The sequence below is a fragment of the Burkholderia sp. AU44665 genome, assembly GCF_030504405.1.
GTDB classification, from domain to species: Bacteria; Pseudomonadota; Gammaproteobacteria; order Burkholderiales; family Burkholderiaceae; genus Burkholderia; species Burkholderia semiarida.
On record NZ_JAUJRI010000020.1, the window covers coordinates 1 to 103,361 of the forward strand.

A 103,361-nucleotide genomic window follows, 5' to 3' on the forward strand; every position below is an offset into this window, starting at 1 on the left:
GCGCGCGCCGCAGTCGGCCGCGGCCGCGGCGAGGCGGGCGGCCGGCTGCGCGGGGTCGAGCAGCACGGCCAGCGCGCCGGCTTTCAGCGCGCCCAGCAGGCCGACCACGAAACGCGCCGAACGCTCGATGCAGACGACGACCGCCGCTTCGGCGGCCACGCCGCGCTGCGCCAGCGCGCGTGCGATGCGGTTCGACGCGTCGTCGAGTCCGGCGAACGTCAGCGATGCCGATGCGTCGGAAAGCGCGACGCGATGCGGATACGCGGCCGCCTGCCGTGCGAACGCGGCGACGATGTCGGCGTGTTCGACGCACAGCGCACGGCCGTCGCGCGGCTGACGCGACGCAGCCGACGCATCGCACGGCAGCGCGGCCGTCGTGGCGTGCGGTTCACGCGCGGCGGATGCGACGAGCGCCGCATAGCTGTCGAGCCACGCGCGCGCGGTATCGGCATCGATGCAGTCGGTCGCATACGCCGCGACCAGCTCGATCCCGTTCGCGTCGTCGGTGAAATCCAGCGCGAAGTCGAAGCGCGCGGCGAGATCGGGCCCCGGCGTCGCGACCGCGGTCGCGCCCGGCAGCACGCTGTCGTGCCGGGCGTCGAACTGCTGCGCGAACTTCACGCGCAGCCATTCGTCGCCGCGCTTGACGGGCGGCTTCACCGCATCGACGACGCGCTCGAACGGCACGTCCTGATGCGCGACCGCATCGAGCGCCGCGGTGCGCGCCGCATCGACGAGCGCGCGGAACGGCAGCGTCGGCGCCACGCGCACGCGCAGCGCGACCGTATTCAGGAAAAGACCCAGCAACGCGCGCGTTTCGGGGCGCTGGCGATGCGCGACCGGCACCGCGACGACGACGTCCGTTTCGCCGGTCACGCGCGACAGCCATGCGTCGAGCGCGGCCAGCAGCACCGTGAAGACGGTCGCCTGCGCATCGCGTGCGAGTTGCCGCACGTCGGCCGCGACCGCATCGGGCAGGCGCACCGACACGCGCGCGCCGTGCAGCGTACGCACGGCGCCCGGCTGGCGATCGACCGGCAGCGCGAGCGGGCCCGGCACGTCGCGCAACGCGCCGCGCCAGTAGTCGAGCTGGCGCTCGCCCTCGCCGCCGGCCAGCATGTCGCGCTGCCAGTCCGCGTAGTCGGCGTACTGGATCGGCAAGTCGGGCAGCGACGGTTCGCGGCCTTCGGCATAGGCGCGATACGCAGCCGACAGTTCGTCGAACGCGCAGCGCGAGCTCCAGCCGTCGGTGATCGCGTGATGCGCGGTCAGCAGCAGCCGGTGACGGTCGTCGGCGAGCACGACGAGCGTCGCGCGCAGCAGCGGGCCGCGCGCGAGGTCGAACGGCGCGGCCGCGTCGCGCTCGGCGAGACGCGCGGCTTGCGCGTCGCGGGCGGCCGGCGGCTGGTCGCGCAGATCGACGGCGGCGATCGACACCGGCAGATGCGCATGAATCCGCTGCATCACAACGCCGTCGTCGTTGTCGACCAGCGTCGTGCGCCATGCTTCGTGACGGCCGATCACGTGATCGAGCGCGCGCTGCAGCGCGTCGCGGTCGAGCGCCCCGTCGATCGTCCAGTGCGCGGCGATGTGATACGCGGCGCTCGCGTCGCGCGTCTGCGCGAGCACCCAGAAGCGTTGCTGCGCGAGCGATGCCGCGCGATCGACGTATGGCGCGCCCGATACGGCCGCATCGGCCGGCGTGCGGCGCGCGGCAATCGTGGCCAGCGGTTCGCCGGTCTCGCGCTCCGCGCGATCGACGGTTTCGGCCAGTTCGGCGAGCGCCGGATCGGCGAACAGCGTGTCGAGCCGAAGGTTCACGCGCACGGCGGCACGGATCGCGGCCTGCAACTGCATCGCGGCGAGCGAATCGGCGCCGAGCGCGAAGAAGCGATCGGCGCGCGATGGCGTGACGTCGAGGCCCAGCAGCGTTTGCCAGAGGCCCGCGATCTGCTGTTCGGTCGGCGTGCGCGGCGCATCGCCCGCGGCTTGCGTCGTGTCGCGTGCGGCGGCAACCCGCTGGGCGGCAATCCGCTCGCGCAGCGCGGCACGGTCGAGCTTGCCGTTCAGCGTGTACGGCAGCGCATCGCAACGCACGAACCGGTGCGGCTGCCACGCGGCCGGCAATTGCGCGGCCACGTGCGCCTTCAATGCGGCATCGTCGGCCGCCGCGCGCAGCGCGACGCACGCGATCAGCCGCGTCGGCCCGCTGGCGGTTTCGGCCAGCACGGCCGCGTCGGCCACGGCCGGGTGCGAGCGCAGGCATGCGGCGATTTCCGCCGGCTCCACGCGCACGCCGCGCACCTGGACCTGATCGTCGAGGCGGCCGAGATAGTCGAACGCGCCGTCGTCGCGCAGCCGTGCGAGGTCACCGGTGCGATAGACGCGCGCGCCGGGCTCACCGTCCGCATCGGGAATGAAACGTTCGGCCGTGAGCGCCGGGCGACCGTGATAACCGCGAGCGACGCACACGCCGCCGAGCAGCAGTTCGCCCACCCCGTCGCCGTCGGCGCCGTCGATGCGCGCGACGCGCGGGCCGATCGCGCGGCCGATCGGCAGCGACGCATACGCGTCGTCGGCGGCCAGCACCGGCGTCTCGCCCGGCTCCACCGGCCACAGCATCGGCGAAATCACGGCTTCGGTCGGCCCGTAACCGTTGATCAGGCGCACGGCCGGGAACGTGCGGCGCACGAATTCGAATGCCTGCTGCGGCAGCGCTTCGCCGCCGAACGCGAGCACGCGCAAGGCCGGCGGCACGCCGTCGCGTGCGGCGACGGCCGCGAACTCGCGCAGGTAAGCAGGCGGAAATGCGGCGACGTTGACCGCTTCGCGCACCATCAGCGCATGTGCAGCGTCCGGCGCGAACGGCTGCGGCGGCGCCACGACGATGCCGGCGCCGACCGCGAGCGGCGCGAGCCAGCATTCGTGCGCGGCGTCGAAGTTGACCGACGCGAAATGCAGCAGACGGTCGCCCGCCTCGATCGGCAGCGCGGCCGCGAGCGCGTCGCAGTGCGCGGCAAGCGGCCCGTGCTCGACGACCACCGCCTTCGGCGTGCCGGTCGAGCCCGACGTATAGATCATGTACGCGGCCGAACGCGGGTGCACGGCCACGGCATCGTCGTCGAACGCGTGAACCTGCGCGACGCCCGACGCTTCGGCCGTCACGTCGAACGCGTGTTCGAACGGCGTGCCGAGCGCCGCGCGGCCGGCGGCGTCGACGATGCCGTGCCGCAGTTGCACATCCTGCACGATCCAGTCGAGGCGCGCGGCCGGATGGCGCGGATCGAGCGGCACGAACACGCCGCCGGCCTTCAGCACGGCCAGCAGCGCGACGAACAGTTCGCCGGAACGCTCGACGCACACGCCGACCCGCACTTCGGCGCCGACGCCGGCCGCGCGCAGTTGCCGGGCGAGTTGCGATGCACGTGCGTCGAGCGCACCGCGCGACAGGCGCAGGTCGTTCTGGAAAGGCACCGCGATGGCGGGTGCGTCGGGCGCGAGGCGCGCCAGTTCGCGGATTCGGTGATGCAGCGCAGTCGGGAAACTCGTCATGTGCGTGAAGTCCTTCGGTCCGGCCGCTTCGGCCAAGTCTCGGGGCCGCGAGGGGCGGCTTCACTGGTGTGACGAACGACGCAGCCGATTTTTTACCGTTTTGCGCGCAAAGTGCGTGCGACCGCTTTTTTTGACGATGGGACTAAATATTTGCGCGGCCCGTTCGTCTATCAGGGAGGAAAGCCGCAACGGGGCTCGCCCCGCCCGCCGCTTTCGCGTCAGATTTGCCGTTTTCGCGTTATTGCCTGCCCTCCCTTTACCGACGTTGCCGATGACAGCCGCCCACGAGCCTTCTTCCCCGCCGTCCCTCGACGCTTCCCCCGGCCGCCCCGCGGCGCGCCTGATCCTCGCGCTGCTGCGCGAAAGCCGCGTGTCGCTCACGCTGGCGCTCACCGCGTGCGTGCTGAACGGCGTCGCGAGCGTGCTGCTCGTCGCGACGCTGAACCGCGCGCTGTCGCAACCGGGCGCCGCCGACGCGGCGCTCGCGTGGCGCTTCGCGCTGTGCGCGGTGATCGCGCTCGTCACGCGGATCGTGTCGGGTACGCTGTTCGCCCGGCTGTCGCAGGACACGATGGCGCGGCTGCGCGTGCATCTGGCGCGGCGCGTCGGCGCGGCCGAACTGCGCGACATCGAGCGCATCGGCGCGGCGCCCGTGCAGTCGGTGCTGACCGACGACGCGACCAACGTGTCGATGCTGTTCTTCGCGCTGCCGAACCTGGTCATGCACGGCTCGATCGTGTTCGGCTGCCTCGGCTATCTGGCGTGGCTGTCCTGGCCCGTGTGCCTGCTGGCGCTGGCCGCGATCATCGCCGGCTCGCTCGGCTATCACACCGGCGACCGCCGCGCGATCGCGGCGCTCGAAGCCGCCGGCCAGGCGCAGGACCGTCTGTTCGGCTATCTCGGCTCGCTGTTCTCTGGCGCGAAGGAACTGAAGCTGCACGATGCACGCGCCCGCCAGTTCGTCGACGGCCAGCTCGGCGCCGCGATCGGCGAGGTGCGCGACCACCGCCGCCGCGCGTTCAGCGCGTATGCGGTCGGGGTCGGCTGGATCATCTTCCTGTTCTACGTGTTTCTCGGCGTCGCGTCGTTCTGGCCGCAGCTCGGCGTGCATGCCGACCCGGCCGCGGCCGCCGGCTACGTCGTCGTGTTCCTGTTCATGCTCGTGCCGCTCGACGGCCTGCTGAACAACTTGCCGACCGTCAACGCGGCGCGCGTGTCGCTCACGCGCATCGAAGGCGTGATGGCCGAATTCGGCGCGCTGCGCACGGTGCCGCCCGCGGCCGATGCGCCCGACGTGCCGCCGGCCGGCGCCGTCACGCTGCGCGGCGTCACGCATGCGTATTTCCACGAACGCGACGAACGGATGTTCAGCATCGGGCCGATCGACCTGACGATCAAGCCGGGCGAGCTCGTGTTCATCGTCGGCGGCAACGGCAGCGGCAAGACGACGCTCGCGAAGGTGCTGACGGGGCTCTACGAGCCCGAGCAAGGCACGATCGAGGTCGACGGCCGCACGATCGGCTGGCGCGAGCGCGCGGCCTACCGGCAGCGCTTCAGCGCGGTGTTCAACGATTTTCACCTGTTCGATGCGCTGCTGGGCATCGTCGACCCCGACGACCCGTCGCGCGCGCAGGCCGATGCGCGGGCCAACGCGCTCGTCGCGAAACTCGCGCTCGACCACAAGGTGAAGGTCGTCGACGGCGCGTTCTCCACGCGCGCGCTGTCGACCGGGCAGCGCAAGCGGCTCGCGCTCGTCGTCGCGTATCTGGAGGATCGTCCGTTCTACCTGTTCGACGAATGGGCGGCCGATCAGGACCCGTCGTTCAAGGCCGTGTTCTACGAGCAACTGCTGCCGGAGCTGCGCGCACGCGGCAAGGCCGTGATCGTGATCACGCACGACGACCGCTACTTCGATCTAGCCGACCGTCTGCTGAAGCTCGACAACGGACGCATCGTCAGCGACACGCAGCCGGCGCGCCTGCGTGCGCAGGACGGCGTCGATGCGCTGAGCGCGTAACCCGACACGACGGTCGACGAGAAAAATCGCCGGCACGCTGCATTCATTGGCAGTGTGTCGGCGATTGTCGTTTCAGCGGGGAATGTTGCTGACGCGTGGTGAAAAGGAAAGGTGGAAACCGCGCGTCGTGAGGTCGGTCGCAACGCCCTGCCCGTCAAACGCAGCATCGTCCGTGGCTCGACGCGCGCCGCGCGCTCAACGCACGGCCGGCAGCTTCAGCATCGTATCGGTCATCACGTCGGCCAGCTTCAGCGCCGACATCGGACCGCCGAACCCCCAGATGTTGCGCTCGATCAGCGCGATCCGGTGCGCCTTCAGCGCGGGCACGAAACGCCACACCGGCGAATCGAGTTTCGCCGACAACGGCACGTCCATCCCCGACGCGGTCACGAACAGCACGGCCAGGTCGCGCTGCCGCAGCAGATCGGCCGACGTCACGTACAGCGTCCCTTCCCGCGTCGGCTTCTTCGGCCACGGATCGAGCCCGAGCGCGCGCGAGAGACCCGCCGACGTGCTGTTGCCCGTATAGGCCCAGTAACGGTCGGGCAGGCCGAGATCCTGCAGCAGCGCGACGCGCTCGCCGTGGCGGCCCGCGGCCGCGAGCCGCGCCGCATTGCGCGCGATGCCGGCGTCGAGTTGCGCTTCGACCGCCTGCGCGCGCGCGTCGCGGCCCGTGACCGCACCGATCGTCCGGAAGATCTGGCGCATCCAGTCGAGCTGCGTGACGGGCACGCCGCCTTCGGACACGTTCGGGCTGAACTGGAACAGGATCGTCGGCGCGATCCGGTCGAGCGCATCGAAGATCGGCGCATGCCGGAAACCGACGCCGATGATCAGGTCCGGCTTGACCGCCGCGATCGCCTCGAGCCCCGGCTCCTGCCGCGAGCCGATGTCGGTCACGTGCGCGAGCTGCTCGCTGCGATAACCGAGCCAGCCCGGGTAGAACGCGGTATCGGCCATCCCGACCGGCACGAGGTCGAGCGCGATCACGCTTTCCGCGAACATGAAGTCGAGCGCGACCACGCGCTGCGGCCGCACGGGCATCTTCGTGCTGGCCTGCGACACGACGGGATTGCCGGCCAGCGACACGGCGCCCTGTGTACCACGTGCATCGCCGGCGACGGAAGCCGCAGCGGCCGATGCGGAAAACGCGCCGCAGCATGCGGCGCCGAGTGCCGCCGCGAGCGTGCCGAGCGCGTGACGGCGGCCGGCGTGCGTCACCGGCACGCGTCCTGCTCGGCCAGCGCCGCGTCGTCCATCGTCAGTAGCAGGGGGCAGCTTCCACACAGTTGCGTTTCTCCAGGAATTTCGTAGCGCAGGCAGCACACGCGGCGCGCGCGAAACGGCGTCGGCAGCAGCGGCGAGCGCGGCACCGCATCGCGCACGGGCTGGCGCAGCGGATTCGGTTCGCCGCGCACGCAGGTCGAACCGAACAGCCAGTCCGCATCGCGGACGGGATCCACCGCGCACGGCAGCGAACGATACGTATCGAGCAGATAATCGAGCAGGTTGCCCGCGTTGCTCCACAGCACGCGCGGCGTGACGCGGCCCATCGCCGCAAGCAGGTCGATCACCGCGCCGAGATGCGCGACGAGCCCCGCATAACGCCGCGCGGGATCGACGCACGGCGCGCCGAGCGCATCGTTCGCGAAATACAGCGCGGCCGGCATCCCGTCGTCGAGCGCGACGAACGTGCGCTCGGGCGTCATGTCGAGCGGCCGGCCGAGCGTCAGCGCGGCGACGACGCCGGCCGGCGCCGCGCGGCCGAAATAGTATTTGCTCCATTGCGACATCAGCGCGCGCGCATGCTGCGCGGGATCGCCGCCGTAATGGTCGACCATCGCGGCGAGCACGGCGTCGCGATGCGCGGGCAATTCGGCGACGGGCACGACGATACGGCCCGGCGCATGCACGTGTGCATCGTCGGGCATGCCGAGCCAGACGACGTCGAGATGTTCGGCGAACGGTTGCGGCGCGAACGCCGAAAAGCGCGTGGCGCGCGCGCCGTCGAGCGCGGGCGTCATCGCCCCGCGCGCCGGGCGCGGCGCCCCTCGAGAATCAGCAACCCGAGCAGGTACGGCGCGCCGATCAGCGCGGTCAGCACGCCGGCCGGCACTTCGCGCGGCGCGACGACCGTGCGCGCCGCGAGATCCGCGACGCCGAGGATCAGCGCACCGCACGCCGCCGCGAGCCACAGCCGTGTGCGATGCCGGCGCGCGCCGAGCATCGTCGCGACATGCGGCGCCATCAGCCCGATGAAGCCGACCGGCCCGACCGCCGCGACGGCCGCGCACGCCGCGAGCGTCGCGATCGTCAGCGCGAGCGGCCGCAGCGCGGCCACCGGCAGGCCGAGCGCGGCCGCCTGATCGTCGCCGAGCGCGAGCATGTCGAGCGGCTTCGCGAGCCACGCGAACACCGGCACCGCGAGCACGCACCACGGCAGCAGCATCGACACCTCGCCCCAACTGCGGCCATACGTGCCGCCGACGAGCCACACGACGAAGCGCGCGGGCTGCACGCTTTCCTGCGTGATCAGCCATTGCGCGAGCGTGGTCCACAATGCGCCGATCACGATGCCGGTCAGCGCAACCGCGAGCGGCGCGTAGCGATGCCGGTGATTCAGCGCGAGCGTGATCGCGAGCGACAGCCCGCCGCCGGTCAGCGCGGCGGCGGCAAGCGTCACATGGCCCATCAGCGGCCACGTCGACAGCGCGAACAGCGTGACGAGCCCCGCGCCCTGCGTGACGCCGAGCACTTCGGGGCCCGCGAGCGGATTGCGTACGACGCTCTGCATCGCGACGCCGCTGACGGCCAGCAACGCGCCGGCGAGCAGCGCGCACAGCAGGCGCGGCATGCGCAGGTCGATCAGCATGCGCGCGAGCGCATCGTGACCGGACAGCGCGGCCGACCAGCGCGCGGGCGACAGCCACTCGGGGCCGGCCGACACGCCGACGAAGACCACCAGTACGCCCGCCACGACGAACAGCGCGGTGCGCAGCGGCCAGCCGAGCCGTTCGAGCCAGCCGACGAGCCGCGTCGAGCCGCCGCCCGTCGCGCGTTCGGCATCCGCATGCAGCACGCCCGACCAAGCGGCGCCGCGCCGGATCATCGCGAGCATCAGCGGCGTGCCGACCAGCGCGATCGCAACGCCGGTCGACAGCGTCGCGTCGAGCCCTGACGCGAGCACCGCGCTGTCGGTGACGAGTACGAGCGCGCCGCCGGCGAGCGCCGACAGCGGCACCAGCACGCCGAGCCGCGCCGCGCGCGCGCCGCGTATCTGGCGCAGCAGATTCGGCGCGACGAGGCCGACGTACGACAGCGGGCCCGCGATGCTGACGGCCACGCTCGTGAACGCGACCGCGACGATCGTCGCGGCGAGCCGCGTCGCATCGACGCGCACGCCGGCCGCGGCCGCCGCATCGTCGCCGAGCGTGAGCGGATTCAGCGGCCGGATCACGAACGGCAGCGCGACGAGCGGCACGACGAGCCAGCGCGCGGCGAGCGCGAGGCCCGTCGCGCCCGGCTGGTACAGGCTGCCGTTGGTCCACAGCGCGGCGCCCGCGATGTTCTGCTCGAAGAACGCGAGTACGAGCGTCGACAGCGCCGCGAACAGCAGCATGCACACGCTGCCCGCGAGCACGAGCCGCAACGGCGTCGCGCGCCAGCCGCCCGCCGCGACGATCGCGCACGCGGCGGCAGCGAGCCCGCAGACGAACAGCAGCGGCACCGACGCGACACCGGCCAACGCCGGCACCAGCATCGCCGCGAGCAGGCCGAGCTGGGCGCCGCCCGTCACGCCGAGCAGGTCGGGCGACGCGAGCGGGTTGCGTGTCAGCGATTGAAACAACGCGCCGGCGATGCCGAGGCAGCCGCCCGCGACGAGCGCGGCCGCGACGCGCGGCAGGTTCAGGTCGAACAGGAACACGTGCGCGAGCGCGGCGGCATCGCTGCCGGGCGCCGCATCCCACCACACGCGCAGATCGGGGGCGATCCGTAGCGCGGCGAGCAGCGCGATCAGCACGACGAGGCCGAGCGCAATCGCGCCGGCCCGCCCTTTGGCCGCGCCCCTGCCCGTCGCCGCGAGGCGCTTGCGCATCGCGAACGTCGTCATACCGCGAGATCCCGATCGAAAACGCCGGCCGCCTGCGGCGCGCCGTCGGTCGACGGCCCGTAGGCCGGCACGCACATCGGCGCGCCCGTCTGCGGATGCGCGAGCTTCAGCATCTCGACGCCGAACGCCGCACGCAGCCGCGCCGGATCGAGCATCGCGTCGGGCGTGCCCTGCGCGACGAGGCGACCCGCGCGCATCAGCACGATCTCGTCGCTGTACGCGGCCGCCTGATTCAGGTCGTGCAGCACCCACACGATCGTCAGCCCGCGCGCGCGGTTCAGCGCACGCAGCGCATCGAGGATGTCGAGCTGGTGATGAATGTCGAGGTAGGTCGTCGGTTCGTCGAGCAGCACGATCGGCGCCTGCTGCGCGAGCGCCATCGCGATCCACGCACGCTGGCGTTCGCCGCCCGACAGCGCGCCGACGTCGCGCTCCGCGTCGCCCGCGAGGCCGCTCGTGTCGAGCGCCTCGTCGATCGCCGCATGATCGGCCCGCGACAGGCCGCGCAGGAAGCCGCCGTACGCATAGCGCCCGTACGCGACGAGCTCGCGCACCGTGAGGCCCGACGGAATCTGGTTGAACTGCGCGAGCATCGTCAGCTCGCGCGCGAGCGCGCGGCGGCGAAACGACGCGAGCGGCCGGCCGTTCACTTCGACATGGCCGGCACGCGCGGGCTGCAGGCCCGCCAGCGTGCGCAACAGCGTGCTCTTGCCGCAGCCGTTCGGTCCGCACAGCGCGGTTACGCGGCCGGCCGCGATCGACAGGTCCAGCCCGTCGATCACGACATGGTCGCGATATCCCACCGACAGCCCGCGCGCGGCAAGCGCGGCGGTACTACGCGTCATCAATCCTCCGTTCGGTCGCGCGGGACCGTATAACTCTGCGCCATCGCGACGACGACCTTGCGCGGCCCCTCGAACGGGTCGCGCGCATGCGCGGTCAGCATGTTGTCGAGCATCAGCACGTCGCCGGTGCGCCACGGGAACACGATGCGCTGCTGGTCGAGCACGCCGCGGATCTGCGCGAGCACGTCGGCCTCGAGCGGTTCGCCGTCGCCGTAATACACGTTGCGCGGCACGTTCTCCAGCCCGACCGCGTCGACGAGCGCTTCCTGCATGTCGTCGTCGAGCGCCGACAGGTGAAACAGGTTCGCCTGGTTGAACCATACGCGATCGCCCGTGCGCGGATGACGCGCGACGGCCTGACAGCGTTCGCGTGTGCGCAGCAGCAATTCGCCGTCGTCGTCGGTGCGCCATGCGCATTCGATCCCGCGCGCCGCGCACATCCGCTCGACCTCGGCCGGCTCGTCGGTGCCGAACGACTGCTGCCACGGCAGGTCGAGGCCCTGCCCGAAATTGCGCACGTACAGCAGTTCGCGCTTCTCGAAGCGCGCGACGAGCGCGGGATCGAGCGCGCGATACACGGCGCGGCTGTCCGCGATCGGCGTCGCCCCGCCCTTCGGCGCGGCGAGCGCGCAGTGGAACCAGATGCGCAGCGGCCATTCGCGCGTGTACGACTGCTCGTTGTGCAGCGGAATCGCGCGGTGCGGCGGGTATTCGGTCGACGTGTAGACCGCGCCCTCGACCTGACTGCGCGGCGTCGACGCGTATTCATAGCCGATCAGCGGATCGCCGAACGAGGCCGCGAATTGCTGGAATGCGTCGATCGACGGCACGCGAAAGCCCGTGAACAGCACGCCGCCCGCCCTCTCGAGCGTGTCGGCCGCGATCTCGCGCGCGAGCGGCGCGACCTCGTCGATCGACATCCCGTCGTTGCCGCGCGGCGACACGACGGTGGGCAGTCCCGGCTCGATACGCAGGTCGTCGAGCGTCGGCAACGAAAGCAGGGTCATGCAACGTCCTCTTCAGGTGGCGCGCCGCGCATGCGGCGCAACGGGTCACGACGCGCGCGTCGCGCGCTCGCCGTCCATCGCGCGGCGCAGGCTCGCGGGGCGCATGTCGGTCCAGACGGTCTCGATGTGCGCGAGGCAGTCGGCCTTCGGGCCGCTCACGCCCACTTCGCGCCAGCCGGCCGGCACGGGCCGGAACGTCGGCCAGATCGAATACTGTTCTTCGTCGTTGATGACGACCGTATAGACGAGATCGTCGGTGTCGGCGGAAGGCGTCGGGGCTTGCGTCATGATCGGAAATCGCTGGGCGGTTTAAGGAGGCGAAGCGGCGAATTCGGCCGCTCCTGTCTGATAGACGGTTGGCCGGCGCGTTTTTTTACCGCCGCCGCGCGCGGCCGCCCAGGAACACCGGGCAGGCGACGCCGCGATGGCACGCGTCAAGGCATTCCGCGCAGTGGCGCTCCGCGTCGCGCACCATGAAATGCACGAGCGTCTGCGACACGTTCAGCGCGCGCGCCGCGGTCTGCAGCGTCTCCTCGCGCAGCCGCACCATCTCGAATGCGGCCCGGCTGCGCGCCGGCAGATCGTCGAGCGCGGCCCACACGCGCCGCAGCGTGTCGCGCGTCATCAGCGCGGCTTCCGGCGTCGGCTCGGGCGACGGCACGTCGAAGCCGTCGTCCTCTTCCGTGTGATAGATGTTTTCGAGGCTTTGCCGGCGGCACGCGTCGATCGACGCATTGCGCACCATCCGCGTCACGTACGCGACCGGCTGACGCACCGCGTCCTGGTTCGGGAATTCGACGAGCTTCACGAACACGTCGTGCACGACGTCCTCCGCGCGGCTCGCGCAACCGACGAAGCCGCGGGCGACGTTGACGAGCATCGCGCGATGCGAGATCAGCACGTCGAGCAGCGCGCCCTGCGCACGGTCGGCCGCCCGGCGCGCACGAGGCGCGGCGCGCGGCGGCAGGTCCGGATAACTGCCGAGGAACGGGTTCGCCGCTGCCGCCGCCGGTCGGTCGAGCACTTCCGCCATCGCCATCGATCTGCTCCGTCAAATTCCGAGATAGCGCAATTTAACGTAAACGCAAATCATTCTCAATCCGATTACAGGATGACCCTTCCGGTTGTCGGGATTTGTCTGAACAATCGACGGAATCCATGTTTTGACGGATGGGACGCATCCGGCCGCACCATCTGGCGGCGAGTTTGAAAAAACGCCGACACGCCGCCGTTTCCCTTGATCCGCGTGCCGCCGCTTCGGCCGTGCCCGCCGCCGTCAGTAGATAAACAACCGAATCGTCGCCGTCGCATCGAATCGCCCGATCTTTGGCGGACCGAACGACTTCAGCACCGCGTCCATCAACACGCTCTGATTCATCACGTTGGACGCGAACTGAGCCAGCGTGAACTGCTGGTTGAACGGAATGGCCCTGCCCTGGCTGTCCTCGATGCCGATCCCGAAATTGCTGTCCTTCGCCGGCACCAGCAAACCGTTCTGGACCGGAAAACTCGTTTCGAAATACCCGTCCACCCGCACCGCGACGTTGCACTTCTTGGTCAACGACAACGAGAACCGCTTGCGCGGCACCGCCGGCAGGAAGCCGCTACCCGCCGCCTGCACCTGTCCGAAATTGACGATGCCCGGTTCGGGCGTCACGAGCACGTCGACGAAGCACGGCGTCGGCTTGAGGTTGCGCAGGCCGCTCAGGCGGTACTGGAAGCTCGTGCCGAATGCATTCAGGCCGAACTCGCCGTCGAACTGGAACACCGTATAGATATCGCTCGGCGGCTGGATCCAGTTGCCCTTCTTGCGCACGACGACCTGATAGTCGATGCTGATGTTCGTGCGCTGGCAACGGCCGCGGTCGAAGTCGTACCGGCTGCACGGCGGCACCGCATACCCGGTAAACACCCCGCCGCCGCGATTGCTGGTCTTGTCGAAATAATCGACGCCCTTGTAGCGGATGCCGATCTCGAGCCCCCATGCGGCAGGGTCCGTGCGATTCGGATTCGCGTAGAAGTAAATGTTGTCGACGACCTTCAGGCTGCCGGCGTCACCCAGATCCTTGTAGCAATACCCCGACGTCGTGCGCACCGGCGACACCCAGATCACGTAGCCGTCCGGCGCATCGGTCGGGTACGATGCCACGCCGCCGATCGGCTCGGTCAACGAAGTCGCGCCGCTGTTGGTCAGGCAGCGCAACGCCCACGCCGGCTGCACCGCCGCGACCAGCAGCACGAGGACGACCCAGCGCAACCATGCCGCCGGCGACACCCGGTGACGCATGCCCCCGCTCATCGCTTCACGCTCTTGCACACACCCGCGTCGCACGCATATTCGACCGCCACCTGGCCGCCGTAATCGTCGATATGCGTGACGAACAGCGTCGACGGCGTCGCCGCCTTGAAAGGCACGTCAGCCGTGCTCATCGGGCTCACCATCACCGGCTCGATCGGCACCGGCGTCTTCTGCGCGCCCGCGCTCACGTCGACGACCGTCACGTGGTACGGCGTCGGGTTGTCGAACACCAGCCTGTGCGCGGCCGCGTCGACGCGCAGCGTCATCGGCAGCGTCCAGTCCTCGTCGCGGGCGGGCTGCACGGCCTTCGGCCGGTAGAACAGCTTCATCTGCGTATGCAGCGCGATCTGCAGCGTGTTCGGCGTGTCGGTCTTCGGCGGCACCTCGCGGATGTTCAGATAGAACACCGTTTCGCGATCGGCCGGCAGCTCGGCGCCCGGCAGCTTCGCGATTCGCAGCACGTTGCGCTCGTTCGCCTCGATGCGCTGCAGCGGCGGCACGACCATCAGCGGCGACGTGACCCTGTTGCCCTTCGCGTCCTCCAGCCACGACTGCACGAGATACGGATACGTCGTGCTCTTGTTGGTGATCGTCACGATCGCGGCCTGTTCGCCTTCGTTGAAGATCACGCGCGTGCGATCGGGCACGATCGCCGCATGGGCGGCGCCCGCGAGCAGCGCGCCGGCGGCCGCGAGCGCGCACAGCGCGCGCCGCGGGAAAGAAAGGGCAAAGGAATTGTTCATCGCTGGATCCGTGAAATCATCGTTCGACGCGCGCGGCCGCTGCATGCGGCTCGCCGGGCGTCCGGCACGTCGCCGGAATCGGCGTGCCTTCGAGTTGGAGCTGGCTCGGCAGTGCGTCAATCGTGCAGAGCGTCCGTTCGCCCGCTCGCACCGCCAGCGTGGATTTCGGCTGAACCTGGGTCAGGAACGCCGCACCGCCTTCGCCGACGATGCCGAGTTCCTTGCCGTTCGCCGCGTCCTGCACCGACGCACCGAACGGCAGCGGCTTGCCGGCCGCGTCGGTCAGCGTCAGGTACAGATTGCTGCCGCGCGCGGCGGAGAATTCGACGAAGCCGATCGCGCCGTCGGTCAGCACCATGCGCTGGATCGGGTTCGTCACCTGCACTTCGAGCGGCAGCTTCTCGACGTTGACGGTCGCGTCGTACACGTTGTACGGCGAGATGCCGTCGAGCACCGCGTAGCCGCGCGAATCGGTATGCGCAAGCGTGCCCGACAGCGGCACGTCGGGCACGCCGTCGGTCGACACCAGCAGCCGCGTGTCGCCCGCATTGCCGTTCGCGTGCGCGGACACGCCGTACTGCGTCGCGACGAACGAGCCGTCGACCTCGAGCGACGCGGCCGCATACGCATTGGCGAGCGTCGATGCCTGCGCGGTGAGCTGGTACGCCGACGTGCGCTGGCGGAAGCTCGCGTTCGCCGATGCACGCCCGTCGGTCTCGCCCGCATTGACCTGATACGTGCGGCCGGCCGGATCGTCGTAGATGTAGCCGGCGTTCACGCTGGTGCTGCCGCTGCCCGTCGTCAGGTTCGACGTGACGGTGTGGCGGCCGCCGATCGGCAGCGTCGCGGTGACCGAGAACTGATTGCCGCTCGCGCCCGCGCTCTGCGTGCGAAATGCCGACACGCTGACGTTCAGGTTGCGCAGCGTGCCGATCGAGAACGCACGCGTGAGCGTCAGGCCGACCCGCTGCTCGGATGCGCGCGCCCAGTAGGTCGTCTGGTCGTACGAGAAATAGGTCGACGTGTCGCCGAAGCGCTTCGACAGCGTCGCCGAATAGCGCTGCTTGCTGTTGGCGAGGCCGTACGCGGTCGGATCGCCCGAGAATTGCGCGAAGTTCGTGTACTCGCGCTCGGAGAAGCGGTAGCCGAAAAAGCGCACGTCGGCATCGAGCCCGTCGAAGTGCTTCGAATAGTTGATGCGATACGAGTTGCCGTTGCGTGTCGCGCCGTTCCACCACAGGCGCGCCCGCGCGTGCGTGACGTCGGCCGACACCGCGCCGAACGCGCCGAAATCGCGGCCGACGCCGAGCGCGACCGACGTGTAGCCCGACGCGGCGATGAAGCCGCCATAGGCGGTGATGTCGAACGGCAGCCCGTACGCGATCTCGCCGAAGCCGAAGAACGGCGCGATGCCGGCGCCGCCGAACAGGCGCGGCTTGCCGACCGCGGCCTTGTAGCGCAACTGCCCGGTGCGCGCGAGGAACGGCACGGCGGCCGTCGTCACCTGGAAGCGCTGCACGCTGCCGTCCTCTTCCTCGACCGCCACGTCGAGCGTGCCCTGCACGCTCGTATTGATGTTCTGCAGCGCGAACGCGCCCGGCGACACGCGCGTCACGTACAGCACGCGGCCGGCCTGAGATACCGTCACGGTCGCGTTGGTGCGCGCGACGCCCGAGATCAGCGGCGCATAGCCGCGCAGCGACGGCGGCAGCATGCGGTCGTCGCTGCGGATCGACGCACCCGTCAGCGCGAACGTGTCGAAAATGTCGGAGCTCAGGTAGTCGTCGCCGAACGTCACCGTCGATTCGATCGACGGCAGCGCGCGAAAGGCATACAGCCGGCTGAAGCGGAACGTGCGGTCCGCGTACGCGGTATTCCCCACGTTCGATTGCGCCTGGTAGTCGCCGCGAAAGCGCCACGCATCCCAGTTCGCGCCGACCGTCCCGTACGCCTGGATCGAATTCGTCTGGCCGCCGCCCGAGCCGAAGTTGCGGTTCGTGTTCGCGATCACGCGATAGTCGAGCATCGCACCCGGAATGCCTTCGGACCAGCGCGCCGGCGGCAGATAGGTCGAATCGGTGAACTCGAGCGCGGCCTGCGGAATCGTGATCTTGAGCCGCCCGTCGCTTTTCAGGTAACGCACGGTCGCGCCCTCGATCGCGCCGAGGTCGACGCAACGCCCACCCTGGAAGCGCGGCAGATCCTTCACGAGCGACGGCTTCAGCCCGAACTGCGCGACGAGCTCCGGCCGCAGGCACGGCTTGCCCGCGCCTGATGCGTCGAGCGCGATGAACTCGATCGATTGCAGCCCGTAGAACAGGTCGTTGACCTGCACGTCGAGCATGTATTCGCCCGGCAACGTGAAGTCGGGCTGCGAGAACTGCGACAGGTCGACGTTGTTCGTACCGCCGATGTCGAGGAACGACGAATTGAATTCCGTCGCCTGGCTCTGGCTGCCGACGACCAGCACGGAGACGCAAAGGAAGGAATGTCTGATTCGCACGCGGCGCTACCGGGAGTCCAGGGAGAAGGAAAACGGGGGAAAGATGACGGAGGAAGGGGCGCATGCCTTCCTCCTCCGATACCGACGCTTACTGGTAGCGGACCGTGAAGTTCGCGACGCCGTCTGCGGTACCCGGCGTCACGCCGGCTGCCGTCGCTTCGTACATCGCCGCGAAGCGCGCGATGTTCGTGCCGTTCTGCAGCACCGTCGGCGCCTTCTGCTCGGCGCCGTTGTCGAGGTACTCGCCCGACGCGGCCTGCAGGCGGATGCCGACGTTGGTCGCCGAACCGATCGTGGCGAGCAGCTTCGGCTGGCCGGCGCTCGACGTACCCGTGAACGTGAAGTACGCGTTCTTCGCGACGCTGGTGTCGCAATCGGTCAGCTTGATGTCGAAGTTGGTCGGCGTGGACTTGTCGCCGGCCTGCTTGAACACGTTGGTCGGCACCTTGCCGAGGTTCACGGTCTGGTTGACCGAGCCCGAGTCGATGCCGCATGCGCCCGCGACGATCTCGCCGGTGAAGTTGATCGTGCCGGTGCCCGCCGCGAAGGCCGAGGTGGACAGGGCCGCGAGTGCGACAGCGGTCAGGATGGGTTTTTTCATGAAGTTTCCCGTAAGGAGTGCAAATGGAATGGATGACGTGGCGGACGCAAACGGCAGCGTGTGGTGGCTCCCGTCCGTCACGAGGCGGCATTATCGAGATAACCATGAAAGATTTCTGTAAATCATTGTCAAATCCGCCTGACAATGTTCGATTTACGCCTCCAAACCCTCATTCTTTCCTTTCCATTTTCAATTATCGAATTTTCATCCGCAGTCCTTTTTTATTTTTCGGAACTGGTTGAAGATTAAGGGAATTTCTTGCCGATAATCGCTGGCGCGCCGCCAGCCCTTGCCTGCATTGGTTTGCATGGGAGCGCCATTCAAAAGACAAAACATTGTCCAAAGCCGCCACCGTTGTCATATCGCAACGCGAATATCGCGCCATTTTCAACTGACAGGAAATTAACGACGGCACTCCATCGACATGGATTTATCGCGCAAACGATTGCGAAAAGCATACAAACGTTTTACCGCGACACTTTGTCGCCGCCATTAATTCCAATGCATTGATTAATTCGATCGTCAATTGCCGATCGTGAAACCGCATGCAGGCGCGGCCGCTGGAACGCGGCTGGCATGCCGGATTGGGCGAAATGAAAAAGCGCGGAGACGGTCCGCCGAACGGTGAAAGGAAGCGCCGACGACGATCGGCGGCACGGCGGGCGGTACGCCCTGTCGAAGCGGCGGCCGAACGTCGAAGCGCGTGGCCGCCGTGAAGTCGCCCGACACGCCGCGGCGTCGGGCGACGAATCGCACGTCACGCGGAAGCCGCGGCCTCCGCCGTTGCCGGCGCCCAGCCGCCGCCGAGCGCGCGGTACAGCGCGATCGCGTTCGCAAGCCTGAGCTGCCTGAGCCGGATCAGTTCCTGCCCCGACTCGTACGTGCTGCGCTGGGCGTCGAGCAGTTCGAGATAAGTCGCGACGCCGCCCGCGTAGCGACGCTCCGCCAGCTTCAGCCGCGCGCCGTCCGCCTCATATACATCCTGCTGCGCGGCGAGCTGCCGGTCGATCCAGTCGCGCGCGGCGAACGCATCGGCCACTTCGCGAAACGCGGTCTGCACCGCCTTCTCGTATTCGGCAACGGCGATGTCCTTGCGTGCGTTGGCGACGTCGAGGTTCGCGCGATTGCGGCCGCCCGCGAAAATCGGCAGCGTGATGCGCGGCGCGAACGTCCACACACTCGTGCCAGCCGCGAACAGGCTCGAGAACGCGTCGCTCACCGAGCCGTAGTCCGTCGTCAGCGCGATGCGCGGGAAGAACGCCGCGCGCGCCGCGCCAATGTTCGCGTTCGCGGCCTTCAGCCGTGCCTCGGCCTGCCGGATGTCCGGCCGCCGTTCGAGCAATGCGCTCGGCGCACCGGGCGCCACGGGCGCGATCGACAGCGCGTCGAGCGCGCTCGCGCCGTCGGGCACGTGGCGCGCGAAGTCGCCCGCCAGCAATTGCAGCGCCCGTACGGCCTGCGCATGCTCGCGCTGCAGCGCGGCCTGCGACGCGCGCGCGGACGCCACCAGCATCTCGGCCGAGCGCAGCTCGATCGCGTCGCTCGTGCCGGCCGCATAGCGGCGTTGCGTGAGCGCGGCCATCCGCTCGCGCGCATCGAGCGTGCGCTGAGCGAGCGCCAGTTGCTCGTGCAACGATCGTTCGGAAACGTACGCGCCCGCCACTTCGGCGATCACGCCGATGCGGACCGTGCGCTGCGCGTCGGCCGTCGCGAAATATTCGGCGAGCGCCGCGTCGGACAGGTTGCGCACGCGGCCGAACAGGTCGAGCTCGTATGCGCTGACGCCGACGCCCGCGCGGTACAGCCCGCTGATCGCGCTTTCGCGCACGACCGGATCGTACTGGCGCGCGCGTTCATAGCCGAGATTCGCATCGACCGACGGCATCAGGTCCGCACGCTGCACGCCGTACAGCGCGCGCGCTTCCTCGAGCCGGCCGGCCGCGATCCGCAGGTCGCGATTGTTCGCGAGCGCCGCGTCGATCCACGCCTGCAGCGCCGGATCGGTGAAATACGCATGCCAGTCGTCGAGCAGCGCCGTATCCTGCGCCGCGGCCGACGCGCCGGCCGGTGTCGTATTGCCGTCGACCGGCGCATAGGTCGCCGGCACCGGCGCCGCCGGGCGCTCGTAACGCGGCGCGAGCGAGCACCCGGCGAGCGCGAGCGCGGCGGCGAGCGCCGCCGGAAGCCGCCGCGCGGCGCGTACATTCAGCGCGAACATCATGGTTGCGAACCCTCCATCGTCGTCGGCTGCGCGCCGCCGCGCCGGCGCGGGCCGACGTCGAACAGGCGGCCGACGATCACGAAAAACAGCGGGACGAGAAACACCGCGAGCACGGTCGCCGTGATCACGCCGCCGAGCACGCCGGTGCCGATCGCCGTCTGCGCGCCGGACGCGGCGCCTGATGCGAACGCGAGCGGCAGCACGCCGACGCCGAACGCGAGCGACGTCATCACGATCGGCCGCAGCCGCAGGCGCGCGGCCTCGAGCGCCGCGTCGACGAGCGACATGCGCTGCGCGACGAGATCCTTCGCGACTTCGACGATCAGGATCGCGTTCTTCGCGGACAGCCCGATCGTCGCGATCAGCCCCACCTTGAAATAGATGTCGTTCGGCATCGCGCGCAGCGTGACGCCGAGCACCGCGCCGATCACGCCGAGCGGCACGACCAGCATCACCGCGAACGGAATCGACCAGCTCTCGTAGAGCGCCGCGAGCGCGAGGAACACGACCAGCACCGACAGCGCGAACAGCATCGGCGCCTGCGCGCCCGACAGCCGCTCCTCGAACGACTGTCCCGACCACGCATAGCCGATGCCGGTCGGCAGTTTCGCGGCGATCCGCTCGATCGCGCTCATCGCCTCGCCGCTGCTGTGGCCGGCCGCGGCCGAGCCGTTGATCGTGAACGACGGGTAACCGTTGTAGCGCGTGAGCTGCGGCGGCCCGAGCGTCCAGTGCAGCGTCGTGAACGCCGCGAGCGGCACCATCTCGCCGCGCGCATTGCGCACGCGCAGCTTCTTCACGTCGTCCGGATCGAGCCGGTGCCGCCCGTCGGCCTGCACCATCACGCGCCGCACCTGCGTGCCGTGCATGAAATCGCCGATATAGTCGGAGCCGAACATCACCGCGAGCGTCGTGTTGATCTCGTCCATCGACACGCCGAGCGCGGACGCCTTCGCGCGATCGATGTCGAGCTTCAGTTGCGGCGCGTCCTGCGTGCCCGCGAACATCAGATCGGTGAGCGCACGATCCTTGCCGCCCGCCGCGAGCAGTTGCTCGCGCGCGGCGCTGAACGTCGCGTAGTCGAGCCCGCCGCGGTTCTGCAGCCGGAAGTCGAAGCCGCTCGACGAACCGAGATCGGGCAGCGCCGGCGAGTTCATCGCGAACACCGTCGTGTTCGGCGTGCCCGCGAAGCGTTCGTTGATGCGCGCGACGATCGCTTGCACGTGATCGCGCGCGGCCTTGCGCGCCTTCCAGTTCTTCAGCGTGACGAAGATCATCCCGCCGTTCGGCCCTTCGCCGTAGAGGTTGAAGCCGCCGAGCGCATAGGTATAGGCGGCCGGCTCGTCGCGGCGGATGGCCGACTCGACTTCGCGCACGCTCTGCATCGTTTCCGCGAGCGGCGTGCCTTGCGGGCGGATCACCATCACCATGAAGTTGCCCTGATCCTCGTCCGGCAGGAACGCGGTCGGCAGTTGCGTGAGCATCAGCGCGGCGGCCGCGGTCAGCGCGCCGTACACGACGAGCCAGCGTACCGGCTTCTTCAGCATCGCGCCGACCCGCGCCGCGTAGCGCTGCGTCGCCCGCGCGACGAAGCGGTTGAACCCGCCGAAGAAGCCGCGCTTCTCGTGATGGTCGCCGGACACCGGCTTGAGCAGCGTCGCGCACAGCGCGGGCGTCAGCGACAGCGCGAGGAAGGCCGAGAAGCCGATCGACACCGCGAGCGACAGCGCGAACTGCCGATAGATGTTGCCCACCGCGCCGCCGAAGAACGCCATCGGCACGAACACCGACGTCAGCACCACGGTAATCCCGACGATCGCGCCGCTGATCTGCCGCATCGCCTTGACGGTCGCGTCGTACGGCCCGAGCCCTTCCTCGACCATCAGCCGCTCGACGTTCTCGACGACGACGATCGCGTCGTCGACGAGGATGCCGATCGCGAGCACCATCCCGAACATCGTCAGCACGTTGATCGAGAAGCCGGCCGCGTACATCACGCCGAACGTGCCCGCGAGCGCGACCGGCACGACGAGCGTCGGAATCAGTGTCGCGCGCAGGTTCTGCATGAACAGGAACATCACCAGGAACACCAGCACGCCGGCCTCGATCAGCGTCGTGACGACCTTGTTCATCGACACGCGCACGAACGACGACGTCTCGTACGGGATCTGGTATTTCACGCCCGGCGGAAAGTACTTCGACAGCTCGTCCATCGTCGCGCGCACGCGCTTCTCGGTGGACACCGCGTTCGAGCCCGGCGCGAGCTTGATGCCCATCCCGGTCGCGACCTTGCCGTTCACGTACGACGGATAGTTGTAGTCGTTGCCGCCGAATTCGATGCGCGCGACGTCGCGCAGGAACAGCGCGGAGCCGTCCGGCCGCGCGCGCAGCGCGATCGCGCCGAAATCGGCCGGCGTCTTCAGCGGCGCGTCCGCGAACACGGTCGCCGCGATCGGCGCGCTGTCCGGCACCGCGCTGCGGCCGATGTCGCCGATCGTCACGCGCGCGTTGTGCGCGCGCACGGCCGACGCGATGTCCGACGCGGTGAGGCCGTGCCCGGCCAGCTTCACCGGGTCGGGCCAGATCCGCATCGCATATTCGGCGCCCCAGAACTGCACCTTGCCGACACCCTCGACGCGGCGCAGCGCCTGCACGACGTTCGCCGACGCATACTCGCCGAGCTGCACGTCGGTCATCCGGCCGTCGTCGGACGTCAGCGACACGACGAGCTGGATGTTGTCGGCGGCCTTCTCGACCTGGATGCCGTCGCGGCGCACGGGCTCGGGCAGGCGCGCATCGACCGTCTTCAGCCGGTTCTGCACTTCCACGGCCGCGAGATCGGCGTTCACGCCCTGCTTGAACGTCAGGTACAGCGACGCCGCCCCGGCGCTGCTCGTCGCGGACGTATACAGCAGCCCCGGCGCGCCGTTCATCTCGCGCTCGATCAGCGCGGTCACCGATTCCTCGACGACCTGCGCGGACGCGCCCGGGTACGTCGCATAAATGCTGACGACGGGCGGCGCGATGTCCGGGTACTGCGCCACGGGCAGCGCGCGGATCGCGAACAGGCCGCCCAGCATGATGAAGATGGCGATCACCCACGCGAAGACGGGGCGATCGATGAAGAAACGTGCCATGTTGGTTTGAACCGGTCAGGTTTGACGGCCGGCCGCCTGCGAAGCGGCCGCTGTCGGCGCCGCCTTCGACCGCGGCGCCTTTTCGACGGGCTTGACGGTGGTATCCGGCGCGAACTGCGCGGCGTCGTCGACGATCACGCGCTCGCCGCCCGCGAGGCCGCGCGTGATGCGCCAGTCGTGGCCGCTCATCTGGTCGGCCGTGACCTCGACGTCCTTGACCTTGCCGTTCGTGTCCACCACACGCACCGACGTACGGTCGGCGGTACGCAGCAGCGCGTCGCGCGGCACGAGGATCGCCCGCTGGTCGACCGCCGTGTCGAGCGCGATCCGCACATATGCGCCCGGCAGCAGCTCGCGCTCCGGATTCGGGAACAGCGCGCGCATCGCGACGGTATCGGTGGTCGGATCGACCGCGAGATCGCTGAACAGCAGCTTGCCCTTCAGCGGATACGCGGTGCCGTCCGCGCGCAGCAGCGTCACCGCGATGTCGTGCTGCGCGATGCCCGTCGCGCGCCCGCTCTTCACCGCGCGACGCAGTGCGTCCACGTCAGCGGCCGGCTGCGAGAAGTTCACGTAGATCGGATCGAGCTGCTCGACGGTCGTTAGCGGCGTCGCCTGGTCCTGGCCGACGAGCGCGCCCTCGGTCACGAGCGCGCGCCGTGCGCGGCCCGCGATCGGCGCGGTGACGGTCGCGTAGTCGAGCTGCAGTTGCGCCCGCGCGAGTTCCGCCTTCGCCGAGGCGACCTCGGCCTTCGCCTGCGTGTCGGCCGCGACGGCCTCGGTGTGGTCGCGCTCGCTCACCGCGCGATCGCGCACGAGATCGTCGTAACGGCGGCGCTTGTCGGTCGCCGCGAGCGCCGCGGCCTGCGCCTTCGCGAGCGCGCCCAGCGCAGCGTCGCGGGCGGCCTTCAGCGGTGCGGGATCGATGCGGAACAGCACCGCGCCCTGCTTCACTTCCTGGCCTTCCTCGTAGGTGCGCGCGGTGACGATGCCCGCGACCCGCGCGCGGACTTCCGCCTGCCGGTATGCGTCCAGCCGGCCCGGCAGTTCGACGGTCATCGGCACCGCCGTCGGGCGCACCGTCACGACGGTGGCCTGCTTCGCGGCCTCCGGCGCGGCGTCCTCGTCGCCCTTTCCGCATCCGCCCACCGCCAGCAGGGCCGCGAGCGCGAACGGCGCCAGCCGCGTGCGGCGCCACAGGGTGCGTTTGTTATTCATGTTCTGACCTCGGAACGTTCGCCGCCGATACAATGCGGCGGCTCAGGGTGGCCGATTATAATCAGTCATGTCTGATTAAATACAGGCTGCTTCAATCTGACCGACACACTGTCTCAATAAAACGACAGCGAACTGTAAGGAATTTCACGACATGGCCCGCAAGACCCGGGAAGAATCGCTCGCCATCAAGCACCGGATCCTCGACGCCGCCGAGCTCGTGCTGCTCGAGCGAGGCGTCGCGCAAACCGCGATGGCGGACCTGGCCGAGGCCGCCGGGATGTCGCGGGGCGCCGTCTACGGCCATTACCGCAACAAGATGGAAGTCTGTCTGGCGATGTGCGACCGCGCGTTCGCGCGCACGTCGGAAGGTTTCGACGCCGGCGACGGCCTGCCGCCGTTCGCGACGCTGCGGCGCGCCGCGTCGCACTACCTGCAGGAGTGCGGCGAGCCGGGCCCGATGCAGCGCGTGCTGGTGATCCTTTATACGAAGTGCGAGCAGAGCGAGGAAAACGGCGCGCTGCAGCGGCGCCGCATGCTGCTCGAGCTGCAGATGCTGCGGATCACGAAGGCGCTGCTGCGTCGCGCGATCGCGGCCGGCGAAATCGCCGCCGATCTCGACGTGCATCTGGCTGCCGTCTATCTGGTGTCACTGCTCGAAGGCGTGTTCGCGTCGATGATCTGGACCAACCGGCTGCGCGGCAACCTGTGGAACGACGCCGAGGCGATGCTCGACGCCGGTTTCGACGCCGTCCGCACGTCGGCGGCGCTGCGCAGGCGCGCGCAAAAATTGCCGGACTAACGAAAATCGTCGTAACAAATGCTGATTTAACCCGACTTACCGCACTGCGAAACGAATGAGCTGACCCTCTTTAAAATTTTTAACGTTTCGCGGAACATCGGTAGACTGGCGCTGTCATCTTTCTTTAGCGTCTTCGTGATAACCGGGTTCGACCCGGCATGCACGCCGCCGTTCGAAGCGGGGCCCGCCCCGCGAGTTGGGTCGAACGGGAACGATACAGGCCCCTGGCGGGGCCTGTTTTGTTGCACGCCCGTCGCCCGCCATGTCGCCCCCCCTGACGCATGGACCGCCGACGGCTCCTGCCCACACCTCTTTGAACCGCTTTCCTGGATGTGGACACCTTTGGTCAAGCCTGCCGCAACCCCTGATGCTTTCGCGCCCGGCCGCGCGCAGCGCCTCGTGCGCGCGCTCGTGCCGGCCGCCGTGCTCGGCGCCCTCGCCGCCTTCGGTCTCGCCGCCGCGCTGCCTGCCGTGTCGCAACTGCCCGGCGCCGTCGACTCGGGCACGGCCGCGCTGCCGCAGCGCGTGCTGTCCGATACGCCGTTTCCCACCGCGCAGCATTTCGTGACGAGCGAGCTTGCACGCACGCTCGGCGAGCGCAACGAATACCTCGAGCGCAACGATCGCAGCCCGCAGCCGGGCCTGTTCGCGCCGCTCAGCGCGCATCGCAACGACATGCTCGGCTACGCGAGCCTGTTCCAGTTCGCGTCGCCCGATCATCGGCAAGGGATGCGCGCGGGCGACATCGAGCTCACGCTGTCCGATACGCTGAATCGTCTCGACGTGCCGCCCGAAGTGCGCATCCAACTCGGCGATCTCGTCACCGGCAAGGTCGCGATGCGCGCGAGTGCGCAGCGCGGCGACTATTACCGCGTCGCGTTCGACACGAACGACGGCACGCCGCGCCTCACCGCGCTCGAGCTGCGCGTCGCCGGCCGCACGTTCGGCGCGATCTGGTTCCACGCGCCGGGCGCCGAACACGGTGCGTACTACACGCTCGACGGCTCGCCGCTCGAAGCCGCGGCGTTCACGATGCCGGTCAAGTGGACGCGCATCAGCTCGTTCTTCGGCGAGCGCATCCATCCGCTGTCGCAGGCGATGGCGTTCCATACGGGCGTCGATCTCGCCGCGCCGAGCGGCACGCCGGTCGACGCGGCGGCCGATGGCGTCGTGTCGTTCGTCGGCACCGATCCGGGCGGCTATGGCCGCTACGTGATCGTCGATCACGCGGATGGCTATTCGACCTACTACGCACATCTGTCCGCGTACGCGCGCGGGCTGAAGGTCGGCGAAACGGTGAAGCAGGGCCAGCGAATCGGCTCGGTCGGGATGACGGGCGCGGCCACCGGCCCGCACCTGCATTTCGAGGTGCGGGTCGCGAACGATCCGGTCGATCCGCTCGTCACGCTTGCGAACGCGCAGACGGGGCTGTCCGACATGCAGCTCACCGCGTTCCGCCAGGAAGCCGCGCAATGGCGCTTCCGGCTTGCGTCGATCAAGACGACGCCGTTCGCGTTCGCGCAGAACGACGGGCCGCTGTGGGGCGATTTCGCGACCGGGCCGTCGACGCTGCGTGCGGTTTTCGATACGCACTACTCGGCGGAGCGAGGCTGATTCTGGGGCACACGATCCTGGTGGTTGCGGAAGAGCGTACGGTCAAGTGCTCCGCCGCTCTTCTCTACACCGTCGGCTGGTCACGGGCTTGAGCCGATGTTTTGGCGCGGGGTAAAAGCACACTTTCGCCTGATACCGAAGGCGGCTTGCACTACATCCCCTCGTGGTCATAGCGCCGGCGCAATACCGGATCCCGAGTGATTCGCAACCGAAAACAGTTCGGGCACCACGCACCGCGATTGACCACCGTGTTCGGCATCGAGTCCCAAACATGTCCGTGTGCGCATTGCCACGTCAATTTGACTCGATTGCCGTGATATTCGGTACTCAAGCATCGACCACCGCGCTCCGCGGCAACTGCCTGCATGTCCTCTATCGTTCGGCGCTTCGCGAGATTGGCGCAATGCCGACACCATGCCCCGCCGAGCACCAAATGCCCCCACGTCGTCCATTCATGTCCACGTGCGCATCGGAATCGGTACTTCGAATTTGTCAGGTGATACTCCGTCGAGAGAAGCTGTCCACCGCGTAGTGCCGCTGCGGCCTGCAATCGCTGGAGCCCGTTCGGATCGCGTTGCTGTTCTCCATGCCTGATTCGAGCACAGTGCGGGCACCATCCGCCGTCGACGATTCTGTGAGCTACGGCTGTCCATCGATGGCCCTCGGCACACTCCCATTCGTAATGCGCGGCGATACCGATATACGTGTCAGTCAGACAACGACCGCCGCGCTCCGCCGCCGCCTCATGAAGACGTTCCAAGCCATCGGAATGTAGGAGACACGCGGCCAACTCGATTTTTGCGCATCGCGGACACCCGTGGCCGTCTAGAATCTTGCGAGCCTCGGTCGTCCATTCGTGTCCAGAACGACAGGTGAAATGTTGCCGCGCCGTTTGACCGAGATAGGTTCCTTCATGGCAAACAAGACCGCGTTCACTCAATAGTTCCTGAAAGCGGTGCTGCACGCGCACTTGTTCGCACTGGAGGCAGGTTATCGTGCCTCGCATCGCGACAGTGCCTATGCGCGTGAAGTCATGGCCCGATTCGCAGCGGAATTCATAGTAGGACTTCAGCCCTCGCCATTCGAGCGTTAGAAGCGTATGCCCCCGTTCGGCGGCAATCTCGACCAGACGGGCATATGCAACGTCGGGCTTGCGACGTGTACGTGTCGGAGAAGTACCTTGGCTCATTGTCTTCAGAACTGAGCAGTCACCTGAAAACCGAGCGTCACTCGCGCGGTCGGAAAACCCGACGGCTTGTAGACAGGCGTACCCGCGAAGAGATCGTAGCCGTATCCGCCGAACCGAGTCGCGACACTGCCCTTGAAGCCAATCACTGCACCGGCGAGCTGCGTGCCGACCAAGGCAACCGGCTCCGGTCCCCAGACCCGACCGTAGTCGAGACCGGCATAGGCCGATACCCCGGTCTGCGCGATGGGTACCTGCAATTCGTTGCGCCAGTAGAACCCGCGTGATGCCGCCAGCAGCGTTTCACCGTCGAATCCCCGCACGGTATAACGGCTGCCGATCGTGACGCTATCGAGGTATGAAACCGTATTGCCGGTGTACTGACCATGAAAGGTCGTCACGTATTTGAACGGCTGCGCCCCAATCGCAAACGGTGTCGACAGATTCGCATCGAGAACGATCATCTTGAATCGGTACGTCTGGCCTCCCTCTGCCGCGAACATGCTATCGGTCGAGCCGAGCCAGCCCAAGCCCTGACGATAGGCAAGCGAGCCGTCGAACTGCGACGAGCCGAAATAGTGCCGGTCAGTCAACCCGAATTCGAGAAAGGTCGCGTTCTGATGTGACGACGGTATCGTCGTGCCTTCGATATAGCTGTCGCCGAAACGGCGCGTCAGGCGAACCTGTGCGCCGAACACATCGTTCCGGCTGCGCGTCAGCACACGATTGAGCCTGAAATCGACCGTCTTCATGTTGCCGCTCGCAACGAACGTCTGATTCACGGCCGCAAGTGGTTGAAAGTACGTGTTGGTGTAGGCGGAGAGCGTGCCGGTCCAGTAGCCCCAGGGGATCGAGTAGAACGCGTTCCAGCCGTGCGAGCCGAAGCGCTTGTCGCCGAATTCCAGATCCTGGTTGAAGCCGACGTTGAAGATGTCGTTCAGGCCCAGCGGGTTGTCGATGCCAAGCGATACGTTGCCTTGCAGTTTGCCCGTCGCACGCGTGCCGGAATTGTCGATGGACGCGACGACGGTCCATGGCTTGCCGTGCTTCACGTCGAGTACGACATCGCTTTCGCCAGGCGTATCGCCCGGTGCGATCCGCATCGACACATCCTGGCTTGAGACGCGCTTCATCTGCTCAAGCCCTTGTTCGATGTCGCGCAGGTTCAACACGTCGCCGTCGCGCGTCGGGAATGCGGTCTTCCACGTTCCGCGTAGCTTCTCGTCCTCGAAACGCACGTGGCGGATCACGCCCGGAATCAGCGCAAGCTTCAATGTGCCGGTGGACAAATCCTGCTCGGGCACGAGTACGCGGGTCGTGATGTAACCGCGTGCGAGGATGGCCTGCGACAGCCCCTTGACGATCAGGTCGACGCCTTGCTTGCCGACGCATTGGCCGGCGTAGTGCGCAAGCCAGTCGCGCGCAAAGGCGAAGCGATCCATCGGCAAGGTGGATGCGCCTTGCGCCTTTGACGTGGCCGGTAACGAGTCGGGCACGTCGAGCGTGAAGCGGTCGATTCGGAAGCACGGCGTCTCCGTGGGCAACACCGGATGGGCTTCCGGGCGTGGCACGTCCGAGCGCACGCCCGGCGCTTGCACGGTGGCCTCACGCTGCTGGGTGTCGCGACGTTGCTGCACTTGCTGATTCTGCTCGGCGTTCGCGCGGGCGGCGGCGGCTTGCTCGTTCCGAGTGGGCACCTGTTGTGCTTGCGCAGCAAGCGTGATCAGAGTAGTGATTGGCAAAACAGCCAGCCGTCTGGTCGTTTTCATTTCATTATTTTTTGATTGACAGGAATAGACAGCAACCATCCCCCGTTATCGATATGGCACTGTCCATAAATTCGCATCAGCGCCCCAACTATAGTCTCGATTTAAATCAATTCCCCGCATTTCCGAGCCGGGTGTCTTGCCGCAACTTCTCAATCAATTGATCCCACACATTCTCGTATAGCGGAAATGAATCCTCAGCCTGAGAAGCGGTTCTAGCCCGCGTCACAGCCGTCAGAAAAATTGACAGCCCGTTAGAATTCAACGATTCCGTTGAAATAAAGCTCATCCCTCCTTCTTCCATAGGAAGATAAACCTCATCCTTAACCCAAATGTCAGACGAGCCAAACTGATCGCCGATTCTGCCAACCAAATAATCGAACTGACTCGTACTCACCGGAACGCGAACGTCTTTAGAAATAACTATTGATCCCGCCATTTTCACCTCATTTGATCAGGATGATCTTAGTCCGCCTCAATTTAAAATTTACCTACATGCCGATTGTGACATACGGACCATTCAGTGATGGTGGTGGGTATACCGATCTCGTTATTCCGAAATTCCCAAATTTGATGGGAGATCAGTTACGAAGCTCGACCGCGAACCGTATTGCGGCGCCAGTTCGCGAATATTTTTCGACAAAGATGCTCTTTCATAATCCGACATCTCTTGCAACCCGCCACTTATTTTTTCCAGTAACTCCATGGATGCATCCGGATCAATGACGCTCTCACCAGAATATTCCAAAAATATCGAAACATCAATAATTACTCTTGCAAAGTACTTATTTTCCATTTGACGAGACAACCTTCCCTGTGATGCCGGCCATTCCAAGGATATGAAACATTTCTTTTATCCCGCGCAGATTATTGTTTATTTCGCATGCCGCATCGCTCATGCAAATCCATTTTGAGCGAGCACCTGTGACTAACGACTGGCTTAATCGTAAGCCCTATCCGCCATAACGGCAGGATTTTTCGATCAATTATCACCTTGCCATCGACGCAATCGGATTTTACGAGGCAGCCAATCCATCAAGTCGGGCTCCTTCCAACGCAGGTGCAAACCCGGCCTAGATTCCTGGATCGGATCTCGCATCAGCGGCTGAATCATTGTAATCGCGCGCCGTTAATCTCATCGTATCGTTCTCGTTTACCCAGCTACCTTTCCGTTCCCGATGTCATTTTTGGACTTACAATCATCCCACCAAAAAATTTCAATGATACGTTCCACCAGACGTCCAGCCATCCAAAATTCTTTGCAAGAATTTATTCTCCGAGGAAGAAATTACCCGATCGTGAAATCTTACCTCGATCTTGCCCGCAACATATTTAACAATTGTGCCAGATGGCAAGGCCAAGAATGGGACAACCCTCGGAGAATTCACCGCCACCTCAAACAAGGAGGAGAATTTTCCATCGCCGCCATTATTGTCTCGCTCAACAAAAAACCAACCTGAATCGCCTTTCTGCGGTAAATCCCGGTTTATAAAAAATTCTCGACATGATCCAAATCCTGGAGAAACAATCCCCCTCTCCAGTAAGGATGGAAAATTCGGATCAACATCCACCTGAGCGCACACCTCTCTTTGCAAATGCAAATCCTTGAAAGTTTTGTCTATCGAAAACATCCAATTTATTGGCATACGACGAAAATCTGGCTCCCACATCTCCAAATCGCCATGTCCGTCTTCTTTCAACATCAAGATCATCCAGCCAAACTGGATACTCTGACCAGCATTGAACCTCACCCCTCGTCGAATCTCGCCCTCAAAATACTCAAACAGGTCACTTATCATGAACTCAAAATCGCCATCCAGCGATACCACAAAATTGGGATGACCATACCTTTTGTCAAAATTCGATCTAAAAATCATGGCAATCACCTTGGATGATTTAGCAATGGACGCGATCGCTAACCCTTCTTTTAATCGCGTTGCGGACGATTCCTTTATTTCATAATTCAACCAAGAGAGTCATTATTTCAACCAAAATGCCCCCCCTTCCAGTGCGTCGTATTCAGAAAGAGGTCTATTCTGATATCGAGTAAATCCAGACAAATCTGAAATTACAACACGAACAGGCTGGTAGATGTTAAATGCCTCGAAGAATGACTCTGCAGACTCGCAGGCATCGACGAATTTTTCAAAAAACCTTCCAAATACGTCAGTCAGTGTCGATCGGCCTGGATTCAGCCAGCTCTTTTCCGGATTTGCAAGCATTGCAGCATCCCACTCAACAGATGTTGCAGCTGGCTTTTCTGCAAAAATTTCGCGGGCTTTCGCCATCAACGCGCGAGCGCTATCCAACTCCTCCCTCCGAAGGTACCGGCGATATAGGCGATCCGTTAACAAGCTCCAATCTTGTTCCGAATGATCTTGTGCCGCATACAGTTCGAGACACTTGAAGAACAATCTAACATCAGGGGCCGGCCCAAGCTCACAAATTGTATGTCCACCGTGAAAGCCTATCGTTCTCATTTTGTCTTAAATTGAATATTAATCGGGCTAATTATGCCATTCGACTTTTGAACAATACCTTGAACAATCGCCGTCCGTTGTGCGGGGGATACCGTTTGCCCGCGTATATCAATCACAACTTGTTGTTGCATTCCCTCTGGCAAATTGGCTGCTCGCTGAATTGCCTGATTTGCAACATTGTTAATCAAACCACTTGAGTTGTTCTCGATGTTGTAATTTTTTACCTCGTAACTGATTGTTCTATCTACTGTCGATATGTCTGTATTGTAAAGCTGGACGTTCGACGCCATCGCCCCGCCTGCACTACCGCCAACCAGTACGCCACCAACCGTTGCCGCGACGTTTGCGGCGATGTTGCCGAGCAGCGACGAGCCGGTCGTATCGCCGACCAATTTACTGATCTTCTCAGCCTGGTTCGCCAGCAGTAACGGCATGCCGGCTCCCGCTGCGCCCCCAATCGCCGTGAGCGCGCTGCCGCCGCCGAGCCCGCCGATCAGCGCACCGCCCACGCCCTGCAATTCTGCAAATATCAGACGAATCAAACTGATCACCGATTTTTCTAACAGAATAATCGAATCGGTTTGTACTTACCGGAGCACGAACGTTCTTAGAAGTAACTATCGATCCCGCCATTTCGACCTCACCCGATCAGAATTGCAACCGACGAAATCCAAATTCACAAATCAAATCTAACAATAACATTGCGAACCTCTTACTCTCTTTCGGGGAACTCATCCCCAAAGGCTAGCAACGTCACCCTCAATGCATTTCGAAACGTCTGGGCGTCAAAGATACGTTCAGATGGCTCAATTCCGCTCACATCAGGATCAGCCCACACCTTGTACGTGCCGGGGTGACCTGTGCACGGGATATGGTCTATTTCCCATCCTGGATCGCCACCCGATCCCCCATTAGGCTGCAATATTGCAGCCAACCAATGATCCAAGGGCACTGACTGTGCGACCACCCATGTAAGAACCCAATAAAGCAACTGTTCGAGTCCCTCAACTTCATGCGCATGACCGCACTTCATTTCGCCCCTCGTATTGGATATGCGGTAGGAAGCGACGGAGGCGAACCTGCCTCTCAGTAAGCTCTGTGCTGCCGAACGATCGCTGAATGAAGCATTCGAATTTAAATTCATCCACTTTTGCAACGCCAACGGAGTAAAAAGCAACGGCGCTGACGTTGGTCAGGATGCTCATCGTCCAACTTACCGGTCCGTTATCTGGCGGGCAGTCACAACAAAGACATCGTGCTCTAGACTCTCTGAATGAACGAACTCAGCCGCGGCTAGATTGTTTTGTTCCGCAACACCAACGTCAACGGGCGGATCGACTCCATCCCAAATGCAATCGAGCCTCGCTTCGAATCCAGGGAAATGCCAAATACCTCCCTCGATCCGAGCTACAACCAAACCGTGCTGACCCGCCCGTTCACAAACCGCAATTGCTGCATCGGCAGATAGCTTCATCACAACGCTTCCGCCGAGTGAGAAAAAGTCATCCGACGAATCGTAGCGTCGTTGGAGATCAATATTCATCGCGACTCACTTCCATTTAATTCGACTGTCGGGAATCCAACCAGGATCGTTTTTACCGCTCACTTGGACAACTTCGCCGGTCCGGTCGTTGACCACAACGTAACCACTCTTAGAACCGTACACGGATGCGGAATCTTTTCTCGGCAACCCGTCTGGGGTCTTCCCCGCAGATCGATTATCCATCGTCGTTCCGACAGGTCCCTCATTGACGACTGCGTGCACTTCTTGCTGCGTCCATCCACGAGCCTCAAGTTGGCCGCCGATCTTGCCGTCGATAACAACCTTGCCCACGTTTGTGGCCGATGATGTACCCGCCGCCGCAACTCCACCATTGGCCGTTGGGAGTTGAGCATTCGCTCCTGAACTCCCCGCTGTCGCTGTTCCCGGCGAGGGCGACGCGCTTGCGCCATTGCCATACGGTTGGGTTCTTGCCGCATTACCGGCCGCGCTCAAATCACCACTTGCGGTTTTCAGTGCGCCGTTTCCAACCGTGGCGACATCCGCCGACGTTGTTGCCGCATCGGTTCCGACTGCAGCTTTGCCGCCCAGACCCAGCGTCGCCAAGACCGGTGTCCAGAACTCCGTGTCAGGTCCGACCGACGTTCCTGACTTGTACGGCTTCTTCAGCCCTTCCAGCGAGACATAGCCTGCATCGCCAGGTGTGGCAAGCGGCCCGCCGTTCGGAAGGTTGACGATCGCGCCCGCGACGTTGACCATCCCGTTCCACATACCGGCCTTGGCGTCGGACGTCATGACGATAGCCTGGGCTACCTTCTTTGACAACGACGCAAATACGTCGTTTGACGTTTGCTTGTTCTGATCGTTATCTGCATTGTAAAGCTGCACATTCGACGCCATTGCACCGCCGGCCGTGCCGCCCACTAACGTTCCGCCCACCGTCGCCGCCACGTTCGCAGCAATATTGCCGACCAGCGACGAGCCGGTCCTATCGCCGACCGATTTACTGATCTTCTCAGCCTGGTTCGCCAGCAGTGACGACATGCCCGCTCCGGCTGCCCCACCAATTGCCGTGAGCGCATTGCCGCCGCCGAGTCCGCCAATCAGCGCACCGCCGCCCATCTGCAATTCCGCGCGGGACGCACCGCCTTCCATCCAGCCCTTGGCCTCGTTCAACGCCGCCTGCGCGCCCGCCAAATCGCCAGCCTTATAGGCTTTGTCGGCTGCGTCCAATGCTGCGTCGCGCTTGTTGTCCGCATACAGCCCAATCCCCTGCGACACCGTCTGCCCGGCCGCCTGCGCCGCATTCATCGTATCGGCCTGCTGCGACAGCGTTTTCTGAACGTCGGGCGTCTTCGAAACCGTCCCGTTCAGATTCGTCGTGTCGCGGTTCAGGTTCGCGACATCCTGCGTCTGCTCACCCGGCTTCGTGATGTTGATCGTGCCAGCGCTCACCGCGCTCTTCGTCGTCGCGCTCTGGTCGCCGCTGTCGTTCTGGAACACCATCGGCGTGACGCCGCCCGAGCCCGATACCGACGACGGGCCGACTGCCTTGTTGCTCGACCCGACCGACGCGCCCGCGCTGAAGCCCGCGCTGTTCGCGCTGTAGTGCGAGTGGTTCTCGATGTCGCTCGTCGTGAGCGTGCCAGTCGTCAGGTTGTTCTTCGACGCGTCGGCCGTGCTGGCGATATACGCGCCCTTCAGGTCGGTATTGCCCTTCACGGCCACGTCGAACCCGCCAGCACCGGCCTGGATGCCCGCCTGCTCGTTCACGCCCGCATAGTTGCCGTCTGCATGGCCATTCTGCGCACTGAAACTCGCTCCGCCGCCGGTCTGGCTGATCGTGAAGCCGCCGCCCGCGCTCGATTGATGTGCGGCGCTCACGGTCGTGTCCTGAACGCTCGCCACATTCAGATTGCCGCCCACGTCAGCCACAACCTTGTTCGCGTTCACGTTCGCGCCGATCACGTTCGTGTCGCCGCCGCTCACGATGGTTGCGGTCTGGCTCGCGTTGACATGCGTGTTGTTCTGGATCGCCGCGTCCGAATTGCCGTCGCCATGCGCACGCTGCATCGACGCGGACACGCCGATGCCGTTCGTGCCGATCGATACGCCGACGCTCGACCCCGACGACGAGTTCGAACTCCGTGTCTTGTCCGTATCGGTCGTGTTGACGAGATTGACCTGGTTGTTCGCGACCAACGCTACGTTGGCGGCGTTCACGTTCGAGCCCGCGATCGTGATGTTGCCGTCCTTCGGCGTACCGTTGCCCGTCGCGATCAGCTTCGCATTGCCGCCCGCGTTAATGCTGGAGCCGCGCTGAATCGTCTGGTCTTCGGACGACTGCATCGAGCTATGGCTCGAACCGACGCTGACCTGCACGCCGATGCTCGGGGCCTGTGGCCCCTTTGCGCCGTTCAACAGCGCTGCGCCGCCCATGCCGCCGAATGCCACGTCTCCGGCCGCCGCGATGCTATGCAATGCCGATGCGCGGCCGTTGCTGTCCTTCGCCGATTCGCGCGCGGCCTGCGTCTCGCTGATCGCGTTGTTGATCGCATCGCCTACCGAGCCCGACAGGCCGATCGTCAACCCGCTCTTGCTCGTCTGCTGCTGTTGCGCCTGATGCGTGGTGTCGGTGGCCGAATCGACGACGATGTTCGCCGCCTTCCCGGTCACGTCCTTGCCTGCAACCAGATCGCTGCCTTGCACATGCAGCGTATTGCCCGCGTTGACGGACAGATTGCCGTCGACCGAGCCGACCGTACTGGCGTTGTTCGTCACGCTCGACGATTGATTCTGCTGCGCAAGCTTGCTGTTGCCGACCGAGAACGACAGGCCGCCGCCCGACATCAGGCCCGAGTGCTGCTCCTGATAGGTGGTTGATGATTGGCTGGTGTCCTGCGACGTCGTGATGTTCACGTCGTGCGCCGCGTTCAGCGTCACGTCGTGTGTACCGACGACCGTACTACCCTGAACGTTGATGTCCTTGCCGCTACCAATTGACACACCGTCCGCCGAAATCAGGCTGCCGTTCGCGACAGTGCTGGTCGCGTCCTGGCTGCTGGCGATTTTCGTGCCGCTCACGACGCCGCTACGGCTATGCGTCTCGTGCGAGTTGTACACATGCGTTTCGGTCGCGGCCCCGACATTCACATCGCCGGCCGCCAGCAAGTTCGCATCGCCCTTGTTCAGGTCGATCGTGCTGCCGATGACATTGATGTCCTTGCCCGACACCACGTTGAGCGTATCGCCGCCCTTGACGGTCGTGCCCGTCAGCGCCTGGTCCGCCCCATGCCGGGTTTCCGCATAGCTGCGATTGCCTTGGTCGCCCGAACTGTTGGCGTTGATGGTCGACGTGGTGCTCGCCGCGCCAAAGGTCACGTTGCCCTTGGCCGCGACCGTGCCGCCCTGACCGAAGTTGAGTTGCGCACCCTGCGCCGTCAGGTCGCCGCCCACACCGATGGCCGACTTGCCACCGACGTTCACGGTGCTGCCGGTCGCGCTGTTGAGGTCCGTATCCGACACGCCGTTCGCGCGCTGCACGACCTTGTGCTCGCCGGTCTGCTGCGCGCCGAGGTTCCAGTTCCCGCCAATATTGGCGTTCAGGTTCCCGCCGACATTCAGGTTCCCGGCGTTCTGCTGGAAGTCGCCGCCGGTCTTGATCGCCGCGTCGCCGGCCACGTTCAGGTTCGCGGCCGGCCCGAGCGTCGTCTTGTCGCTCGTCGCGCCGTCGCGACTGACCTGGTGCGTCGTCTGCGTCGCGGTATCCAGAATCAGCTTGTTGCCTGCGTTCAGTTCGAGGCTGCCGGCCTTCACGTTGGCCGACGTGAGATCCACGTTGCCTGTCGTATCGAGCGACATCAGCCCGCCGCTTTGCAGCGCACCGAATGCGTTGTCGATCTGCTTGCCCTGAAGCGCGAGCGTCGTATCCGCCTTCACGGTGCCGCTGTTCGTGAAGACCTGTGTGTTCTTCAAATCGATATTGCCGGCCGTGATCAGCGGACCGTTCGCATTTTGCTGATCGGCCTTCGCCAGATACACGACCGGCACGAGCACTTGTTGACCGCCGACCGTCTCGGTCTGCATGATGATCACGTTGCTCGTGAGCGCGGCCACCTGCTGCGCCGACAGGCTCATGCCGAGCGGCAAGTTCAGCGACTTCGACAATTCAGCGCCCGCGGCCATCAGCGACTGATACATGCCCTGAAGGTCCGTATACGGCCCCAATACCGCCTTGCCCGTCAGTTGCGTGACCTGGTTGCGCACGAGCTGCTGCTCGTAGAACCCGTCTCCGAGCCGCTTTTCGGTCGTCAGCGGATTCACGCCGATCTGCTGAAGGTAATAGTCGCTCGACAGGAAATTGTTCATCCGCGTGAACGCGGGGTTCGTCTCGATCAGGTACGTCGGATTCGGAGCCGGATTGGGCCGGTACAGGCCGCCCTGCGGAATCGTCAGGTTGTTCAACACGCTCACGGCGGTCGCGCTTGCGATCACCGGATCGACCCAGGTGGGCGTACCACCCTTGATCGCGGCGGCTCCGGACTGCGTGCCGCTCGCGTTACCGCTCACCGTGCCGATCGTCAGTCCCGGCACGGCCTGACCGGGCAGCAGGCCGAGCGACGGAATGGTCGCATTGGCCGCCGTGTTGTTCACGCTCACGCCATTGCCCGAGATCGTGCCGTTCGCGCCCCACGTCGAGCGATAGTCGGGCAAGCTGTATTGCCGCACGTCGGCCGGCGCCGCCTGCGTGTATCCACCCGGGCCGCCGACGAACGGCTTGTCGCCGAACGGCAAGGTCCAGTTGTGTTCGGTGTTGTCGTAGTTGTTGTAGTGGTAGTACCCGGAATACGTGACCGTCACGCCCGGCGCTTGCTGGCTCGTTGCGCCCCAGCCGTCCATGTCGAGACTCACGGGCTGCTTGATGTCGCCGGCCGCCGTCACGCTGCTCCAGTAGTTCTGGAACGTCTTGACCGTCGACGCGTCGAGATCACCGCCCGACGCGATCTGCGCGCCCGGGCTCAGCTTCGTCACGGTGTTGGCGGTCGCCTTGCCCTCGTAGGTCGTGTACTGATACCCGCTGTTCCACTGGCCGCCGTCCGGCGGAACGGTGAACACACCACCCGGCTGCAATTTGAGCGCGGCGATGATCGGCGCGGGATCGTAGCTGGGATCGTTGGGGTCGTGAAAGATGTTGACCCAGTGAACGTCCTGACCGCTACAGGCTGCCATGAAGTAAGCAGCGCACCCTGACATGCTGATGCCGAGCTGTTGCAGCAGCGCGGGATCGACCTGACTCGTGTTGCCCGAGGTCTGCATCACGCGCCGCGTGTTCGTAACCTTGTCGGCGTGCAGTTCCATCGAGCTACCCGACTGGATCGCTGCCGACGAATTGTTGATCAACGCCGCGTTCGTGTAGTTGCCGTTCGCGTCCTTGCCGCCCGCCAAAGCCACTTTGCCGAGCCCGAAGATCGTCGTGGTCGGCATCGAATCGCCCAGCGTCGTGTCGTCGCGGTTCTCGATGTCGTGTGCGAGGATTTCCAGCAGGCCCGACGTGTCCGATGCGCCGATCAACGCGACAGGGCCGAGGTTCGACACGGTACCGCTAGCCTGGATGGCGACGCTGCCGCCCACCATCGCGCCATAGTTCGTCAGGTCGCCCGAATGCGTCCTGAGCAAGCTACCGGCCGTGATCGCGCCCGTGTTGACGATGTTGCCGGCGTTGAGCGTCAGATTGTTGACCGATTGCAGGTTCGCGTTGTTCGTGAACGTGCCCGGCAACGTGAAGGTCAGGTCGTGACCGATGTTGAACTGCGTTTGCGGTGTGGTCGTGAAATCGCCTTGCAGGTTGATCGTCGCGTCGTGCGCCGCGCTGTATGTGCCACCGCCGAACAACGTCGAAGCCGCCACCGTCAGGTCGCGTGTCGAGCCGATCGAACCACCGGTGTTCGAGATCGCGCCTGTCGTGTTTACGTTCACGTCGCCCGCTGCATTCGCAACATTGCCGATCTGGCCTCCGGTGTTGTCCAGCGTATCGCCTTGAACCAGCAGGTTCGCGCCCATCAGCTGGCCGCCCTGCGTGTTCGAGATCGAGGCCGCGCCGATCGTCACATCGCCTTGCCCTGTCATCTGCCCCATGCCGGCGACGCCGCCCGCGTGGCTGTTCACGATCTGGCTGCCGCCCCGCACGTTCATCGCGCCGCTACCGAAGTCGTGCACCGCACCGTCGGTGTTGTCGATCGACGCGGCCTGAATCGACAGCGTGCTGGCGTCACCCGCTTGGCCCGCCTCGATGTGCCCTTGCCGGTTCGACAACGCGCCGCCGCTGATCATCGACAGGTACGCGTTGGAGCGCATCAAGCCCTGAGCGTTGTTCATTGCTCCGGCAATCATCGCAGACAGACCCAGCTTCGCAGCGATGACGCCGCTACCATTGTCCAGACTGCCGGCCTTCAAGATGGCTTGTCCGTTGGTGCCGATCGTGCCGCCACTGTTGTTCAAGGCCCCCGCGCCGTTACCCGGCGTGAGCATCAGCGTGCCGGCGCCGCCGTGCACGAGGGTGCCTTTCGAGTTGTCGAGAACGGCTGGTGCGAGCGTCAGATCCGCACTGTTGGTCTGGATGACACCGCCATTCGAATTATCAAGCGTGCCGGAAATGGCGAGCGTGGTCGGCCCGTTCTGCCATTGCGAGATGCGGCCGCCCTCGTTTTTCAGGTTCGCGGCTGTCAATGCAAGCCGATTGGCTTCGATGTCGCCGTTCTGACTGTTGTCAATCAGGCCGGCGACGGTTGCCGCCAGCACGGGCGACGCGATTTTGCCGCCGAGGTTCGACAGCGACGCACCATGAATTGTCGTGGTCGCCGTCTTCGAACCGAGTTCGCCGCCGTCGTTGAACAGTGCGCCGCCGGCGTTTACGTCTACGTTGGCGTTCGACGTGAGCTTGCCGCTCGTATTCGTGATCGAGTCGGCCGCATTGACGCTCAGGCCCGTTTGGCCGGACGCTGAACCGGCCGAGTTGTCGATCGTCTTGCCCTGCAAGACCGTGCGGCCGTTGCTGGCGATGGCGCCCGCTTGGTTGTTGACCGTGCCTGAAGCGTTGCCGACCGTCAGCGTACCCGTGCCGACGTGCGTGATCGTGCCGCCGTTGTCGTTGATCAGCGTAGCAGGCGTGAGCGACAGATCCGTGCCGCGCGTCTGAATCAGACCGTTGTTCGAATTGTCCAGCGTGTCGGTAATCGCGACCGTCATCGGGCCAGCGCCGGTCTGCGTGACCGTGCCGCCGTGGTTCAGCAGCGTCGAACCGTTCAGCGAGACTGTCTCCGCATTGATCGTGCCTTGGGAGTTGTCCAGCGTCGTGCCGTTCAACACGGCGCTTTGGCCCTCAACCCGGCCGTTCGCATTCGCAAAATGAGTGCCGGCTGCGACTGTCGCAGTCTGCCCGGCGTGCAGGATACCGTTGCCGTTGTCGACGCTCTGGCCGATCACGTGCAGGTTCGCATCGGCCGACACCGAGCCGCTGTTCGTGACCGTGTTCCCCTGTACGGTCACGTCGCCCTTGCCGCCGATGACGCCGCCCGGATCGCCGCTCACGTTCGCGCCGGCCGCGTTCGTGAGTGCGCCCGTTGCCGTCACCGACAGGCCGTCCGCGTTCAGGGAAATCAGCCGACCGGCGCTATTGTCGATCGATGCGCCCGCAATCGTTTGCCTGCCCGCGCTCTGAATCAGCCCGGCATTGTTCTGAATCGCACTCCCGCGAACGTCGGCCGTGCTTTGCGAACTCAGCATGCCGTTTTGGTTCGACACGGTGCCGGCCATCTGCACGGACAGCGGGCCTTGCGAATAGGCGCGGCCGCCCTGATTCGACAGGTTGCCGCCGCCGAGCGTCATGCCCGCGCCGCTGGATAGATTGCCACGGTCATTGATGACCGTGCCGCTCGCCTGCGCGTTCACAGCGCCCTTGGCGCTGGCGGTCGAGCCGGTCAAATTCACGTCGCCCGCCGTCGCGGTCAGCGTGAGGTTGCCGTTGGCAGCCGTCGCACTGTTCGACAGATCGACACCGCTACCGGCGAAGGTCGCGTTCCCGGCCGCGCTGTTAGTCCCCGTCGCGGTCAACTGACCGCTGCTCGTGACACTCAGATCGCCGCTCGAACCGACCGTGCTGTCGGCATTGATGCCAGCGCCAAGGGTGCCCGTCGAGTTGAGGCTGCCGACGTTGGCGGTCAAATTCTGCTGGGCCGTGAACGCGCCACTGTTAGTCAGGTCCGCGCCCGTGTCGACCTTGACCGACTGTTTGCCGTAGGTGACCCCACTGTTCTGGATACCACCCGCGGCCGACAGCGACATATTGCCGGCCGCATTGGTCTGGCCCGACAGCACGAGACGACCGTTCGCGAGCAGCGTCAGATCCCCCGCTTGCGCGGCGATGTCGCCCGCATTGGCAACACCGACGCCCCTCTCTGAAGACACCAAAAACACCCTATTGGCGTACATTCCACCGAGCTGGCTGACATCGATCGCGATGCTGGGCGCTGCGCCGTTGCCGGCGATCGGCGTGGCGTTCAGGGTGGTGTAGTCGACCTGATTCGATCCGGCGACGACATTCAGCGTCTTCGCGTAGGCCTTCGCGTTGATCTGCACGGCGCGCGCCAACAAATCCACCTGATCGACATTGGCGGTATCGAGACCCGCGCCGGTCACGGTAATCAGACCCTGGTTCACGTTGAAGCCCGTGAGCGAACCGTCCGGCCCGAAGTTCGGATTGCCTGTTGTCAGCGTGGCTCGGCTCGTATTCAGGAAGCCGCCTCCATCGACGACCAAGCCGGCCTGATTCGCGATCACGAGCTGCGCGGCTGCGCCTCCAATCTCGACCTTGCCGCGAATAAAGCTCGGGTTGTTGCTGTTGATCTGGTTGACGATCAGACGCGCGGCGTCGCCAGCGCGGTAATTAGGATTGCCGCCGATAACGCCGCCCAGTTGAGTCTGGACGTTGATCGGGGAGTTATTGAGAATAATCCCGGGCTTGGGTACGTCGAACTGGTTGTACGTGTTCATCGACACGCCCGACGAGCCGGGACGGTTGATGTTCACCTGTTGAAGTCCGTTCTGTGTCTGGATTACCGAGGGCGCATGCGTACCGCCCGCAACAACCTGGGCATTGGCCCATATCGGCACCACGCCGACAGCAACCAGTGCAGCGAGTGCCACCTGACGAAGCGCGCATCTCGCGTATGTGTGCGGCGAACGAATGGCGAAACCGATTTCGCCTCGCCCTGCGTTACTCGATGCATTTGCGGTTTCTTCCACCGCAACCAACATACCCCGCACGCGGCTGAATACCAGCCGATAATGGTTTTTATTCATGATCCTGGTCTACTCGCGATTCGTCCAATCCGCTCTCACGACCTTCGAACATCGCACGGAATCTGATCGAACAGCGTCAACAAGTGTCAAGCGTTGCCGAGAAGCGACGAGCCGGTGATCTCTTCACAGTCGTATTAGCGGCGAACGCGCCGATCGGCGGTCCCAACCGTGCAGACTGAACAGTGAATTCGGTTAGTCGCAAATATTGACGGTATTGGCTACGGCAATTCGCGCGAATATTACCTCACCCATCATCTCAAAAATCCCTGACAGAATTGCGAGGGGGAATCGGCGCACGACCTGAAATTAGCCTTCTTTCAACCACATATCAGCTTCCTCGGCGCGGCCAGATACGGCACCTCCGGCGATGCATTTCCGCATCGGCGCACTTACCACAGGAGTTTCCGCGATCGTGCCCCCATCTTTGTGTCGATCGGGCTGGGCCTCGCGTTCGTCGCAATGTTCACGGTGAGTTTCTATTTGCTCGCCACCAAGGACCGGCCGACACACCGACACGCGCCTGTCGTTCGCTCACCGGTTTCTGGCACTGCCGTCCGGTGTTTCCTCGACTACCGCATTCGTGGAACGGGAGCAGGATCACTTGAATCGGCATGCGACCGGTAATCGGCTCCCTTGCAACCGCGTATCGGGATTACATCATCGGAGGAATTTGATCCGTTCAACCGCCGTGCCCTCGACACGCCGCGCCCGCGGCCGCCACGACAGCAACCACCGCGCCGCGCCGTCGAGCGACGTGCACAGCACCAGATAGATGACCGCGACGAACAGGAAGATCGGCGCCGGATACACCATCAGCCGGTTGTTCACCTGCGTTGCAACGAACGACAGTTCCGGCACGCCGACGATATACGCGAGCGACGTGTCCTTCACGAGCGCGACCCACTGGTTGACGAACGACGGCGTCATGATCCGGATCGCTTGCGGCAACAGCACGTAGCGCACCGTCTGCCAGCGCGTGAGCCCGAGCGACAGCCCGGCCTGCCATTGCCCGTCGCCGGCCGCGACGATCCCCGCATGCACAGCATGCGCGAGATACGCGCCACCGATCAGCGCCAGCGCGCACACGACCGTCGCGAGCCCCGGCACATCCATATGCAGCAGCACCGGCATCAGGAAATACGTCCAGAAGATCAGCATCAGCACCGGAATCGCGCGAAAGAAGCCGATGAACGCGAGCAGCAGCACGCGCGCCGGGCCGCGTACAAGCGCCATCGCGACGCCGAGCACCACGCCGAGCGCGGCCGACGCGATCGCGGACGCGAGCGCCAGCACCAGCGACAGCGCGGCGCCGCCGAGCGGGCCGTCCGGAAACGCGCCGACCAGCAGGTACGGCAGATTCGAGAGCAGCAGCGAAAGATCCATCGTCAGCGCCCCGCTCCGAGCCGGTCGCGCCATTGCGTGGCCGCATACGCGCCGGCCTCGATCGCGGCCACCGCCGCGACGTACAGCAGCGTCGCGACGCCGAATACGGCGAACGTCTTGAACGTCTCGGTCTCGACCTGCCGCGACGCATACGACAACTCGGCGACGCCGATCGCCATCGCGAGCGACGAGTTCTTCACGAGATTCATGTATTGGCCGAACAACGGCGGCAACGCGATGCGCACGGCCTGCGGCAGCACCACGTAGCGCAGCGACTGCATCGGCGTGAGGCCGAGCGCGGCCGCCGCATCGTGTTGCGCACGCCGCACGCCGCGCAGGCCGGCTTCGCATTCCTCGGCGACGAAGGCAGCCGTATAGGCGCTCAACCCGACCCACCCGGCCACGAATTCGAACGACGGCCACGCGAGCGTGAACGGGCCCACGCTCGCGGCATGGCGCGCATTGAGCCACGCCGTCCACGTATCGGGCAGCAACGACGCGACACCGAAATACCAGAACAGCAACTGCACGAGCAACGGCGTGTTGCGAAATGCAATCACGTACGCGGCGGCGGCCGCACGCGGCGCCCTGCCGCGTGCATGCCGCATCACGGCGAGCAGCAGCCCGCCGACGGTCGCGGCGACGGCCGACGCGGCCGCGAGGCCGAGCGTCAGCAGGAAGCCCTGCCAGAGCCAGGACAGATATTTGGGTGCCAACCCGAGCATGCTGGGAAGCGCGCACGAAGCGCGCGCGATCGGAGGTATGCGAACAACGCCGCGCGGCCGATCTTCCGGCCGGTCGCGGCGCGCGTGCGGAACCGGTCAGGTCTTGTCGCCGATCCGGAAGATGCGCGTGAGCGGCGTCTTCGTCGTCGGCCCGAACCATGCGTCGTAGATCTGCGTGGCGCGGCCGCTCGCCTCGAGCCCCTTCAGCGTGTCGTTGACGAAGCCGAGCAGGCGCGTCTCGCCCTTCGGCACGCCGACGCCCATGTAGTCGTTCGAGATCGTGAACGCCGGGATCTCGTAGTTCTGCTTGTCGGGCACGTTCGCGAGCAGGCCGATCAGCTTCGGGCCGTCCTGCGTGATGGCCTGCACGTTGCCCGCGCGCAGCGCGGCAAATGCGAACGGCGTGTCGTCGTATGCGACGATCGTCGCCTTCGGGAATTTCTCGCGCAGCGTGATCTCGTTGGTCGTGCCCTTGTCCGCGCCGACGCGCAAGCCGTTCAGCTGGTCGGCCGATTTCAGCACGCCCTTCTTCGCGAGAAACTGCTGGCCCGACGAGAAATACGGGATGCTGAAGTCGACCTGCTTCGCGCGCTCATCGGTGATCGTGAAATTCGCGAGCACGAGGTCGACCTTGCCGGAGGTCAGAAACGGAATGCGGTTCGCGGGGTTGGTCGGCTGCAGTTGCAGCTTCACGCCGAGCTTGTCGGCAAGCGCCTTCGCGTAATCGACGTCGAGACCGACGATGTGGTTGCTTTTCGCGTCGACATAACCGAACGGCGGGTTGCTGTCGAACGTCGCGACGCGCAGCACACCGGCCTTCCTGATGTCGTCGAGACGGTCCGCATGCGCGACGGTGCCTGCGGTAACGAGCGCGACCCCGACGAGCCACGTAGCGAGCGTGTTGATTTTCATGAGCACGACCTGATTTGTTATGAGGCCGCCGCGGATCGCGCGGCGGCACGGTTCGAAAAACATCGCGGCGAAGTGTGTCGTCGCGAAGCCGCTAACGTATCAGCGCGTGCGGCGAATCCGAACCAACAAATGGTGCTTTGCTCTGCGGGTTTCGTGATGAGGCCGGCGGGTCGGCACCGGCTTGACCACCGATCGATGCATCGCGTTCACGGAAACGTCAACGAGAATTCCGCGCCGCCACCGGCATAGCCGGGGCCCAGCTCCGCATCCGTACCGGTGCGGATGTACTGCGCGCTCAACGGCATGACGGCCATGTCGCCCGTGCGCCGCATCGGATACCGGACGGCCGCGCCGGGCTCGCCGTATGCAATCCGCTCGCCGGTCAGCGCATTCGTCATCACGATGTTGAACCCGCGCGCGACCTTCTGGCCGGCCGGTGCGCTCAACTGCAGCAGCGTCTTGTCCGGATTCGGCTGCGTGGCCTTGTCGCGGAAACTGATCAATGGCTTCGCCGCTGCCGCGCACTGGCTGAGCGAAATATCGAAACTGACCGGCTTCGACATCGCGTTCACGGTTGGAAAATTGTTGATCGAAAAATTGCCGAGCGTGACCGGCACGATCATGTTCGACTGGATTTCGCAGCGGTTCGGCACCTGGATCTCGCACTGGCTGCCGATGCAGACGTTGCCGACGCCGACGAAGGTCTTCACCTGCTTGCACAGGTTGGGCGGCGTCGTTTGCTCGGGTACCACCACCGTGCTGCCGATCGAAGCGACACCTTTTGGAAAGTCGATCGCATAAATCGCGACGGTCGGGCTGCCCAGCAGGTTCTTGACGACCAGCTTGCCCTCCGGCAATTGCGACACCGGTTTGTCGAGCACCAGAAATTGCCGGAAGCGCACCATTCGCGCGTCGTTGCCGCCTCCCACCGGTCGATCAAGTTCGGACTTTGCGGTTACCATCGGCAGCGCGCTCTGCAGCAGCGTGCGCTCGCCGCTGTCGTCGGACACGCCGGCCCATTTGAAGCCGATCCCGCTCACATTCGTCTGCGCAACACCGTTCGCGACCACGCTGCCGGGCATCCAGTGTGCGGCGCTCACCAGTTCGTGCGCCGTCGGCGCGACGCCGTACGCGAACGAGACTATCAGCGAAACCGTGCGTTGATACAGGATCGCGCCGACCGGCGTCGTGCTCGTCAACGGCGTGATCATTCGCCAGGATGATGCGTCGGCGTTGCTGAACTTGCACCCCAGCGCCGTCGCGCCACTGCTGCCTTGCGCCATCGCGTGCGTGCCGAATGCAAGGATGCATCCCGCCGTCGTCAGGCAACGCATTGCCCGGCTGACTCGCTCGAGCCAGCGCCGTCGAATCGTCTTCATGCTGCCCTCCCGTTGAATCGGCGGCGGGCGCCGGTCAGGCTCGCCCGCCGCCTGCTGCATTACTCGATCACGCCGAGATTGAGACCGGCGATCTTCTGCAGTGCAGCTTCGCCGGACACGATGCTGTTACGGAAGATGCCGCGATTGATACCGACGAGGCCGCCGAAGGTCTGGTTCGGCCGTCCGTCGACGCGCCCGCTTGCTTCACCGCGCTCGACGAGCCCGGCGTTCAGGCCCACCAGACCACCGAGCGTCGCGCAGTAGGCGGCGCCGACCGTCCCCCATGCCGATACGTCGCGCATCGTGCCGAGGTTTTCGCCTGCGAACCCGCCGATCGTGCTCGACTGGCCGCCCATCACCTTGCCAGCTGCCGACGCGACGTCGATCGTGCCGAACCGCCTGTTGGCGCCCGCGAATCCGCCCACCGACGCACTCGTGCCGGCCACCACGTCGCCGCTCGCGTTCACACCAACCAATTCGGCATCGTTGTTGCCGACGAAGCCGCCCGTCTTGCTGTAGCTGCCGCCCATCGTCTTGCCGCGTGCGACCGAGTCGACAATCCGGCCGCCGAGATGACTGCCGACGAAACCACCGTTCGCACCCTGGCCGCCCGTTACCGCGCCGTGCGCTTCCGCCATGTCGATGGACGCGTTGTCGCCGAGGTTGATGCCGACGAAACCGCCCGTCGAACCTGCCGACTGGCTCGACACGGCGCCCAGCGCCTTGCCGTCGGCCACCTTGCTCTGATTCAGCCCGACGAAGCCGCCGACTGCCTGCGCGTATCGGCCGTCCACGGCACCGCTCGCGCTCGAACCGGTGATCGTGCCGGTATTGTTTCCGGCAAACCCGCCTGCCGTGCCGCTCGAGCCGCCCGTCACGCGCCCCAGCGCCGTTCCGTCGACGATCGTGCCGAACAGGTTCGAACCCACGAACCCGCCGACGTTCGCGCTGGCGACATACGCGCCCGATGTGGTGCCACGGCTCGTCGAGCGCAGAATTTCACCGCGCCGATTCACGCCGACGAGACCGCCGACCGACGCGCCGCCGGAAACGGTCGCGTTGGACTCGCTGTCCGACACGATGCCGGCACGCTGTTCCAGTCGGTTCTCGCCGACCAGCCCGCCGACGGCATCCGACATGCCGTTGCCCGTTACCGATCCCGAAAACTGCGCGTGGGAAAGCTCGCCGCTATTGATGCCGACGAGACCGCCCAGCACGTTGCTGCGGCTGGCGCCGGCACTCATCTGCATGCCCATCGCCGTCACGTTCGAGATCTTGCCGGCGTTTTCGCCCACCAGCCCGCCGATCGCGACCGGACCGACGCCCGAGGCTGCGCTGACACGCAGCGACTTCAGGTTGAGGTTGGCGATCGTGCCGGTGTTGCGGCCGAACAGCCCGGCATAGGCATCGCTGCTCGCGATGGCGAGATTGCTGATCGTGTTGCCGAGGCCGTCGAACACGCCGGCGAACGGCGTGCCCGAACCGATCGTCTTGAGCGACGAGCCGTAATAATACGAACCGGCGATATCGTTGCCGAGCACATACAGCGCGTCGAGATTCGCGTTGACGGCCTGCAACTGCTGCAGATTCTGGATCACGGTATAGCGATAGCCGTTCGACTCGAAACCGGCACCGGCCCCCGACAGCGTCACGGCCGCACCGCCCGCGAGGGCGTGCGCGACGCCGTAATCGAGCGTCAGCAGCGCGTTGGTGCCGGTCAGCGCGATCGGCGCCGCGATCTGCACGTTGTTCTTCGCGGCAATGGCCATGCTCGCATTCGCACCGGTCGCACGCAGCGCGCCGTTGATCGACACGTCGCCTTGCCGGCCGGCGAGCGTCAAGCGATTGCCGCTGGCCCAGGTCACCGGGCCGTCGACCGACAGTTGGCCGCGTTCGGCGATCAGCTCGACATCGGTGGTCGCGAGATTGCGCGACAGCGTATCGGCCACGATCGCACCCGGCTGGTTCGCGCCTGCCTTGACCGACATATCCGACGTTGCGATGCGCCAGGTGCCGCCGCGTCCGTTGCTCGCGCGCGTGTCGACCCTCGCGCCAAGCGCGACCTTCAGGTCGGCGCCGCGGGTTTCGACCGTGCCGCCGTCGCCCGGCGTCGACGCGCTCGCGTTCATCACGCCCGCGACGTTGACGGTGCCGGCGTCGTAGCCGTCCAGCGAAATCCGGCCCGCGACGTTTCTGAGCGTGCGCGCCTCGATGGTGCCCTGGTTGTTGACCACCGTGCGCAGCAGCGTATCGGCGGCCTTCGCGCTCATCAGCACTTGGCCGCCGTCGGCCTTCAGCAACTGCTCGTTGCTGACGAGCGCATCGACGATACCTCGGTCGATCTGCACGTTGAGCAGCTTGCTGCCGTCGAAGTTCAGCGTGGCGTCGCTCCCCGCGCCCAGCGCGACAGTGCCCATCTGCGCCTGGATGACCCCGTTGTTGAAGACTTTCGCGCCGAGCAGCGCGATCGCGCCGCCTTCGCTCGCCACGAGATTGCCGAAGTTGCGCACTTCGGTGGGAGACTGGCCGGAAAACCGGTAGCGGCCTGCGTCGAAGTCGTCGTTCTTGATATCCAGCGTCGTCGCCACCAGGCCGCCGACATTGACCTGTGCGCCCTTGCCGAACAGAATGCCGTTCGGATTGACGAGGAACACGCGGCCGTTCGCATCGAGATTGCCGTAGATTGTGGTGCCGTCCTGGCCGACGACCCGGTTCAGCGCGATTGACGCCGCGGACGGCTGGTTGAACTTGACGCGCTCGCCTTTGCCGATGTTGAACGCTTGCCAGTCCGTCACGAGCTTGTCGCTATGCTGGTTGATCGACATCTGCCGCCCGTTGTCGTAGCGATGGATGTCGCCGTTCCCGGACACGATCTTCTCGCCTGTCGGCAGCGCATACGCCGACGTCGCCGCGCCGCCGGCGAGCAGCGCCAGCACCGCGACGACGCGCGCGCGCGTCGCCGACTTGCCGCGCCGGCGCACCCGTTCGCCGGCGACCTGCCACGCGCCTTGCGCGTCGTTCCATACCAAAGAATAGGTCTTGTTCACGTTCGTTTTCCTTGTTGTGGTTGAATCCCTGCCGATGCCCACGGCAGGACGGGTACTGCAAGCTTTCACGCGCCGGCCGTTACGGCGGCGCGAGCCGCGCGCGGTATTCGTGCGCGGCGCCGCTGTCGTCGACGGCGTCGAACACGATCTCGCCCGGCCCCGTGCCGGCCTGCGCGCCGATCGGGATCTCGACACGGCCGAACGGCGCGATATCCATTACCGTGTTCGCCGGCATCGCGCCCTTGCCGTTCAGCAACACACGCGTGAGCGTCACGTAGTACGGCGTGGGATTGAGCGCGACGAGCGGCGCCGGCGACGCCGCCGCGTTCGCGCCGGCGTGCGACCATGCGAGCCGGTTCGGTGCCTCGTCCGGATCGCCGTCGAGACCGGGCGGCCGAACCAGTAGCTTCATCCGCAGCCGGTACGCGATGCGCAGCGCGTGTTCGCCCGCCGGTGCGGCCGGTGGCACTTCGAGCAGATTGATCCAGAAACAGGACTCTCGATCCGCGGCGAGGCCGCCGCCCAGGGACTGCACACGGATCGACAGCGGCTGCCCCGGATCGAGCCGCGCGAGCGGCGGCGAGACGACGAACGGCACACGCAGGCGACCCGGATCGGCGTTCGCATCGCCGTCGTCGAGCCACGCCTGCACGAGGATCGGTGCGTCTCCGTCGTTGCGCGTGAAGATGGTCAGTGCGCGCGCGTCGCCCGGATAAACGAAGCGCGTGCCGACCACGGATAACGCTGCGTCGCACCGCATCGTGCCCACGCTCGCGACGCAGCCGAGCACGGCCGCACACACGACCCGCACAACGACGGGGCGATGGCGCCAGCGGGGCCGCAGCGTGTGAATGACGGCGGCGAAACGGGATGTCGATCGACGCATGGGGCTAGCGCTCGCCAATACGATCGGCCGCCGATGCCACCGGCGTCGGCACTACCGTCGCCGCGCGGCAGACGCCGCTCAGCGTCACGTAGCCGGTTCCCGCACGCTGCGCGGCCGGCACCGCGTAATCGATCACGCATTGCTGATCGGCGCGCGTGCCCCATTCGACGCGAATCTGGCCGTCTTCCGCGGGACTGCGCACGAACAGCCGGCTACCCTGCCCGACCACGCCGAGCGCCGCACCGGTATGCGCGTCGAGCGCGCGCGCGGCAAACGGCAGCGGCCGGCCGTCGTCGGTTTGCGCGTCGATCAACAGCGCGCGCGCCTTCACCGTGTCGTAGGACAGCATGACGATCGAACCGGAGCGCGGCGCCACGCTGTGCGACACGGTCTTCAGTTCGACGTCTTCCGGCACGTCCTTCGGGTCGATGTCGACCTTGTTGAGCTGATACGGGATCAGGCTCGGCACGATCGCGTAACCGAAGCGGTCGACGCGTGCCGTGGTGTTTGCCACCAATGCGCCGCGCGCGTTCGGCGCATGCACGACACCGATGGTCTCGCTCAACGTGGGCGCAGGTGTCAGCCCGCCCGGGTGCAGCACCAGGCCGCCCGTTGCGTTCGCAGACGCCTGCTGATAATCGCGCCCGATGCCGACATTCGCCGACAGCGACACGGCCGGCCGCTGATAGCCGACGCCGAAACTGCCCGACGACGCGCGGTTGCTGCCGTCGTAGCTCGACGACAACGAATACGATCCGCCGTTTTGCTGACCGAAACGGCCCGCGAGGCCGGCCGTCGCGCTCGTACCGGTGCTGCTGTCATGCGTGACGAACGAGCTGAAGATCGGTGCGCGCCGCGTATTGCGACCCAGCGGAATCGACACGTTCAGGCTCACGAGCGTGCTGCCCGACGCGCCGCCGAACGACCGGTCCATCACGGACAGATTGCGCACGCGCTGCACGGACGCGGTGATCGTGGCATCGCGCCACTGCGTGTTGTAGCCGAGCGTGAAGCTGAGCGTCTGCCCGCGTCCCGCCCAGTAGCTGAGCGCCGATCCGTTCGCGTAGACGCTGCCCGTGCGCCCGACCTGCTGACTCACGTTGAGGTCGACGCGATTGCGCACGCGCGCGATCGATGCCAGACCGGCGCCGGTGTTGCTCTGGGCATTCAGCAGCAGCGCGTCGCGCAGGCCGAGGTAGCCTTTGGTCGAGTAGCGATACGCGAGCAGCGAAAAGTTCGTGCCGCTGTTCGGCAGGTTCTTGCTGTACGACACGCGCACGCTCGAGCCGGTCATGCGCTCGCTGCCTTGCGGCTGGGTGCGCGCGACCGTGACGTCCGCCGCGAAACCGCCGATCGCCGTATTGAGCGCGACGCCCGTCAGCACCGACTGGTAGCGGTTCGCGAACGCGGCGCCGCCGTAGGCCGTCACCGCGTTGCTGATGCCTCGCCGCACCGTGAACTGGCCGACGTACTGCGTGCCGATGTCGGTGCCGCCGCCGAGTTCGATCGCCTGCCCGGCCATCGCGCTGAACCGCGTGCTGCCCGGCCGCAACAGTTGGACCGTCGTCGCGAACGGAACCACGAAGCTGCGCGTTTCGCCGTTGGCCTCGGTCACCGTCACGTCGAGGTCGCCGCCGTAGCTCATCGCCTGCAGGTTGTCGATCGCGAACGGCCCCGGTGCGACGGTCGTCTCGTGAACGAGATAGCCGCGCTGATAGATCGACACCTTGGCATTCGACTGCGCGACGCCCCGCACGACCGGCGCATAGTCGCGCTGTTCGTCGGGCAGCATCCGGTCATCGCTGGAGATTTGTACACCGCGGAACGACACACCGTCGAACAGCGTGCCGTTGGCCGAGCTTTCGCCGGCCAGCAACTGTGCGCGCCAGTCGGGCAGATCGGTTTGTGCGTATACGTAGCCGCGCTGATAGCGGGTGCCGCCGCGCTGTGACCACGTGAGGTTGCCGTTGTGGCGAATTCGGAACCGCCCGGCGCTCGCGGCCATCGACAGCCCGGTGTAGAGCTGCGAGAACGCGTAGCCGCTGGAACGCGTGTTGAACACGCTGGCGCTGTAGTTCAGCCACGCGGCAGGCACGCCGTTCGTCCAGTTCGACGGATCGACGTAGGTGCTCCGGCTGGCGAGCCGCATATAGAACTGCGGCGCCGTCAGATACAGTTTCTGCTCGGCCGCATCGAACGACAACGCGGCACCGGGCACGTAGCGCGACAGCGCATCGCAGATCGTGCCGTCGGGCATCGGGTTCGGCGGCTGGTCGCCATCCTGGCCGCGCGCGCTTCGGTCGAGGTCGACGCCGACCCGCTGCAGCAGTGCCTTGTCGTAGCAAGGCATCACGTCGCCGCGCGCATCGGGGCGGAACGTGATGTCCTCCACGCCACGCCACAGTCCGTTGACGATCAGATCGACCCGATGCACGCCTGCCGGGACCGTATTCGGGCGCTCGAAAGGCGTCGTATCGATCGGCTCGCTGTCCGGGCCGTGCATCAGCATCGAATCGTCGAAGCGCGTCGCGCCCGCCGCGGGGTTGGCCGGCGCCGTACCCGCGGCCGCGCGACGCTCGTCCTCCTGCGCCACCGTGTCGATCGTGTCCGCGATGGCGTCCGTACCCGACACCATCGCGACCGTCGCGAACACGGATGCGACCGCCAGCAGACACGGCCGCTGCGGCAACCGGAGCGCAAGCCCCGTCGCGCATGAAGAGTGGAAACCTGCTGAACTGCGCATGTGGATTCAGTTAGTTCGTATACCGAATTGATAAATGGAATCCGGCATACTGGATGGTGCCTTCCGGATGCGTTGCGTGGACCGACTGCTCAGTCGGTCAGTTTTTTCGTTATCGTGGTGCGGCCGCCGTAATCGTCGATGAGCATGTAACGTACGGCCGTCGGGAGATGCGACTGCACGGCGGCGCCTCGCAGCGGAAAACGCTGCGACGCGAACGGTGCGACCATCCCGCCGCCGGCCGACACGAACGTGCCGCCGAAGCCGCCTTCGACCATCCCGAACGAAACGTAATACGGCGTCGGGTTGGAGACCTCGAGCGACATCTGCCGTTCGCCCGCATGCGACGTATCGGTCGCCGCCTTCCACACCAGTTTTTCCGGTGCCATATCGACGTCGTTCGCCAATGACGAAGGCCGATAAAACAGCTTGATACGAGTTCGGAACGCGAAGCGCAGCTGATTGTCCGCATCGGGACGCACCGTTGGAACCTCCAGCACATTCAGCCAGAACACCGATTCACGGTCGGCCGGCAACTTCGCCTGCATGTTGGTGATGCGCAGCACCGCGCTGCGCCCCGCCTCGACGCGCGCCAGCGTTGGCGTGACGACGAATGGCGTGCGCATCTGCTCGGGTGGAACGTCGGCGCGGCCGTCGTCGATCCAGCTTTGCGCGAGCACCGGATCGGAACCGGAGTTTTCCATCCGGACCGTGACGTCGCGCGAGCGCTCGGGAAAAATCACCCGCGTACCGTCCAGCAAAAGCGCCGCCTGCGCCAGCGTGGCGCAGGCGGCCCACGCCATGACACCGGCCACGACTTGTAAATAAGGATAACGAATTGACAAGGTCATGACATGGAATGGAGAATGCGTCGATCAGTGATACGCGAGCAGATAGCGGATGAACGAGTTGCCCGAACCAGTCTTGATCGCATCCGGTGCGGCCGTCGACACATACGACGCCGTATAGCTGAGCGTTGCGACGTTGTTCTGGACGGTCGCGACCTGCGCTTCGGTGATGTTCTGCGGCTTGCCGAGCATGATCTTGCCGGACTTGCCGTTACCCGCGTCGCTGATCTGGATCTCGACGCCTTCCGCCGGTTTCGTGCCGATGAGCTTCAGGTTGCCCGTGGCGGGGTTGATGTTCACCGACACCGGATCGAATTCGATCACGACCTTCGTGTTGTTGGTACAACCGGTATTGCCGCCGATGGCCAGATTGAACGCGACAGGCGTCGACGTCGCCCCGATCTTGTCGAACGTGCTCGGGCTGATGCGATCGCCGAGCTGCACCTCTTTCCGGTTGCCGGGGCCGGGCGCTTCGCCATTGATGTTGCAGGTGACGTCGGAGATGCTGCCGTAGAAATCGAGCTGACCATCGAACGCGTGCGAAACCGACGGCACCATGGCGACACTCGCGACACCCGCTGCAACGCAACCCCGAAGCAGATTCATTTTCATCGTTGGATTCCTCTAAAAATGGACGATTTTTCTCGGAAGAGACGATCGGCGCATGGGCATTCAGCCTTCCACCGCTTGCCGGCACCGCCGATCGGATCGCGTTATTCCGGAAGACTGGATGACTTCAACCGAAAAATAACGACCGCAGCCATTCTATTTATTTGGATGGCTTTCCGATATCGGACGAGTAAGAAATATCGGAATCCTTATCCGTTCGGATAAATCCTAACCACGAAACCGGCTCGATATCAGCCAACCGGCATAGTTTCGGCCATCTGCGTCGACCGGCCGGAATGCGCGCACGGGCCGGCGAATCGCCTTCCCGGCAGCACGAGACATGGTCTGTCCCGGCTGTTTTTTGCAGCTTGTCCTGAATCGTCAAAAAATATTCACATTAGTCAAAAACCGGCAATTCCTTATATCAAAATTAAAACGCTCGATAGCGTACCGTCAGTGAAGATAGGAAAAAGGACGAATCGCATGATCGGGGCAATGCACGCCGGGTTTTCTTTGACGAATTACCCGCACACGAGCATTGCCAATGGAAATTGGCATGCCTTCCAGGCTCACGGTTGAAAATCCAAATTTTTGGACCGGTTATATCGACACCCGCACTATTACGGACGTGTCCCATGCGCGTCTTCAAGCCGAGAGCCGGCCAGGCACTCGTCGCTCCTCGCCCGGCAGTGGGCGCAGCACGCAAAAAAACGCCCGCTGCAAGCAGCGGGCGCGAATCCCAGTCAAGGAGGTGTCACACGAACTACGGGTTCAGAGTAAGGAAATCGCCCGCAACAGGCAACGAATCGATTTCCATATCGATATGACGGCGTACGCTCATGCCCGCGCCTGTCCAGGCCCCGGCACCGGATCCCGACCGCGCGTCGCCCCGGCAGAATCGCGCGCACCAACGAAAACGTCCCGCCGGCTGGCGGGACGTTCGTCACGATGCACATGCGCGCACGGCGCAATCGATCACGGCTCGTGACGCAGGTACCCTTCCTTGCTCGGATCGCGCATCCGCCACGACACGATCAGCGAGATCGCGCACAGCACGGTCACGTACCAGTAGAAGGTTTCCTCGCTGCCGATCGACTTGAACCACAGCGCGACGTACTCGGCCGAGCCGCCGAAGATCGCGTTCGCCACCGCATACGACAGGCCGACACCCATCGCGCGCACTTCCGGCGGGAACATCTCGGCCTTGATGAGGCCGCTGATCGACGTGTAGAAACTGACGATCGCCAGCGCGACCGTCACCAGCACGAAGGCGGCCACCGGGCTCGTCACGTCCTTCAGCGCATGCATCAGCGGCACCGTGCCGATCACCGCGAACGAGCCGAACAGGATCATCGACGTGCGGCGGCCGATCTTGTCCGACAGCGCGCCGAACACCGGCTGCATCAGCATGTAGACGAGCAGCGCGACGGTCATCACGTTGCTGGCCGTCTTCGCGTGCATGCCGGCCGTGTTCACGAGGTACTTCTGCATGTACGTCGTGAACGTGTAGAAGATCAGCGAGCCGCCGGCCGTGAAGCCGACCACCGTGAAGAACGCGCCCTTGTGCTGCCACACGCCGCGGATCGTGCCCGCGTCCTTCTTGTCGCGCGACGCGCTCGTCGACGTCTCGTCGAGCGACTTGCGCAGGTACAGCGAAATCAGCGCGGCCGCCGCGCCGACCACGAACGGAATGCGCCAGCCCCATGCCTTCAGCTCGCCGGCCGACAGCGTCTGCTGCAGGATCACGAGTACCAGCAGCGCGCACAGCTGGCCGCCGATCAGCGTCACGTACTGGAACGACGCGAAGAAGCCGCGACGGCCCTTGAGCGCCACTTCACTCATGTAGGTCGCGCTCGTCCCGTACTCGCCGCCCACCGACAGGCCCTGGAACAGCCGTGCCACCAGCAGCAGCGCCGGCGCCAGCGCGCCGATCTGCGCATAGGTCGGCAGCACCGCGATCACGAGCGAGCCGCCGCACATCATCAGCACCGAGATCATCATCGCCGCGCGCCGGCCATGACGGTCGGCGATGCGGCCGAACAGCCAGCCGCCGATCGGACGCATCAGGAAGCCGGCCGCGAACACGCCGGCCGTGTTCAGCAACTGCGTCGTCGTGTTGCCGCTCGGGAAGAATGCCGGCGCGAAGTACAGCGCACAGAATGAGTAGATGTAGAAGTCGAACCACTCGACGAGGTTGCCCGATGAGGCGCCGACGATGGCGAACACGCGCCGCCGGGTGTCATGCGCGGACAGCGCAGCTTGGTCGGTCTGGACGTCCATGGGTTGGTCTGTTCCTTTTAGTACTTTCTGGGCGAGACGGCCGGGGCCGCCGCGTGCGGTCGCGCGTGGCACCGGTTCCGGCGCACGGCGCTACGGGATTTTAGCGAAATGTAAAGTAACAGGCTTTGCGGGTTCGTCCGGATGTAGAAAATTTTTCTCCCGCCACCCGTTCGTCATATGAAAACGCCAGCCGGCAGGCTGGCGTCGGATGCAAACATGCTCGACCGCGACGATCACACGCGCACCTCCGGCGGCACGTAGCGGCACTCGTAGCGCTTGCGCACGGTGCCGGCCTCGTCGACGCTTTCCAGGTACACGTCGAACTGCCAGAGCCGCGCCATGTGCTTGAGCACTTCGTCGCTGTCGTTCGACAGGTGGCGGTTGTCGGTCATGAAGTGGCGCAGCGTGAGGCTGCGGTCGCCGCGCGTGTTGACGGCCCATACCTGGATGTTCGGCTCGCGGTGATGGATGTCGTACTGCCGCGACAACGCCTGCCGCACGTACTGATAGCCGGAATCGTCGTGGATCGCCGATACCTCGAGCGAATCGCGCATGTCGTCGTCGAGCACCGAGAACAGCCGCATCTCGCGGATCAGGTTCGGCGACAAGTACTGCGCGATGAAGCTCTCGTCCTTGAAGTTGCGCATCGCGTAGTGCATCGCCGGCAGCCACGGCGTGCCCGCGATCTCCGGAAACCACTTGTAGTCCTCTTCCGTCGGCGCTTCGCAGATCCTGCGAATGTCGCTCATCATCGAGAAGCCGAGCGCATACGGGTTGATCCCGCTGTAGTACGGCTTCGTGACGGGCGGCTGATAGACCACGTTGCTGTGCGAGTGCAGGAACTCCATCATGAAGCCGTCTTCCAGCTTCCCCTGGTTGTACAGCGTATTGAGCAGCGTGTAGTGCCAGAACGTCGCCCAGCCTTCGTTCATCACCTGCGTCTGCCGCTGCGGATAGAAATACTGGCCGATCTTGCGCACGATGCGGATCACTTCCCGCTCCCACGGTTCGAGCAGCGGCGCATTCTTCTCGGCGAAATACAGCAGGTTCTCCTGCGGCTCGGGCGGATAGCGGTCTTCCTGCTCCTCCGTCAGTTCGGGCTTCTTGCCCGGCAGCGTGCGCCACAGTTCGTTGACCTGCGACTGCAGGTACGCCTCGCGCTCGCGCCGCAGCGCCGCTTCCTTCGACAGCGACGGCTTCTGCGGCCGCTTGTAGCGGTCGACGCCGTAGTTCATCAGCGCATGGCACGAGTCGAGCAGTTCCTCGACGCGATCGAGGCCGTAGCGCTCCTCGCATTCCGCGACGTAGTTCTTCGCGTACACGAGATAGTCGATGATCGCGTGCGCGTCCGTCCACAGCCTGAACAGGTAGTTGCCCTTGAAGAACGAATTGTGCCCGTACGCCGCGTGCGCGATGACGAGCGCCTGCATCGTCATCGTGTTCTCTTCCATCAGATACGCGATGCACGGGTTCGAATTGATGACGATTTCGTAGGCCAGGCCCATCTGCCCGCGGCGGTAGCTCTTCTCGGTCGCGAGAAAGTGCTTGCCGAACGACCAGTGACGGTAGTTGACGGGCATCCCGACCGACGCATACGCGTCCATCATCTGCTCGGCGCTGATCAGTTCGAGCTGGATCGGGTAGATGTCGAGCTCGTATTGTTCGGCGACCTGCGAGATGTGCGTGTCGTATTCCTCGAGCAATTCGAACGTCCAGTCGGACGGGCACGGCAGCGGCTTGCGTTCGGCAACGTTCATACGCGCTTCCTTTTGCCCGGAACCGGGCAAGTCGGCGGCCGGCGGCGTCGGCTCGGCCTGCCCGCGTTGCTGCGATGCGGCAGGGCCGGCCGTGTCGTCGCCGGAAGGGCGCGGCTCGTAGCCGCGCGACTCGTTGTGCAGATGGCGGCTCGTCATGACATTTCCACCTGCTTTTCGAACAATTCGCGAAACACCGGGTAAATGTCCGCAGCCGATTCCACTTTTTTCATCGCGAGATGCGGTTGCGACAGGGCCAGTTGCGCGTATTCCAGCCACAGGTTCTGCTCTTCCGGCGCGACCTGGATATACGCGAAGTAACGCGTCTTGGTGAGGATATCCTCTTCCAGGATTTTGCGACACTTGGGCGAATCGTCAGTCCAGTTGTCGCCGTCGGACGCCTGCGCGCCGTAGATGTTCCACTCGGTCGGCGAGTAGCGCTCGTCCATCACCTTGCGCATCAGTTCGAGCGCGCTCGACACCACCGTGCCGCCGCTTTCGGTCGAATGGAAGAAGGTGTCCTCGTCGACTTCCTCGGCGCGCGTGTGGTGGCGGATGAACACCACTTCGATACGCTCGTAGTTGCGCTTGAGGAACAGGTAAAGCAGGATGAAGAAGCGCTTTGCGAGATCCTTGCGCTGCTCGTCCATCGAACCCGACACGTCCATCAGGCAGAACATCACGGCCTGGCTCGACGGTTGCGGCTGCTTCACGCGGTTGATGTAGCGCAGGTCGAACGGATCGATGAACGGAATCCGCCAGATGCGCCCTTTCAGGTGATGGATCTCGGCTTCGAGCGTCGCGATTTCCGCGCGGCGGTCTTCGGGGTCGCTCTTCAGCGCTTCGAGCTGCGCCTCGAGCTCGCGCAACTCGTTGACGAGCGGCGAGCCGAGCGCGATGCGCCGGCCGAGCGCGCTGCGCAGCGAACGCACGACGTCGATGTTGTTCGGCGTGCCTTCCGCCGACCAACCCGCGCGCACGTTCTTCCAGCTCGGCACCGTCAGCAGGTGCGTCTTCACGAGGCGCGGCAGTTCGAGATCGTCGAAGAAGTACTGCATGAACTCGTCGCGCGACAGCTCGAACACGAAGTCGTCCTGCCCTTCGCCCTCGTTGCTCGCCTGACTGCCGCCGCCCCCCGAGCCGCCTTGCGGACGCGGGATCTTGTCGCCGCGCACGTAGTCCTCGTTGCCGGGGTGCACGTATTCACGACGCCCGCCCGGCGCGTGCCGGAAATTCGGCTCCGCGATGTCCTTGCGCGGGATCGTGATGCTCTGCGTGCTCTGGATATCCTTGATGCTACGGTCGCGCACCGCGTCGGACACGGCGCGACGAATGTAGTTCTTGACGCGACGCAGGAAGCGTTCGCGATTGGCGATGCTCTTGTTCTTGCCGGCCAGCCTGCGGTCGATGATTTGATGAAGCACTCCCGGTCTCCCGCTCGAAAGTCGATCTGCCGGGGCACTCGCCGCGCATGCCGTCTGCCGTCATGCGGGTGGCGCCTCTGAAAGTGCCCGTACGGACTCGCCGTACGGGCGCGATACCGCGCGTGTCATGACGACTTGCGCACGCGCAGGTACCAGTCGCAAAGCAGCCTCACCTGCTTCGGCGTATAGCCCTTCGCGACCATCCGGTTCACAAAGTCCTCATGCTTGCGCTGCTCCTCCGCCGAGCCCTTCGCGTTGAACGAAATGACCGGCAACAGTTCCTCGGTATTCGAGAACATCTTCTTCTCGATCACGACCCGCAGCTTCTCGTAGCTCGTCCACACGGGGTTCTTGCCGGCGTTCGCCGCCCGTGCGCGCAGCACGAAGTTCACGATCTCGTTGCGGAAATCCTTCGGATTGCTGATCCCGGCCGGCTTCTCGATCTTCTCCAGCTCCGCGTTCAGCGCGGCGCGATCGAAGCTCTCGCCCGTGTCGTGATCGCGGAATTCCTGGTCCTGGATCCAGAAGTCCGCATACGTGACGTAGCGGTCGAAGATGTTCTGCCCGTACTCCGAATACGACTCGAGATACGCCGTCTGGATCTCCTTGCCGATGAACTCCGCATAGCGCGACGCGAGCACGTCCTTCACGAACGACAGGTACTTCTGCTCGGTTTCCGGCGGGAACTGCTCGCGTTCGATCTGCTGTTCGAGCACGTACATCAAATGCACCGGGTTCGCCGCGACCTCGCTCGTGTCGAAGTTGAACACGCGCGACAGGATCTTGAACGCGAAGCGTGTCGATACGCCGGTCATCCCTTCGTCCACGCCCGCGTAGTCGCGATACTCCTGGTACGACTTCGCCTTCGGATCGGTGTCCTTCAGATTCTCGCCGTCGTACACCTGCATCTTCGAGAACAGGCTCGAGTTTTCCGGCTCGTGCAGGCGCGACAGCACCGAGAACTGCGACATCATCTTCAGCGTGCCCGGCGCGCATACGGCCTCGGCCAGCGACGAATTGCGGATCAGCTTCTCGTAGATCTTGATCTCTTCCGACACGCGCAGACAGTACGGCACCTTCACGACGAAGATCCGGTCGAGCAGTGCCTCGTTGTTGCGGTTGTTGCGGAAAGCCTTCCACTCCGACTCGTTCGAGTGCGCAAGAATCACGCCGTCGAACGGAATCGCGCCGAAACCTTCGGTACCCTTGAAGTTGCCTTCCTGCGTCGCGGTCAGCAGCGGGTGCAGCACCTTGATCGGCGCCTTGAACATTTCGACGAATTCGAGCAGGCCCTGGTTCGCGAGGCACAGGCCGCCCGAGTAGCTGTACGCGTCGGCATCGTCCTGCGCGTATTGCTCGAGCTTGCGGATGTCGACCTTGCCGACCAGCGACGAGATGTCCTGGTTGTTCTCGTCGCCCGGCTCCGTCTTCGCGATGCCGACCTGCCGCAGGATCGACGGATAGCGGCGCACCACGCGGAACTGGCGGATGTCGCCGTTGTATTCGTGCAGGCGCTTGACGGCCCACGGACTCAGGATGCTTTTCAGGTAGCGGCGCGGAATGCCGTACTGTTCCTCGAGGATCGGCCCATCCTCGTCGTAGTCGAACAGCCCGAGCGGCGATTCGTTGACGGGCGAGCCCTTCAGCGCATAGAACGGCACGCGCTCCATCAGTTGCTTCAGGCGCTCGGCGATCGACGACTTGCCGCCGCCCACCGGGCCCAGCAGATAGAGGATCTGCTTCTTCTCTTCAAGACCTTGCGCAGCGTGGCGGAAGTACGCGACCACCTGCTCGATCACCTCCTCCATTCCGTAGAACTCACGGAATGCCGGATACACCTTGATGACCTTGTTCGCGAAGATCCGCGACAGGCGCGGGTCGTTGCGGGTATCGATCTGTTCAGGTTCCCCGATTGCTTCCAGCATGCGTTCACCAGCCGTCGCGTACGCGGATGGATCGTTCTTGCAGAGCGCGAGATACTCCTCCAGCGAGAGCTCTTCCTCTCGCGTTTTTTCGAAGCGGTTCGCGAAGCTGCTGTAAATATCCATGCTACCTCCCTCGCCTGAGTCTGAAGACGTGCCTGCCTTCGTATGACTGCGCAGAAGCAAGCGCGTTCGAATTCATCCTAAACCCTTTCTTATTTTTTTTCACGAACTCTTCGTATGAAGTTCGTCATTCTCGACAACACCGCTTGGACAACGCATTTCGTCGTTTTACAATCGATCTCCCGAGCCGCAGAAACTGCATCCGCCGCGTCTCGTCGAACACCGAAACGTCTCGTGCGTTGGACACCTCCGACGTCGCCACCTCTCCTCCCTTCATCCCTTTACGTTCGAGCGGCCGCGTGCGATGACACGCCGCGCGAACCGTTACAAATTTTTTCGCAGTCCCTTACGGACATACCCGTACGACGAACGCGGGAACATGACGCGCACGCAGCGCATTCCCGCGAATCTCTCGGTGCGCGACGCTCGGCACACCTGCCGATGCGCGATCGACTCGTCCGCGCTGTCACATTTCGTCCGCCGCAGAAACGGCAACGCCCGCGGATCGCGGGCGTCGTCGTCACCAAATGGGGATAGATACGCGGCGCACGCGAATCAGAACGTCTCCCAGTCGTCGCCGCCGGCGGTCGCGGCGGCCGGCGCGGGTGCGGGGGCGGCCGACACGGCGGCGGGCTTGCGCGCCGGCATCGCGGCGCTCGCGCGTTTCGGCGCGGCCTCGCGCTCGACGCGCGCGGCAGCCGGTGCGGGCGCAGCGGTCGGCGCGGAAGGCGCACGCGTCGCATGACGTGCGGCAACGGCAACGACGGTGCCCGCACGTGCCGCCTCGTCGTCGAGCTGGAATACCGCCGCCGTTTCGCGCAGGCGGGCCGCCTGCTCCTCGAGCGACTGCGCGGCGGCCGCGGCTTCCTCGACGAGCGCGGCATTCTGCTGCGTGACCTCGTCCATCTGCGCGACCGCGCGCGCCACCTGGTCGATCCCGCCACTCTGTTCCTCGGACGCCGCCGCGATCTCGCCCATGATGTCGGTCACGCGCTGGACCGCGCCGATCACGTCGCTCATCGTGCGCCCCGCCTCGTCGACCAGCGTCGAGCCCGTCCGGATACGCTCCACCGACGCGTCGATCAGCGCCTTGATTTCCTTCGCCGCGCTCGACGAGCGCTGCGCGAGGCTGCGCACTTCGCCCGCGACGACCGCGAAGCCGCGGCCTTCCTCGCCCGCCCGCGCGGCTTCGACGGCCGCATTCAGCGCCAGAATGTTGGTCTGGAACGCGATTCCCTCGATGATCGCGATGATGTCCGCGATTTTCGCCGAGCTGTCGTTGATCTCACCCATCGTGCCGACCACCTGGCCGACCACCGTGTTGCCCTTGTTCGCAATTTCGGACGCATTCGCCGCCAGCGAGCTTGCCTGACGCGCATTGTCCGCATTCTGCTTCACGGTGCCCGTCAGTTGCTCCATGCTGGACGCGGTTTCCTGCAGCGCAGCAGCCTGTTCCTCGGTACGCGACGACAGGTCGATGTTGCCAGCCGCGATCTGGCGGGCCGCGGTCGCGATCGACTCGCTGCCGCCGCGCATGGTGCGCACCGTGTCGACGAGCCCGCGTTGCATCTTCGCGAGGCCTGCCAGCAACTGGCCCATCTCGTCGCGCCGGTCCACGACGATCGGCCGGCGCAGGTCGCCCGCGGCGATCGCGTCGAAATGCGACAGCGCGTCGGCGATCGGGCGGCCGATCGCGCGGCTCAGCGTCAGCCACGACAGCACCGCGGCGCCGATGCCGACCAGCAGCACGACGATCGACAGCACGCGCATCGTCTCGAACACCGATTCGGCCTGATCGAAGCGCGCCTGCGCATTGGTGAACTGGAAGCCGCGCAGCGTTTCACCGGCCGCGGCCAGCTCGGTATAGCGCGCCTGAAGCTGCTTGGCGCCGTCGCCGATCCGCTCGTGATCGCCGGCCGCGACCGCGCTCGCGAACGCGTCGCAACTGCTCTGCAGCACCTTGCGCCGGGCGACGACGTCCTGTGCGAGCCGGTCCTCGTCGGCGTCGCGCGGCAGCGCAAGGTACTTCTGCCACCAGGCGTCCGATTGCGCTCGCATCGCGCGGCTGCGCTCGATGGCCGCCGCCGAATCGGGCGTGCCGGCCAGCAGCGCGGCACGGTCGAGCGCGAGGCGCTCGCGCGCGGCGAACATTTCCGCCATCGCCACGTCGACCGCGCTGGGCATCTGGTTCGTGAAAGTCTCGCGCGTCGAATCGTTCGAACGCGTCATCCCGTGCAGACCGAGCACGCCGGTGACCGCCAGCAGTACCGCCAGAAACGCCATCGTGAAACCGATGCGCGCCCGAATCGTCAGGTTCCTGAACACCATCATCCATCCTGTGTTGCGTCGTCATGAACGGGCCTGGCCCGTTGGCTCGAAGCATTGCTTCACTTGGTGCATTTACGACCGCACGACGCATAACTTGATGGCTTTGGCGTGTTTATTTCGAATTATTCGTCTGTTTATTTCATAAGTCTGAATAAATGACGGAATTCGGGTCGGGATGGGGAATCGCCAAAGGCCAGTGGAAACGCCAAGCATTGCGGGGCCGCCGCCAGCCGTCTCATGCGACGGACCGGCAGCGCGATGGAACCGGAAAACCGGGGATCCGGCCCTAGTCGGCCAATTCGGCGCGCGTCGGAATCGACGGCTGCGCGCCCGCGCGCGTGACCGACAGCGCCGCCGCGCGTTGCGCGAAGCGGATGGCCGTGTCGACGTCCGCGCCGGCCGCGAGCCGTGCGGAAAAGCCGCCGATGAAGGTGTCGCCGGCCGCCGTCGTGTCGATGGCCTGCACGACGGGCGCCGGATAGTGACGCGCGGCGCCGTCGGCCGTCAGCGCAAGCACGCCGCGCGCGCCGAGCGTGATCAGCACGTTGCGCGCGCCACCGGCCTGGAGCGCCCGCGCGGCGGTTTCGGCCTGCGCCGGATCGCGCACCGGCAGCCCGGTCAGCGCGGCTGCCTCGACCTCGTTCGGGATCAGGTAATCGACGAGCGGCAGCCAGCCGTCCGGCAGCGGCGCGACGGCCGGCGCCGGGTTGAGCACCACCGTGCGGCCGAGGCGGCGCCCGGCCGACAGCGCCGCGAACACCGCGTCCGGCGGCGTCTCGAGCTGGCAGATCAGCACGTCGGCCGCCGCCAGCGCGGCCTCGTGCCGCGCGATCGTATCGGTCGTGACCTCGCCGTTGCCGCCCGCGACGATCACGATCGCGTTCTGGCTTCCGTCGTCGACGACGATCAGCGCGACGCCGGTCGACGCCGACGCGCTCGTCGCGAGCCCCGCGCAGTCGATTCCCTCGGCCTCGAGGCCCGCGCGCAGCGCGGCGCCGTGCGCATCCGCGCCGACGCAGCCGATCATCGCGACCTGCGCGCCGAGCCGGGCGGCGGCGACGGCCTGGTTGCCGCCCTTGCCGCCCGCCGCCTGCGCGAACGCATGTCCGGCGAGCGTTTCCCCCGGCAGCGGCAGCCGAGGCGCCCGCACGACGAGATCCATGTTGAGGCTGCCGACCACCGTCACGCGGCCGGCGCCCGTTACGCTCGCCGTCATGCGCGAGCGCCCGGCGCGGCCGGCTCGCGATAGACCGCCGTCGATTCGCGCAGCACGAGGCGCGGCGACACGACGCGGCGACGGCTTGGCACGGCCGTGGAACCGCCGCCGATCCGTTCGATCAGCGTCTGCGCGGCCATTTCGCCGAGCGCGCGCACCGACTGGCCGACCGTCGACAGCGCCGGATACGTGTAGCGGGAAAATTCGATGTCGTCGAAGCCGATGATCGAGCAGTCGTCGGGCACGCGCAGCCCGCGCTCGGCCGCCGCGCGCAGCGCGCCGACGCCCATCAGGTCGTTGCCCGCGAAGATCGCGCTCGGCCGCACCGATTCGAACAGCCGCGACGCCGCGTGATAGCCGCCCAGGCACGAAAAATCGCTTTCGGCGATCGCGCCCGGCACGATGTCGACCCCGCGCTCGGCCATCGCGCGAATGAAGCCGTGCACGCGCATCGCGCTGACGGCGGTGTCGGTCGGCCCGGTGATGCAGCCGATCTTCGCGTGTCCGAGTTCGAGCAGGTGGCGCGTCGCCAGGTACGCGCCGCGCTCGTGGTCGATCTGCACGAGATCGGCCGCGAGCCCCTCGATGTTGCGATCGACGACGACGAGCGGCGCATGGATATCGGCGAGCGTCTGAGCGAGCACCGCGTCCTCGCCCGCCGACGCGACGATCAGCCCGTCGATGCGCTTTTCCTGCAGCACGCGCAGGTAGTTGCGCTGCTTCACGGGATCGTCGTCCGAATTGCAGAAGAACACGCAATAGCCGTTGGCCGCGCACTGATCCTCGATGCCGCGCGCCAGCTCGGCGAAGTACGGATTCGTGCTGTTCGGCACGACGAGGCCGATCGTCGCCGTCGCCCGCGCCTTCAGCGAGCGCGCCACGGCCGACGGCACGTAATTCAGCTCGCGGATCGCGCCCTCGACCTTCGCACGCACATCCGCGGACACCGGCCGCGAATTGTTCACCACGTGCGAGACGGTCGTAAATGACACGCCCGCCATGGCCGCCACATCCTTGATCGTCGCCATTTCCCGTTTCTCTCTGGTCTGTTCTGTCTGTCTTTTTACCGCACGCGCGTACGCCGGCTGCGATACGTATCGAGCACGACCGCCACGACGATCACCGCGCCCGTGATGATCCGTTTGGTCGGCTCGTTCGCACCGATCTGCGCCAGCCCCGCGGCCAGCACGGAGATGATCAACACGCCGAAGAACGTGCTGATCACCGAGCCGCGCCCGCCCATCAGGCTCGTGCCGCCGATCACGACGGCGGCGATGACCTGCAGTTCGAGGCCCGCGCCCGCGTTCGGATCGGCCGCCTCGAGCCGCGAAATCTGGAACAGCGACGCGAGCCCCGCGAGCGCGCCCATCAGTGCGAATACGAGGATTTTATACGGCCGCGGGTTAACCCCTGCAAGTCGGACCGCTTCCTCGTTCGTGCCGATCCCGACCAGATAGCGCCCGAACACGGTGCGCGTGAGCACGAACTGGGCGGCGATCATCACCGCGACCGCGATCAGGAACGCCGGCGAGATGCCCAGCGCGATCGGGTTCGACAGGAAATCGAACGCGTCGCCGATATACGCGGTGCGCGAATTCGTCAGTTGGTACGCGAGGCCGCGCGCGGCCTCCAGCACGCCGAGCGACACGATGAACGACGGAATCCGCCAGCCGACCGTGACCGCGCCGGTCAGCGCGCCCGTCGCGGTCGCGACCGCGATCCCGATCAGCGCGGCCGGCAGCGGCCCCCACTGCCACTTCAGCGCGGCGACGCTGACCATCGACGCGGCGAGCGCGAGCACCGAGCCGACCGACAGGTCGATCCCGGCGATGATCAGCACGAAGGTCATCCCGACCGACATCACGACGAGATCGGGAATCTGGTTCGCGATCGTGCTGAACGTGTCGTAGGTCAGGAAATGCGAGCTCAGCGCCGAGAACAGCGCGATCATCGCGGCCAGCGCGCCGGCGAGCCCGAGATAGTTCGACAGGCCGAGCCGCGTGCCGGACAGCGTGCGCGCGCGGCGCCCGGTCACGTCCTGCTGCGCGCCTGCGTCGGTCGGGGATACGGGAGGCTGGGTCATTGCGGTCGTCCTGTCGTCGAAGTGCCCGGAGCGGCGCCGCGCGCCTGCCCCGCGTCCGGATGCTGCATGGCGGCGGTCGGCGTCTCGCGGCCAAAGCCGGCGAACGCTGCGGCCAGCAGCGCGTCCTGGGTCCAGTTGCCGCGCTCGAACACGGCGGTCATGCGCCCGGCCGACATCACGCCGATCCGGTCGCAGATCAGCATCAGCTCGCGCAGGTCGCTCGACACGACCACGAGCGCGCGGCCTTCGCGCGCGAGCGCGCCCATCAAAGTGTAGATCTCGAATTTGGCGCCGACGTCGATCCCGCGCGTCGGCTCGTCGAACAGCAGCACCCCCATGTCGCGCGCGAGCCAGCGGCCGATCACGACCTTCTGCTGGTTGCCGCCCGACAGCTCGCCGACCGCCTGCGCCGCGCCGTGCGTGCGGATCCGCAGCGCCTCGATCTGCTGCTCGGCGAGCGCCGTTTCGCGTGCGGAATCGACGATGCCGCCGCGCGCGAGCCGGTCGAGCTGGCCGAGCGACACGTTCGCGGTGATCGACTGCGACAGCAGCAGCCCTTCCCCCTTGCGATCCTCGGTGATCAGCGCGATGCCCAGCTTCACCGCCTCGACGGGCGACGCGATCCGCGCCGGCTTCAGCGGCTCGCCGACCGCGATCGTCCCGGCGTCCGGCGTATCGGCGCCGTAGATCAGCCGCAGCAGCTCGGTGCGCCCTGCGCCGATCAGCCCGGAGATGCCGAAGATCTCGCCCGCGCGCACCTCCAGCGACACGTCGCGCACGGCCGTCCCGCGCGTGAGGCCCGATACCGCGAGCCGCGGCGCACCGAAACGGCGCTCGCCGAGATCGATGTGTTCGCCGATCTCGCGCCCGACCATCAGCGTGACGAGCCCGTCGGACGTCGTCGCCGCCATGTCGCCTGCATGCACGAGCCGGCCGTCGCGCAGCACCGCGACGCGCTCGGCGACGCGCGCGAGCTCTTCGAGCCGGTGCGAGATGTAGACGATCGCGACGCCGCGCGCCTTCAGCCGGTCGATCTGCTCGAACAGCAGCTCGACTTCGCGCGCGGTCAGCATCGCGGTCGGCTCGTCGAGAATCAGCACGCGGCAGTCGCCGATCAGGTTGCGGGCGATCTCCACCATCTGCTGGTGGCCGATGCCGAGCGCGCCGACCGGCGTATCGGGGTCGACCGCGTCGAGCCCGACCTGCGCCATCGCCGCGCGCGCGTCGTCGCGCAGCCGCGCGCGATCGATGATGCCGAAGCGGCGCGGCAGACGGTTCAGGAACAGGTTTTCGGCGACGGTCAGCGTCGGCAGCAGGTTCAGCTCCTGCATCACCATGCGCACGCCGAGCGCCTCGGCCTGCGTGCGGCTCGCCGGCGCATAGGCCTCGCCGCCGAGCTGCATCGTACCGGTGGTCGGGTCGACGAGCCCGCCGATGATCTTCGACAGCGTGCTCTTGCCCGCGCCGTTCTCGCCGGTCAGCGCGAGCGCCTGGCCTGCATCGAGCGTCAGCGTGACGTCGGCGAGCACGGGTTCGGCATAGGTCTTGCCGATGCCGGAGACGGACAGCACGGGGTGGGCTGAACGGGAGGGTTGGAAGGTCGGTTCCATCGCGATCCTGATTGCGGCCGCGCGCACGCGGCGCGCGGGTATGACGCTCACAAGTGCATGTGCATGCAGTGGCCGTGATCGCGCTCACACCGGATAACGGCCGCCGCGCCGGATTCTTGAGGCCGGCGGCCGGACCGGTGCGGCGTTACTTCGTCACGAGATCCACCGGCGTCTCGACCACGCCGGACATGTCGGCCTGCTTGCGATGCTCGGCAATGGCCTTGAGCGCCGTGTCGATGCCGAACACGGCCTGCTTCGCCGCGTACTGGTCGGCGGTCGCGAGCACGCGGCCGTCCTTCAGCATCGGCTTGATCGCGTTGATGTTGTCGTAGCCGACCACGAGCACCTTGCCCTGCTTGCCGGCCGCGCGCACGGCCGACACGGCGCCGATCGCCATGTTGTCGTTGCCGCACAGCAGCGCCTTCAGGTTCGGGTATTCGTTGAGCATCGCGGCGGCCACCGCATTGCCCTTGTCGATCTCCCATTCGCCCGACTGCACCGACACGACCTTCATCCCGCCCGCCTTCATCGCGTCCTGGAAGCCGGCCGTGCGCTGCTGCGCGTTGGTGGTGGTCGACACGCCTTCGACGATGCCGACCTGGTCGCCCGCCTTCAGCCGCTTCGCGAGGTAATCGCCGATCTTGCGCGCGCCCTTGCGGTTGTCCGGGCCGACGAACGGCACGTTCAGGTTCTTCGACTTCAGCACGTCGGGATCGAGCCGGTTGTCGATGTTCACGACGACGATGCCGGCGTCGACGGCCTTCTTCACGACCGGCACGAGCGCCTTCGAATCGGCCGGCGCGAGCACGATCGCGTCGACCTTCGACACGATCATCTGCTCGACGATGCGGATCTGGTTCGCGGTGTCGGTCTCGTCCTTGATGCCGTTCGTGATCAGGTCGAACTGGTTCGCATTGTGTTTCTGGTATTCCTTCGCGCCCGTTTCCATGGTCAGGAAGAACTCGTTGGCGAGCGACTTCATCACGAGCGCGACCTTCGGCTTGGCCGCGGACTGCGCGTGGACAACCGGTGCGGCGGCCACCGCGACGGCGGCGAGCGCGGCGGTCAGGAAGCGACGGCGAAAGCGGACATTCATACACATCTCCTGGCGACGGCCCGAAGGCCGGATTGTTGTTTTAATGTGAGCAAACGTTTGCGCCACACTACCCGAGCAATGGCCATCGATGCTGCTGTCGGTACCACGGAATGGAAGCGAGGCAGACGGCCGACTGCCTGGCGCGTGCTGTCGTCGACGCGCCACCGCCAGCGGAACGCCGGCGGAGTGAAGGCTATGCTGTACCGATTCGCTTCGGCGCGCAACCTGTCTGATCAATATTTAAGGGTTTATTCGGAGCGCGCGAGCGGGCTTCGCGACGCGCAAATGCGACACTCGCGACGGCGGCTCGCCGAAGCGCTCGCTTCGCGGGCAGCGGCCGACGATGGCGCGGTTCGTCGTGGACAACGCGCTTCGCGCCGACGATATCGACGCGCAGCGCGCGGGCATTCGTCGTCGCGACCTGTCGCCGACCATGACGGAAGCGGCGAGTCGGACGGCGCTGTTGCGTGAATGGGGAAACTGCCGGTTTCGTATGCCGCGCCGAGGTTCGGCAGGTCGTTCCTGTTTTTCCGTTGGCGTGGGAACGTGTATCGATCGCCGTCTGGCGCGAAGCACCGGATCGAAAACCTCGGCCGAGGCTTCGATCGTGACGGCGCCTCCCCTGCCGCCGCCCGGTGCGTCGAACGGCAAGGTAAGCGTGGTGCGTGTCGCGCGGCATCCGTGACATCCGCCCGGACGGCGCGCGACGCGCAATGGTCAGACGGCTTCGCGCAACAGCCCGGCGATTTCCGCTTCGTTCAGGTGCGGCGCGAACATTTCGATCAGCCGGTACGCATACGCGCGCAGGAATGCGCCCTTGCGCAGCCCGACCCGTGTCGTGCTCGCCTCGAACAGGTGCTGCGTATCGAGCGCGACGAGCCCCGTGTCGCGCTGCGGATCGTAGGCCATCGCAGCGACCACGCCGATCCCCATCCCGAGCTCGACGTAGGTCTTGATCACGTCCGCGTCGATCGCGGTCAGCACGACGTCGGGTACGGCGCCCGCCTGCGTGAATGCCTGGTCGATGTGCGAGCGGCCCGTGAAATCCTGGTCGTACGTGATGATCGGGTACTCGGCGATTTCCTCGAGCGTCAGGTTCTCGCGGCCGACGAGCGGGTGGCCTTTCGGCACGACGACCGTGTGGTGCCACGAATAGCACGGGAACGTGACGATGTCCGGATAGCGGTCGAGCGCCTCGGTCGAGATGCCGAGATCGGCCTCGCCGTTCAGGATCATCTGCGCGATCTGCTGCGGGCTGCCCTGGCGCAGCGCGAGATGCACCTTCGGAAACACCTCGGTGAACTGCCGGATCACCTTCGGCAGCGCGTAGCGCGCCTGCGTGTGCGTCGTCGCGACGACGAGGTGGCCGCTGTCCTGATCGGCGAACTGGCGCGCGACGCGGCGCAGGTTCTCGGCGTCGAGCAGCATCCGCTCGATCAGCTGGTGCACGGCCTTGCCGGGCTCCGTGAGCCCCGTCAGCCGCTTGCCGCGCCGAATGAAGATGTCGACGCCCAGTTCATCCTCCAGATCCTTGATCTGTTTCGACACGCCCGACTGCGACGTGTACAGCACGTTCGCGACTTCGGTCAGGTTCATGTTCTGGCGCACCGCTTCGCGCACGAACCGCAATTGCTGAAAATTCATGGGTATGCCTCTTAGGCTGTCGTTGTTTGATTGTCGAATCGGAGCGAATCCCGCCCTTTGCCCCACATTGTCTCGTCAACGCGCGGGAAATACCCGCACGGCACGCGGCACGGCCGTCGCGCCGTCGCCGACCTGCAGCGAGAGCGCCCGCCAGGCGTCGCGGTCGAGTTCCGCCTCCAGCGCGCCGCCCGCGCGTGCCTCCAGCTCCACGCGCACCGAACCGCCGAGCGGAATCACGCGCCGCACGTCCACCGCGATGCCGTCGCGGTGCCCTTCGCCCGCCGGCCACAGCTGCAGATCGTGCGGCCGCACGTACGCATTCGCGGGGCCCGCGAAATCGGCGTCGACGTCGATCGGCGCAGCCGCGCCCTCGGCGACGAAGCCGCGCCCGGCGACCGTCCCCGGCAGCCGGTTCGCCGCGCCGAGAAACTCGTACACGAACGCGCTTTGCGGATGATCGTAGACGTCCTGCGGGCTGCCGACCTGCTCGACGTGGCCGCGGTTCAGCACGACGATCCGATCGGCCACCTCGAGCGCCTCCTCCTGATCGTGCGTGACGAAGATCGTCGAGATGTGCAAGTCGTCGTGCAGGCGACGCAGCCAGCCGCGCAGTTCCTTGCGGACCTTCGCGTCGAGCGCGCCGAACGGTTCGTCGAGCAGCAGCACCTTCGGCTCGACCGCGAGCGCGCGGGCGAGCGCGATGCGCTGGCGCTGGCCGCCCGACAGCTCGGACGGGTAACGCTGCGCGAGCCAGTCGAGCTGCACGAGCTTGAGCAGTTCGTGCACCTTCTCGCGAATCGCGGCTTCCGACGGCCGCTCGCGGCGCGGCTTCACGCGCAGCCCGAACGCGACGTTCTCGAACACGGTCATGTGGCGGAACAGCGCGTAGTGCTGGAACACGAAGCCGACCTGGCGGTCGCGCGCGCCGACCGACGCGACGTCGAGCCCCTGCAGCACGACCTGGCCGGCGTCCGCGTGCTCGAGGCCCGCGATCACGCGCAGCAGCGTGGTCTTGCCGCAGCCGGACGGCCCGAGCAGCGCGACCAGTTCGCCGGGCGGGAAGTCGAGCGATACGTTGTCGAGCGCCGTGAAATCGCCGAAGCGCTTCTGAAGGTTACGGACGGTGATACCCATTCTGGTTGCCTCTTTACGATTTCGACGAAACGGCGCCGACAGGGCCGGCATGTGTGGGAACGGCGTCGGCCAGTTCGGCGGCGAGATGACGCTCGGCGATCAGCTTCAGCGCGAGCGTGACGAGCGCGAGCAGCGCCAGCACCGACGCCACCGCGAACGCCGCCGCGAAGTTGTATTCGTTGTACAGAATCTCGACGTGCAGCGGCATCGTGTCGGTCACGCCGCGGATGTGGCCGGACACGACCGACACCGCGCCGAACTCGCCCATCGCGCGCGCATTGCACAGGATCACGCCGTACAGCAGGCCCCATTTCACGTTCGGCAGCGTCACGCGGCGGAAGATCTGCCAGCCCGATGCACCGAGCACGCGCGCCGCTTCTTCCTCGTCGGTGCCTTGCGCCTGCATCAGCGGAATCAGCTCGCGCGCGACGAACGGGAACGTGACGAAGATCGTCGCGAGCACGATGCCCGGCACCGCGAAGATGATCTGCACGTCGTGATCCTGCAGCCACGGCCCGAACCAGCCCTGCGCGCCGAACAGCAGCACGTACACGAGGCCGGAGATCACCGGCGACACCGAGAACGGCAGGTCGATCAGCGTCGTCAGCAGCGCCTTGCCGCGGAATTCGAACTTCGCGATCGCCCACGATGCGCACACGCCGAACACGAGGTTCAGCGGTACCGCGATCACGGCGACGGTCAGCGTCAGCTTGATCGCCGACCACGCATCGGGATCGGCCAGCGATTCGAGATAGAAGCCCACGCCCTTGCGCAACGCCTCGACGAACACCGCGGCGAGCGGCACGACGAGGAAAAACGCGAGGAACGCGAGCGCGATGCCCGTGAGCAGCCAGCGCACGACGCGCGACTCGCTGACGGGGTCGAGCCGCTTCGTGGCGCGCACGGCGGACGACGGGGTTTTCAGCACGACGGTGGCCTCCTGGCTCATTGCTGGCCTCCTGCCGCGACGGCGTTGACGGTGGCGGGCGCCGGACTGCTCGCGCCCTTGCTCGTCCTGCGCTGCAGATACCACTGCAGCGTGTTGATCAGCAGCAGCATCAGGAACGACACCACCAGCATGACGACCGCCAACGCGGTCGCGCCCGCGTAGTCATACTGTTCGAGCTTCGTGATGATCAGCAGCGACGTGATCTCGGATTTCATCGGCACGTTGCCGGCGATGAAGATCACCGATCCGTATTCGCCGAGCGCGCGCGCGAACGCGAGCGCGAAACCGGTGAGCAGCGCCGGCAGCACGGCCGGCAGCACGACGCGGCGGAACGTCAGCCAGCGCGACGCGCCGAGGCACGCGGCGGCTTCTTCCTGCTCCCGCTCGAAATCCTCGAGCACCGGCTGCACGGTGCGCACGACAAACGGCAGCCCGATGAAGGTCAGCGCGACCAGCACGCCGGCCGGCGTGAACGCGATCTTGATGCCGAGCGGCGCGAGATACTGGCCGACCCAGCCGTTGGTCGCGTAGACGGCCGCGAGCGAGATGCCGGCCACCGAGGTCGGCAGCGCGAACGGCAGGTCGACGACCGCATCGACGAGGCGCTTGAACGGGAACGTGTAGCGCACCAGCACCCACGCGACGAGAAAGCCGAACACGGCGTTGATCAGCGCGCCGCCGAGCGCGGCCGAAAACGTCAGCCGGTACGACGCGAGCACGCGCGGCGACGTGACGGCGGTGACGAACTGGTCCCACGACAGCGTCGCGGTCTTCAGGAACGTGGCGGCGAGCGGAATCAGCACCACGAGGCTCAAATAGGCCACCGTGATGCCGAGTGTCACGCCGAAACCGGGCAGCGCGCTCGGCTTGCGAAAGGTGTACGTCGTCATCGGATGCTCTTGCTGGGTCGATGCTGCTCACGGGTCCGACGCAAACGCCGGCGCAGTGCATCGCGCCGGCGGCCCGTCGGGGATGCGGCGCGCTGTCGTGGCGCGCCGCTTGGTCGTTATGGTGTGACTGCGTGCGTTACTGCGGCTTGTAGATCGAATCGAACACGCCGCCGTCCGCGAAATGCGTCTTCTGTGCATTCGTCCAGCCGCCGAACGTGTCGTCGACCGTGTACAGCTTCAGCTTCGGGAACTGCCTGGTCAGTTCAGCCGGCACGTTCTTCGAGCGCGGCCGGTAGTAGTTGCGCGCCGCGATTTCCTGGCCCTGCGGGCTGTACAGGTAATTCAGGTACGCCTCCGCCAGCTTGCGCGTGCCCTTCTTGTCGACCACCTTGTCGACCACCGCGACAGGCGGCTCGGCCAGGATGCTCACCGACGGCACGACGATCTCGAACTTGTCGGTGCCGAATTCCTTGACCGACAGGAACGCCTCGTTCTCCCATGCGATCAGCACGTCGCCGATCCCGCGCTGCACGAAGCTCGTCGTCGCGCCCCGCGCGCCGGAATCGAGCACGCCCGCGTTCTTGTAGAGCTTCGTGACGAAGTCCTTCGCCGTCTGCTCGTTGCCGCCCGGCTTGTGCAGCGCGTACGCCCATGCGGCCAGGTAGTTCCAGCGCGCGCCGCCGGACGTCTTCGGGTTCGGCGTGACGATCGAGATGCCCGGCTTGGTCAGGTCGTCCCAGTCCTTGATCCCCTTCGGATTGCCCTTGCGCACGAGGAACACGATCGTCGACGTGTACGGCGACGCGTTGTCGGGCAGGCGCTTCTGCCAATCCTTGTTCACGAGCCCCTTGTTCGCGAGCGCGTCGATGTCGTACGCCAGCGCCAGCGTGACGACGTCGGCCTGCAGGCCGTCGAGCACCGAGCGCGCCTGCGCGCCCGAACCGCCGTGCGACTGCTTGAAGTTGACGGTTTCGCCCGTCTTCGCCTTCCACTCCTTGCCGAACGCCTGGTTGAAATCCTGATACAGCTCGCGCGTCGGGTCGTACGACACGTTCAGGAAAGTCGTATCGGCCTGCGCATGCGTCGCGACGCCCAGCGCCGCCGCCGCGCCCAGCGCGAATGTTGCGATCAGGCGGCCCACTCCGCCCACCAGCCCCGTGTTGCGCTTGCCCATCCTTGGTTCTCCAGTGTTGTCGGTATTGCGATGTCGGGCCAGTCTATCGAACGGGTTACATGATTAAAAATAATCCTTCCTCATTTTTTAATACTCAAAAGTGCTAACGCATACGGGACGGACGGTTGCGGCGGACAAACCGGCGTCCGGGCGTCGCAAAATCGCGCCGAAATCGACGCAATCGCGTCGAACCTCAAGTAACACTTGAAATTCACGAAGTACTGTATAAAAATACAGCTCACTGTCTATCCATACAGTTGAGCCATGACCAAACTCACCGCCCGTCAGCAGCAAGTGTTCGACTTGATCCGCCGCGCGATCGAGCGCTCCGGATTCCCGCCCACCCGTGCCGAGATCGCGGCCGAACTGGGCTTCAGCTCGCCGAATGCGGCCGAGGAGCACCTGCGTGCGCTGGCGCGCAAGGGCGTGATCGAGCTGGCCGCGGGCGCATCGCGCGGCATCCGGCTGCTCGGCATCGACGACGCCCCGCATCAGTTCACGCTGCCGCACGCCGGCCTGATGCAACTGTCGCTGCCGCTCGTCGGCCGCGTCGCGGCCGGTAGCCCGATCCTTGCGCAGGAGCACATCTCGCAGCACTACGCGTGCGATCCCGCGCTGTTCACCAGCAAGCCCGACTACCTGCTGAAGGTGCGCGGGCTGTCGATGCGCGACGCCGGCATTCTCGACGGCGACCTCCTCGCCGTGCAGAAGCGCACGGAAGCGAAGGACGGCCAGATCATCGTCGCGCGCCTGGGCGACGACGTCACGGTCAAGCGCCTGATGCGCCGGCCCGGCGGCCTCGAGCTGATCGCGGAGAACCCGGATTACGAAAACATCTTCGTCAAGGCCGGCAGCGCGGATTTCGCGCTGGAAGGCATCGCCGTCGGGCTGATCCGCTCGGGCGAACTCTGACATTCCGTCTCGCTAGGAGAACATCATGGAACGCCTTGCCCGCCTGCTGCCTTTCCGTCAATTCGGTCGCCTGCGTCATCTGCGCGGCCGCACGCCCTGCGCTCCGCTGTCCGCGGCGGCGCCCGTGCAAGAAGAAGTCGCAGTCGAACGGCAGGCGTCCCTGCTGCCGTCAGCGCTCCCCGCGTTCGCGCGCGTATCGCTGAACGCTGGCCTGAATCACGCGGAACCCGCGCGTCGCGCGCCCGTGCGCGTCTATCACGGTCGTTCGCGCCTGATCATGGTGGGCACGATCGACGCCGTCTGCCGGATGATCGATCGCTGCATCGCGGAGGAACGATCGGCCACGCCGGGCGGTCTCTGATTGCGGAACCTTCCGGCACTGGAGGCAACGTGACTGGTTCGTCGCGCCGTGCATGGCGACTCAAGCCCCTGTTGATCGTCGCGGTCGTCGTCGCCTTCATTGCGGCGCTCGGCTATGGGTACGCGTCGCCGTATCTCGCGCTCGGCCGCCTGAAATCGGCGATCGATGCGCGCGACGCGCAGGCGATCAGCGAATATGTGGACTTTCCGTCGCTGCGCATCAGCCTGAAGCAGCAGGTCACGGAAGAATTGATGCGCCGCGTCGACGCCGTAAAGAAGGACAATCCGTTCGCGGTGATCGGTGCGCTGATCGGGTCCGCGCTGATCGGCCCGCTCGTCGATGCGTACGCGACCCCGGAAGGCGTCGCCGCGCTGATGAGTGGATTGCCGCCGCGCGGCAATCCGGGCGAGCGGCCGCCTGACTGGTCGAATCAGCCACCGGCGGGCAATGCGCCTGCCGCGCCACCCGCCCATCCGGCGCCGGCAAGTGCCGGCGTACCGGGTGGCAACGCGGCCGCTTCCGCGGCATCGTCGCCGGCCCCCGCGCCGGCCGCACCGGCCGCACCGGCCAGCCCCAGCGAAGCAACACAAGCGCCGCGCCAGCAACAAACCAGCGCGGGCTACCGAAATATCGATGAATTCGTCGTCACGTATCAGCGCCGCGCCGACGGCACGCGCTATGCGGCGATCTTTCACCGCTTCGGGCTGTTCTCGTGGAAATTGTCCGGGATCGACCTGCATGCATAGCAGGTCGCGCTGGACGCCCGCTCCGGCGATCCAGCGCGATGCCTGACCGGCCTCCATCGCCGGTCAGGTCGCCATCCAGTCTTTAGATCATTGGCTGCTCGCCATGGCCGCCTCGCGCTCGCGCGCGATTTCGGCCTTCTGCTCTTCCGCCGACGAACACGCCACCAGAATGCTGCAGTTCACGCGATCGAGCAGTTGCGTATTGCCCGAGCCCATCCACCATCTCGACAATCCGCTGCGGCACCGATGGCCGACGACGACGAGGTCGACCTTCAGCTCCGACGCGAGATTCGCGATTTCGTCGATCGGATAACCGAAGGCGAAATGGCCCTCGGCTTGCACACCGCGCTCGCGCAGCCAGTTCACGCCTTCCTGCAGGATTTCGCGCGCGGTTTCCTCGAAGCGGCCGCACGCGACATCGGTCAGCAAGCCGGCGCTTTGCGCAATGCTCGAACGCATGTCGACGACCGACAGCAAATGCGTTTCCGCCTTCAGGTCCATTGCGAGATTGGCTCCGCAGCGTAGTGCCTTGCGCCCTTCGAGCGTGCCGTCGTAACACAGCAAAATCTTGTTGTAGCTAGCCATGAAGCCTCCCTATCGCGACAACGAGCCGACGCATTCATCATGGTGCGCCGCAATCCAGGACGCAAGAGATGGAAAACGCTGATTCGCCCCGCGTGGCGCGTGCGCGATGATGCGGTGCATGATCGGTGCGCACATGCGTCGCACCGGGCGGGCGTGCCCTGAAGCGACGCAGCCGATGCACTAGAATGGCCCATTCGTACACCAGCGAGCCGCGTCGCGCCGGCATCGTGCGCTTCGGTCACGCCCGTGTGACACGGATTCGTGCGATCCGTTCGGAAACCAGTCACGCACCAGGCAGCAGCACACGCCCGCTTACAACGACAAGACGCCCATGTCCGTCGCACCGATCGATTTCCGCAACGTCGAAAAACGCTATGGCGACAAGCTCGTCGTCAACGGCCTGTCCTTCCACGTGAAGGCCGGCGAATGCTATGGCCTGCTCGGCCCGAACGGCGCCGGCAAGACCACGACGCTGAAGATGCTGCTCGGCCTCGCGCATCCCGATGCCGGCACCATTTCGTTGTGCGGCGAACCGGTTCCATCGCGTGCCCGACATGCACGCCAGCGCGTCGGCGTCGTCCCGCAGTTCGACAATCTCGATCCGGACTTCACGGTCCGGGAAAACCTGCTCGTGTTCAGCCGCTATTTCGGGATGTCGGCGCAGGCGGCACGCGCGCTCGTGCCGCCGCTGCTCGAATTCGCGAAGCTCGAGAACAAGGCCGATGCGAAGGTGGGCGAGTTGTCGGGCGGCATGAAGCGTCGCCTCACGCTCGCCCGCGCGCTCGTCAACGATCCCGACGTGCTCGTGCTCGACGAGCCGACGACGGGCCTCGATCCGCAGGCGCGGCATCTGATGTGGGAGCGGCTGCGTTCGCTGCTCGCGCGCGACAAGACAATCCTCATCACCACGCATTTCATGGAAGAAGCCGAGCGTCTGTGCGATCGGCTGTGCGTGATCGAGGAAGGCCGCAAGATCGCCGAAGGCGCGCCGCATGCCCTGATCGCATCGGAGATCGGTTGCGACGTGATCGAGATCTACGGGCCCGATCCGGCCGCGCTGCGCGACGAGTTGTCGGCCTTCGCGAAGCGCACCGAGATCAGCGGCGAGACGCTGTTCTGCTATGTGACCGACCCCGAACCGCTCAGCGCGCGCCTCAAGGGCCGCACGGGGTTGCGCTATCTGCATCGCCCGGCCAATCTGGAAGATGTGTTCCTGCGGCTCACCGGCCGCGAGATGCAGGACTGAACGACCATGGACGTCCGCAACTATTCCGCCACCACGCCGTCGGCCCCGCCGCGCGAATCACGCTTCGCGATCGCGATGCCGGCCAATGCAGGCAACTGGGCCGCCGTCTGGCGACGCAACTACCTCGTGTGGCGCAAGCTCGCGCTCGCGTCGATGTTCGGCAATCTTGCCGATCCGATGATCTATCTGTTCGGGCTGGGTTTCGGGCTCGGCCTGATGCTCGGCCATGTCGACGGCGTGTCGTATATCGCATTCCTCGCGGCCGGCACGGTCGGCTCGAGCGTGATGATGTCCGCGAGCTTCGAGTCGATGTATTCGGGTTTCTCGCGGATGCACGTGCAGCGCACGTGGGAAGCGATCATGCATACGCCGCTCGCGCTCGGTGACATCGTGCTCGGCGAAATCGTCTGGGCGGCCAGCAAGGCGATGCTGTCGGGGGGCGCGATCATGCTCGTCGCGGGCGTGCTCGGCTATGCACGCTTTCCGTCGATGCTCGCGGTGCTGCCGGTGATCGCGCTGGCCGGCCTCGCGTTCGCCAGCATCGCGATGATCGTCACGGCGCTCGCGCCATCCTACGATTTCTTCATGTTCTATCAGACGCTCGTGCTGACGCCGATGCTGCTGCTGTCGGGCGTGTTCTTCCCGATCACGCAGTTGCCGCCGATCGCGCAGCATGCGGCGCAGGCGCTGCCGCTCGCGAATGCGGTCGAGCTGATCCGGCCTGCGATGCTCGGCCGGCCGGCGACCGACATCGCGCTGCACGTCGCGGTGCTCGCCGGCTACGCGGTCGGCGGATTCCTGCTGTCCGCGTGGCTGTTCCGGCGGCGGATGATGCGCTGACGGCCGGCGCGTCGGGCACCGGGCACCGGGCACCGGCCGCCGGCCGCCGGCCAAATGCGACGACGTTACTCGTCGTCGTCGCTCCACGGAATTTCGACGTCGGTCAGGAACGCGACGGTCGCGAGCGGGCCGCCTTCGTGGCGGCCGAGCTTGCCGTCCGCGCGATGCCATTCCACGCGGAACTGCGTGCCCGGATCGTCGGCCACCAGATACACCGTGCGCAGCTCTTCCTTGTCGGCTTCGTCCACCGGGCCGTCGAACGACACCAGCATCTTCTGCGGCCACAGGCCGTTGACGGGATCGTAAATGCGATCGCCCTGCGGAATGTCGATGCTGGCCTCGACACCGATCGTTGCGGAGGCCTCGATGATCATCGTGCCGAGTGCGTGCAGCACGGCCGTCGCCCGCGCGGAATTGGCCTGACGAATCGCGAGATCGCCGCGCGTCAGCGCCTTTTCGAGTCGAGGATGAATCTTCGGTTGGGTCATGCGTTTTCCTGTTTGCTTCTTGTAAAGGGCGCCGCACGCATGAAGCGGCGGCGCCGGGTGAATACGACGATGGCGCGCGACGGGCGCGCCGTTGCGCGCGTCAGAACCCGAACGCGATCGCGAGCAAGCCGCTCACGATCCCGAATACGACGACGAGCGTCGCGACGATCGCCAGCATGTACGGCTTGAACGAACGCGCGAGCATCGCGAGCGACGGCACGCTGATCGGCGGCAGCGTCATCAGCAGCGCGGCGGCCGGACCGACGCCCATGCCGAGCGACAGCATCGCCTGGATGATCGGCACCTCGCCGGCCGTCGGAATCACGAACAACATGCCCGCGACCGCGAATGCGACGATCCAGCCGAGCTGATTGCCGATGTCCGGGCCGATATGCGGAAACAGCCACGCGCGCGCGGCGCCGAGCAGCAGCACAAGCACGATGTATTCGGGCACGAGCCGCACGGCCATGCGTGCGAGCAGCTTCATCCAGCGGACGAACGGATTGCCGGCCGCGGCCTGTTCGGCCGCCAGCGCGGCAAGCTGCGCATCGTCGATGCTGCGGTCTTCGGGACGTGCGACGCGATTCAGCAGATAGCCGATCCCGAACACCATCGCGATGCCGAGCACGAGGCGCAGCGCGCTCCAGTGCCAGCCGAGCACGAAGCCCATGAACACCAGCGCCGCCGGGTTCAGCACCGTGTTGCCGAGCCAGAACGCGACCGCGCCGCCCGGCGACGCATGACGCGCACGCAGGCCCGCGACGACCGGCGCCGCGCAGCACGTGCACATCATCCCGGGCAGCGACAGCAGCCCGCCCGCGGCGACGCTGCCGAAACCCGTGCGACCGAGCACGCGCGCCACCCAGTGCGCGGGCAGCAGCGCCTGCACGGCCGAGCCGAGCAGCAGGCCCAGTACCATCGCCTGCCAGATCGCCTTGCCGTATGCCCACGCGTAGTCGAGCGCCGCCTTCAGCGACGGCTCGGGCGCGGCCGCCGACGTGCCCATCAGGATCGACTGGCCGATCGAATGGTGCTCGGCGGCAACGAACGCCTTGTTGTAGTACGGAAACCATTTTACGTAGAACAGTCCCGCGACCGCGATCAGCAGGAAGGTCATCCAGCCGAGGGCCGGGTTGGGTTGGGTGCGTGTGGTCGTCATCGTGTGATGGTCGTCGAGTGGTTTTTATCGATTTCGGATGTCGTGCCGGCCGCAAATGCGGCCGATGCGGGCAGCCCGGCTTGCGCGAGTTCGGCCAGCAGCGTGCGCGCCTGATCGGGCACGTCGGCCGCGTTGGGCCGGAACGTGAACGTCAGCACCCGGTTCGGCTTGTTGTACGTCGCGCGGTAAGTGCGCGCATAGGCGGGATCGTAATGCCTGTCGATCAGTTCGGTGAACAATTCGGCTCGCGCGCCGACATCGATCAGCCCCTTCCAGCGCGTCACCTCTTCGCGGCTGTGCAGGCCGATCAGCCGGTGAAGCTGCGCCTTGAACGCGTCCGGCGCGTCGAACAGATGGGCGTAATCGTCGAGAAGGAACGCGATCCGCTCGTCGTGGGCGGCTTCGACCTGAACCCACGGCCCCGCGTGAAACGCCTCGATCAGCGCGATCGGCAACTGCACGAGCCCGATCCTGCGGCTTTCCGACTCGACGAACACCGGCCATTGGGGGTCGAAGCGTCCGAGCGCCTCGACGAGCCCCGAATCGAAGCCCTTCTGCGCCGGCTGCGGCTTGCCCGGCAGCGCGCCGAGCAGCGAGCCGCGATGACACGCGAGCGCTTCCAGGTCGAGCGTCTGCGCGCCCACGTCGCGCAGCGCGTTCAGCAGCCGCGTCTTGCCGCAGCCCGTATGGCCGACGAGCGCGATGTAGCGAAAGCGTGTAGGCAGCGAATCGAGCGTCGCGCACACCGACCGGCGGTATGCCTTGTAGCCGCCGTCGAGCTGGCGCGCCTTCCAGCCGATCAGGTTGAACCAGGTCGTCATCGAGCCCGAACGCTTGCCGCCGCGCCAGCAGTAGATCAGCGGCCGCCAGTTGCGCGGACGGTCAGCGAACGTCGTGTCGAGATGGCGCGCGATGTTGCGCGCCACCATTGCCGCGCCGACGCGCGTCGCCTCGTACGGCGACACCTGCCGGTACATCGTGCCGACGAGCACGCGCTCTTCGTTGCCGAGCACGGGCGCGTTCAGCGCGCCGGGGATATGGTCCTCGGCGAACTCGAGCGGCGTGCGCACGTCGATGATCTCGTCGAACTCGCCGGCGCGATCGAGGGTGACAATCAGGTTCTTCAATTTGGCGTCGAACAGGGGCGATGCGGCTCGAGAAGCCGCATGGGCGCGGAAGGCGGATTGACGATTATCTCACGGGCCGGCGTCCCGGGCCTCGCGCGGCGATCGGCGGCGACGAAGCGGCCTGCATCGCGTCGATCAGATGATCGCGGAACGCGCGCACCGACGCGGGCAGATCGCGCCCGGCCATCGTCTGCACCTGGATGCTGCGTTCGCGCAGTTGCGGGTTGGTCACGGGCACGACGACGAAGCCGTCCGCCTCGGCGCGGTCGCGCACCGACAACAGCCCCGTGAACATCACCGCGCCCGTGCGCCGCGCGTAGCCGTACATCGCCGCGGTATTGTTGCTCGTCAGCTCGGGCTCGAGCAGCAGCCCGTCGAGCGCGCACGCGATGTCGATCAACTGCCGCACCGTCGTGCCGGCCTCGGGCAGCACGTGCGCGTACCGGGCGACATCGGCAAGCGACACCGCGTCGCGCGCCGCGAGCGGATGATCGTGCCGGACCAGCGCAAAGACCGGCGCGCGCTCGGTGTGGTCGACGCGCACGCCCTTCTCCGGCGCGAGGCTGAAGGTCAATGCGATGTCCGCATCGCCGTCGCGCACGCGCCGGGTCGCGTCCGCCGGCGACACGACCCACACGATGAAATCGACGCCCGGGTGGCGCGCCTTGAAGCTCGCGAGCACGCCGGGCAGGAAATCGATCGCGAACCCTTCCGAGCACGCGATCTTCAGCAGGCTGCCGTGCAGCGCGTCGAGCCCGCCGATGTCCTTCATCACGTGCTCGGCCTCCAGCAGGCTGCGCTGCGCGAACGCCAGCAACCGCTCTCCCGCCTCCGACAACGCCATCCCGCGCGGCCGCCGCTCGAACAGCGGCGCGCCGAGCTCGCTCTCCAGCTTCGCGATCTGGCGGCTGATTGCCGATACGGCCACGTGCAGCCGCGCGGACGCGTCGCTGATCGACCCGGTACGCGCCACCTCGACGAAATATCGCAATGCCAGGCCATGCAGGAAAGCCGCCATCGTTCTGTCTCCGCGCCGCATCCGGCCGCGCTGCTTTGCCTTTTCGGCAAAGAAAGGTTCGAAATTCGATCATTGTGACAAAAAAACCGGCTTTCTAGAATCGATCGCACTTCACGCTGCCTGCGCGCCCGCGCACGGCGAACCCGACCGAGGAGACCCGACTTGAGCCGTACCGCCGCCATCCAGCACGCGCTGAACCAGTTCGAATCCGGTGCGTTCTTCACGACCCTGAGCCGCCGCGTCGGCCTGCGCACCGAAAGCCAGGAAAGCGGCAGCGAAGCCGCGCTGCGCGCCTATCTGACCGACGAGATCGCACCCGAGGCCGCGCGCCTCGGCTTCACGTCGCGGATCGTCGACAACCCCGTCGCTGGCGGCGGGCCGTTCCTGCTCGCGTCGCGCCACGAAGGCGACGCGCTGCCGACCGTGCTGATCTACGGTCACGGCGACGTCGTGCGCGGCTACGACGCGCAGTGGCGCGCGCCGCTGTCGCCGTGGACGCTGACGGCCGACGGCGACCGCTGGTACGGCCGCGGCAGCGCCGACAACAAGGGCCAGCACACGATCAACCTGGCCGCGCTGGCGAGCGTGCTCGAAGCACGCGGCGGCCGGCTCGGCTTCAACGCGAAGCTGCTGATCGAGATGGGCGAGGAAACCGGGTCACCGGGCCTCGACGCGCTGTGCCGCCAGGAGCGCGACGCGCTCGCGGCCGACGTGCTGATCGCGTCCGACGGCCCGCGCATCGCCGCCGCGCGCCCGACGGTATTTCTCGGCTCGCGCGGCTCGGTCAACTTCAAGCTGAGCCTGCGCGCCCGCGACGGCGCGCATCACTCCGGCAACTGGGGCGGACTGCTGCGCAACCCGGCGATCGTGGTCGCGCATGCGCTCGCGAGCCTCGTCGACGCGCGCGGCGCGATTCGCGTCGCGGGGCTGCGCCCGCCGCCGATCCCGGCCGCGGTGCGCGACGCGCTCGCCGATCTTTCCGTCGGCGGCGACCCCGGCGACCCGGCGCTCGACGCCGACTGGGGCGAGCCCGGCCTGTCCGCGGCCGAGCGCGTGTTCGGCTGGAACACGTTCGAGATCCTCGCGTTCAAGGCCGGCAATCCGGAGCATCCCGTCAACGCGATCCCGCCCGCCGCGTACGCGCACTGCCAGTTGCGCTTCGTCGTCGGCACCGACTGGGAAGCGCTGCAAGCACACCTGCGCGCGCATCTCGATGCGCACGGCTTCGCCGACATCGAGATCGACGTCGAACGCGGCGCACCGGCGACGCGCGTGCCGCCGGACGATCCGTGGGTCTGCTGGGCCGTCGCGTCGCTCGCGCGCACCACCGGCAAGAAGCCCGCGATCCTGCCGAATCTCGGCGGCACGCTGCCGAACGAGGTGTTTGCCGACACGCTCGGGCTGCCGACGCTGTGGGTGCCGCACTCGTACCCGGCGTGCTCGCAGCACGCGCCCGACGAGCACCTGCTCGCGAGCGTCGTCAGCGAGGGGCTGCAGATGATGGCCGGCCTCTTCTGGGATCTCGGCGAGAACGCGCCGCCCGTTCGCCGCGCAGCCTCCGCCGCGGCCGGCGCCGCCCTGTAACGCGCTTCGCCCCTTTCACGGGACCTGCACACACGATGGATACGACCACCCTGACCTCACAGGACGCCGCGCGCCCCAGCGCCGCGCAAATCCGGCGCATCATCTTCGCGGCGTCGATCGGCAACGCGCTCGAATGGTTCGACCTGATCGTCTACGGCTTCTTCGCGGTGACGATCGCCAAGCTGTTCTTCCCCGCCACGAGCGAAGCGACGTCGCTGATGCTGACCCTCGGCACGTTCGGGCTGTCCTACCTGATCCGGCCGATCGGCGGCTTCGTGCTCGGCGCGTACGCGGATCGCGCGGGCCGCAAGGCGTCGCTGCTGCTGTCGATCGCGATGATGATGGCCGGCACGCTGCTGATCGCGCTGATGCCGACCTACGCATCGATCGGCATTCTCGCGCCGCTCGGGATCATGCTGTCGCGGCTGATGCAGGGCTTTTCCGCCGGCGGCGAATTCGCGAGTTCGACCGCATTCCTCGTCGAGCACGCGCCGCAGCGGCGCGGCTTCATGTCGAGCTGGCAGTTCGCGAGCCAGGGCCTCGCGACGTTGCTCGCGTCGGGCTTCGGCGCGCTGCTGACGGCCACGCTGACCTCCGCGCAACTCGAAAGCTGGGGCTGGCGCGTGCCGTTCCTGTTCGGGCTGGCGATCGGCCCGGTCGGGCTGTACATCCGCCGCTACGTCGACGAAGGCGTCGAATTCAAGACGCAGGCACGCTCCGAGGCGCCGGTGCGCGAGCTGTTCGCGGGCCAGAAGGTGCGGCTGCTGCTGTCGATCGGCGTGCTCGTGATCTCGACCGCGATCAACTACATGATCCTGTACATGCCGACCTATGCGATCAAGCAGCTCGGGCTACCGGCATCGACCGGCTTCGCGGCGACGCTCGCGACCGGTTTCGTGCTCACGCTCGTCACGCCGGTCGTCGGCCATCTGTCCGACCGCACCGGGCGGATCCGCATGATGGCGGTCGCGGCGATGCTGATGCTCGTGACCGTGTGGCCGACGTTCGCATGGCTCACGCGCCACGCGTCGTTCGCGACGATGCTCGCCGCACTGGTCTGGATCGGCGCGCTGAAGGCGATGTACTGCGGCGCGCTGCCGGCACTGATGGCCGAACTGTTCCCGTCGCAGACGCGCGCCACCGGGCTCGCCGTCAGCTACAACACCGGCGTCACGCTGTTCGGCGGCTTCGCGCCGTTCGTCATCACCTGGCTGATCAGCGCGACCGGCAACCGGCTGTCGCCGGCGCTCTATCTGATCGGATGTGCGCTGCTGAGCCTCGCCGCGCTGTTCGTCGCACGCACGCGGCTGAAGATGCACTGACGCGAGCAACGACGGCGCGGCGCGGCGCGGCGCCGTCGAAACCGCCCGATGCGGCCCGTCGCGGCATCGCTGCCGCGCGGGCCGCGCGCCGCTTACGGCGCCGGATTCGGCTGCCGTTCGTGCAACGCGTCGATCTCGGCGAGGATCTCGTCGGACAGCGTCACGTCGATGCTGCCGATGTTCTCCTTCAACTGCTCGAGCGACGTCGCGCCGACCAGGTTGCTGCGCACGAACGGGCGGCTGTTGACGAACGCGAGCGCCAGTTGCGCGGGCGACAGCCCGTGACGCCGCGCGAGCGCGACGTAGCGCGACGTCGCCTCGACGGCCTGCGGCTTGCTGTAGCGCTGGAAACGCTCGAACAGCGTGATGCGCGCGCCGGCCGGACGCGCGCCGTTCTCGTACTTGCCGGACAGCCAGCCGAACGCGAGCGGCGAATACGCGAGCAGACCGACGCCGTCGCGATGCGTGAATTCCGACAGCCCGTTCTCGAACGTGCGGTTCAGCAGGCTGTACGGATTCTGGATGCTGGCGATGCGCGGCAGCCCGAGCCTTTCGGCCGCGCGCAGGAACTGCGCGACACCCCACGGCGTTTCGTTCGACACGCCGATCGCGCGCACCTTGCCGGCCTTCACGAATTCCGCGAGCACGCCGAGCGTTTCCTCGATCGGCACCGTGTACGCGTCGTCGACCCACGGATACGCGGGCCGGCCGAACGTGGTCGTGCTGCGATCGGGCCAATGCAGCTGGTAGAGATCGACGTAGTCGGTCTGCAGGCGCTTGAGGCTGCCGTCGAGCGCTTCGGTCAGGTTCTTGCGGTCGAACTGGTTGCCCTCGCCGCGAATATGGCGTGGATTGTGCGGCTGCCGCGCCGGCCCCGCGATCTTCGTCGCGAGCACGATGCGATCGCGCTGCGCGCGATGCCGAGCGATCCAGGTGCCGATGTATTGTTCGGTGCGGCCTTGCGTGTCGGGCTTCGGCGGCACCGGATACATCTCCGCGGCGTCGATCAGCGTCACGCCCTGCCCGAGCGCGTAGTCGATCTGCTCGTGCGCGTCGCGCTCCGAATTCTGCTCGCCCCACGTCATCGTGCCGAGACCGATCAGGCTGACCTCGATACCCGAATCGCCGAGTGTGCGGTATTCCATGCTGTTCCTGTCGCGTCGGTGGAAAGCAGGAACGCTATCACATTGGAGCGACTGCTTCAGACCGGCGCGGCACATGCTTACAAGCGGCCTGCTGTGCCGCCCGGCACGCTCCGTGCTCCTTCGCCCGCTCCGTCACAGGTGAGGCCGCCCCCCGTTACTGCGGCCGCTGGATGAAGCAGGTCGCCGACGCATGCGCGACGATCTTGTCGTCCGGCGTCTTCAGCGTGCCCTCCGCGACGCCCAGCGAACGCGACAGGTGAATCACCCGCCCTTCCGCGATCAGATCGACGTCGCGCGGCACGGGCCGCAGCATCTTCACGTGCAGATCGACGGTGCCGTAACCGACACCCGCATCGAGCATCGAATGCACCGCGCACCCGGTGACCGAATCGAGCACCGTCGCGGCGAACCCGCCGTGCACGCCGCCCAGCGGATTCAGGTGCCGGCCGTCCGCCCGCGCCGAGAACTTCACGTAACCGAGCTCGACATCGAGCGGACGCATCGGGATCGTCTCGGAAATCGACGCGAGGGGCGCGTCGCCCGACACGGCGGCACGCAGCAGATCGAGGCCAGACAGGGAAAGCGGATTCATCGGGTTGTCTCCGGGTTGAAAGCGCGTCGCCGCGCGAGTAAGTTCTAAATTGGAACTCATTATTGTCAACGACGCCGGCCGTTGTCAACGCGGCTGCGCCCGTTGCGACCGAAGGCGGGTTCTATAATCGAACCCGCTATTTCGCTGAACCGCCGCAAGACCGCCGCAAGAGGCAAGAGACTCGACGATGAAATGGGATGACATCGGCACGCTGAACTGTTCGGTCGCCCGCACGCTCGCCGTGCTGGGCGACCGCTGGACCATGCTGATCCTGCGCAACGCCTTCCTCGGCTGCCGCCGCTTCGATGCGTTCCAGGCCCAGCTCGGCCTGACGCGCCACGTGCTGGCCGAACGGCTCGCGCGGCTCGTCGACGAAGGCGTGCTCGTCAAGCGCGCGTATCAGGAACGCCCGCCGCGCTTCGAATACCGGCTGACGGAAAAGGGCCTCGACCTCTACCCGGCCCTGCTCGCGCTGATGGCGTGGGGCGATCGCTGGAAGGACGACGGCTACGGGCCGCCGGTGCAATTGCGCCACCGGGCCTGCGGGCAGCTGATGCACGCGGTCACCGTGTGCTCGGCCTGCGGCGAACCACTCGACGCTCGCGACGTGCAGCCCGAGCCCGGGCCCGGCTGGATCGCGTCCGACGAAGCCGGGGCGCGTGCAGCGGCGGATTGACGATGCGTTGCGTGCGGATGCCCGAGCGGCATGCCCGCCAGACGTACGCCTGAGCCGCGGGCCGCATTGATTGGGCGCCCGTCCGACCGGGCGCGCGCATTGCTCGCACGCGCGTGCTCTGCAACGGTACACGCAAAACGCACACAATCGTCGGGCCTACTCCTGTCCGTTGATTGCCGATCGCACACGGACCGCACAACGCAACTTTGCGTCACCCTTCTCCCCCCCTACCGATCATCGCGTGGCCCGTCGCTTCGCATCCGTACGTGACCGGGCCGCCACGCGTGCGTTACACTCACGGCCCGCTGTCTCGAAATCATTCGCTGTCCAACATGTTGTCGCGCAATCGCCTCGCTGCCGCCTGTCTCGCCGCTTCCCTGCTCGCCACCCCCTTCGCCGCCTTCGGCAAGACGCAAAGCGAATCGCTGCTTCAGCAGGCGATCGATCTCGTGTCGCGATGGTTGCCGGCTCCGACTCATGAAGCCCCCGCGACGCAGGTCGTCGAATCGGCCTTCTCGCCCGACGGCGGCGCCGAGGCGCTCGTGCTGAAAGCGATCGGCGCGGCGCGCAGTTCGATCCGGGTCGCCGCCTACTCGTTCACGTCGCCGCCCGTCACGCGTGCACTGCTTGCCGCCAAGCGCCGCGGCGTCAATGTCGCGGTGGTCGTCGACGACAAGGGCAACCGCGCAAAGAGCAGCAAGCAGGCACTGAACCTGCTCATCAACGCGGGCATCCCGACGCGCACGATCGACACCTATGCGATCCATCACGACAAGTACCTCGTGATCGACGCCGAGCACGTCGAAACAGGCTCGTTCAACTACAGTGCGTCGGCGGCCAGCCGCAATTCCGAGAACGTCGTCGTGGTCTGGAACAACCCGCAACTCGCGTCGCGCTACCTCACCCACTGGCAAAGCCGCTTCGATCAGGGCACGCCGTACCGCTCCAGCTACTGACGCGCCGCACACCCTTTCGCCCGGCGGCGCTCGTCCGCTCGCGTTCCCGCCACCATGGTGCAGATGATCGACCAGCGCGGCGCGATGTTCAATTCGGCCGAATGGCCAGTGCACCGCCGCGCGAAGCGCCCGTCACGCGCGATGCCGCCATGCTCAATGGATCTCCGGCACCCGGCCAGTCGCGACGCCGGCATGCGCGCTCGACGCACAGCGATTCGCATGTCCGTCCGCACCGCTCGCCGAATTCGCCGACAAGCCGTGGGCGCCCATCGGCAGCGCACTGCGCACGCAATCGGTGCTGAATGTCAGTGTGTTCTGAACCAGCGGGTAAAGGAAATACAGCGCGAACGCGAGATAGCCCGCGTACAGGATTCGAACCATGGTGCGATGGGATGAACGATTGGACTTGTCCTGTTTACGGCGCGGCGACGCGCGCCTTGAGGTTATCGCGTGTCCGATTCCGCATCGGGGCGAAACCCGGGCCGATGACACGCGCCTTTCACGGCATCGACACCGAATCTCATGAACCCGGTCACCGCCGTGGCGGAACATGCAGCGTGGCGATGCATCGACGAATGCGCGATACTGTTCCGCGTACGACCCATCACCGGCCCGACGGCCGGGACAAGAGGCAACGCCCATGCAAATCGCACCGAAATCGGCCGACGAGGCGGCCCGGCTCGATACGCTTCATTCGCTTTCGATCCTCGATACGCCGCCCGAAGAGCGTTTCGATCGCCTGACACGCCTCGCGCGGCGGCTGTTCGACGTCCCGATCGCCCTCGTCAGCCTCGTCGACGAGAATCGCCAGTGGTTCAAAAGTCATCCGGGCCTCGACGCCGCACAGACGCCGCGCGACGTGTCGTTCTGCGCACACGCACTGCTCGCGCCCGATACGATGGTGATCCAGGACGCGCTGAACGACGACCGCTTCCACGACAATCCGCTCGTCACCGGCGCGCCCGGCATCCGCTTCTACGCCGGCCGGCCGCTCGCCGCACCGAACGGCGCCCCCATCGGCACGTTGTGCCTGATCGACACGCGGCCCCGCTCGCTCGAACCCGACGAACTCGCGCTGCTGGGCGATCTCGCCCACATGACCGAGCGCGAGATCGCCGCGCTGCATTTCGCGACCACCGACGAACTCACGCAACTGACGAACCGGCGCGGCTTCGAGCTTCTCGCCCGCCACGTGCTGAGGCTGTGCGATCGCGTCGGCCGTCACGCCGTGCTGCTGTTCTTCGACCTGAACGATTTCAAGGCGATCAACGACCGCTTCGGCCATGCCGAAGGCGACCGCGCGCTCAAGGCGTTCGCCGAAACGTTGACGGGCGCGCTGCGCGACAGCGACGTCATCGCACGGCTCGGCGGCGACGAGTTCGTCGTGCTGTTGAGCGCCACCGATCCGGCCGACGTCGCCGAGCCCGTCGAACGCGTCACGCAGGCGCTCGCGCAGCGCAACGCCGCCGACGCACGCGGCTACGCGATCCGGTTCAGCGTCGGGCACGTTGCCTACGATCCCGCACACCATCGTACCGTCGCCGACCTGCTGGCATCGGCCGATCGCCGGATGTACGAACACAAGCAGCGCGGCAAGACGGCCGGCGCATGACCGCGAACGCGCCACGCGGGCCGCGGCGAGATCGCGCCGCCGCGCAGCGCGCTCGCCCACGGTCGTTCGACGCGGGCCGGTTCAACTGCCGCAAGGCGGCGCGCTGGCCATGGCATCCGCGATCTGCTCGGGTGTCAAATCGCGCTGATGCGTCGCCAGCGACCAGCGATGCCCGAACGGATCCTCGACCTGCCCGTAACGATCGCCCCAGAACATGTCCGCGGCCGGAATCGTGACCGTCGCGCCGGCTGCCACCGCCTTCGCGATCGCCGCATCGGTGTCCGGCACGTACAGATGCAGGCAGACGGGCGTGCCTTTCAGCGCCTTCGGCCCCAGCGCACCGTGCTCGGGCATCTCATCCACCAGCATCAGCGTCGAATCCCCGATCGCGAGGCACGCATGCGCGAGCCGGCCGTCGGGCATCGCGAGGCGGAATCGTTCGGTCGCGTCGAACGCGCGCTTGTAGAAATCGATGGCTGCGGTCGCACCCGCACAGATCAGGTGCGGGGTCAGCGTGCGCATCCCTTCCGGGATCGGCTTGACGGACGTGGGCATGGTGTCGCTCCTTCAGTCGGTTGTCGTATCGAAAATCGGGACGGACGCGCGTTGCGCACGCCTCCGATGCTACGACGGACGACTCCGGCGAAAATCGACATGGCGCCCGGGATTTTTTTGTTTGCTCGAGTGACAGAGGCGCGGGACAACGCCGCTTCAGGCGTCATCGGCCCGTTCGCTCGGCCTGCTCGTCCGGCAGGCCGAACTGACGACGGCACGCTTCAAGCAACCCGGCCACCGCGCCGAGCGGAAAATCGGCAAACCGGGCGATCGGCAGCATCACGCCACCCGGCACCTTCGTGCGCGACGAATGCGCGGAGAACTGGTAGCCGATGTAATGATTCCCGGCGACGCTGACGATCCGGAATTCGGTGACGTCCCGCCACGGCGTGACGGGTTTTTCGCGCGCGGCGCCGATCAGCCGGAAGCCCGTCTCGTCGATCTGCAGCGCGAGCTTGCGCCGCGACGACACGAACAACGCCGCACTAGCCAGCCCCAGCAACCCGGCCAGCGCCGCCACCGGCCAGAGCGCCGGCGCGGCCACGTAACCGCACAGGCTCGCCGCGGCCAGCCCCGCACACACGATCGCCCTGCTTTTCAGGCTTCGGCTGTCGACTGCCAGCGTGACCGGCAACGCGCCGATGACCGTTTCCGCGTCGGGATCGACGTGCCGGCCGAAATCCGTTGGTTTCCGCTCGTCGGTCATTGCACGCCCGCTCGTGCCGACGGCCGCCGGCCCATCGACGCGGCCGGCATGTGAGGATTCCGATACCGATGGCGCGGATCACGCGCCGCGGCGCCGACATCGGTCAATTGCATACGTTGACGGTACCGTTGGTCGTGCATTGACCGGTGGCCCGGTGAGTCTGCTCCGCCAACCGAGGCGCGAGGCCCATGCCGCGATCCGGCGCGGCCGCCGACGACGAGGCAGGATCGGTCGTCGACGCGGTCTCCGGCGACGGTTGCACGGGCGCCGGCCCGGACGCGGTCTGGCAGGCGGCAAGCGCCAGACACAGCGCGAATGCCGACGGGACGATGGAAAATCTGGGCAGGGTCATGGACGCGCTCGCTCGATTCGTTTGGGGTAACGGCCCGCAGTCAGATCTGCGGCAGATCGCGCAACGTGCGCGACTCGCTCGTTGCATCGATGTCGAGCTCGATGCCTTCCGACGCATCGCGATACAGCACGCGTTTCAGCCTGGGCCCGATCGCGGTGGTATCCGATGCCGAGAAGATCGCGCGGACATCGTTACCGGACGCAAGCGCACGCGCCACGTCCGCCACCGGGGCTTCGCGCGGCGTCTCCGCCCACGAGCGATCGGCCGGGTTCACGGCCGCCCAGCGCACGTGCGTCACGCGCGCGCTGAGCGGATCGATCCGCACACCATTCACCGCAAACGTAGACATCGGCATCTCCTTTGAATTTTTGCGGCCTGCCGCCTGCACGCGGCAAGCGGCTGACAGCCGGATCTCGCGACCATGGCCCGCACGTGCCGGCGATCATGTGCGCTTGCCCGGCCAACGCGATTTTCGATGATACATTGGGACGCTTTGCAACCGTCGACAGACAATCGTGTACGGGAGAAACACATGAGCGACGCCTGGGGAACCTTCCCTGCCAGAATGGGCGACCATCAGGCTTTCATCAGCTTCAACCATGGCTTTGCGGAAATCGCCGAAGGCGATCCGCGCACGTCGCTGCTGAGCGTGCGCGTCCCGTTCGCGCGCCCGTCGCCCGAAGGCCTGCCGACCGGCGACGAATTCGCCGATCTCGCGAAGATCGAGGATCTGCTCGACGCCGCGATCATCGCGAAAGGCGGCGTGCAGGTCGGCCGCATCACCGTCGACGGCAACCGGGATTTTCTTTTCTACGTGCCGTTCGACGAAGAGGCAGCCGCGGAGATCGTCGATTCGCTGGCCGACCAGACGACCTATGCACTTCAGTACGCGCATCAGGACGACCCGGACAAGGCCACTTACTGGCAGACGCTCTACCCGACCGACGACGACTGGCAGATCATGCGCGACATGCGCACGCTGGATGCGCTGCGGCAGCAAGGCGACGTCCCCGACGTGAGCCGGCGCGTGATGCACTGGGCGTACTTCCCCGACCCGAGCGACGCGCACCAGTTCGCGGACTGGGCCGAAGCGAAAGGCTATCCGGTCGAATCGGTCGCGCCGACCGAAGACGGCAAGTCGGCCGTGCGGTTTTCGCACGAAGGCACGATGGCGCTCGCCGACATCACGCGCCATACGATCGCGCTCAATCGCGAGGTACGCGCGCTCGGCGGAAACTACGACGGATGGGAAACCAGCGTCGAACAGGCGGGGTGAGCGAAGCGCCATGCCCGTGGCGCGCGATGTGACGTCACGCCATCCGACGCAAAAAACATCCCGGCAGCGATGTTGCCCGCCGCCGGGATCAAGGCATCGCCGGCAAAAACCGGCGATGGGCCTGAGGGTTCGCTCAGGCACGAGGAAAGCGATTCGTACGGATCAGGCGAACGGATGTGGGGACGCGAACGAATGCCGTCGCGCAGCCCGCCGGACGCCTGTCCGGTTCCGCCGACGCAGCCTTCCGGCGTCGGGGGGCAAAAAGCCCCCGCTCCTGCGCGAGCGAGCGGGGAAATGGTTGACCGGGCCGGGGAAGAACGGTCAACCGGTCAAATTGTGATCGCGGGTCACGCGACGGTCTGTGCGGCAACTCACCCTTTGGTGACAATGTGACGATAACCGGCATGCTCGCGTGCCGACGAATACCTTCATGGTTCAAGCGCGACGCATTGCTTGCGGACTTCGCTGACGAAGAGCCGGCCGACAGCGTTCGCCTGCCCATCCAGCGGTTTATCCCGTCTTAATTCAATTCAATTTTTCAGCACCGCGCGCAGTTTCCGGTAAGTCGCCGGTATTGTCAAAGCAGGATTATTCTATTTTTTGGCGCGAGGTGATTTCCGCTTCATTTTTTTGCGACGAATTTCACGCACGCAATGATCTGCGTCACGAAAACACGAGTTCGTCACTACAACGAGCCGCTGGAAAACCAGTCGGTAACCATATCGATCCAGTCGAGATTGCTGACGATCTCGATAGCGGCGTCGCCAACGATTTCGGCCGTCGACGAATCTGCCGCCACCGCGCCGGTCGCCACCGCGCTCGCCTTCGCAATCGCGGTCGATGCGACGGGCTTCGGATCGGCAAGTCGCTCCAGCCAGTCGATGATATTGGCGCGCGCGTCTTCCGCATCGGCGAAATCATTGCGCTCCAGAAAGCGATCGAACACGGTCCACGCGAGCGTCCTGCTTCGCGCCGCGGATTCGAGTTGCCTGTCGACAACGGCGGTACGGCCCGACGCCGTGATGTCGAGCGTTGCTGTGAAACAGTAATCGAGATATTCGATCTCGAGTTTCGACGACATGGCTTCTCCGCTCAATCCGCCCTCTCTATTTTTATGACGCCCGGCACCCGACATGCTTCGCGGCACAGTGTGAATCTTGCGTGAATTTAGCGCAGCGCTTCATTTTCACCGGCAGCATCACGATATTCTCGCAACCTGTCGATATCGACCGCAGCCATATGACCGCTCTCATTCCTTTTGCCCTTCCGATGGCAGCGGAAGTTGCCCCGCCTTGCCATTTCCGTTGTCGACCTGCTCCGCGGCCGTCGTCGCGCTGCTAAACTCGGATCACAACGACCGCGCGCCACCAGAGGAAATAATGACGCTCGCTCAAGCAAAACAAAGCGGCGTAGATGTCTGGATTGTCCAGCTTCCCGGACACGCCCCCTATGCCTACACGCAGCTGAAGCGAGTATTCTCGTCCGACGACTCGCGGCATCGGGTCGTGACGGTCGACCTGAAGAAATTGCTGGCCTGCGCCGACCGCGACACCACCGACTACGTACTGCCGTCGGTTCAGTACTGGGCCCCTGGCAAAGCCGCCGGCATCCGCGAATTCCTCGATCCGAACCGCAGCAGGATCCCGGACATGCCGTTCATCACGTTTCGCGAGACGAGAACGCGAACGCTACTCGGTATTCCCGGCCTGTCGAAAATCGGCGTCGCGTCGTTCCGTAACGGCCAGCATCGCGCGCGCTATCTGGCCTATGCCGGTGCGACGACCTTGCCCGTCGAAATCCACGAGACCGAAGCCGATTTGCTTGTGCGGTATTGCGGCGAATGATCGCAATGTCCGTTCGGGTTTCCCCTCGCGCGATGCCATGGCGGCCGGGTGCCGCCGCCCGCGCCGAAGCCGCAAGCGTTCAAGCCTCGATCGCGTAAATCCGGTCAATGACTTCCGTTTGGCCGAGGCGACACGTTTCGACGCCGGCCAATCGCCAGCCGTTGTGTTCGTAGAACCCGATCGCGCGCACGTTGCCCTCCAGCACCTGCAGATGGACCTTGCCCACGCCGATCGACCTGGCCCACGCGCGAACGGCTTCGATCATGCGCTTGCCCGTGCCGCCGCCGTGATGCGAAGGATGAACGTGCAGGCAGTCGAGCAGCACGCCAAGCGCCGGATCGACGGGGCGCTCGGCGCTGACGAAGCCGACCGGCTCGCCGTGCGACTCGGCGATCAGCACGAAGCCCCACTCGCTCTCGTCGCGATCGAAATACTTGCGCCAGCGAACCGCGTGCTCAGTCGGCACCTCGTCGGTCAGATAGGCGGCCGGAAGGATATGGCTATAGGCGGTTTGCCAGCTCAGCGTGTGCAGGCGAGCAATGTGGTTCGCGTCGTGCGCCGTCGCGGCGCGCAGTGTGGTCCGGGTGCCCGGCATCGGCGGCAACTCCTTGTGCTGGTTTTCGTGATCGGCATGCGTCATCGCAAAATATACCGTGCTTTGCGGGATGCATTTCATGCAGCGCGGTGTCGGGACGTCGGCGTGCGGGCAAAAAAAATCCCGACACCTTCATCGGTCATCGGGATCGAACGGCCCTGCAAAGCATGAGGGCACGAGGAAGGTCCTACATTACACGCATGCAAGATTGTTGCACTTTGTCGGTTTGCGCCAAGCCCCTGTTCGATTCCGCCAATCAGCCGGTTATGCGCAGCCGTAAACGAAAAAAGCCTGCTCGCGTTTGGCGCGAGCAGGCAAGAAAACGGATCAGCATTCGAGGCACGAGGGCTGTCCAGAGAAGATAACGGCACGGCGCGCGGGAACCTTAGGCGGGAAAGAAAACGTCGCGGGTAAACGGGTACGAACGTTGTCAGCGCAACGACACGGAAGCGCGATACGAAGCAGGCCCGAGGCCTCGTCGCCATCTCCGTCATCCCCGTCGGCGATGCGAGACAAGCGGTGCCATCGGTCGATACCACGCACGATCGCGCGCCCGATTTCAACACCTGCCCGTCTCGCCCACGATTTCATATTCGACATCGAAGCCATATCGTCGGGGCGACTCGATTTACGCAACCGCACTTTCGAAGCGCACGAGCGCCGACATGGTATCGCGGTCGCTTCGTTGAATACGGGATGCCGCTTCGTTAAAGACGCCGCGAGCAGGACACGCCGAGGCTCTATCCGAACGCCGAAAAGCAAAAAGCCCGGTTCAATGAACCGGGCTTTTTGCTTGAATTTGTTGGGGTGGCTGATGGGACTCGAACCCACGACGACAGGAATCACAATCCTTATATATTTTCCTTATATTTCAAACACTTGCCATGAAATTCTGGAATATGGCGTCCTATCCGAGCGTTGCCCGCCAAGGTGCAAAACGTTCATCTTCCAGACAGATCCCCATTCTCGGCAACTTGAAAATCAATGCGCCACGCTAGCACGCACTCTCTCTACCTCATTTGGATCCGCCTGTTGCGGGAGCCCGATGGTCTATCGGATCGTGCACGTGCACTTTACGTTCGAATCTGGGTGCGGGCCTGCATATGTCACGACCACGTAAGTAACCCCATCAACAATGAAGTGATGGTAATAGAGCCTTGCTGCACCTTGTGGCGTAGTTGCATCCCCCTGTTTGAGATGCGCATTGGACGTTTCGTCATACACTACCGCCGCCCCCGAATAGACAGTAAGCGACGTGCTGATTCCCCCCGTTTTCGCATGATGCAATTGCCTCTCACCGAAGAACGCGTCGAGACGACCGGATGCACCGTCAACCGCAAATTCGGACAGAGCCTCGACTGCGCGCTTCAAGAATTTTCGGCGAATTGGCAAGACCAAATCGCAGGACTCGTATACGCGGTCAAGGATTAGAACTTGGGCGTTTGCATCAGCCACCTGCTTAAAATAGTCAGAAGGGAGCGTATCGTCTTCTTTCCCATCCCCCTCATCCTGCGCAGGCATCGCGCTCCAGAGTTGAGCGTAGATGGCATTCAATGCGTCGGTATCCGGCCGCTGCTTCTCTCCCAATTGCGGCCAACCATCTCGTCCGTTCTCTGCACGGATGATCGTTGCGCCGCAATCCTGGAGAGCAACGAGTTCTTCGGCAAGACCTTCGGGAAGCTCAGCGTAAGGCAAGACGATTACGTAGGCTTCCGAATAGGCAGGAAGACCATCCGCATACTCACAAACAGTGGCGAGCGCTTGCCCGGGAAACGGTATGAGAACCAATCGCCCCTTCTTGCCGACATCAGCCAATACGGTTTGCTTGACGAGTCCCTTCCGGCCGCACTCAACTGCGAACCTCTTTTCCAACGATTTTGGAAGACCAATCACCAGCACGCCGCTCATGATGCAGTCCCGTCAATTCACAGGCGGGACTTAATCATGATCGTGCTCAATAGCGTGGGCAGAACCAAGCGAGAGAGATCGTCGTCAGTAAGTAGTTCGAGCAGCTTGAGGACTTGCTCCCTAGCAGGAGAAACCGATCCAGACAGAGGAGCTGCAACCGGTGAAGCAATCGCTCCCGCCATTCCCGAGGCGGAGACACCAGATAACTCAATAGTTTTCGAGGTTTCCTGCTTCACATAGAGAAGTGAAGGGGCGACGCCGTTGGCACGCGCCCATTGCTCAATGATTGCCGTCACATTTGCTGTGCGAACAGCACGCCATGCCAGACCACGCGCGCCAAGAGCTCGCGAGAACATAGCATTGACTGTGCTGGAGTACGACTCAGCGACGAGCGGTTCGAGAGCTGCACGTTCTTCTGCTTGCAGTGGAGCGCTTGTGAGAAACTCACGCATCCATGCAGATTGGGTTTCGGCCGAAATCGGAGGGATTTCGATAAACTCGTCAGGCGCGGCCTCGACCGAGGCTTTCTCGGGCCCTTGCTGGCTGTTAAGGTAGTGAACTACTCCACCGTTTTGTTTTTTGAAAAATCGCTTGCGCTCCGGGTCGGGATTCGCAAATGCCTGCCAAACAGCACTTCGAATGACAGGACCAGCGACCTTTGAAGCCGGCAGTACCGGTGAGGCTGGCAGTCGTGCAGTAGTGATGCCGCCCTTCAACGAGACAAGGATGTCCCCGATTCCTTCTTGTCGATGCACGACAACAAGGCCACCGTGTACACGTTGCAGGTATTCGCTAAATTGCCGAAATCCAAGCGCCTTTTCGTCGAAGACACCAAGGCCGTTCGCGACGAATGCGGCTATGAGCCGCTGCTTCAGTCTAGCGCCCAGTTCAGGTTCGGGGGAGTTTGCGGAGAGAAGTTGCTGAATGAGCTGTGCCGCGACAGCTTCGCGAGTTTCTTGCATAGCACTGTTTTCAGGGGTCAGATGCAAAATGAAATAACCCGCCACGGAGTGTGTGCGGGTATTTCGGACGAAATCATCAATTGCTTCTGAGTTCCCTGACTTGAAGCCACGTCGTCTAGATAGAAGAACTCACCGTCCACCTAGCCCATAGGCGCTGCTCAAGCTCCCGAGATGGACCCTAGATTCACTTGATCTGGCTAATCTCGGAATGTCCCCGCTGGGGAGTGATGCGATTGTGCACCGTAGCGAATGTCCATGTCAAGCAACGCCTTACACGTTGTCATACCACCCACCATTACGTTGTATTGCACCATTCTTCCACAACAGCGCCGACGTATTCGGATCAGAGATCCAGGGCAAGAGAGACCTATTTCTCCGTGTCGACCAGCAACGGCGCGGGTTCAGCCTCCATGGTGTCTGCCGGATAGAGCTGCAGCATCGCACGGGCGGCCTCGACGTTCGACGTCGCCAGCCATTCCTCCCAGTCCTCCGGCCGGAGAACCACGACTGACCGTTTCTCGTCACCGGGCTGGTGCATATGCTTCATGATCGGGTGCTCGTCGCCGTTCACCGTGATCATCGCCATGGTGTGCTGCTCGGTGCCATCCGGGCGCTGCAGCGTGCGCCAGATGCCTGCGACGCACAGCGGCCGCCAACCGGCCAACCCGATCCGGTACCTCACGTGCTTCCCGTCTCGCAGTTCGGCTCGTAGATCCACTTCGCTGGGATCAGGCAGCGGCGCCCGGCGCGCCACGCCGGTCCGTACAGCGGCGACTTGCCGAGGTTGTCGTCGCGCACGTTCATTGTGCTGCGGATGATCGCCGGCTTGCGGCCCTGCTCCTTCGCCTTCTCGGCATTGGCTTTCTGGAGCGCACGCGGCCAGAAACCGAAGTTGGCGATCAGCGGCTTGAACTGTCCGTCGACGTAGCCGACGATCGGCGCGTCGTAGTCCTGGTAGATCTCGGGCTTCCACGGGGTCCAGCGGTACAGGTCGCGGAAGCTGTCGATCTTGAGCTCGCTCAGGCTCGGATCCTCGCCCGGCGCGACGTAGTTCGTGCACATCTCGGAGGTACCTCCAATGATACGTGCCGTAGTCAGTGGCGCCTCTGGACAAGACCCCCCACCCGTCATACTCCAAACCGTAGAGCATGCTCAGGCATACCATGAAACCGGAAACGGACAGGATATTGTGCTGCTGGATAGGCATATTGATCACCACCAGGACGCGATAAATTTCCCCTGATTGATCGGCGATCGCGCGGCCGTACTGGTGGTCATTGATGAAGCTTGCAACGAGCGATGTCTTCTCCGCGGATGGACCGCGCAGCAGAAATTCAACATCCCGAGGAATGCTGAAATCGTCCCCATCGGAGTCGAGCACACGCAGGAGCTCAACGTCGGCCACGGCGGTATCCATCAGCGCTGCGATAGTCGACATGGTCCAGGCCCCATTTTTCTCGGATCGAATCTCATCGTATCACCCTCGACCGCAACATCCGATCCCTATTTCTGCAGCTTGACGAGATCACACCACGACGCGATACACTGTACATGCATACAGGTGCGACCTGAAAGTCGCTATCACAACTGTCTTGCCAATAGCAACCGGACAAGACCTGCTGTTCTGCCAGCAGTAGCCCACTCGGTCGTGCGTCGCTGGTAACGGCGGGGTGCGGAGCAT

General features: G+C 65.5%; 80 protein-coding genes and 2 pseudogenes. 16 read left to right on the top strand and 66 right to left on the bottom strand.

Annotated elements, in window-relative coordinates:
• The coding region (locus QZM15_RS27425; protein ID WP_302107613.1) for an amino acid adenylation domain-containing protein at positions 1-3,552 on the bottom strand (3,552 nt) is incomplete at its 3' end.
• A gap of 271 nt (positions 3,553-3,823) precedes the next feature.
• Here QZM15_RS27425 and QZM15_RS27430 point away from each other — a divergent pair.
• Entirely contained in the window at positions 3,824-5,569 is a 1,746-nt protein-coding gene (locus QZM15_RS27430) for a cyclic peptide export ABC transporter (protein WP_059643301.1), read from the top strand.
• A gap of 195 nt (positions 5,570-5,764) precedes the next feature.
• On the opposite strand, the gene QZM15_RS27435 is transcribed toward QZM15_RS27430, so the two are convergent.
• The 14 genes from QZM15_RS27435 to QZM15_RS27500 all read right to left on the bottom strand — a co-directional run bounded on the left by QZM15_RS27435 (position 5,765) and on the right by QZM15_RS27500 (position 24,254).
• Positions 5,765-6,790, bottom strand: a complete 1,026-nt coding sequence (locus QZM15_RS27435; protein WP_302107614.1) for an ABC transporter substrate-binding protein — start codon at positions 6,788-6,790, stop codon at positions 5,765-5,767.
• On the bottom strand, positions 6,787-7,593 hold the full coding sequence (gene fhuF / locus QZM15_RS27440) for a siderophore-iron reductase FhuF (RefSeq protein WP_302107615.1): 807 nt from the start codon (positions 7,591-7,593) through the stop codon (positions 6,787-6,789). The genes QZM15_RS27435 and fhuF overlap by 4 nt, the downstream gene beginning before the upstream one ends.
• Positions 7,590-9,680 (bottom strand): Fe(3+)-hydroxamate ABC transporter permease FhuB, encoded by a 2,091-nt coding sequence (gene fhuB, locus QZM15_RS27445; RefSeq protein WP_302107616.1) that lies wholly within the window; start codon positions 9,678-9,680, stop codon positions 7,590-7,592. The genes fhuF and fhuB overlap by 4 nt, the downstream gene beginning before the upstream one ends.
• Positions 9,677-10,525, bottom strand: coding sequence for an ABC transporter ATP-binding protein (locus tag QZM15_RS27450; protein WP_059584107.1), 849 nt, complete (start codon positions 10,523-10,525; stop codon positions 9,677-9,679). The genes fhuB and QZM15_RS27450 overlap by 4 nt, the downstream gene beginning before the upstream one ends.
• The gene (locus QZM15_RS27455) at positions 10,525-11,532 is read right to left on the bottom strand and encodes a TauD/TfdA family dioxygenase (protein WP_059584109.1); all 1,008 of its coding nucleotides are present in this window, start codon (positions 11,530-11,532) and stop codon (positions 10,525-10,527) included. Before QZM15_RS27455 ends, QZM15_RS27450 begins: the two co-directional genes overlap by 1 nt.
• A 45-nt stretch (positions 11,533-11,577) precedes the next feature.
• Positions 11,578-11,820 (bottom strand): MbtH family NRPS accessory protein, encoded by a 243-nt coding sequence (locus QZM15_RS27460; protein WP_006476052.1) that lies wholly within the window; start codon positions 11,818-11,820, stop codon positions 11,578-11,580.
• Between the two features lie 85 nt (positions 11,821-11,905).
• Positions 11,906-12,571: an RNA polymerase factor sigma-70 gene (locus QZM15_RS27465; RefSeq protein WP_302107617.1), complete on the bottom strand. Its 666-nt coding sequence runs from the start codon at positions 12,569-12,571 to the stop codon at positions 11,906-11,908.
• A gap of 237 nt (positions 12,572-12,808) precedes the next feature.
• Positions 12,809-13,819 (bottom strand): fimbrial protein, encoded by a 1,011-nt coding sequence (locus QZM15_RS27470; protein WP_302107618.1) that lies wholly within the window; start codon positions 13,817-13,819, stop codon positions 12,809-12,811.
• 8 nt (positions 13,820-13,827) lie between these two features.
• Positions 13,828-14,574: a molecular chaperone gene (locus QZM15_RS27475; RefSeq protein WP_302107619.1), complete on the bottom strand. Its 747-nt coding sequence runs from the start codon at positions 14,572-14,574 to the stop codon at positions 13,828-13,830.
• Positions 14,575-14,590: 16 nt separating this feature from the next.
• Positions 14,591-17,044 carry a fimbria/pilus outer membrane usher protein gene (locus QZM15_RS27480; protein WP_302107654.1) on the bottom strand — a complete coding sequence of 818 codons (2,454 nt, stop codon included), beginning with the start codon at positions 17,042-17,044 and terminating at the stop codon, positions 14,591-14,593.
• 121 nt (positions 17,045-17,165) lie between these two features.
• Entirely contained in the window at positions 17,166-17,678 is a 513-nt protein-coding gene (locus QZM15_RS27485; RefSeq protein ID WP_099316384.1) for a fimbrial protein, read from the bottom strand.
• Positions 17,679-18,435: 757 nt separating this feature from the next.
• Positions 18,436-19,896, bottom strand: a complete 1,461-nt coding sequence (locus QZM15_RS27490) for an efflux transporter outer membrane subunit (RefSeq protein ID WP_302107655.1) — start codon at positions 19,894-19,896, stop codon at positions 18,436-18,438.
• Entirely contained in the window at positions 19,896-23,036 is a 3,141-nt protein-coding gene (locus QZM15_RS27495) for a multidrug efflux RND transporter permease subunit (RefSeq protein WP_302107620.1), read from the bottom strand. The genes QZM15_RS27490 and QZM15_RS27495 overlap by 1 nt, the downstream gene beginning before the upstream one ends.
• A gap of 15 nt (positions 23,037-23,051) precedes the next feature.
• Positions 23,052-24,254, bottom strand: coding sequence for a MexX/AxyX family multidrug efflux RND transporter periplasmic adaptor subunit (locus tag QZM15_RS27500; protein WP_302107621.1), 1,203 nt, complete (start codon positions 24,252-24,254; stop codon positions 23,052-23,054).
• A 151-nt stretch (positions 24,255-24,405) separates the two neighbouring features.
• Here QZM15_RS27500 and QZM15_RS27505 point away from each other — a divergent pair, with 151 nt between their 5' ends.
• Complete coding sequence (locus QZM15_RS27505; RefSeq protein ID WP_059584121.1) at positions 24,406-25,053, top strand: TetR family transcriptional regulator; 648 nt, start codon at positions 24,406-24,408, stop codon at positions 25,051-25,053.
• Positions 25,054-25,383: 330 nt separating this feature from the next.
• Complete coding sequence (locus QZM15_RS27510) at positions 25,384-26,667, top strand: M23 family metallopeptidase (RefSeq protein WP_302107622.1); 1,284 nt, start codon at positions 25,384-25,386, stop codon at positions 26,665-26,667.
• 1,194 nt (positions 26,668-27,861) lie between these two features.
• Here QZM15_RS27510 and QZM15_RS27515 read toward each other — a convergent pair.
• The 28 genes from QZM15_RS27515 to QZM15_RS27650 form a co-directional block, all read right to left on the bottom strand.
• The gene (locus QZM15_RS27515) at positions 27,862-29,622 is read right to left on the bottom strand and encodes a ShlB/FhaC/HecB family hemolysin secretion/activation protein (protein WP_302107656.1); all 1,761 of its coding nucleotides are present in this window, start codon (positions 29,620-29,622) and stop codon (positions 27,862-27,864) included.
• Positions 29,623-29,728: 106 nt separating this feature from the next.
• Positions 29,729-30,058: a hypothetical protein gene (locus QZM15_RS27520; RefSeq protein WP_302107623.1), complete on the bottom strand. Its 330-nt coding sequence runs from the start codon at positions 30,056-30,058 to the stop codon at positions 29,729-29,731.
• Between the two features lie 111 nt (positions 30,059-30,169).
• Positions 30,170-30,415 (bottom strand): hypothetical protein, encoded by a 246-nt coding sequence (locus QZM15_RS27525; protein ID WP_302107624.1) that lies wholly within the window; start codon positions 30,413-30,415, stop codon positions 30,170-30,172.
• Positions 30,416-30,836: 421 nt separating this feature from the next.
• Positions 30,837-31,586, bottom strand: coding sequence for a hypothetical protein (locus QZM15_RS27530; protein ID WP_226223276.1), 750 nt, complete (start codon positions 31,584-31,586; stop codon positions 30,837-30,839).
• A gap of 12 nt (positions 31,587-31,598) precedes the next feature.
• Positions 31,599-31,928: a hypothetical protein gene (locus tag QZM15_RS27535; protein WP_367033330.1), complete on the bottom strand. Its 330-nt coding sequence runs from the start codon at positions 31,926-31,928 to the stop codon at positions 31,599-31,601.
• A gap of 167 nt (positions 31,929-32,095) precedes the next feature.
• The gene (locus QZM15_RS27540) at positions 32,096-32,650 is read right to left on the bottom strand and encodes a hypothetical protein (protein WP_226223272.1); all 555 of its coding nucleotides are present in this window, start codon (positions 32,648-32,650) and stop codon (positions 32,096-32,098) included.
• Between the two features lie 459 nt (positions 32,651-33,109).
• Positions 33,110-33,304: a hypothetical protein gene (locus QZM15_RS27545; protein WP_302107626.1), complete on the bottom strand. Its 195-nt coding sequence runs from the start codon at positions 33,302-33,304 to the stop codon at positions 33,110-33,112.
• An 8-nt stretch (positions 33,305-33,312) separates the two neighbouring features.
• Positions 33,313-33,642, bottom strand: a complete 330-nt coding sequence (cdiI, locus tag QZM15_RS27550; protein ID WP_226223270.1) for a toxin-immunity protein system imunity protein CdiI — start codon at positions 33,640-33,642, stop codon at positions 33,313-33,315.
• Positions 33,643-33,648: 6 nt separating this feature from the next.
• On the bottom strand, positions 33,649-42,957 hold the full coding sequence (locus tag QZM15_RS27555) for a hemagglutinin repeat-containing protein (RefSeq protein WP_302107627.1): 9,309 nt from the start codon (positions 42,955-42,957) through the stop codon (positions 33,649-33,651).
• Between the two features lie 657 nt (positions 42,958-43,614).
• Positions 43,615-44,340: an amino acid ABC transporter permease gene (locus QZM15_RS27560; protein ID WP_226223268.1), complete on the bottom strand. Its 726-nt coding sequence runs from the start codon at positions 44,338-44,340 to the stop codon at positions 43,615-43,617.
• Positions 44,341-44,342: 2 nt separating this feature from the next.
• Positions 44,343-45,065, bottom strand: a complete 723-nt coding sequence (locus QZM15_RS27565) for an amino acid ABC transporter permease (protein ID WP_302107628.1) — start codon at positions 45,063-45,065, stop codon at positions 44,343-44,345.
• A 96-nt stretch (positions 45,066-45,161) separates the two neighbouring features.
• Positions 45,162-45,977: an ABC transporter substrate-binding protein gene (locus tag QZM15_RS27570; protein ID WP_060318781.1), complete on the bottom strand. Its 816-nt coding sequence runs from the start codon at positions 45,975-45,977 to the stop codon at positions 45,162-45,164.
• A 206-nt stretch (positions 45,978-46,183) separates the two neighbouring features.
• Positions 46,184-47,356: a fimbrial protein gene (locus QZM15_RS27575; RefSeq protein ID WP_302107629.1), complete on the bottom strand. Its 1,173-nt coding sequence runs from the start codon at positions 47,354-47,356 to the stop codon at positions 46,184-46,186.
• A gap of 59 nt (positions 47,357-47,415) precedes the next feature.
• Positions 47,416-50,403: a filamentous hemagglutinin N-terminal domain-containing protein gene (locus tag QZM15_RS27580; RefSeq protein WP_302107630.1), complete on the bottom strand. Its 2,988-nt coding sequence runs from the start codon at positions 50,401-50,403 to the stop codon at positions 47,416-47,418.
• A gap of 79 nt (positions 50,404-50,482) precedes the next feature.
• A complete protein-coding gene (locus QZM15_RS27585; RefSeq protein WP_302107631.1) occupies positions 50,483-51,289 on the bottom strand; it encodes a molecular chaperone in 807 nt (268 codons plus the stop codon).
• A 4-nt stretch (positions 51,290-51,293) separates the two neighbouring features.
• On the bottom strand, positions 51,294-54,032 hold the full coding sequence (locus QZM15_RS27590; protein ID WP_302107632.1) for a fimbria/pilus outer membrane usher protein: 2,739 nt from the start codon (positions 54,030-54,032) through the stop codon (positions 51,294-51,296).
• An 89-nt stretch (positions 54,033-54,121) separates the two neighbouring features.
• Entirely contained in the window at positions 54,122-54,880 is a 759-nt protein-coding gene (locus QZM15_RS27595) for a molecular chaperone (protein WP_302107633.1), read from the bottom strand.
• Positions 54,881-54,904: 24 nt separating this feature from the next.
• The gene (locus QZM15_RS27600) at positions 54,905-55,435 is read right to left on the bottom strand and encodes a fimbrial protein (protein ID WP_302107634.1); all 531 of its coding nucleotides are present in this window, start codon (positions 55,433-55,435) and stop codon (positions 54,905-54,907) included.
• 1,026 nt (positions 55,436-56,461) lie between these two features.
• On the bottom strand, positions 56,462-57,766 hold the full coding sequence (locus tag QZM15_RS27605; protein WP_059584128.1) for an MFS family transporter: 1,305 nt from the start codon (positions 57,764-57,766) through the stop codon (positions 56,462-56,464).
• A gap of 233 nt (positions 57,767-57,999) precedes the next feature.
• Complete coding sequence (locus QZM15_RS27610; protein WP_302107635.1) at positions 58,000-59,679, bottom strand: SpoVR family protein; 1,680 nt, start codon at positions 59,677-59,679, stop codon at positions 58,000-58,002.
• The gene (locus tag QZM15_RS27615; protein WP_006476064.1) at positions 59,676-60,944 is read right to left on the bottom strand and encodes a YeaH/YhbH family protein; all 1,269 of its coding nucleotides are present in this window, start codon (positions 60,942-60,944) and stop codon (positions 59,676-59,678) included. The genes QZM15_RS27610 and QZM15_RS27615 overlap by 4 nt, the downstream gene beginning before the upstream one ends.
• A gap of 125 nt (positions 60,945-61,069) precedes the next feature.
• The gene (locus tag QZM15_RS27620; RefSeq protein ID WP_027784391.1) at positions 61,070-62,992 is read right to left on the bottom strand and encodes a PrkA family serine protein kinase; all 1,923 of its coding nucleotides are present in this window, start codon (positions 62,990-62,992) and stop codon (positions 61,070-61,072) included.
• Positions 62,993-63,544: 552 nt separating this feature from the next.
• On the bottom strand, positions 63,545-65,317 hold the full coding sequence (locus QZM15_RS27625; RefSeq protein ID WP_302107636.1) for a methyl-accepting chemotaxis protein: 1,773 nt from the start codon (positions 65,315-65,317) through the stop codon (positions 63,545-63,547).
• Between the two features lie 286 nt (positions 65,318-65,603).
• Positions 65,604-66,533, bottom strand: a complete 930-nt coding sequence (gene rbsK / locus QZM15_RS27630; RefSeq protein ID WP_059584132.1) for a ribokinase — start codon at positions 66,531-66,533, stop codon at positions 65,604-65,606.
• On the bottom strand, positions 66,530-67,561 hold the full coding sequence (locus tag QZM15_RS27635; protein ID WP_050012587.1) for a LacI family DNA-binding transcriptional regulator: 1,032 nt from the start codon (positions 67,559-67,561) through the stop codon (positions 66,530-66,532). Before QZM15_RS27635 ends, rbsK begins: the two co-directional genes overlap by 4 nt.
• A 35-nt stretch (positions 67,562-67,596) precedes the next feature.
• A complete protein-coding gene (locus tag QZM15_RS27640; protein ID WP_059584134.1) occupies positions 67,597-68,616 on the bottom strand; it encodes an ABC transporter permease in 1,020 nt (339 codons plus the stop codon).
• Positions 68,613-70,226, bottom strand: coding sequence for a sugar ABC transporter ATP-binding protein (locus QZM15_RS27645; protein ID WP_302107637.1), 1,614 nt, complete (start codon positions 70,224-70,226; stop codon positions 68,613-68,615). The genes QZM15_RS27640 and QZM15_RS27645 overlap by 4 nt, the downstream gene beginning before the upstream one ends.
• Before the next feature lie 145 nt (positions 70,227-70,371).
• On the bottom strand, positions 70,372-71,322 hold the full coding sequence (locus QZM15_RS27650; RefSeq protein WP_060318414.1) for a sugar ABC transporter substrate-binding protein: 951 nt from the start codon (positions 71,320-71,322) through the stop codon (positions 70,372-70,374).
• Positions 71,323-71,680: 358 nt separating this feature from the next.
• Here QZM15_RS27650 and QZM15_RS27655 point away from each other — a divergent pair, with 358 nt between their 5' ends.
• The gene (locus tag QZM15_RS27655) at positions 71,681-72,007 is read left to right on the top strand and encodes a hypothetical protein (RefSeq protein ID WP_302107638.1); all 327 of its coding nucleotides are present in this window, start codon (positions 71,681-71,683) and stop codon (positions 72,005-72,007) included.
• Positions 72,008-72,039: 32 nt separating this feature from the next.
• Here the strand turns inward: QZM15_RS27655 and QZM15_RS27660 are convergent, their stop codons facing one another.
• From QZM15_RS27660 to QZM15_RS27680, 5 genes are all read right to left on the bottom strand, one after another.
• Positions 72,040-72,966, bottom strand: coding sequence for a CysB family HTH-type transcriptional regulator (locus tag QZM15_RS27660; RefSeq protein WP_034186954.1), 927 nt, complete (start codon positions 72,964-72,966; stop codon positions 72,040-72,042).
• A gap of 75 nt (positions 72,967-73,041) precedes the next feature.
• Positions 73,042-74,100: a sulfate/molybdate ABC transporter ATP-binding protein gene (locus tag QZM15_RS27665; RefSeq protein ID WP_302107639.1), complete on the bottom strand. Its 1,059-nt coding sequence runs from the start codon at positions 74,098-74,100 to the stop codon at positions 73,042-73,044.
• A gap of 13 nt (positions 74,101-74,113) precedes the next feature.
• Positions 74,114-75,049: a sulfate ABC transporter permease subunit CysW gene (gene cysW, locus QZM15_RS27670; RefSeq protein WP_302107640.1), complete on the bottom strand. Its 936-nt coding sequence runs from the start codon at positions 75,047-75,049 to the stop codon at positions 74,114-74,116.
• A complete protein-coding gene (gene cysT, locus QZM15_RS27675; protein ID WP_302107641.1) occupies positions 75,046-75,939 on the bottom strand; it encodes a sulfate ABC transporter permease subunit CysT in 894 nt (297 codons plus the stop codon). Before cysT ends, cysW begins: the two co-directional genes overlap by 4 nt.
• Positions 75,940-76,075: 136 nt before the next feature.
• Complete coding sequence (locus QZM15_RS27680; RefSeq protein WP_060966071.1) at positions 76,076-77,113, bottom strand: sulfate ABC transporter substrate-binding protein; 1,038 nt, start codon at positions 77,111-77,113, stop codon at positions 76,076-76,078.
• 264 nt (positions 77,114-77,377) lie between these two features.
• Between QZM15_RS27680 and lexA the strand changes: the two genes are divergently transcribed.
• Genes lexA through QZM15_RS27695 form a run of 3 tightly spaced genes read left to right on the top strand, consistent with a single transcriptional unit; the run spans position 77,378 to position 79,132 of the window.
• Positions 77,378-78,025, top strand: coding sequence for a transcriptional repressor LexA (gene lexA / locus QZM15_RS27685; protein WP_006476077.1), 648 nt, complete (start codon positions 77,378-77,380; stop codon positions 78,023-78,025).
• 25 nt (positions 78,026-78,050) lie between these two features.
• Positions 78,051-78,386 (top strand): hypothetical protein, encoded by a 336-nt coding sequence (locus tag QZM15_RS27690; protein ID WP_006476078.1) that lies wholly within the window; start codon positions 78,051-78,053, stop codon positions 78,384-78,386.
• Positions 78,387-78,415: 29 nt separating this feature from the next.
• Positions 78,416-79,132 (top strand): DUF2939 domain-containing protein, encoded by a 717-nt coding sequence (locus QZM15_RS27695; protein WP_302107642.1) that lies wholly within the window; start codon positions 78,416-78,418, stop codon positions 79,130-79,132.
• A gap of 87 nt (positions 79,133-79,219) precedes the next feature.
• Here QZM15_RS27695 and QZM15_RS27700 read toward each other — a convergent pair whose 3' ends face one another.
• A complete protein-coding gene (locus tag QZM15_RS27700) occupies positions 79,220-79,717 on the bottom strand; it encodes a universal stress protein (RefSeq protein ID WP_302107643.1) in 498 nt (165 codons plus the stop codon).
• Between the two features lie 331 nt (positions 79,718-80,048).
• Here QZM15_RS27700 and nodI point away from each other — a divergent pair, with 331 nt between their 5' ends.
• Both nodI and QZM15_RS27710 read left to right on the top strand, forming a co-directional pair.
• Positions 80,049-80,963, top strand: a complete 915-nt coding sequence (gene nodI, locus QZM15_RS27705) for a nodulation factor ABC transporter ATP-binding protein NodI (RefSeq protein ID WP_059638668.1) — start codon at positions 80,049-80,051, stop codon at positions 80,961-80,963.
• 6 nt (positions 80,964-80,969) lie between these two features.
• A complete protein-coding gene (locus QZM15_RS27710; protein WP_302107644.1) occupies positions 80,970-81,803 on the top strand; it encodes an ABC transporter permease in 834 nt (277 codons plus the stop codon).
• Positions 81,804-81,868: 65 nt separating this feature from the next.
• Here the strand turns inward: QZM15_RS27710 and QZM15_RS27715 are convergent, their stop codons facing one another.
• The 4 genes from QZM15_RS27715 to QZM15_RS27730 all read right to left on the bottom strand — a co-directional run bounded on the left by QZM15_RS27715 (position 81,869) and on the right by QZM15_RS27730 (position 85,595).
• Positions 81,869-82,291, bottom strand: coding sequence for a hypothetical protein (locus tag QZM15_RS27715; RefSeq protein WP_059584150.1), 423 nt, complete (start codon positions 82,289-82,291; stop codon positions 81,869-81,871).
• A gap of 100 nt (positions 82,292-82,391) precedes the next feature.
• Positions 82,392-83,450: a permease gene (locus tag QZM15_RS27720; protein ID WP_059584152.1), complete on the bottom strand. Its 1,059-nt coding sequence runs from the start codon at positions 83,448-83,450 to the stop codon at positions 82,392-82,394.
• Complete coding sequence (mnmH, locus tag QZM15_RS27725; RefSeq protein ID WP_302107645.1) at positions 83,447-84,577, bottom strand: tRNA 2-selenouridine(34) synthase MnmH; 1,131 nt, start codon at positions 84,575-84,577, stop codon at positions 83,447-83,449. Before mnmH ends, QZM15_RS27720 begins: the two co-directional genes overlap by 4 nt.
• 64 nt (positions 84,578-84,641) lie before the next feature.
• On the bottom strand, positions 84,642-85,595 hold the full coding sequence (locus QZM15_RS27730; RefSeq protein ID WP_099316370.1) for a LysR substrate-binding domain-containing protein: 954 nt from the start codon (positions 85,593-85,595) through the stop codon (positions 84,642-84,644).
• 162 nt (positions 85,596-85,757) lie between these two features.
• On the opposite strand from QZM15_RS27730, the gene QZM15_RS27735 reads away from it, so the two are divergent.
• Positions 85,758-87,179 (top strand): M20 family metallopeptidase, encoded by a 1,422-nt coding sequence (locus QZM15_RS27735; protein WP_302107646.1) that lies wholly within the window; start codon positions 85,758-85,760, stop codon positions 87,177-87,179.
• A gap of 35 nt (positions 87,180-87,214) precedes the next feature.
• Positions 87,215-88,501: an MFS transporter gene (locus QZM15_RS27740; protein WP_302107647.1), complete on the top strand. Its 1,287-nt coding sequence runs from the start codon at positions 87,215-87,217 to the stop codon at positions 88,499-88,501.
• 92 nt (positions 88,502-88,593) lie between these two features.
• Here QZM15_RS27740 and QZM15_RS27745 read toward each other — a convergent pair whose 3' ends face one another.
• Positions 88,594-89,646 (bottom strand): NADP(H)-dependent aldo-keto reductase, encoded by a 1,053-nt coding sequence (locus QZM15_RS27745; RefSeq protein WP_059584161.1) that lies wholly within the window; start codon positions 89,644-89,646, stop codon positions 88,594-88,596.
• Positions 89,647-89,800: 154 nt separating this feature from the next.
• Positions 89,801-90,238 carry a PaaI family thioesterase gene (locus tag QZM15_RS27750; RefSeq protein WP_006484216.1) on the bottom strand — a complete coding sequence of 146 codons (438 nt, stop codon included), beginning with the start codon at positions 90,236-90,238 and terminating at the stop codon, positions 89,801-89,803.
• 187 nt (positions 90,239-90,425) lie between these two features.
• Between QZM15_RS27750 and QZM15_RS27755 the strand changes: the two genes are divergently transcribed.
• Both QZM15_RS27755 and QZM15_RS27760 read left to right on the top strand, forming a co-directional pair.
• On the top strand, positions 90,426-90,914 hold the full coding sequence (locus QZM15_RS27755) for a helix-turn-helix domain-containing protein (protein WP_124657971.1): 489 nt from the start codon (positions 90,426-90,428) through the stop codon (positions 90,912-90,914).
• A gap of 332 nt (positions 90,915-91,246) precedes the next feature.
• Complete coding sequence (locus tag QZM15_RS27760; protein ID WP_059638683.1) at positions 91,247-91,870, top strand: phospholipase D family protein; 624 nt, start codon at positions 91,247-91,249, stop codon at positions 91,868-91,870.
• Between the two features lie 153 nt (positions 91,871-92,023).
• On the opposite strand, the gene QZM15_RS27765 is transcribed toward QZM15_RS27760, so the two are convergent.
• Complete coding sequence (locus tag QZM15_RS27765) at positions 92,024-92,251, bottom strand: hypothetical protein (protein WP_059638685.1); 228 nt, start codon at positions 92,249-92,251, stop codon at positions 92,024-92,026.
• 259 nt (positions 92,252-92,510) lie between these two features.
• On the opposite strand from QZM15_RS27765, the gene QZM15_RS27770 reads away from it, so the two are divergent.
• Positions 92,511-93,482: a diguanylate cyclase gene (locus QZM15_RS27770; RefSeq protein WP_302107648.1), complete on the top strand. Its 972-nt coding sequence runs from the start codon at positions 92,511-92,513 to the stop codon at positions 93,480-93,482.
• Positions 93,483-93,563: 81 nt separating this feature from the next.
• On the opposite strand, the gene QZM15_RS27775 is transcribed toward QZM15_RS27770, so the two are convergent.
• From QZM15_RS27775 to QZM15_RS27790, 4 genes are all read right to left on the bottom strand, one after another.
• Positions 93,564-94,037, bottom strand: a complete 474-nt coding sequence (locus QZM15_RS27775; protein WP_059584167.1) for a VOC family protein — start codon at positions 94,035-94,037, stop codon at positions 93,564-93,566.
• Positions 94,038-94,200: 163 nt separating this feature from the next.
• Positions 94,201-94,743: an aspartyl-tRNA synthetase gene (locus QZM15_RS27780; RefSeq protein WP_302107649.1), complete on the bottom strand. Its 543-nt coding sequence runs from the start codon at positions 94,741-94,743 to the stop codon at positions 94,201-94,203.
• 103 nt (positions 94,744-94,846) lie between these two features.
• Positions 94,847-95,095: a hypothetical protein gene (locus QZM15_RS27785; RefSeq protein ID WP_302107650.1), complete on the bottom strand. Its 249-nt coding sequence runs from the start codon at positions 95,093-95,095 to the stop codon at positions 94,847-94,849.
• Between the two features lie 40 nt (positions 95,096-95,135).
• Entirely contained in the window at positions 95,136-95,444 is a 309-nt protein-coding gene (locus tag QZM15_RS27790; RefSeq protein ID WP_059584348.1) for a hypothetical protein, read from the bottom strand.
• A gap of 183 nt (positions 95,445-95,627) precedes the next feature.
• On the opposite strand from QZM15_RS27790, the gene QZM15_RS27795 reads away from it, so the two are divergent.
• The gene (locus QZM15_RS27795; protein ID WP_059584173.1) at positions 95,628-96,371 is read left to right on the top strand and encodes a DUF695 domain-containing protein; all 744 of its coding nucleotides are present in this window, start codon (positions 95,628-95,630) and stop codon (positions 96,369-96,371) included.
• A 685-nt stretch (positions 96,372-97,056) separates the two neighbouring features.
• Here the strand turns inward: QZM15_RS27795 and QZM15_RS27800 are convergent.
• Positions 97,057-97,452, bottom strand: a complete 396-nt coding sequence (locus QZM15_RS27800) for a hypothetical protein (protein WP_302107651.1) — start codon at positions 97,450-97,452, stop codon at positions 97,057-97,059.
• Between the two features lie 298 nt (positions 97,453-97,750).
• On the opposite strand from QZM15_RS27800, the gene QZM15_RS27805 reads away from it, so the two are divergent.
• Positions 97,751-98,215, top strand: coding sequence for a hypothetical protein (locus QZM15_RS27805; protein ID WP_124860918.1), 465 nt, complete (start codon positions 97,751-97,753; stop codon positions 98,213-98,215).
• A 79-nt stretch (positions 98,216-98,294) separates the two neighbouring features.
• Here QZM15_RS27805 and QZM15_RS27810 read toward each other — a convergent pair whose 3' ends face one another.
• The 5 genes and pseudogenes from QZM15_RS27810 to QZM15_RS34030 form a co-directional block, all read right to left on the bottom strand.
• Complete coding sequence (locus QZM15_RS27810; protein ID WP_059638828.1) at positions 98,295-98,810, bottom strand: GNAT family N-acetyltransferase; 516 nt, start codon at positions 98,808-98,810, stop codon at positions 98,295-98,297.
• Positions 98,811-99,860: 1,050 nt separating this feature from the next.
• Positions 99,861-100,718 carry a hypothetical protein gene (locus tag QZM15_RS27815; protein ID WP_302107652.1) on the bottom strand — a complete coding sequence of 286 codons (858 nt, stop codon included), beginning with the start codon at positions 100,716-100,718 and terminating at the stop codon, positions 99,861-99,863.
• A 17-nt stretch (positions 100,719-100,735) separates the two neighbouring features.
• A complete protein-coding gene (locus QZM15_RS27820) occupies positions 100,736-101,725 on the bottom strand; it encodes a hypothetical protein (RefSeq protein ID WP_302107653.1) in 990 nt (329 codons plus the stop codon).
• A 322-nt stretch (positions 101,726-102,047) separates the two neighbouring features.
• A pseudogene (locus QZM15_RS27825) lies at positions 102,048-102,742 on the bottom strand (SOS response-associated peptidase family protein).
• 64 nt (positions 102,743-102,806) lie between these two features.
• Positions 102,807-103,118, bottom strand: a pseudogene (locus QZM15_RS34030) (ribonuclease E inhibitor RraB); the annotation flags it as partial.
• Positions 103,119-103,361 lie beyond the last annotated feature (243 nt).

Excerpts from the sequence above, each read along its gene's own strand:
- QZM15_RS27575 (WP_302107629.1), bottom strand. The coding sequence starts at position 47,356 with ATGAAGACGATTCGACGGCGCTGGCTCGAGCGAGTCAGCCGGGCAATG.
- QZM15_RS27455 (WP_059584109.1), bottom strand. The coding sequence starts at position 11,532 with ATGACCCTGCTTTCGTTGCCGACGCTCGACGACCTGCGTATCGAGCCG.
- QZM15_RS27585 (WP_302107631.1), bottom strand. The coding sequence starts at position 51,289 with ATGCGTCGATCGACATCCCGTTTCGCCGCCGTCATTCACACGCTGCGG.
- QZM15_RS27505 (WP_059584121.1), top strand. The coding sequence starts at position 24,406 with ATGGCCCGCAAGACCCGGGAAGAATCGCTCGCCATCAAGCACCGGATC.
- QZM15_RS27645 (WP_302107637.1), bottom strand. The coding sequence starts at position 70,226 with ATGGAACCGACCTTCCAACCCTCCCGTTCAGCCCACCCCGTGCTGTCC.
- QZM15_RS27795 (WP_059584173.1), top strand. The coding sequence starts at position 95,628 with ATGAGCGACGCCTGGGGAACCTTCCCTGCCAGAATGGGCGACCATCAG.
- rbsK (WP_059584132.1), bottom strand. The coding sequence starts at position 66,533 with ATGACGGCGAGCGTAACGGGCGCCGGCCGCGTGACGGTGGTCGGCAGC.
- QZM15_RS27470 (WP_302107618.1), bottom strand. The coding sequence starts at position 13,819 with ATGCGTCACCGGGTGTCGCCGGCGGCATGGTTGCGCTGGGTCGTCCTC.
- QZM15_RS27625 (WP_302107636.1), bottom strand. The coding sequence starts at position 65,317 with ATGGTGTTCAGGAACCTGACGATTCGGGCGCGCATCGGTTTCACGATG.
- QZM15_RS27710 (WP_302107644.1), top strand. The coding sequence starts at position 80,970 with ATGGACGTCCGCAACTATTCCGCCACCACGCCGTCGGCCCCGCCGCGC.
- QZM15_RS27700 (WP_302107643.1), bottom strand. The coding sequence starts at position 79,717 with ATGGCTAGCTACAACAAGATTTTGCTGTGTTACGACGGCACGCTCGAA.
- QZM15_RS27475 (WP_302107619.1), bottom strand. The coding sequence starts at position 14,574 with ATGAACAATTCCTTTGCCCTTTCTTTCCCGCGGCGCGCGCTGTGCGCG.
- fhuB (WP_302107616.1), bottom strand. The coding sequence starts at position 9,680 with ATGACGACGTTCGCGATGCGCAAGCGCCTCGCGGCGACGGGCAGGGGC.
- QZM15_RS27560 (WP_226223268.1), bottom strand. The coding sequence starts at position 44,340 with ATGGATCTTTCGCTGCTGCTCTCGAATCTGCCGTACCTGCTGGTCGGC.
- QZM15_RS27785 (WP_302107650.1), bottom strand. The coding sequence starts at position 95,095 with ATGACCCTGCCCAGATTTTCCATCGTCCCGTCGGCATTCGCGCTGTGT.
- QZM15_RS27780 (WP_302107649.1), bottom strand. The coding sequence starts at position 94,743 with ATGACCGACGAGCGGAAACCAACGGATTTCGGCCGGCACGTCGATCCC.
- QZM15_RS27665 (WP_302107639.1), bottom strand. The coding sequence starts at position 74,100 with ATGGGTATCACCGTCCGTAACCTTCAGAAGCGCTTCGGCGATTTCACG.
- QZM15_RS27570 (WP_060318781.1), bottom strand. The coding sequence starts at position 45,977 with ATGAAAATCAACACGCTCGCTACGTGGCTCGTCGGGGTCGCGCTCGTT.
- QZM15_RS27790 (WP_059584348.1), bottom strand. The coding sequence starts at position 95,444 with ATGTCTACGTTTGCGGTGAATGGTGTGCGGATCGATCCGCTCAGCGCG.
- QZM15_RS27495 (WP_302107620.1), bottom strand. The coding sequence starts at position 23,036 with ATGGCACGTTTCTTCATCGATCGCCCCGTCTTCGCGTGGGTGATCGCC.
- QZM15_RS27595 (WP_302107633.1), bottom strand. The coding sequence starts at position 54,880 with ATGACCTTGTCAATTCGTTATCCTTATTTACAAGTCGTGGCCGGTGTC.
- QZM15_RS27740 (WP_302107647.1), top strand. The coding sequence starts at position 87,215 with ATGGATACGACCACCCTGACCTCACAGGACGCCGCGCGCCCCAGCGCC.
- QZM15_RS27815 (WP_302107652.1), bottom strand. The coding sequence starts at position 100,718 with ATGAGCGGCGTGCTGGTGATTGGTCTTCCAAAATCGTTGGAAAAGAGG.
- QZM15_RS27565 (WP_302107628.1), bottom strand. The coding sequence starts at position 45,065 with ATGCTCGGGTTGGCACCCAAATATCTGTCCTGGCTCTGGCAGGGCTTC.
- QZM15_RS27525 (WP_302107624.1), bottom strand. The coding sequence starts at position 30,415 with ATGGAAAATAAGTACTTTGCAAGAGTAATTATTGATGTTTCGATATTT.
- QZM15_RS27485 (WP_099316384.1), bottom strand. The coding sequence starts at position 17,678 with ATGAAAAAACCCATCCTGACCGCTGTCGCACTCGCGGCCCTGTCCACC.
- lexA (WP_006476077.1), top strand. The coding sequence starts at position 77,378 with ATGACCAAACTCACCGCCCGTCAGCAGCAAGTGTTCGACTTGATCCGC.
- cysT (WP_302107641.1), bottom strand. The coding sequence starts at position 75,939 with ATGACGACGTACACCTTTCGCAAGCCGAGCGCGCTGCCCGGTTTCGGC.
- QZM15_RS27810 (WP_059638828.1), bottom strand. The coding sequence starts at position 98,810 with ATGCCGGGCACCCGGACCACACTGCGCGCCGCGACGGCGCACGACGCG.
- QZM15_RS27635 (WP_050012587.1), bottom strand. The coding sequence starts at position 67,561 with ATGGCGACGATCAAGGATGTGGCGGCCATGGCGGGCGTGTCATTTACG.
- QZM15_RS27720 (WP_059584152.1), bottom strand. The coding sequence starts at position 83,450 with ATGACGACCACACGCACCCAACCCAACCCGGCCCTCGGCTGGATGACC.
- cdiI (WP_226223270.1), bottom strand. The coding sequence starts at position 33,642 with ATGAATATTGATCTCCAACGACGCTACGATTCGTCGGATGACTTTTTC.
- QZM15_RS27760 (WP_059638683.1), top strand. The coding sequence starts at position 91,247 with ATGTTGTCGCGCAATCGCCTCGCTGCCGCCTGTCTCGCCGCTTCCCTG.
- QZM15_RS27465 (WP_302107617.1), bottom strand. The coding sequence starts at position 12,571 with ATGGCGATGGCGGAAGTGCTCGACCGACCGGCGGCGGCAGCGGCGAAC.
- QZM15_RS27640 (WP_059584134.1), bottom strand. The coding sequence starts at position 68,616 with ATGACCCAGCCTCCCGTATCCCCGACCGACGCAGGCGCGCAGCAGGAC.
- QZM15_RS27690 (WP_006476078.1), top strand. The coding sequence starts at position 78,051 with ATGGAACGCCTTGCCCGCCTGCTGCCTTTCCGTCAATTCGGTCGCCTG.
- QZM15_RS27750 (WP_006484216.1), bottom strand. The coding sequence starts at position 90,238 with ATGAATCCGCTTTCCCTGTCTGGCCTCGATCTGCTGCGTGCCGCCGTG.
- QZM15_RS27520 (WP_302107623.1), bottom strand. The coding sequence starts at position 30,058 with ATGGCGGGATCAATAGTTATTTCTAAAGACGTTCGCGTTCCGGTGAGT.
- QZM15_RS27610 (WP_302107635.1), bottom strand. The coding sequence starts at position 59,679 with ATGACGAGCCGCCATCTGCACAACGAGTCGCGCGGCTACGAGCCGCGC.
- QZM15_RS27605 (WP_059584128.1), bottom strand. The coding sequence starts at position 57,766 with ATGGACGTCCAGACCGACCAAGCTGCGCTGTCCGCGCATGACACCCGG.
- fhuF (WP_302107615.1), bottom strand. The coding sequence starts at position 7,593 with ATGACGCCCGCGCTCGACGGCGCGCGCGCCACGCGCTTTTCGGCGTTC.
- QZM15_RS27775 (WP_059584167.1), bottom strand. The coding sequence starts at position 94,037 with ATGCCCACGTCCGTCAAGCCGATCCCGGAAGGGATGCGCACGCTGACC.
- QZM15_RS27730 (WP_099316370.1), bottom strand. The coding sequence starts at position 85,595 with ATGGCGGCTTTCCTGCATGGCCTGGCATTGCGATATTTCGTCGAGGTG.
- QZM15_RS27545 (WP_302107626.1), bottom strand. The coding sequence starts at position 33,304 with ATGAGCATCCTGACCAACGTCAGCGCCGTTGCTTTTTACTCCGTTGGC.
- QZM15_RS27650 (WP_060318414.1), bottom strand. The coding sequence starts at position 71,322 with ATGAATGTCCGCTTTCGCCGTCGCTTCCTGACCGCCGCGCTCGCCGCC.
- QZM15_RS27500 (WP_302107621.1), bottom strand. The coding sequence starts at position 24,254 with ATGAATAACAAACGCACCCTGTGGCGCCGCACGCGGCTGGCGCCGTTC.
- QZM15_RS27515 (WP_302107656.1), bottom strand. The coding sequence starts at position 29,622 with ATGAAAACGACCAGACGGCTGGCTGTTTTGCCAATCACTACTCTGATC.
- QZM15_RS27590 (WP_302107632.1), bottom strand. The coding sequence starts at position 54,032 with ATGCGCAGTTCAGCAGGTTTCCACTCTTCATGCGCGACGGGGCTTGCG.
- QZM15_RS27755 (WP_124657971.1), top strand. The coding sequence starts at position 90,426 with ATGAAATGGGATGACATCGGCACGCTGAACTGTTCGGTCGCCCGCACG.
- cysW (WP_302107640.1), bottom strand. The coding sequence starts at position 75,049 with ATGAGCCAGGAGGCCACCGTCGTGCTGAAAACCCCGTCGTCCGCCGTG.
- QZM15_RS27460 (WP_006476052.1), bottom strand. The coding sequence starts at position 11,820 with ATGACGCAAGCCCCGACGCCTTCCGCCGACACCGACGATCTCGTCTAT.
- QZM15_RS27800 (WP_302107651.1), bottom strand. The coding sequence starts at position 97,452 with ATGTCGTCGAAACTCGAGATCGAATATCTCGATTACTGTTTCACAGCA.
- QZM15_RS27450 (WP_059584107.1), bottom strand. The coding sequence starts at position 10,525 with ATGACGCGTAGTACCGCCGCGCTTGCCGCGCGCGGGCTGTCGGTGGGA.
- QZM15_RS27680 (WP_060966071.1), bottom strand. The coding sequence starts at position 77,113 with ATGGGCAAGCGCAACACGGGGCTGGTGGGCGGAGTGGGCCGCCTGATC.
- QZM15_RS27745 (WP_059584161.1), bottom strand. The coding sequence starts at position 89,646 with ATGGAATACCGCACACTCGGCGATTCGGGTATCGAGGTCAGCCTGATC.
- QZM15_RS27765 (WP_059638685.1), bottom strand. The coding sequence starts at position 92,251 with ATGGTTCGAATCCTGTACGCGGGCTATCTCGCGTTCGCGCTGTATTTC.
- QZM15_RS27490 (WP_302107655.1), bottom strand. The coding sequence starts at position 19,896 with ATGTTCGCGCTGAATGTACGCGCCGCGCGGCGGCTTCCGGCGGCGCTC.
- QZM15_RS27510 (WP_302107622.1), top strand. The coding sequence starts at position 25,384 with ATGTGGACACCTTTGGTCAAGCCTGCCGCAACCCCTGATGCTTTCGCG.
- QZM15_RS27715 (WP_059584150.1), bottom strand. The coding sequence starts at position 82,291 with ATGACCCAACCGAAGATTCATCCTCGACTCGAAAAGGCGCTGACGCGC.
- QZM15_RS27660 (WP_034186954.1), bottom strand. The coding sequence starts at position 72,966 with ATGAATTTTCAGCAATTGCGGTTCGTGCGCGAAGCGGTGCGCCAGAAC.
- QZM15_RS27600 (WP_302107634.1), bottom strand. The coding sequence starts at position 55,435 with ATGGTGCCGTCGGTTTCGCACGCGTTCGATGGTCAGCTCGATTTCTAC.
- QZM15_RS27430 (WP_059643301.1), top strand. The coding sequence starts at position 3,824 with ATGACAGCCGCCCACGAGCCTTCTTCCCCGCCGTCCCTCGACGCTTCC.
- QZM15_RS27770 (WP_302107648.1), top strand. The coding sequence starts at position 92,511 with ATGCAAATCGCACCGAAATCGGCCGACGAGGCGGCCCGGCTCGATACG.
- QZM15_RS27805 (WP_124860918.1), top strand. The coding sequence starts at position 97,751 with ATGACGCTCGCTCAAGCAAAACAAAGCGGCGTAGATGTCTGGATTGTC.
- QZM15_RS27555 (WP_302107627.1), bottom strand. The coding sequence starts at position 42,957 with ATGAATAAAAACCATTATCGGCTGGTATTCAGCCGCGTGCGGGGTATG.
- QZM15_RS27620 (WP_027784391.1), bottom strand. The coding sequence starts at position 62,992 with ATGGATATTTACAGCAGCTTCGCGAACCGCTTCGAAAAAACGCGAGAG.
- nodI (WP_059638668.1), top strand. The coding sequence starts at position 80,049 with ATGTCCGTCGCACCGATCGATTTCCGCAACGTCGAAAAACGCTATGGC.